Origin of the sequence: Sphingobium cupriresistens LL01 (assembly GCF_001046645.1) — a bacterium.
GTDB classification, from domain to species: Bacteria; Pseudomonadota; Alphaproteobacteria; order Sphingomonadales; family Sphingomonadaceae; genus Sphingobium; species Sphingobium cupriresistens.
The window spans coordinates 1,471,076-1,586,418 of sequence record NZ_KQ130434.1; the positions used below are offsets into that span (position 1 = coordinate 1,471,076).

101 protein-coding genes, 2 tRNA genes and 1 other RNA gene (2 of these 104 running past the window's edge) are annotated in these 115,343 nt (G+C 64.9%); 54 read left to right on the top strand and 50 right to left on the bottom strand.

Annotation, left to right across the window (positions count from 1 at the left end):
* The 3 genes in view from V473_RS07215 to V473_RS07225 are tightly spaced (at most 53 nt apart) and all read left to right on the top strand, a layout consistent with a single transcriptional unit that may run on beyond the window.
* Positions 1-526, top strand: the 3' portion of a protein-coding gene (locus tag V473_RS07215; protein ID WP_066602003.1) for an alpha/beta fold hydrolase. The gene continues 248 nt to the left of window position 1, outside the view; the window shows 526 of its 774 coding nt (coding positions 249-774); its start codon lies off the left edge, out of view; the stop codon is at positions 524-526.
* 53 nt (positions 527-579) lie between these two features.
* Entirely contained in the window at positions 580-2,412 is a 1,833-nt protein-coding gene (locus V473_RS07220; protein WP_066602005.1) for a M2 family metallopeptidase, read from the top strand.
* Between the two features lie 31 nt (positions 2,413-2,443).
* Positions 2,444-3,592 (top strand): GGDEF domain-containing protein, encoded by a 1,149-nt coding sequence (locus tag V473_RS07225; RefSeq protein ID WP_066602008.1) that lies wholly within the window; start codon positions 2,444-2,446, stop codon positions 3,590-3,592.
* 5 nt (positions 3,593-3,597) lie between these two features.
* Here the strand turns inward: V473_RS07225 and V473_RS07230 are convergent, their stop codons facing one another.
* Together V473_RS07230 and V473_RS07235 are read right to left on the bottom strand one after the other, a co-directional pair.
* Positions 3,598-5,052 carry an AMP nucleosidase gene (locus V473_RS07230; protein ID WP_066602010.1) on the bottom strand — a complete coding sequence of 485 codons (1,455 nt, stop codon included), beginning with the start codon at positions 5,050-5,052 and terminating at the stop codon, positions 3,598-3,600.
* A 93-nt stretch (positions 5,053-5,145) separates the two neighbouring features.
* Positions 5,146-5,628: a peroxiredoxin gene (locus tag V473_RS07235; protein ID WP_066602012.1), complete on the bottom strand. Its 483-nt coding sequence runs from the start codon at positions 5,626-5,628 to the stop codon at positions 5,146-5,148.
* A gap of 144 nt (positions 5,629-5,772) precedes the next feature.
* Between V473_RS07235 and V473_RS07240 the strand changes: the two genes are divergently transcribed.
* The 9 genes from V473_RS07240 to trxA all read left to right on the top strand — a co-directional run bounded on the left by V473_RS07240 (position 5,773) and on the right by trxA (position 19,306).
* The gene (locus V473_RS07240) at positions 5,773-6,333 is read left to right on the top strand and encodes a YqgE/AlgH family protein (protein ID WP_066602015.1); all 561 of its coding nucleotides are present in this window, start codon (positions 5,773-5,775) and stop codon (positions 6,331-6,333) included.
* Positions 6,334-6,460: 127 nt separating this feature from the next.
* On the top strand, positions 6,461-7,879 hold the full coding sequence (gene ahcY / locus V473_RS07245) for an adenosylhomocysteinase (protein WP_066602017.1): 1,419 nt from the start codon (positions 6,461-6,463) through the stop codon (positions 7,877-7,879).
* Positions 7,880-8,053: 174 nt separating this feature from the next.
* The gene (locus V473_RS07250) at positions 8,054-10,402 is read left to right on the top strand and encodes a sensor histidine kinase (protein ID WP_066602020.1); all 2,349 of its coding nucleotides are present in this window, start codon (positions 8,054-8,056) and stop codon (positions 10,400-10,402) included.
* 31 nt (positions 10,403-10,433) lie between these two features.
* Positions 10,434-10,853 (top strand): tRNA (adenosine(37)-N6)-threonylcarbamoyltransferase complex ATPase subunit type 1 TsaE, encoded by a 420-nt coding sequence (gene tsaE, locus V473_RS07255; protein WP_408021507.1) that lies wholly within the window; start codon positions 10,434-10,436, stop codon positions 10,851-10,853.
* Positions 10,850-11,836, top strand: coding sequence for an aminoglycoside phosphotransferase family protein (locus V473_RS07260; RefSeq protein ID WP_066602027.1), 987 nt, complete (start codon positions 10,850-10,852; stop codon positions 11,834-11,836). The genes tsaE and V473_RS07260 overlap by 4 nt, the downstream gene beginning before the upstream one ends.
* Positions 11,833-12,543 (top strand): nucleotidyltransferase family protein, encoded by a 711-nt coding sequence (locus tag V473_RS07265; RefSeq protein WP_066602029.1) that lies wholly within the window; start codon positions 11,833-11,835, stop codon positions 12,541-12,543. Before V473_RS07260 ends, V473_RS07265 begins: the two co-directional genes overlap by 4 nt.
* On the top strand, positions 12,536-15,505 hold the full coding sequence (addB, locus tag V473_RS07270; RefSeq protein WP_066602031.1) for a double-strand break repair protein AddB: 2,970 nt from the start codon (positions 12,536-12,538) through the stop codon (positions 15,503-15,505). The genes V473_RS07265 and addB overlap by 8 nt, the downstream gene beginning before the upstream one ends.
* Positions 15,486-18,959, top strand: a complete 3,474-nt coding sequence (gene addA / locus V473_RS07275; protein ID WP_066602033.1) for a double-strand break repair helicase AddA — start codon at positions 15,486-15,488, stop codon at positions 18,957-18,959. Before addB ends, addA begins: the two co-directional genes overlap by 20 nt.
* 26 nt (positions 18,960-18,985) lie before the next feature.
* Positions 18,986-19,306: a thioredoxin TrxA gene (trxA, locus tag V473_RS07280; RefSeq protein WP_066602036.1), complete on the top strand. Its 321-nt coding sequence runs from the start codon at positions 18,986-18,988 to the stop codon at positions 19,304-19,306.
* Between the two features lie 54 nt (positions 19,307-19,360).
* Here the strand turns inward: trxA and V473_RS07285 are convergent, their stop codons facing one another.
* Genes V473_RS07285 through V473_RS07300 form a run of 4 tightly spaced genes read right to left on the bottom strand, consistent with a single transcriptional unit; the run spans position 19,361 to position 23,581 of the window.
* Complete coding sequence (locus tag V473_RS07285; RefSeq protein ID WP_066602038.1) at positions 19,361-19,969, bottom strand: glutathione S-transferase family protein; 609 nt, start codon at positions 19,967-19,969, stop codon at positions 19,361-19,363.
* Between the two features lie 11 nt (positions 19,970-19,980).
* Positions 19,981-20,775 (bottom strand): inositol monophosphatase family protein, encoded by a 795-nt coding sequence (locus tag V473_RS07290; RefSeq protein ID WP_066602041.1) that lies wholly within the window; start codon positions 20,773-20,775, stop codon positions 19,981-19,983.
* Positions 20,775-22,001, bottom strand: a complete 1,227-nt coding sequence (gene argJ, locus V473_RS07295; protein ID WP_066602043.1) for a bifunctional glutamate N-acetyltransferase/amino-acid acetyltransferase ArgJ — start codon at positions 21,999-22,001, stop codon at positions 20,775-20,777. The genes V473_RS07290 and argJ overlap by 1 nt, the downstream gene beginning before the upstream one ends.
* Before the next feature lie 32 nt (positions 22,002-22,033).
* The gene (locus tag V473_RS07300; protein ID WP_244884347.1) at positions 22,034-23,581 is read right to left on the bottom strand and encodes an ArnT family glycosyltransferase; all 1,548 of its coding nucleotides are present in this window, start codon (positions 23,579-23,581) and stop codon (positions 22,034-22,036) included.
* 257 nt (positions 23,582-23,838) lie between these two features.
* On the opposite strand from V473_RS07300, the gene secA reads away from it, so the two are divergent.
* From secA to V473_RS07340, 8 genes are all read left to right on the top strand, one after another.
* Complete coding sequence (secA, locus tag V473_RS07305; RefSeq protein WP_066602045.1) at positions 23,839-26,574, top strand: preprotein translocase subunit SecA; 2,736 nt, start codon at positions 23,839-23,841, stop codon at positions 26,572-26,574.
* A 127-nt stretch (positions 26,575-26,701) separates the two neighbouring features.
* Entirely contained in the window at positions 26,702-27,058 is a 357-nt protein-coding gene (locus V473_RS24255; RefSeq protein WP_066605272.1) for a PilZ domain-containing protein, read from the top strand.
* 249 nt (positions 27,059-27,307) lie between these two features.
* The gene (locus V473_RS07315) at positions 27,308-27,397 is read left to right on the top strand and encodes a potassium-transporting ATPase subunit F (RefSeq protein WP_082679110.1); all 90 of its coding nucleotides are present in this window, start codon (positions 27,308-27,310) and stop codon (positions 27,395-27,397) included.
* A 13-nt stretch (positions 27,398-27,410) separates the two neighbouring features.
* Positions 27,411-29,114 carry a potassium-transporting ATPase subunit KdpA gene (gene kdpA / locus V473_RS07320; protein WP_066602050.1) on the top strand — a complete coding sequence of 568 codons (1,704 nt, stop codon included), beginning with the start codon at positions 27,411-27,413 and terminating at the stop codon, positions 29,112-29,114.
* A 12-nt stretch (positions 29,115-29,126) separates the two neighbouring features.
* Positions 29,127-31,160, top strand: coding sequence for a potassium-transporting ATPase subunit KdpB (kdpB, locus tag V473_RS07325; RefSeq protein WP_066602051.1), 2,034 nt, complete (start codon positions 29,127-29,129; stop codon positions 31,158-31,160).
* Positions 31,161-31,184: 24 nt separating this feature from the next.
* Positions 31,185-31,775 (top strand): potassium-transporting ATPase subunit KdpC, encoded by a 591-nt coding sequence (gene kdpC / locus V473_RS07330; protein WP_066602055.1) that lies wholly within the window; start codon positions 31,185-31,187, stop codon positions 31,773-31,775.
* Entirely contained in the window at positions 31,772-34,438 is a 2,667-nt protein-coding gene (locus V473_RS07335) for a sensor histidine kinase (protein ID WP_066602058.1), read from the top strand. The genes kdpC and V473_RS07335 overlap by 4 nt, the downstream gene beginning before the upstream one ends.
* Entirely contained in the window at positions 34,435-35,136 is a 702-nt protein-coding gene (locus tag V473_RS07340) for a response regulator (protein WP_066602060.1), read from the top strand. Before V473_RS07335 ends, V473_RS07340 begins: the two co-directional genes overlap by 4 nt.
* A 14-nt stretch (positions 35,137-35,150) precedes the next feature.
* Here the strand turns inward: V473_RS07340 and V473_RS07345 are convergent, their stop codons facing one another.
* A complete protein-coding gene (locus tag V473_RS07345; RefSeq protein WP_148648341.1) occupies positions 35,151-35,738 on the bottom strand; it encodes a hypothetical protein in 588 nt (195 codons plus the stop codon).
* Positions 35,739-35,791: 53 nt separating this feature from the next.
* Positions 35,792-35,881: transfer RNA gene (locus V473_RS07350), tRNA-Ser, on the bottom strand.
* 133 nt (positions 35,882-36,014) lie between these two features.
* Here V473_RS07350 and V473_RS07355 point away from each other — a divergent pair.
* The 12 genes from V473_RS07355 to V473_RS07410 all read left to right on the top strand — a co-directional run bounded on the left by V473_RS07355 (position 36,015) and on the right by V473_RS07410 (position 47,500).
* On the top strand, positions 36,015-37,064 hold the full coding sequence (locus tag V473_RS07355) for a lytic murein transglycosylase (RefSeq protein WP_066602072.1): 1,050 nt from the start codon (positions 36,015-36,017) through the stop codon (positions 37,062-37,064).
* Positions 37,048-37,998, top strand: coding sequence for an RlpA-like double-psi beta-barrel domain-containing protein (locus V473_RS07360; protein WP_082679004.1), 951 nt, complete (start codon positions 37,048-37,050; stop codon positions 37,996-37,998). The genes V473_RS07355 and V473_RS07360 overlap by 17 nt, the downstream gene beginning before the upstream one ends.
* 47 nt (positions 37,999-38,045) lie before the next feature.
* On the top strand, positions 38,046-39,209 hold the full coding sequence (locus V473_RS07365) for a D-alanyl-D-alanine carboxypeptidase family protein (RefSeq protein WP_066602075.1): 1,164 nt from the start codon (positions 38,046-38,048) through the stop codon (positions 39,207-39,209).
* The gene (gene tmk / locus V473_RS07370; protein ID WP_066602077.1) at positions 39,206-39,832 is read left to right on the top strand and encodes a dTMP kinase; all 627 of its coding nucleotides are present in this window, start codon (positions 39,206-39,208) and stop codon (positions 39,830-39,832) included. Before V473_RS07365 ends, tmk begins: the two co-directional genes overlap by 4 nt.
* Positions 39,829-40,803 carry an AAA family ATPase gene (locus tag V473_RS07375; protein ID WP_066602079.1) on the top strand — a complete coding sequence of 325 codons (975 nt, stop codon included), beginning with the start codon at positions 39,829-39,831 and terminating at the stop codon, positions 40,801-40,803. The genes tmk and V473_RS07375 overlap by 4 nt, the downstream gene beginning before the upstream one ends.
* A gap of 41 nt (positions 40,804-40,844) precedes the next feature.
* The gene (gene metG, locus V473_RS07380) at positions 40,845-42,413 is read left to right on the top strand and encodes a methionine--tRNA ligase (protein ID WP_066602081.1); all 1,569 of its coding nucleotides are present in this window, start codon (positions 40,845-40,847) and stop codon (positions 42,411-42,413) included.
* Positions 42,414-42,417: 4 nt separating this feature from the next.
* Positions 42,418-43,191, top strand: a complete 774-nt coding sequence (locus tag V473_RS07385) for a TatD family hydrolase (protein ID WP_066602083.1) — start codon at positions 42,418-42,420, stop codon at positions 43,189-43,191.
* Entirely contained in the window at positions 43,188-43,979 is a 792-nt protein-coding gene (locus tag V473_RS07390; RefSeq protein WP_066602088.1) for an MBL fold metallo-hydrolase, read from the top strand. The genes V473_RS07385 and V473_RS07390 overlap by 4 nt, the downstream gene beginning before the upstream one ends.
* Positions 43,979-44,608, top strand: coding sequence for a retropepsin-like aspartic protease family protein (locus tag V473_RS07395; protein WP_066602092.1), 630 nt, complete (start codon positions 43,979-43,981; stop codon positions 44,606-44,608). Before V473_RS07390 ends, V473_RS07395 begins: the two co-directional genes overlap by 1 nt.
* Entirely contained in the window at positions 44,605-45,906 is a 1,302-nt protein-coding gene (locus tag V473_RS07400; RefSeq protein WP_066602094.1) for an MFS transporter, read from the top strand. Before V473_RS07395 ends, V473_RS07400 begins: the two co-directional genes overlap by 4 nt.
* A 164-nt stretch (positions 45,907-46,070) precedes the next feature.
* On the top strand, positions 46,071-46,850 hold the full coding sequence (gene mazG, locus V473_RS07405) for a nucleoside triphosphate pyrophosphohydrolase (protein ID WP_066602098.1): 780 nt from the start codon (positions 46,071-46,073) through the stop codon (positions 46,848-46,850).
* A 116-nt stretch (positions 46,851-46,966) separates the two neighbouring features.
* Positions 46,967-47,500: a tetratricopeptide repeat protein gene (locus V473_RS07410; RefSeq protein WP_066602101.1), complete on the top strand. Its 534-nt coding sequence runs from the start codon at positions 46,967-46,969 to the stop codon at positions 47,498-47,500.
* A 16-nt stretch (positions 47,501-47,516) separates the two neighbouring features.
* Here the strand turns inward: V473_RS07410 and hflX are convergent, their stop codons facing one another.
* The 7 genes from hflX to dusB all read right to left on the bottom strand — a co-directional run bounded on the left by hflX (position 47,517) and on the right by dusB (position 56,943).
* Positions 47,517-48,866 (bottom strand): GTPase HflX, encoded by a 1,350-nt coding sequence (hflX, locus tag V473_RS07415; protein ID WP_066602104.1) that lies wholly within the window; start codon positions 48,864-48,866, stop codon positions 47,517-47,519.
* Between the two features lie 121 nt (positions 48,867-48,987).
* Positions 48,988-49,482 (bottom strand): RNA chaperone Hfq, encoded by a 495-nt coding sequence (gene hfq, locus V473_RS07420; RefSeq protein ID WP_224546293.1) that lies wholly within the window; start codon positions 49,480-49,482, stop codon positions 48,988-48,990.
* Positions 49,483-49,645: 163 nt separating this feature from the next.
* Positions 49,646-51,016, bottom strand: a complete 1,371-nt coding sequence (ntrX, locus tag V473_RS07425) for a nitrogen assimilation response regulator NtrX (RefSeq protein ID WP_066602110.1) — start codon at positions 51,014-51,016, stop codon at positions 49,646-49,648.
* Positions 51,006-53,258 (bottom strand): sensor histidine kinase, encoded by a 2,253-nt coding sequence (locus V473_RS07430; protein ID WP_066602114.1) that lies wholly within the window; start codon positions 53,256-53,258, stop codon positions 51,006-51,008. Before V473_RS07430 ends, ntrX begins: the two co-directional genes overlap by 11 nt.
* A 111-nt stretch (positions 53,259-53,369) precedes the next feature.
* Positions 53,370-54,815, bottom strand: coding sequence for a nitrogen regulation protein NR(I) (ntrC, locus tag V473_RS07435; protein WP_066602117.1), 1,446 nt, complete (start codon positions 54,813-54,815; stop codon positions 53,370-53,372).
* On the bottom strand, positions 54,815-55,924 hold the full coding sequence (locus V473_RS07440) for a two-component system sensor histidine kinase NtrB (protein ID WP_066602119.1): 1,110 nt from the start codon (positions 55,922-55,924) through the stop codon (positions 54,815-54,817). Before V473_RS07440 ends, ntrC begins: the two co-directional genes overlap by 1 nt.
* Positions 55,921-56,943: a tRNA dihydrouridine synthase DusB gene (gene dusB, locus V473_RS07445; protein ID WP_066602122.1), complete on the bottom strand. Its 1,023-nt coding sequence runs from the start codon at positions 56,941-56,943 to the stop codon at positions 55,921-55,923. Before dusB ends, V473_RS07440 begins: the two co-directional genes overlap by 4 nt.
* Positions 56,944-57,041: 98 nt before the next feature.
* Here dusB and V473_RS07450 point away from each other — a divergent pair, with 98 nt between their 5' ends.
* Positions 57,042-58,223 carry a bifunctional 2-C-methyl-D-erythritol 4-phosphate cytidylyltransferase/2-C-methyl-D-erythritol 2,4-cyclodiphosphate synthase gene (locus V473_RS07450; RefSeq protein WP_066602123.1) on the top strand — a complete coding sequence of 394 codons (1,182 nt, stop codon included), beginning with the start codon at positions 57,042-57,044 and terminating at the stop codon, positions 58,221-58,223.
* A gap of 4 nt (positions 58,224-58,227) precedes the next feature.
* The gene (locus V473_RS07455; protein ID WP_066602125.1) at positions 58,228-58,743 is read left to right on the top strand and encodes a CinA family protein; all 516 of its coding nucleotides are present in this window, start codon (positions 58,228-58,230) and stop codon (positions 58,741-58,743) included.
* Here V473_RS07455 and V473_RS07460 read toward each other — a convergent pair.
* Positions 58,692-59,165, bottom strand: a complete 474-nt coding sequence (locus V473_RS07460; RefSeq protein ID WP_066602128.1) for a type II toxin-antitoxin system RatA family toxin — start codon at positions 59,163-59,165, stop codon at positions 58,692-58,694. The genes V473_RS07455 and V473_RS07460 overlap by 52 nt on opposite strands.
* A gap of 7 nt (positions 59,166-59,172) precedes the next feature.
* Positions 59,173-60,180, bottom strand: coding sequence for a lipoyl synthase (gene lipA, locus V473_RS07465; protein ID WP_066602130.1), 1,008 nt, complete (start codon positions 60,178-60,180; stop codon positions 59,173-59,175).
* 8 nt (positions 60,181-60,188) lie between these two features.
* Here lipA and V473_RS07470 point away from each other — a divergent pair, with 8 nt between their 5' ends.
* The 4 genes from V473_RS07470 to V473_RS07485 all read left to right on the top strand — a co-directional run bounded on the left by V473_RS07470 (position 60,189) and on the right by V473_RS07485 (position 63,221).
* The gene (locus V473_RS07470; RefSeq protein WP_066602133.1) at positions 60,189-60,827 is read left to right on the top strand and encodes a carbonic anhydrase; all 639 of its coding nucleotides are present in this window, start codon (positions 60,189-60,191) and stop codon (positions 60,825-60,827) included.
* 14 nt (positions 60,828-60,841) lie between these two features.
* Positions 60,842-61,669 carry an NYN domain-containing protein gene (locus V473_RS07475; RefSeq protein WP_066605277.1) on the top strand — a complete coding sequence of 276 codons (828 nt, stop codon included), beginning with the start codon at positions 60,842-60,844 and terminating at the stop codon, positions 61,667-61,669.
* On the top strand, positions 61,669-61,950 hold the full coding sequence (locus tag V473_RS07480; protein WP_066602136.1) for an acylphosphatase: 282 nt from the start codon (positions 61,669-61,671) through the stop codon (positions 61,948-61,950). The genes V473_RS07475 and V473_RS07480 overlap by 1 nt, the downstream gene beginning before the upstream one ends.
* 269 nt (positions 61,951-62,219) lie before the next feature.
* On the top strand, positions 62,220-63,221 hold the full coding sequence (locus tag V473_RS07485) for a cytochrome-c peroxidase (RefSeq protein WP_066605279.1): 1,002 nt from the start codon (positions 62,220-62,222) through the stop codon (positions 63,219-63,221).
* 228 nt (positions 63,222-63,449) lie between these two features.
* On the opposite strand, the gene ettA is transcribed toward V473_RS07485, so the two are convergent.
* The gene (ettA, locus tag V473_RS07490; protein WP_066602142.1) at positions 63,450-65,135 is read right to left on the bottom strand and encodes an energy-dependent translational throttle protein EttA; all 1,686 of its coding nucleotides are present in this window, start codon (positions 65,133-65,135) and stop codon (positions 63,450-63,452) included.
* A gap of 99 nt (positions 65,136-65,234) precedes the next feature.
* On the opposite strand from ettA, the gene V473_RS07495 reads away from it, so the two are divergent.
* From V473_RS07495 to V473_RS07505, 3 genes are all read left to right on the top strand, one after another.
* Complete coding sequence (locus tag V473_RS07495) at positions 65,235-66,608, top strand: M28 family peptidase (protein ID WP_066602145.1); 1,374 nt, start codon at positions 65,235-65,237, stop codon at positions 66,606-66,608.
* 155 nt (positions 66,609-66,763) lie between these two features.
* Positions 66,764-66,973 (top strand): hypothetical protein, encoded by a 210-nt coding sequence (locus V473_RS07500; RefSeq protein WP_066605281.1) that lies wholly within the window; start codon positions 66,764-66,766, stop codon positions 66,971-66,973.
* Positions 66,974-67,248: 275 nt separating this feature from the next.
* Positions 67,249-67,325: transfer RNA gene (locus V473_RS07505), tRNA-Pro, on the top strand.
* Positions 67,326-67,330: 5 nt separating this feature from the next.
* On the opposite strand, the gene V473_RS07510 is transcribed toward V473_RS07505, so the two are convergent.
* The 13 genes from V473_RS07510 to V473_RS07570 are packed head-to-tail and all read right to left on the bottom strand — an operon-like array spanning position 67,331 to position 79,224.
* A complete protein-coding gene (locus V473_RS07510) occupies positions 67,331-68,071 on the bottom strand; it encodes a prepilin peptidase (protein WP_066602150.1) in 741 nt (246 codons plus the stop codon).
* A complete protein-coding gene (gspN, locus tag V473_RS07515) occupies positions 68,068-68,790 on the bottom strand; it encodes a type II secretion system protein N (RefSeq protein WP_066602152.1) in 723 nt (240 codons plus the stop codon). The genes V473_RS07510 and gspN overlap by 4 nt, the downstream gene beginning before the upstream one ends.
* Positions 68,787-69,275, bottom strand: a complete 489-nt coding sequence (gspM, locus tag V473_RS07520; protein WP_066602154.1) for a type II secretion system protein GspM — start codon at positions 69,273-69,275, stop codon at positions 68,787-68,789. Before gspM ends, gspN begins: the two co-directional genes overlap by 4 nt.
* On the bottom strand, positions 69,272-70,390 hold the full coding sequence (gspL, locus tag V473_RS07525; protein WP_066602161.1) for a type II secretion system protein GspL: 1,119 nt from the start codon (positions 70,388-70,390) through the stop codon (positions 69,272-69,274). The genes gspM and gspL overlap by 4 nt, the downstream gene beginning before the upstream one ends.
* The gene (gene gspK, locus V473_RS07530) at positions 70,387-71,373 is read right to left on the bottom strand and encodes a type II secretion system minor pseudopilin GspK (RefSeq protein WP_066602163.1); all 987 of its coding nucleotides are present in this window, start codon (positions 71,371-71,373) and stop codon (positions 70,387-70,389) included. Before gspK ends, gspL begins: the two co-directional genes overlap by 4 nt.
* Positions 71,366-72,076 carry a type II secretion system minor pseudopilin GspJ gene (gspJ, locus tag V473_RS07535; protein ID WP_082679005.1) on the bottom strand — a complete coding sequence of 237 codons (711 nt, stop codon included), beginning with the start codon at positions 72,074-72,076 and terminating at the stop codon, positions 71,366-71,368. The genes gspK and gspJ overlap by 8 nt, the downstream gene beginning before the upstream one ends.
* Positions 72,076-72,447 carry a type II secretion system minor pseudopilin GspI gene (gene gspI, locus V473_RS07540; protein ID WP_082679006.1) on the bottom strand — a complete coding sequence of 124 codons (372 nt, stop codon included), beginning with the start codon at positions 72,445-72,447 and terminating at the stop codon, positions 72,076-72,078. The genes gspJ and gspI overlap by 1 nt, the downstream gene beginning before the upstream one ends.
* Entirely contained in the window at positions 72,440-72,904 is a 465-nt protein-coding gene (locus V473_RS07545) for a GspH/FimT family pseudopilin (RefSeq protein ID WP_066602168.1), read from the bottom strand. The genes gspI and V473_RS07545 overlap by 8 nt, the downstream gene beginning before the upstream one ends.
* A complete protein-coding gene (gene gspG, locus V473_RS07550; RefSeq protein ID WP_066602170.1) occupies positions 72,876-73,400 on the bottom strand; it encodes a type II secretion system major pseudopilin GspG in 525 nt (174 codons plus the stop codon). Before gspG ends, V473_RS07545 begins: the two co-directional genes overlap by 29 nt.
* 11 nt (positions 73,401-73,411) lie before the next feature.
* Positions 73,412-74,629 (bottom strand): type II secretion system inner membrane protein GspF, encoded by a 1,218-nt coding sequence (gspF, locus tag V473_RS07555; RefSeq protein ID WP_066602172.1) that lies wholly within the window; start codon positions 74,627-74,629, stop codon positions 73,412-73,414.
* Entirely contained in the window at positions 74,622-76,163 is a 1,542-nt protein-coding gene (gene gspE / locus V473_RS07560; RefSeq protein WP_066602174.1) for a type II secretion system ATPase GspE, read from the bottom strand. The genes gspF and gspE overlap by 8 nt, the downstream gene beginning before the upstream one ends.
* Positions 76,160-78,361 carry a type II secretion system secretin GspD gene (gspD, locus tag V473_RS07565; protein ID WP_066602175.1) on the bottom strand — a complete coding sequence of 734 codons (2,202 nt, stop codon included), beginning with the start codon at positions 78,359-78,361 and terminating at the stop codon, positions 76,160-76,162. Before gspD ends, gspE begins: the two co-directional genes overlap by 4 nt.
* Entirely contained in the window at positions 78,358-79,224 is an 867-nt protein-coding gene (locus tag V473_RS07570; protein WP_066602177.1) for a type II secretion system protein N, read from the bottom strand. The genes gspD and V473_RS07570 overlap by 4 nt, the downstream gene beginning before the upstream one ends.
* A gap of 179 nt (positions 79,225-79,403) precedes the next feature.
* Here V473_RS07570 and V473_RS07575 point away from each other — a divergent pair, with 179 nt between their 5' ends.
* On the top strand, positions 79,404-80,063 hold the full coding sequence (locus V473_RS07575; protein ID WP_066602179.1) for a prolyl hydroxylase family protein: 660 nt from the start codon (positions 79,404-79,406) through the stop codon (positions 80,061-80,063).
* 6 nt (positions 80,064-80,069) lie between these two features.
* On the opposite strand, the gene V473_RS07580 is transcribed toward V473_RS07575, so the two are convergent.
* Positions 80,070-81,509, bottom strand: a complete 1,440-nt coding sequence (locus V473_RS07580; RefSeq protein ID WP_066602181.1) for a CYTH and CHAD domain-containing protein — start codon at positions 81,507-81,509, stop codon at positions 80,070-80,072.
* A gap of 239 nt (positions 81,510-81,748) precedes the next feature.
* On the opposite strand from V473_RS07580, the gene V473_RS07585 reads away from it, so the two are divergent.
* Together V473_RS07585 and V473_RS07590 are read left to right on the top strand one after the other, a co-directional pair.
* Complete coding sequence (locus V473_RS07585) at positions 81,749-83,347, top strand: hypothetical protein (RefSeq protein WP_066602183.1); 1,599 nt, start codon at positions 81,749-81,751, stop codon at positions 83,345-83,347.
* A 91-nt stretch (positions 83,348-83,438) separates the two neighbouring features.
* On the top strand, positions 83,439-86,138 hold the full coding sequence (locus V473_RS07590; RefSeq protein ID WP_066602185.1) for a TonB-dependent receptor domain-containing protein: 2,700 nt from the start codon (positions 83,439-83,441) through the stop codon (positions 86,136-86,138).
* Positions 86,139-86,265: 127 nt separating this feature from the next.
* Here V473_RS07590 and V473_RS07595 read toward each other — a convergent pair whose 3' ends face one another.
* Both V473_RS07595 and ssrA read right to left on the bottom strand, forming a co-directional pair.
* The gene (locus V473_RS07595; protein WP_066602187.1) at positions 86,266-86,655 is read right to left on the bottom strand and encodes a hypothetical protein; all 390 of its coding nucleotides are present in this window, start codon (positions 86,653-86,655) and stop codon (positions 86,266-86,268) included.
* Between the two features lie 353 nt (positions 86,656-87,008).
* Positions 87,009-87,361, bottom strand: a transfer-messenger RNA (tmRNA) gene (gene ssrA, locus V473_RS07600).
* A gap of 39 nt (positions 87,362-87,400) precedes the next feature.
* On the opposite strand from ssrA, the gene V473_RS07605 reads away from it, so the two are divergent.
* From V473_RS07605 to lexA, 7 genes are all read left to right on the top strand, one after another.
* Complete coding sequence (locus tag V473_RS07605) at positions 87,401-88,156, top strand: NRDE family protein (RefSeq protein ID WP_066602190.1); 756 nt, start codon at positions 87,401-87,403, stop codon at positions 88,154-88,156.
* Positions 88,157-88,213: 57 nt separating this feature from the next.
* On the top strand, positions 88,214-88,804 hold the full coding sequence (locus V473_RS07610; protein ID WP_066602192.1) for an anthranilate synthase component II: 591 nt from the start codon (positions 88,214-88,216) through the stop codon (positions 88,802-88,804).
* A gap of 136 nt (positions 88,805-88,940) precedes the next feature.
* Positions 88,941-89,933 carry an anthranilate phosphoribosyltransferase gene (trpD, locus tag V473_RS07615; RefSeq protein ID WP_066602195.1) on the top strand — a complete coding sequence of 331 codons (993 nt, stop codon included), beginning with the start codon at positions 88,941-88,943 and terminating at the stop codon, positions 89,931-89,933.
* On the top strand, positions 89,930-90,721 hold the full coding sequence (gene trpC, locus V473_RS07620; RefSeq protein ID WP_066602198.1) for an indole-3-glycerol phosphate synthase TrpC: 792 nt from the start codon (positions 89,930-89,932) through the stop codon (positions 90,719-90,721). The genes trpD and trpC overlap by 4 nt, the downstream gene beginning before the upstream one ends.
* A complete protein-coding gene (moaC, locus tag V473_RS07625) occupies positions 90,718-91,191 on the top strand; it encodes a cyclic pyranopterin monophosphate synthase MoaC (RefSeq protein ID WP_066602202.1) in 474 nt (157 codons plus the stop codon). Before trpC ends, moaC begins: the two co-directional genes overlap by 4 nt.
* The gene (locus V473_RS07630) at positions 91,188-92,369 is read left to right on the top strand and encodes a molybdopterin molybdotransferase MoeA (protein WP_066602204.1); all 1,182 of its coding nucleotides are present in this window, start codon (positions 91,188-91,190) and stop codon (positions 92,367-92,369) included. Before moaC ends, V473_RS07630 begins: the two co-directional genes overlap by 4 nt.
* Before the next feature lie 69 nt (positions 92,370-92,438).
* Positions 92,439-93,125 (top strand): transcriptional repressor LexA, encoded by a 687-nt coding sequence (gene lexA, locus V473_RS07635; RefSeq protein WP_066602206.1) that lies wholly within the window; start codon positions 92,439-92,441, stop codon positions 93,123-93,125.
* Here the strand turns inward: lexA and V473_RS07640 are convergent.
* Complete coding sequence (locus tag V473_RS07640; RefSeq protein ID WP_082679007.1) at positions 93,116-95,287, bottom strand: ComEC/Rec2 family competence protein; 2,172 nt, start codon at positions 95,285-95,287, stop codon at positions 93,116-93,118. The two genes, lexA and V473_RS07640, sit on opposite strands and share 10 nt — an antisense overlap.
* 69 nt (positions 95,288-95,356) lie before the next feature.
* Here V473_RS07640 and gltX point away from each other — a divergent pair, with 69 nt between their 5' ends.
* Positions 95,357-96,778, top strand: coding sequence for a glutamate--tRNA ligase (gene gltX / locus V473_RS07645; protein WP_066602209.1), 1,422 nt, complete (start codon positions 95,357-95,359; stop codon positions 96,776-96,778).
* 20 nt (positions 96,779-96,798) lie between these two features.
* Positions 96,799-98,085, top strand: a complete 1,287-nt coding sequence (locus tag V473_RS07650) for a citrate synthase (protein WP_066605291.1) — start codon at positions 96,799-96,801, stop codon at positions 98,083-98,085.
* 82 nt (positions 98,086-98,167) lie between these two features.
* Here V473_RS07650 and V473_RS07655 read toward each other — a convergent pair whose 3' ends face one another.
* The 4 genes from V473_RS07655 to V473_RS07670 all read right to left on the bottom strand — a co-directional run bounded on the left by V473_RS07655 (position 98,168) and on the right by V473_RS07670 (position 102,250).
* Positions 98,168-99,547: a sensor histidine kinase gene (locus tag V473_RS07655; protein WP_066602212.1), complete on the bottom strand. Its 1,380-nt coding sequence runs from the start codon at positions 99,545-99,547 to the stop codon at positions 98,168-98,170.
* A complete protein-coding gene (locus V473_RS07660) occupies positions 99,544-100,644 on the bottom strand; it encodes a hypothetical protein (RefSeq protein ID WP_242495974.1) in 1,101 nt (366 codons plus the stop codon). The genes V473_RS07655 and V473_RS07660 overlap by 4 nt, the downstream gene beginning before the upstream one ends.
* 46 nt (positions 100,645-100,690) lie before the next feature.
* Complete coding sequence (locus V473_RS07665) at positions 100,691-101,857, bottom strand: hypothetical protein (protein WP_066602215.1); 1,167 nt, start codon at positions 101,855-101,857, stop codon at positions 100,691-100,693.
* Positions 101,858-101,947: 90 nt separating this feature from the next.
* Positions 101,948-102,250 carry a hypothetical protein gene (locus V473_RS07670; RefSeq protein WP_066602218.1) on the bottom strand — a complete coding sequence of 101 codons (303 nt, stop codon included), beginning with the start codon at positions 102,248-102,250 and terminating at the stop codon, positions 101,948-101,950.
* 80 nt (positions 102,251-102,330) lie between these two features.
* On the opposite strand from V473_RS07670, the gene V473_RS07675 reads away from it, so the two are divergent.
* Positions 102,331-105,003, top strand: a complete 2,673-nt coding sequence (locus V473_RS07675; RefSeq protein ID WP_066602220.1) for a coiled-coil domain-containing protein — start codon at positions 102,331-102,333, stop codon at positions 105,001-105,003.
* A 10-nt stretch (positions 105,004-105,013) separates the two neighbouring features.
* Here V473_RS07675 and aac(6') read toward each other — a convergent pair whose 3' ends face one another.
* The 11 genes in view from aac(6') to nuoI are tightly spaced (at most 30 nt apart) and all read right to left on the bottom strand, a layout consistent with a single transcriptional unit that may run on beyond the window.
* On the bottom strand, positions 105,014-105,475 hold the full coding sequence (aac(6'), locus tag V473_RS07680; RefSeq protein WP_066602222.1) for an aminoglycoside 6'-N-acetyltransferase: 462 nt from the start codon (positions 105,473-105,475) through the stop codon (positions 105,014-105,016).
* On the bottom strand, positions 105,472-105,741 hold the full coding sequence (locus V473_RS07685) for a DUF1467 family protein (protein WP_066602224.1): 270 nt from the start codon (positions 105,739-105,741) through the stop codon (positions 105,472-105,474). The genes aac(6') and V473_RS07685 overlap by 4 nt, the downstream gene beginning before the upstream one ends.
* Before the next feature lie 9 nt (positions 105,742-105,750).
* The gene (locus V473_RS07690; protein ID WP_066602227.1) at positions 105,751-107,388 is read right to left on the bottom strand and encodes a ribonuclease J; all 1,638 of its coding nucleotides are present in this window, start codon (positions 107,386-107,388) and stop codon (positions 105,751-105,753) included.
* Positions 107,388-108,167, bottom strand: a complete 780-nt coding sequence (locus tag V473_RS07695) for a type III pantothenate kinase (RefSeq protein ID WP_066602229.1) — start codon at positions 108,165-108,167, stop codon at positions 107,388-107,390. Before V473_RS07695 ends, V473_RS07690 begins: the two co-directional genes overlap by 1 nt.
* 10 nt (positions 108,168-108,177) lie before the next feature.
* Positions 108,178-108,879, bottom strand: coding sequence for a biotin--[acetyl-CoA-carboxylase] ligase (locus tag V473_RS07700; protein WP_082679008.1), 702 nt, complete (start codon positions 108,877-108,879; stop codon positions 108,178-108,180).
* Positions 108,880-108,881: 2 nt separating this feature from the next.
* On the bottom strand, positions 108,882-110,318 hold the full coding sequence (gene nuoN, locus V473_RS07705; protein ID WP_066602235.1) for an NADH-quinone oxidoreductase subunit NuoN: 1,437 nt from the start codon (positions 110,316-110,318) through the stop codon (positions 108,882-108,884).
* Complete coding sequence (locus V473_RS07710) at positions 110,318-111,865, bottom strand: NADH-quinone oxidoreductase subunit M (RefSeq protein ID WP_066602238.1); 1,548 nt, start codon at positions 111,863-111,865, stop codon at positions 110,318-110,320. Before V473_RS07710 ends, nuoN begins: the two co-directional genes overlap by 1 nt.
* Complete coding sequence (gene nuoL / locus V473_RS07715; protein ID WP_066602240.1) at positions 111,865-113,931, bottom strand: NADH-quinone oxidoreductase subunit L; 2,067 nt, start codon at positions 113,929-113,931, stop codon at positions 111,865-111,867. The genes V473_RS07710 and nuoL overlap by 1 nt, the downstream gene beginning before the upstream one ends.
* Before the next feature lie 10 nt (positions 113,932-113,941).
* Complete coding sequence (gene nuoK / locus V473_RS07720; RefSeq protein WP_004211745.1) at positions 113,942-114,247, bottom strand: NADH-quinone oxidoreductase subunit NuoK; 306 nt, start codon at positions 114,245-114,247, stop codon at positions 113,942-113,944.
* Positions 114,244-114,855: an NADH-quinone oxidoreductase subunit J gene (locus V473_RS07725; protein WP_066602244.1), complete on the bottom strand. Its 612-nt coding sequence runs from the start codon at positions 114,853-114,855 to the stop codon at positions 114,244-114,246. The genes nuoK and V473_RS07725 overlap by 4 nt, the downstream gene beginning before the upstream one ends.
* A gap of 30 nt (positions 114,856-114,885) precedes the next feature.
* Positions 114,886-115,343, bottom strand: partial view of an NADH-quinone oxidoreductase subunit NuoI gene (gene nuoI, locus V473_RS07730; RefSeq protein ID WP_066602247.1) — the 3' portion only. The gene runs 28 nt beyond the window's last position; the window shows 458 of its 486 coding nt (coding positions 29-486); its start codon lies beyond the right edge, outside the window; the stop codon is at positions 114,886-114,888.

Consider the following 115,343-nt stretch of genomic DNA (forward strand, 5'->3'; position numbering starts at 1 on the left):
CTATCCGGCCGATGCGCTGACCGACGATAATCTGGGGCTGATCGCGCAACTTGGCCTGACCGATTATGATCTGGGCGGCTATTCGCTGGGCGCGCGGACGACGGTGCGGATGCTGGCGCGCGGGGCCACACCACGGCGCGTGATCCTGGCGGGGATGGGGCTGCGTGGGCTGGTCAAGACGCTCGACAATGGCGGCTATTATCGCAATGTGCTGACCAACCTTGGCACGTTCGAGCGGGGCACGTCGCAATGGATGACCGAGGCGTTCCTGAAGACCACCAGGGGCGATCCGGTGGCGCTGCTTCATATCCTCAACACCTTCGTCGATACCGACGAGGCGACGATCGCGGGTTTCCAGCAGCCCAGCGTGGTGATCTGCGGCGCGGACGACCGCGATAATGGCGTGGCGCAGGAATTGGCCGAGATATTGCCGGATGGACGCTATGTCGAAGTGCCGGGCAACCATATGAACGCCGTCACCCGCAAGGAATTGGGGCAGGCGATGGTCGATTTCCTGACCGCTTGACTGTATCGCCAAGCCAAGTCACCTTCCCCGCCATAACCGATCAGGGGATATCCATGAAAATCGTTATATCGATGGCCGCGCTTGCGGCCGCCCTCGTTGCTTCGCCGGTGATGGCGCAGCAGTCCGCGTCCGCGAACGCAGCCGCCACGCCGACCGCGGCCGAAGCGGAAGCCTTTTTGACCAATGCGGAAAAGACCCTGTTTGACCAGTCGATCGTCAGCGGCCGGGCGGCGTGGATCAACGCGACCTACATCACCGACGATACCGACGCGATGGCGTCCTATTTCGGCGCGATCGATACAAAACAGCGGGTCGATTATGCGCTGGAGGCCGCGAAGTTCGCGACCGCGCCGGGGCTGAGCGAGGAAACCAAGCGGCGGCTGACGCTGCTGCGCACCGCGCTGACGCTGCCTGCACCCACGACGCCGGGCGCAGCCGAGGCATTGAACGATCTCGCGACCAAGCTCCAGTCCGCTTATGGCAAGGGGAAGGGAACGCTCAAGGGCCAGCCGATCAACGGCAGCGATATCGAAGAGCAGATGGGGGAGAACCGCAATCCCGAAGAGTTGAAGGAAATGTGGGTTAGTTGGCACGACAATGTCGGCGCGCCGATGCGGACCGACTACGCCAAGCTGGTCGGCATCGCCAATGCAGGAGCCAAGGAATTGGGCTTTGCGGATACCGGCGCGATGTGGCGATCCAAATATGACATGCCCGCCGACGATTTCGCCAAGCTGACCGACAAGATCTGGACGGAAGTGAAGCCGCTCTATGACGATCTCCATTGCTATACCCGCACCAAGCTGAACGAAAAATATGGCGATGCGGTGCAATCCAAAACCGGCCCGATCCGCGCCGATTTGCTGGGCAATATGTGGGCGCAGGAATGGGGCAATATCTATGATGTCGTGGCGCCGGCGGGCGCAGGGGATCTGGGCTTCGACACCACCGACCTGCTCAAGACCAAGGGCTATGACCCGGTCAAGATGGTGAAGGCGGGCGAGGGCTTCTATAGCTCGCTCGGTTTCGAGCCGCTGCCGCAGACATTCTGGGATCGGTCGCAGATCACCAAGCCGCGCGACCGGGAAGTGATCTGCCACGCTTCGGCCTGGGATCTGGACAACAAGAACGATATCCGCATCAAGATGTGCACCAAGGTGAATGGCGACGATTTCGTCACCATCCATCATGAGCTGGGTCATAATTATTATCAGCGCGCCTATCAGGTGCAGAAGCCGCTCTACCTGGACGGCGCAAATGACGGTTTCCATGAGGCTATCGGCGATTTCGTCGCTCTGTCGATCACGCCCGACTATCTGGTGAAGATCGGCCTGCTCGATCCCGCCAAGGTGCCGGGCGCGGACAAGGATACCGGCCTGTTGCTACGCCAGGCGATGGACAAGGTCGCGTTTCTGCCCTTCGGCCTTCTAATCGACAAATGGCGCTGGGGCGTGTTCGACGGATCGATTCCGCAGAACCAGTATGAAAAGGCCTGGACCGACCTGCGCCTGCAATATCAGGGCATCGTACCGCCCGTGTCCCGCGACGAGACGAAGTTCGACGCCGGCGGCAAATATCATATTCCCGGCAACACGCCCTATACCCGTTACTTCCTGGCGCGGGTGTTGCAGTTTCAATTCTATGAGGCGGCGTGCAAGCAGGCGGGATGGAAAGGGCCGCTGCATCGCTGTTCTTTCTATGGAAACAAGGCTGTAGGCGCGAAGCTTGACGCGATGTTGCAGATGGGCGCGTCAAAGCCCTGGCCCGATGCGCTCCAGGCCTTTACCGGCAGCCGCGAAATGTCAGGCAAGGCGCTGGTCAATTATTTCGCGCCATTGCAGAAGTGGTTGATTACGCAAAATAAAGGCAAGTCTTGTGGCTGGTAAGCTGGAGTAAATCTTGGTAAATGGCTGCCGCATGAACGCGGCAGCCATTCTCCTATCCCTGTTATTCGGCACCGCTGCCGTCATGACTGTCGCGCTGACTGTGGCGTGGCTGCATTTCGGGCGGCAACGCCATGTCCTGACATGGACCGCCTCCTATGCCATGGGCATGGTGCAATGGACGGCCAATGCCTGTGGCTTTTTTCTGAAAAGTCCCGGCTGGTTCATCGTCACCGGCGTGGGATTGATCATAAGCGGATCTTTGCTGGCCATAGGTATCCGCCAAAGATCCGGCAAGCCTTTGCGATTGGCCGGTTTCGTTGTCCCGGCTATGCTGGTGATCCTGGCGATGGCCTTCGCCATCGGCCCGGTCGGTAGCCAGATCATGCAGGGCCTGATCATTCCCGCCTATGTCGGCGGGTTGCTGGCGGTCAGTGCCGTGTCGCTCTGGCCCAGGGATCGCTCCTTCACGCCCCCGGAGCTGGTGTTCTTCCTTGCGCTGCTGGCCTTCGTCATCGTCCAGTTCGCGCTGGCGGGGTCGGCCATGCTGATTCGCGGTCCTGAAATCGGCAAGGATCTCTACCGCCTGATCTTCAGCATCTTCATGCCGACCATCTATGTGGCCACCGCCGTCACGGCGGTGCTGGTGGTCGCGGGCGACCTGGCCCAGCAACTGCGCACGCAGATGCGCCACGATCCGCTGACCCAGGTGCTCAATCGCCGCGGACTGGACGAGGCCGCGGGTCGGGCGATGGCCCTGGCCCGGCGGCAGAGCCTGCCGCTGGCGCTGGTCGTGTGCGACCTCGACGGGTTCAAGGCGCTGAATGATGGCCATGGCCATATTGCGGGCGACCAGGCGCTCAAGGGATTCGCCCAACTGCTGACCAGCGCGGTGCGCCGCGGCGATGTGGTGGGACGGATGGGCGGCGACGAATTCGGGCTGCTGTTGATGAACAGCAGCGCCGCCGCCGCTGCCGAGGTGATGGAGCGGGTGCGCGTGGAAGTGGGCCATCTGGCGCTGCCGGGCTTTCCCGACGTATGGCTGCGCGCCAGTTTCGGCGTGGCCGAAATGACCGCCGCCGACACGCAGTTGGAGGATATGGTCGCACGGGCGGACGCGGCCCTTTATGCCGCCAAGAAGGACGGCAAGGACCGCATCAGCATCTGGCAGGAAGCGGCTTAGATCACTTAACGGAACGGCGGTTCGTTAAAGGCGCGCAGCTTGCGGCTGTGCAGCTTGGCGCCTTCCTCGCGCAGCAGTTCGCAGGTCATGATGCCGACGCGCAAATGGCTGGCGATGGCTTCTTCGTAGAAGCGATTGGCCTGCCCCGGCAGCTTCAATTCGCCATGGATCGGCTTGTCGGACACGCACAGCAAGGTGCCGTAGGGGACGCGGAAGCGGTATCCCTGGGCGGCGATGGTGGCCGATTCCATGTCGATGCCGACCGCGCGCGAGAGGCTGAAGCGCAGGGCGGAGCTGGAATAGCGCAATTCCCAGTTGCGGTCGTCGGTGGTGACGACGGTGCCGGTGCGCAGGCGGCGCTTGAAATCCTCCGGGTCGCCCTGTCCCAAAACGGCCTCGGCCGCCTGCGCCATGGCGACCTGCACTTCGGCGATGGCCGGCACCGGAATTTCCGGCGGCAGCATTTCGTCCAGCACATGGTCGTCGCGCAGATAGGCGTGGGCCAGCACATAGTCGCCGATCCGCTGGCTGGGACGCAGGCCGCCGCAATGGCCGATCATCAGCCAGGCTTCGGGACGCACGACGGCCAGATGGTCGCAGATCGTCTTGGCGTTGGAGGGGCCGACGCCGATATTGACCAGAGTGATGCCGCTGCGGTCCGGCGCGATCAGATGATAGGCCGGCATCTGATGCCTGCGCCAGGCGCTGTCGGCGATCATCCGCGCCGGATCGGCGGTTTCCGGGGTCACATAGACGCCGCCTGCGCCCGACAGGGCGGTGTAGCGGCTCCCCTCCTGCTGCAATTCATCGCAGGCCCAGGCAACAAATTCATCGACATAGCGGTGATAGTTGGTGAACAATATGTAGCGCTGCACATGGTCGGCCGGGGTGCCGGTGTAATGTTTGAGGCGCGCCAGCGAGAAGTCGGTGCGCAGCCCGTCGAACAGGGCGAGCGGCCGGTCTCCGTCGGCATCGGGAGTGAAGAGTCCGTCGGCGATCTCGTCCCCGATCTCGGCCAGTTCGGTCGCGGGGAAATGGCGCGCCAGTTCAGTCGGCGGCGTGCCGTCGAGCGCGCTCATGTCCAGCCCGTCGAGCACATAGGGGAAAGGAATCTGCTGTTCGCTCAGTCCCGCTTCCACATCCACGCCATAGTCGCGGACGAGCAGGTCGATCTGTTCGGCCAGATAATCGGCGAACATGGCGGGTCGGGTGACTGTAGTGGCGTAACGGCCCGGCTTGGACAGGCGGGCGAAGGAGCGGCCCGGCGGCGGCGCGTCGCTGTCGCCATGATAAGTGATCCGCAATTCAGGATAACAATAACGCCGGTCGGCCTTCGCGGTCGCCGACGGGACGCTGCCGTCGCGAGCATAAGCGCGCATGGCCTCGCGCAGATTTTCGATGGATGTCCGGTAAATACGGTCAAGTTGCGTGACCGTTGCGCTGCCGATGCTTTGTGTCATCGCCCCCTGTTACCGTCTTTGCATGACGGAAGGAAGACGCCGCGTGCAAGATGCGCAGCAGACCTGAAATCCGCTGCGCATCTCGCTGAAAAATCAGAGCTGTTCGAGCATATGTTCCGCAGACGAAACCTTGAAGTCGCCGGGTGCCTCCACATTGAGTTCCGCGACGACGCCATCCTTGACGATCATCGAGAAGCGCTGGCCGCGCTGGCCGAGGCCAAATTTACTTCCGTCCATGATCAGGCCTACCGCCTGCGCGAAATCGCCATTGCCGTCGGCGAGCATCGTGACCTTGCCCTCCGCGCCAGCCGATTTGCCCCAAGCGCCCATGACGAAGGCGTCGTTGACCGCGGTGCAGGCGATTTCGTCCACGCCCTTGGCCTGCAGCGCTTCGCTCTTGTCAATGAAACCGGGCAGATGCTTGGCCGAGCAGGTCGGCGTGAAGGCGCCTGGTACCGAGAAGATAGCGACGGTCTTGCCGGCGAAATACTCGTCTGACAGCACTGCTTCGGGGCCGTTCTCCGTCATCTGGGTGAAGGTGGTGCTGGGAAGGCGATCGCCCTTGGAAATGGTCATGTCTGTCTCCTGGCCTAATGACGGGCGGGAGGTCGGCGCTGCTAGGGCCGCTGTCAAGACGCGGACCCACTTATATGTCACGACGCCCCGTCGGTGCGACCATGTGTCCTTGGCAAGACGCGGCGGCGGGCTATATTCAGTATCATGACCCAGACGCGCTTTTATGGCGGGCATTTTCTGCTCGCCCTTCCCGGCATGGCGGACATGCGGTTCGATCATTCGGTGGTGGCGCTGTGCGTCCATGACGAAGAAGGCGCATTGGGCATTGCGGTGGGCGAGGAGATGGAGGGCATCACCCTGCGCGAACTGCTCGAAAGTTTCGATATCGACGGCAGCCAGGTGTCCGACATGCCGGTACTGCGCGGCGGCCCGGTCGAACCGCGGCGCGGCTTCGTGCTCCATTCGCTCGACTGGGGCGGGCAGGACATGGTGCATGTCGGCGGCCGATGGGGATTGTCGGGATCGCTGGATATATTGAAGGCGATCGCGGAGGGCCGTGGACCAAGCCGTTACCTCGTCGCGCTGGGCTATGCCGGTTGGGGCGCGGGACAATTGGAGCAGGAAATGCACGGCGAAAGCTGGTTCCTGGCCGATGGCGATGCCGACCTGCTGTTCGATGTGCCGACCCGGCGCAAATGGGCGGCGGCCTATGCCGCGGCGGGCGTGGATGCGTCGCACCTCGTCTCCGGCGCGGGGTCTGCCTGAGTCAGGGCACATAAAGAAATCTTTATATAAGTTGCCATGCGCATCGCCCATTGGTAAAGCGCATCGCATCGCCGCCGCTCGGCATGTCGCTGGCGGGGTTCCATTCTAAGCTGACGGAGATACGCTCGTGGCCACCGCACCCGCCACTCAGGCGCAGGATTATGTGATTGCCGACATCGGCCTTGCCGGCTTTGGCCGCAAGGAAATGGACATCGCCGAAACCGAAATGCCCGGTTTGATGGCGTTGCGCGCGGAATTTGGTCCGTCGCAGCCGCTTAAAGGCGCGCGCATCACCGGGTCGCTGCACATGACGATCCAGACCGCCGTGTTGATCGAGACGCTGACGGCGCTGGGCGCGCAGGTACGCTGGGCGACCTGCAACATCTATTCGACGCAGGACCATGCCGCCGCCGCGATCGCCGCTTCGGGCGTACCGGTCTTCGCGATCAAGGGCGAGACGCTCCAGGAATATTGGGACTATGTCGAGCGCATTTTCGATTGGCACAGCGATGAATCCGGCGTCTGCAACATGATCCTGGATGATGGCGGCGACGCCACCATGTTCGCGCTGTGGGGCGCGCGGGTCGAGGCCGGTGAAGAGCTGTTCACGCCGACGAACGAAGAAGAGGAAATCTTCTGCTCGGTGCTCAAGCGGGTGCTGGCCGAACGTCCCGGTTTCCTGACCAAGACGGTCGCCGCCATCAAGGGCGTGTCGGAAGAGACCACCACCGGCGTCCATCGCCTGTATGAACTGGCCAAGAAGGGCAAGCTGCCCTTCCCGGCGATCAACGTGAACGACAGCGTCACCAAGTCGAAGTTCGACAACCTCTATGGCTGCAAGGAATCGCTGGTCGACGCGATCCGTCGCGGGACCGACGTCATGCTGGCGGGCAAGATTGCCTGCGTCGCGGGCTTCGGCGATGTCGGCAAGGGGTCGGCGGCCTCGCTCCGCAACGGCGGCGCGCGCGTCCTGGTGACAGAAGTCGATCCGATCTGCGCGTTGCAGGCGGCGATGGAAGGCTATGAAGTCGTGACGATGGAAGAGGCCGCGCCGCGCGCCGACATCTTCGTCACCGCGACCGGCAATGAAGGCGTGCTGACCGTCGATCATATGCGCGCGATGAAGAATATGGCGATCGTGTCGAACATCGGCCATTTCGACAGCGAGATCGAGATTGCCGGCCTGGCCAACATGAAATGGACCGAGATCAAGCCACAGGTCGACGAAGTCGAATTTCCCGACGGCAAGAAGATCATCGTTCTGTCGAAGGGCCGCCTAGTCAACCTGGGCAACGCCACGGGCCACCCTAGCTTCGTGATGTCGGCCAGCTTCACCAATCAGACGCTGGCGCAGATCGAATTGTGGACCAAGAGCGAGCAGTATGGCAACGACGTCTATGTCCTGCCCAAGCATCTGGACGAGAAGGTCGCCGAACTGCATCTGGAAAAGCTGGGTGTGAAGCTGACAAAGCTGAGCCAGCGCCAGGCCGATTATATCGGCGTGCCGGTGGAAGGGCCGTTCAAGCCCGATCACTACCGCTACTGAGCCGAGAGGCCCGCAAGCGACATCGAAAGGGGCAGGCGAAGACGCCTCCCCCTTTTTCATTCCGTCCAACCGAAATCTTTGCATCGCGCGCTTCCCGCTGCCGCCGACTTGGGATAGTCGGGATCGACTTATGGACAGGGACATGCAGGTGCGACGGGCCGGAGGGGTTATGTCATGACGACATTGTCCCCCTATGCCGCGATCATTTTCGGCGGGGTGTTGGCCGGGTGGCTGGGCGCGGCCGTATGGGCGCTCGTCAGCGGCCAGAGGATGCGGCGCGAGGGCACCCATGCCCAGGGTAAGCTCGACCGGCTGACCATGTTGCTGGCGTCCGCGCCCGCCGCGCCGATCATCATCCACCCCGACGGGCGGCTGGAAGCGGCTGATCGCCTGGCCAAATGGCTGGGTAAGCCGCGTGTCCCGACTTTCGCGTCCGAATTGACCGCGCCCGATGGCGGGCTGGAGCCGGAAGACGCGACGGCGCTGGCGCAGGAGATCGCTTCGGCCCAGCGCGCGGGCAAGAGTTTCGCCCTGCCGGTGCGGGGCCTTGGATCGTCGCGCCTGCTGCTGGTGCGCGGCGCGCCAGCGGGACCGGGCATCGCGGAGAGCGGCGGCGTCATCCTGTGGATTTTCGACGCGACCGACAGCCAGGCGGAAATCCAGTCGTTGCGTGGCCATGTCGAGCAATTGCGCGACGCGCTGGAGGCGCTGGCGGGGCTGGTCGAGGCTGCGCCGTTTCCGATGTGGCACCGCACCCCCGATTTGCGCCTGAGCCTGGTCAACAGCGCCTATGTCCGCGCGGTCGACGGGCAGGGGGCGGGCGATGTCATCGCCCATGGCGCCGAACTGGTCGAAACCGTTGCCGGCCTGACGCCGCAAGCCGCCGCGGCCGATGCGATCGCCCGCGACGAGCCGGTCGAACGAATGGTGCCCGCGACGATCGATGGCGAACGGCGCACGATGCGCGTGGTCGATGTCCCGCTGGGGGCCGCGGGCGTAGCCGGCTATGCCGTCGATCAGCATGAACTGGAACAGGCGCGGGTCGAACATCGGCGGCTGGAGGCGGCGCAACGCGACCTGCTCGACCGCCTGTCGGCCGGTGTGGCGCGTTTCGGCCACGATCGGGCGCTACGCTTCTGGAACCAGCCCTTCATCAGCCTGTTCGGCCTGCATCAGGATGCGCTGGCCGACGCCCCGCCGTTCGAGCGGGTGCTGGACCAGATGCGCGATGCGCGGCGATTGCCCGAACATCGCGACTTCCCCGCCTGGCGCGCGGAACGGCGGCAGTGGTTCCTGTCGCCTGCGCCGCTGGAGGAAAACTGGCTGCTGCAGGACGGCACCCATTTGCGCGTCTACGCCCAGCCGCTTCCCGATGGTGGCCTGCTGCTGATCTTCGAGGACCGCACGGAGCAGGTCAATCTGTCGAGCGCCCGCGACACGCTGTTGCGGGTCCGCACCGCGACCTTCGACAATTTGTTCGAATCGATCGGCGTCTTCTCGTCCGACGGGCGGTTGCAGATGTGGAACAGCCGCTTCCGCACCATATGGGGCGCGAATGAGGAGTTGCTGGCCGGCCACCCACGCATCGACGATCTGATGCGTGCGGTACAGGCGAAGCTGGCGAAGCCGGAACAGGCCAATCTGGTGCGCGAACTGGTGCGGGCGGCGACGGTCGAGCGCAAGCAGCGCATGGGCCATGTCGGCTTTGCAGACGGGCGCATCTTCGAGTTCGCTGCAATTCCTCTACCCGATGGCAATGCGCTGTTCACCATGCTGGACGTCACCGACAGCCGCCGGGTCGAGCAGGTGCTGCGCGACCGCAACGAGGCGCTGGAGCAGGCGGACAAGGTCAAGACCGCCTTCGTCACCAATATGAGCTATGAACTGCGCACCCCGCTGACGACCATTTCCGGGTTCGCCGAGATGATGAGCGCAGGTTATGCGGGGGAACTTAGCCCGTCGGCCGCCGAATACGTCGATGGCATCCTCAAAAGTACGGCCCGCCTGTCGATGCTGATCGACAATGTGCTGGACCTGACCCAGGGCGAAGTCGGTACGCTGCCGATCGATCATGTCCGCGTCGACCTGACCACCGTGGTGCGGGCCAGCGCCAGCCGGATGATGATGGATGCAACCGCCAAGGGCATGGACATCGACATGACGTTGCAGGACAGTCTGGGCGCGGTTCAGGGCGACGCCCGGCGGATCGGCCAAGCGATCGATCATCTGCTGGAAAATGCGATCCGCTATTGCGGCAAGGGCGCCCGCATCCTCCTTCATGGAGACGGCGTGGTTGACAAGGCGCGGATCGTCGTGTCGGACAATGGCCCTGGCATTGCGGCCGGGCAGCAGGCGGCGATCTTCGATCCGGCGGCGCGCGCGGGACAGGCGCGCAACGGCGGCCGGGCGGGGATCGGCCTCCCGCTGGCGCGGCAATTGGCGGAAGCGCATGGCGGCACGTTGCAACTGGTGTCGGAAGCCGGGCAGGGGACCATGGCCGTGATCGAACTGCCGCGTGGCTGAAGCGGTCGTGCACCTCGACGGTGAAGCGGCGATGCTGGACCTGGGCCGGCGGATCGCCGGCCATGCGCGGATCGGCGATGTGATCGCGCTGGAAGGCGGGCTGGGCGCGGGCAAGACGACGTTGGCGCGCGGTCTGCTGGAAGCGTTGGGGCTGGATGGCGAAGCGCCCAGTCCCAGCTTCGCCATCGTCCAGCCCTATGACGTGCCGGAGGTGCGCCTGCCGGTTGCGCATGTCGATCTCTACCGGCTGGACGATGCGGCCGAAGCCGAGGAACTGGCGCTGGGCGACTATCTGATGGACAGTCTCCTCATCATCGAATGGCCCGACCGGCTGGGCGATGCCCTGTGGCCCCACGCCCTGCGGTTGAGCATCGACTTTGCAGGCGATGACGCGCGGCGCTTGACAGCGGACGTGCCGGACGCTTGGACGGAGCGATGGTCACAGATATGATCCCACCCGCCGCCGCGCCCGCCTTCCTCGCCGACGCGGGATGGAGTGACGCCGCCATCGTACCGCTCGCCGGCGATGCGTCATTCCGCCGCTATTTTCGCGTGCTGGACGGCGGCCGTCGCGCCGTGCTGATGGATGCGCCGCCACCGCATGAAGACCCGCGCCCGTTCATCGCCATCGCCGAACATCTACTGGCCGATGGTTTCGCCGCACCGCGGATATTGGCGCGCGATCTGGAGCAGGGCCTCGTTCTGATCGAGGATTTCGGCGACCTGCGGGTCAAGGAACATCTGGACGCCGATCCGGCCGAGGAACGGGCGACCTACGCCCGTGCGATCGACCTGCTCGCCGACCTGCATCGCCTGCCCGCTGCGCAAGTGCCGCCCTATGACCGGGCCGTCTATCAGCGCGAGGTCGGGTTGCTGACGGAATGGTATTGCCCGGCGATCGGGCTGGATGTCGATGCCGATGGCTATGTCAGCGCCTGGGACGCGGTGCTGCCGCTCGTGGAGCAGTCGATCAGCCCGACGGTGACGGTGCTGCGCGATTATCATGCCGAAAATATCATGCTGATCGATCGCGACTCTTCGCATGGCCTGGGCCTGCTCGATTTTCAGGATGCGCTGGCGGGCCACCCGGCCTATGATCTGGTATCATTGTTGCAGGACGCCCGGCGCGATGTGCCGATCGAGGTCGAGGCGGCGATGCTGGCCCATTATAAGGCGATCGCCAACCCGCCCGCCGATTTTGACGCCGCCTATGCGGTGCTGGGTGCGCAGCGCAATGCCAAGATCATCGGCATCTTCACCCGGCTGTGGAAGCGCGATGGCAAGCCGCGCTACCTCTCTTTCCTGCCGCGCATGTGGGGATTGCTGGAGCGTGACCTGACCCATCCGGCGCTGGCGCCCGTCGCCGCATGGTTTGCCGCCAACATCCCTGCCGACCAGCGCCATGACGCGCTGCAAGAGTTCGCGCCCGCATGATCGACACCGCCATGCTGATGGCCGCCGGGCTGGGCAAGCGGATGCGTCCGCTCACCGCGACCCGGCCCAAGCCGCTGGTGAAGGTGGCTGGCAAGCCGTTGATGGACCATGCGCTCGACCGGCTGGAAGCGGGCGGTATCAAGAAGGTTGTGGTCAACGTCCATTATCTGGCCGACACGGTCGAAGCGCATCTGAAAGCGCGGAAATGCGGGCTGGATTTCGCCATATCGGACGAGCGGGCCAAGCTGCTGGAAACCGGCGGCGGCCTGATCCGGGCGAAGCCGCTGCTGGGCGACAAGCCCTTCATCTGCGCCAATAGCGACAATTTGTGGATCGACGGGCCGCAGGAAACGCTGGCCATGATGCAGCGGATATGGAACCCGGAGCGGATGGACGCGCTGCTGCTGCTGGTGCCGCTGGCGCGCGCCAATTGCCACACTGGGCCGGGCGATTTCCACATGGATGCCAATGGCCGGTTGAGCCGGCGCAACACCGCCTATGTCGCGCCCTTTGTCTTTACCGGGGTTCAGATATTGTCGCCGTCGATGCTGGTCAATCCGCCCGGCGATATGTTTTCCACCAATATCTTCTGGAACCGCGCGATCGAGGCTGGGCGGCTCTATGGCGTGTCGCATCAGGGCCTCTGGTTCGACGTCGGCACGCCACAGGCCATTCCGGTGGTGGAGTCGATGCTCGCTCATGGGTGAGAAGACGCGCCCCGCGCTCTTCACGATCCCCGCGCATCGCGCCTTCGCCGACGCGCTGGCGGCGGGATTGCTGGCGCAGCATCGCGGTGATCGCATGGCGCTGGCGCAGGCCATGGTCCTGCTGCCCAACAACCGCGCGGTCCGGGCGGTGAGCGACGCCTTCGTCCGGCAATCGGGCGGTGGGCTGCTGCTACCCCGGCTGGTCGCGATCGGCGACCCCGATCTGGGGGAACAGGTGGGCGGCGCGCTCGACCCGCTGGGGGAGGCCGACCCCGTCCCGCCGGCGATCGCGCCGATTCGCCGCCAGATGATCCTGGCGCGCATGGTGCAGGATGCGCAGCCGGGTATCGATGCCGGACAGGCGCTGCTGCTGGGACAGGCGCTGGGCGCGGTGCTGGACCAGATGCAGGTGGAGCGCGTGCCGATGACGGCGTTGCGCACGCTGGCGCTGTCGGACGAATTGTCAAAGCATTGGCAGACGTCGCTGACGATGTTCGAAATTTTGATCGCCCGCTGGCCCGGCGAACTGGCGCGGACCGGATGCATCGACCTGGCGGACCGGCGCAACCGGCTGTTCGATCGGCTGGCGGCGCGTTGGAAGGACCATCCGCCGTCAGGCTTCGTCGTCGCGGCGGGCCTGTCGACCACCGCGCCCGCCGTCGCCAACCTGCTGCGGCGGATCGGCACGATGCCCAAGGGCATGGTGGTGTTCGCCGGCCTCGACCAGCATATGGACGATGATGCGTGGCAGGCGATCGGGCCGTTCGATCCCGATCCGATCACGGGCCGCGCGCCTCAGGGCCATGAAAGCCATCCCCAATATGCGCTCAAGCGCCTGCTCGACCGCATGAGCGCAACGCGGGACGATGTCGCGTCATGGCGCTGGGGCAGCGAGCATGATGCGCGGGCGGTGCGTGGGCGCAATATCTCCAACGCCATGTTGCCGCCCAGGCTGACGAGTCGCTGGCGCGACCTGAAGACCGCTGACCGATCGCTAGCGGGGGTAGAGGCGCTGGAAGTGGCGACGCCGGGCGAGGAAGCGCAGGCCATCGCGATCGCGCTGCGCGAGGCGCTGGAGACGCCGGAACGCACCGCCGCTTTGGTCACGCCCGACCGGCAACTGGCGACGCGGGTGTCGGCGCATCTGCGGCGCTGGGGCATCGAAGCGGACGATTCGGCGGGCTTGCCGCTGTCGCGCCTGCCATCCGGCACCTTATTAATCGCGATGGCGCAGGCAGTGGCGGAGCGGTTCGCGCCGGTGGCTTTGCTGACCCTGCTCAAACATCCGCTGGTGATGCGGGGCGAGGACCGGCTGGCCTGGCTGGAGGGGGTGCGCGCGCTCGACCTGCTGTTGCGCGGGCCGCGGCCGCAGGCGGGGTTGGTCGGCATCGACCTGCTGCTGCATCCGCGCGCGGACGACCGGCAGCGAGTGTTGCGCGAGCAGGTGCGCGATTGGTGGCCGACGGCGCGTGCGCTGCTGGAGCCGCTGGAAAGCGCCTTTGCCGCTGCTGCCGACCTGAGCGGACAATTGGCGGCGCTGCGCGAACAGGCCGGCGTCCTGACCAACGATGCCGTCTGGGCCGGTCATCAGGGCCATGCCGCCGCCGACCTGTTCGCCGAGATGGAAGCCGCCGCGCCCGAAGGCCCGCGGCAGGCCGATCCGCGCGCGCTGCCGGTGCTGCTCGACCATATGCTGGGCGGCGTATCGGTGCGCCCTCCCCAGGGCGGCCATCCGCGCATCAGCATATTGGGGCTGATCGAGGCGCGGCTGATGCAGGCGGACCTCATGATCCTGGGCGGCCTCAACGAAGGCACATGGCCGGGCCTGCCCTCGCCTGATCCCTGGCTCGCCCCGCGCATCCGGCGCGAACTGGGGCTGCCTGGGCTGGAGACGCGCATCGGCCTGGCCGCGCATGATTTCGCAGGGGCGCTGGGCGCGCCGCATGTCCTCATCACCCGCGCGCGGCGGGGCAGCGGTGGGCCGGCGGTGGCGTCGCGTTTCTGGCTGCGGCTGAAGGCGATGGCTGGGCCGCAATGGAAGACGGCGGACCGCTATGCGGCGCTGGCGCAGGCGATCGACGCGCCGGGCCGGCATAGTCCCGCCGACCGTCCCGCGCCCGCGCCGCCCGCTTCCGTCCGGCCGAATGTTATCCCGGTCACCGATGTCGATCGGCTGAAGGCCGACCCCTATGCCTTCTACGCCAAGCGGGTTTTGCGCCTCAATCGGCTCGATCCGGTGGATGCCGATGCCGGACCGGCGTGGCGCGGCACGGCGGTCCACGACATTCTTCAGCGCTGGGCGGAGGCGGGGACGTTCGACCCCGCCGATCTGGAAGCGCGCGCCCGCGCCATGTTCGACCAGCCCGAAGTTCATCCCTTGCTCAAAGCGCTGTGGCAACCCCGCCTGATCGAGGCGATCCGCTGGATCGCGGCGCAGGTCGCCAGCGACAAGGCGGAGGGGCGCGCCATATTGGCGGTGGAGAAGGAAGGGCGGGCCGACATCGCCGGGGTCACGCTGATGGGCAAGGCCGACCGGATCGACCGGCTGGCCGACGGGCGTATCGGCATCATCGATTACAAGACCGGCAAGCCGCCCAGCGCGCGGCAGGTCAAGGCGGGCTTTTCGCTGCAACTGGGGCTGCTCGGCATCATCGCGGAGCTGGGCGGGTTCGAGGGGCTGGGACCACGGCCGCAAGCGGGCGATTTCGAATATTGGTCGCTCGCCAAGAAGGGCGATCAGTTCGGCTATCGCGAACGGCCGGTCGATGCGCTGGGCAAGCGCGACAAGATCGTCACCGACCAGTTCACCGCCCACGCCCATGAACATTTCGAAGCGATGGCCGATGCTTTCCTGCTTGGCACGACCCCTTTCCGCGCGGAGATCAACCCCGAAGTCGCCAATTATGGCGATTATGACCAGCTGATGCGGCTGGAGGAATGGTATGGCCGCGACGATGGCTAAGACCCGCGCGCTTCAGAAATTGCTCGGCGATCAGGCGCGCGCCGCCGCGCCCGACGGGCATGTCTGGCTGTCGGCATCGGCCGGCACCGGCAAGACCCATGTGCTGACCGCCCGCGTCTTCCGCCTGTTGCTGCAAGGGGTGCGGCCGGAAAATATCCTCTGCCTCACCTTCACCAAGGCGGGCGCGGCGGAAATGGCCGACCGTATTCACGATCGCCTCGCCGCCTGGGTGCAGATGGAAGAGGTCGACCTGTTCAACGACCTGGAGGCGCTGGACGAAGAGTCCGGGCCTGAGGCGCGCGACTATGCCCGGCGTCTGTTCGCCGAAGTGCTGGAATCGACCGGCGGCGGGCTGCGCATCCAGACCATCCATGGTTTTTGCCAGCAATTGCTGACCGCTTTTCCGCTGGAGGCCGAATTGACGCCGGGCTTCCGCCCGCTCGACCAGCGCGAACAATCGAGCCTGGCGCGCCAGACGCTGGCCGACATGGCGGTGCGTGCGCATGACGGGGACGACGCAGCGCTGATCGGCGCATTGCAGGCGATCAGCCTGCGCTTGGGCGAGGGCGGGGCCGAACAGTTTCTGTTGCGCTGCGCGGCGACGGGCGACGCGCTCGATGCGCTACCGGAGGCGATCGGGCCTTGGCTGGCGCAGGAACTGGAGCTGCCCGAAGGCGATATCGATCAATGGCTTGCCGACCAATGTTCTGACACGATGTTCGACATGCGCACGCTGGACGGGATCGTGCGCGCCAATGTGGAATGGGGCAAGGGCCGGGGGCTGGAGCGGTGCGATCGCATCGCTGCGTGGCGCGCGCTCGATCCGGCCGGGCGGGCGGCGACGCTGGGCGATCTCCATCGTGCCTGGAGCAAGGCGGACGGAGACCTGATCGACGCCAAGGGCTGGGTGCCGCCGATCGACGGTTACATCGAGATGGCGGCGCGGCTGTACGACAGGTGCGGCGCGCTGATCGCGATGAAGTTGCGCGCCGACTACGCCGCGCTGCTGGGTCAGGCGCTCCATGCCGGGCGGGCCTATGCGCGTGATTATGCCAAGGCCAAGCGGCTGGCCGGCGCGGTCGATTTCGACGATCTGATCGCGCGCACCGCCGCCTTGCTGGAACAGCCCGGCATCGCCGAATGGATTCGTTACAAGCTGGACCAGCGGATCGACCATATATTGGTGGATGAGGCGCAGGACACCAATATCCGACAGTGGCAGATTGTAGCCGCTTTGACGTCCGAATTCTTCGCTGGCGAAGGCGCAAAGGGCGACAAAGTCAGAACTGTTTTCGCCGTCGGCGACTTCAAGCAAGCCATTTTCGGCTTTCAGGGGACTAGTCCCGCCGAGTTTCGCGCGGCCCGCATAGCTTTTTCGCGATATGCAGATGAAGCTGGGCATGATTTCTTCAACCTGTCGCTCGACCAGAGCTTTCGCTCGACGCCCGCCGTGCTGGAGGTGGTGGACCGCACCATCGCCACGCTGCGCGCCGAACGGCTGGGTATGGACGCGGGTGAGGTGCGCCATGTCAGCGCCAATCGGCATCCGGGTGAAGTGCAATTGTGGAAGCCCGTCGTCGCGGGTCTGTCGGAAGATGCGGAAGGCGAGGAGGATTGGGCGGCCGATCAGGAGCGGGTGCTGGCCGGCAAGATCGCGCGGCAGATCAAGCAGTGGATCGACGATGGGCTGATGCTCGAAAGCCGGGGGCGGCCGGTGCGCGCGGGCGACATCATGATCCTGGTGCGCCGCCGCAGCGAACTGGCGCGGCTTATCGTCGCGCGGCTTTATGAGGAGAAGGTGGCGGTGGCCGGGATCGACCGGTTGCGGCTCAACGCGCCGCTGGCCGTGCGCGACCTGCTCGCCGCATTGCGCTTTGCGGTGCAGCCGGAAGATGAGCTGAACCTGGCGTCCCTGCTGGTATCACCGTTGATCGGCTGGACGCAGGACGAACTGATGGTGCGGCTGATCGGCCGCAAGATCGGTGCGGGTCTGTGGCGACATCTCCAGCAGACGATGGACGATGCTACGCTAAAACCGCTGCGCGATCTGCTGGCGGTGGCGGATTTCACCACGCCCTATCGCTATCTGGAGGCGATATTGTCGGGGCATATGGACGGGCGGCGGCGGCTGGTCGAGCGGCTGGGGACCGAGGCCGCCGATCCGATCGAGGAATTGCTGAACGCCGCGCTTGCGTTCGAAAGCGACGATCATCCCTCGCTCCAGCGCTTCATCGACTGGTTCGACCGGGGCGAGGTGGAGATCGTCCGCGATGCCGCGGCGCAGGGCGACATGCTCCGGCTGCTGACCGTGCATGGCGCCAAGGGTTTGCAGGCGCCGATCGTCATCCTGGCCGACGCCTGCCTCGACCCCGATGCGAGCAACCGGTCGGACTCGCTGCTGTGGAACGGCCTGCCGATCCTGGCCCCGCGAAAGGCCGAACGGCAGGGGCCGATCGGCGACGTCGCCGAAGCGGCCGCACAGGTGGAGCGGGAGGAGCATTGGCGGCTGCTCTATGTCGCGCTGACCCGCGCGGAAGAAAAGCTGGTGGTCGCCGGATCGCTCGGCCCCCGCGCCAAGGGGGAGGTGAAGCCGGAAAGCTGGTATGCGGCGGTCGAAGGGGCGATGATATCGCTGGGTACAGACTGGGAGGCCGATCCGCTGTGGGGCGGGGTGCGCCGCTGGCGCGGGACGGAGCAACTGGAACCGCGCAAGGCGGAGGGGGAAGAGGCGCGCGCATCGATGCCGGTCGTCCAGCCCGCATGGCTGCGCGAACCGGCCCCCGCCGAATCGCGCCCGCCCCGGCCGCTCGCGCCGTCCGCCCCGGTAGAGGATGACATGCCCTATCCGCCACCGACGCAGGCGATGCGGGCCGCGGCCGAACGCGGGCGCTGGCTCCACGCGCTGTTTGAACGGCTGCCCGACCTGTCCGCCGAGCGGCGACGCGATGCGGCGGATCGCTGGCTGGTCCAGCAGGGCGTGGGCGATGCGGCGCAGCGCCATGACCTCATCGACCAGGCGATCAGGGTGATCGAAGCGCCGGATTTCGCGGCCCTGTTCGGCCCCGATGCGCTGGCCGAAGCGCCGATCGCGGCCGTGGTGGGCGAGGCGGTGATCGCCGGCACCGTCGACCGGCTGTCTATCGGCGCGGATCGCATCCAGTTGGTCGATTTCAAGACCGGGCGGATCGCGCCGCTGACCCTGGCAGAAGTGCCAACCGCCCATATCCGGCAGATGGCCGCCTATGTCGCGGCGCTGGGCGTGATCTTCCCCGACCGGACGATCGAGGCGGGGCTGCTCTACACCAGCGCGCCGCGACTGATCATCCTGCCGCCCGCGGTGCTGGCGGCGCACAAGCCGGGCCTCGCGCCGTTTGCGGCGCAGAAGCCCGACTATCTGCCCGCGCAGGAGAATTTGCCGCTCTCACCCGTTGAGCGGGATGCGCACCCGTCCTAGATACGCTGCAACATAAGGAGATACTCATGGCCACCAAGGCAGTTACCGACCTCAGCTTCCAGGATGACGTCATTAATTCGGACAAGCCCGTCCTCGTCGATTTCTGGGCCGAATGGTGCGGGCCGTGCAAGATGATCGGCCCGGCTCTGGAAGAAATTTCCGAAGAACTGGCCGACAAGGTGACGATCGCCAAGATCAACATCGACGAAAATCCCGATGCGCCGGGCCAATATGGCGTGCGCGGCATTCCGACGATGATCCTGTTCAAGAATGGCGAAGCGGCCGCGACCAAGGTCGGCGCCGCGCCCAAGAGCGCGCTCAAGGGCTGGATCGAAAGCGTTCTCTAATGCTCATGCGGTCGTGCCGGGCCGAACGGTCTGGCACGACCGGCACAGCCGGCCCTATGTCAGCGGGATCATCACCGACTGGGCATAGGCCGGTCGCGTGCGCAGCCGATCGTACCAGGCACGCACATGCGGCACGTCGGGCCGTTCCATGTCGAGCGTGAAGAAAGTGTGGGCATAGACGCCCATCGGCACGTCCGCGACACCGAAAGCGACACCTGAAAGCCATGGTTGCACTGCGAGCGTGCGGTCGAGGATTTTCATGGCCACGCCCGATGCCGCCGCAGACGTGGCCAGCAACTGTCCATCTCGCTGTTCGGGCCTGCGCCGCACCAATTGCAGGAACGCGTCGCGCTGGGCGTCGGCGAAGGCGAATTGCCAGTCCATCCACTTGTCGCCCTGCGCCCGCTCCGCCGGATTGGCGGGCCACAAGCCAAGGGCGTAACGCGCCGCCAGATAGCGCAGGATCGCGTTGGATTCCCACAGCATGACGTCGCCATCCTCGATCGTGGGGATCAGCGCATTGGGGTTTTTCGCCAGATAGTCCGCGCTCATGCCGAACGCGCCGCCGACATCGTGGCGGACATAGGGCAGGCCGATCTCGTCCGCGAACCAGGCGACCTTCTTCACATTATGCGAGTTCAACCGGCCCCAGATCGTCAGCATCGCATATCCTTCTAACCGAACAGCGTCGCCGCCGCCTTGTCCCACAGCCGGGGCGAGGATGCGCCCATCAGCCCGCGTCGCAGGTCGCCCACGACATAGGGCGTGCCGTCGGTGCGCTGGCAGCAGCCGCCCGCTTCGTTAACGAACAAAGTGCCCGCCGCATGATCCCAGGGCAAGGTCCGCGCGAACACCGACACGTCGTTCTGCCCCAGCACCAGCCGCGGATATTGCTCCGCGGCGCAGCGGGGAATGTCCACCAGCATGAAGCTGGCCTCCGACCTGCGCACCATGTCGGCGCGTTCCTCGGCCGACATGAAGAAGGTCGCCAGCGCCGCGATTGGCAGCGCGCCGCCCGTTTCGCGCGCCTGCACCTGGCTGCCATCGACATGACTGCCGCCGCCCAGCATCGCATGGCATAGCCGCCCGGTCAGCGGATCGAGTATCCAGCCCGCCAGCGTCGCGCCGCCATCGACTAGTGCGATGATGATGCCGAAGGGGGATTTGCCCGCGGCGAAATTGCCGGTGCCGTCGATCGGGTCGATGATCCAGTTCAGCCCTTCGCCCGCCCGGTCGAGGATCGCCGGGTCGGCGGCGCAGGCTTCCTCGCCGATGATCCCGGCTTCGGGCAGGAGGGCGGACAAGCCTTCAGCCAGCCGCGTTTCGCTTTCCTTGTCGGCGATGGTGACAAAATCGTTCGTCGCCTTTTCGCTGATCTCGTCGCTGGCCAGATTCTGGTAGCGCGGCATGACGATGTCGCGGCCCACCGATCGCATCAGCGCCACGACGGGATCATGCAGTTCCAGCATCAGCTGCGATAATCCGCGTTGATCGAAATATAGCCGTGGGTCAGGTCGCAGGTCCACACCTGCGCCCGGCCTTCGCCCAGCCCCAGGTCGACGCCGATCTGGATGTCCTGTCCTTTGAGATGCGCCGACACCGGGGCTTCGTCATAGCCCTCGACCGCCAGGCCGCCAGTCGCCACCTGCGTCGCGCCGAAGCGGATCGACAGTGTGTCGCGGTCGGCGGGTTCGCCTGCCTTCCCGACCGCCATGACGACGCGGCCCCAATTGGCGTCTTCGCCGGCAATCGCAGTCTTCACCAGCGGCGAATTGGCGATGGAGAGGGCGATGCGATGGGCGCTGGCGTCGCTGTCCGCGCCTTCGACTATGATGTCGATGAACTTGGTCGCACCTTCGCCGTCGCGGACCACCAGATGGGCGAGTTGGCGGCAAAGGTCTTGCAGCGCCGCCTGGAAGGCGTCCGCCCCGGCATCGTCCATGCTGGCGATCGGCGCATGGCCCGCCTTGCCGGTGGCGAAGGCCAGCACGGTGTCGCTGGTCGACGTGTCGCTATCGACCGTGATGCAGGAGAAGCTCTTGCGGTTCGCCGCCGACAGCATCTGTTGCAACAGGGCCGGATCGACCGCCGCGTCGGTGAAGATATAGCCCAGCATCGTCGCCATGTCGGGCGCGATCATGCCCGATCCCTTGATGATGCCGACCAGTTCGACCCGCGTGCCGCCGATCATCGCCGACACATGCGCGCCCTTGGGATAGGTATCGGTCGTGCCAATCGTGGTCGCGGCCTCTTCCCAGCCGCAGGGCGTGGCGGTGAAGGCGGCTTCCAGTCCGGCTTCGGCCTTGTCGATCGGCAGTGGCACGCCGATCACCCCGGTCGAGGAGACGAAGATGTCCGATGGCAGGCAGGCGAGATGATTGGCGACCTTGGCCGCGATCGCTTCCACCGCGGCGCGGCCGCGATGGCCGGTGAAGGCGTTGGCGTTGCCGGCATTGACCACCAGCGCGCGCGCCTGCCCAAGCGGAATGGCGTCCCGGCACCATTCGACTTCGGGCGAGGGACATTTGCTCTGGGTCGTGACGCCGGCAACGGCGGTGCCCGCGTCCAGCTCGACATAGGTAAGGTCGCAGCGATCCCAATTCTTGTATCGCGCGCGGGCGACACGCAGCGTCACGCCGTCGATGGCGGGCAGATTCGGGAATGAAGCGGGAGCAAGGGGGGAGCGGTCGGTCATGGCGCGCGAAATGCGTCAAAATCGGGCATGGGTCAATCTTTCCGCGACACCAGGAGTTCTGGCGCGCGGAGATATAAACGCCCCACGCCATCCGGCATCGCCACCATGCGATAGCCCCGCTGGCGGGCATAGGCGACCAGTGGGTCATCGGGGCGGAGTGGCAATTTGCGGGTGCCGCCTTCATAGCCGGTCAGGATGGCGGCGGGCGGATCGCGGTCCATGTCGGGCAGCGTCGCCGGGATCATGGCATGGACCTGCCGCGCCAGCACCGGTCCCATGGTCCAGCCTGTGCGCCAGGCGAAAGGGCCAGTGGCGAAGCGCGGGTCGAGGGTGAGGCCGCTGCCCAAGATCATATGCGGCGACAGGGTGGCGACGTCGTCCCCCCGGCCCATGGCGCGCACGCTCGCCCCGGCCCAGCGCGCGGCGGCGTCCGCCTCCAGCACCGGCGATCCCGTCCGCAGCATCGCCACGACATGCCGGGTGGCCGCCAACATGCCGGGAATCGCGGCGAGGCAAAGCAGGCCGAGCAGCGCCTGACGCGGCGCGAACGACCAGCGCCGTGCGTCGTCGAACAGATAGCCGAGCGCCAACGCCAGCGGCGGCAACAGGGGCATGACATATTGCACCTGCGACGGCGTGGGCAGCGCCGCGCCGATCAACGCGCCCCCGGTCATCCAGATCGCCAGCCGCCGTCCGGGCGAGCGCACACGCCGACGGGTCATGATCCAGTTGGCCGACAACAGGAGCAAGGCGGCGAGCGCCGGTCCCTTCCACAGATATTTGAGCAGGTCGGTCAGCTTTTCGATCGTCGCCAGTTCATCGAACGCGCCGTTGGCGGCGTACCAGGCGTGCGGCGCGGTCGCGCCGAAGGTCAGCACGCCATAGAAGAAGGCGTCCGGGGCCAGCGCCCAGGCGACCAGCATCGGCGTCATGCCCGCCATCGCGCCCACCGCCAGCCAGCAGGCGGCGCGCAGGCCGCAACGGCCGCCCGCGCTGATGACGAACAGGCCGGTCATCAGCCCCAGCGGGGCGAAATTCAGCTTGGTCGCGATGGCGAGGCCGAACAGCGATCCGGCCGCGAACCAATAGCGGGGCGTGCAATGGCGCAGCGCAAGCAGGCTGACAAGCAGCGCCATGGACGACAGCAAAGTCGGCAGCATGTCGTTGCGCACCACCGCGCCGGTGAACTGGAAGGCGGCGGTCGCCCCAACGAGCAAGGTTGCGATTGCGGCGCTATCGCGCGAAATGCCCGCGATACGCTGGCCCGCCCACAGAGTTGCAACAGTGCAAAGGGCGGTGGCAGCCGTGGCCAGCCGCATCGCCACGACCATATGATCGGGAAACAGCAAGGTTAGCGGCGCGAAGGTCCAGCTATGCAAAGGCGGCTGAAGATACAGAAAATCGTGGAAGATCAGCAGGCGACCGCCAAAGTAGGCGCCGGCGACATATTGGCTTTCGTCATGGTCGAACGGAGTCGCGATCGCGGTCAGGCCGAACCAGAGGATCAGCGCCATCGCCACCAGCGTGGCGACCGGTAGAGCGCTGCTGGGCGCGCGCGCCAGGACGATTGAACGATACACTATGCGACCCTTGCTCTTGTCGCGCTCTTGTGGCGCAGCTTGCGCGAAGTGCAAAGCCTTCGCGTTGGCATGACGCCACCGCCCGTTCAAAGCCCCCTGACTAATACCCACTGGCGTGATTATGTGACGGCCCAGCGACAGACTGGGTTAAGCCGCAGTCTGATTGACTAAAGGATGTGCCGTGCCTAAATCGCGGCGCATATCCGCGCGCGCTCCTGATGAGGGGGTTCGTGCCCCTTACGAAATTAGGAAATCGCATGTTCGGCGCACTCGCCAAGTCCATCTTCGGATCGTCCAACGAACGCTATGTGAAGTCGCTGGGCAAGACCGTCGACCAGATCGCCGCCTTCGAACCGGCGATGCAGGCCATGAGCGACGAGGAACTGGTCGGCCAGACGGCGAAGTTCCGCGAACGGCTGGCCAATGGCGAAACGCTTGACGCGCTCCTGCCCGAAGCCTTCGCCACGGTGCGGGAAGCCGGCGTGCGGGTATTGGGGATGCGGCATTTCGACGTGCAGATGGTGGGCGGCATGGTCCTCCATCGCGGCGAAATCGCCGAAATGCGCACGGGCGAGGGCAAGACGCTTGTCGCGACGCTCGCCACCTATCTGAACGCGCTAGAGGGCAAGGGCGTGCATGTCGTCACCGTGAACGATTATCTGGCCAGTCGCGACTGCGAATGGATGGGCCAGGTCTATCGCTTCCTGGGTCTGACCACCGGCGTCATCGTGCCGAACATCAGCGAAGACCAGCGGCGCGAAGCCTATGCCGCGGACATCACCTATGCGACGAACAACGAGCTGGGCTTCGACTATCTGCGCGACAATATGAAATATGACCGCGCGTCGATGGTCCAGCGGCCGTTCAACTATGCGATCGTCGACGAGGTCGATTCGATCCTGATCGACGAGGCGCGCACGCCGCTCATCATCTCCGGCCCCACCGACGACAAGTCGGAACTGTATGTCGCGGTCGACGCGATTGTGAAGCAGTTGGTCGATGAAGATTATGAGAAGGATGAAAAGCAGCGCACCGTCACGCTGACCGAGGACGGCACCGAGAAAATCGAGCGTCTGCTGGAAACCGCCGGGCTGCTCCAGGGCAGCAACCTCTATGATTTTGAAAATACGCAGGTCGTGCATCATGTGAACCAGGCGTTGCGCGCCGTGGTGATGTTCCGCCGCGACATCGATTATATCGTCAAGGATGGCAAGGTCGTCATCATCGACGAATTTACCGGTCGTATGATGGACGGACGCCGCTGGTCGGACGGCCTGCACCAGGCGGTGGAAGCCAAGGAGGGCGTCCAGATCGAGCCGGAGAACCAGACGCTGGCGTCGGTCACCTTCCAGAATTATTTCCGAATGTACCCCAAGATTTCGGGCATGACCGGCACCGCGTCGACCGAAGCGACCGAATTCTACGAAATCTACAAGATGAACGTCGTCACCATCCCGACTAACAAGCCGGTGCAGCGGGTGGACGAACAAGACAGCTTCTACAAGAATATCGAGGACAAGTTCCGCGGCATCGCCCGCACGATCAAGGAACATGCGGAGAAGGGCCAGCCCGTGCTGGTCGGCACCGTGTCGATCGAAAAGTCGGAAATGCTGTCTGAGTTCCTCAACCAGGACGGCGTGCCCCACGCGGTGCTGAACGCCCGCTTCCATGAGAGCGAAGCGCATATCGTGGCGCAGGCGGGCCGCAAGGGCGTGGTGACGATCGCCACCAACATGGCGGGTCGCGGCACCGACATCCAGTTGGGCGGCAATCTGGAACTGCGCGTTGAGGACGAATTGCGCGACATGGCCGAAGGGCCGGAGCGCGACGCCGCGATCGAGCGCATCCGCGCCGAAATCGCCGCCGAAAAGGCCGAAGTGCTGGCGGCGGGCGGCCTGTTCGTGCTGGCGACCGAGCGCCACGAAAGCCGCCGTATCGACAACCAGTTGCGCGGCCGTTCGGGCCGTCAGGGCGATCCGGGCCTGTCGCGCTTCTACCTCAGCCTTGACGACGACCTGATGCGCATCTTCGGCCCGGATACGATGTTCGCCAAGATGATCCGCTCCAACCTGGAGGATGGCGAGGCGTTGCCCCCGTCAAAATGGCTGAGCAAGGCGATCGAGACGGCGCAGCGCAAGGTCGAGGCGCGCAATTACGATATCCGCAAGCAGGTCGTCGAATATGACGACGTCATGAACGACCAGCGCAAGGTCATCTACGAGCAGCGCGCCGACATCATGGATGCCGATACGGTGGACGACGTGGTCGCCGACATGCGCCGTGAGACGGTGAACGACCTGGTCGGCGCATCTTGCCCGCCCGGCACCTATCCCGAACAATGGGACATGGACCGGCTCAAGGCTCGCACCGCCGAGATACTGGGCCTGGAGCCGGACTTCGACGCTTGGCTTGCCGAGGATGCGGTCGATCCCGAACTGATCGAGGAGCGGCTGTCGGCGATGGCCGACGACGCCGTCGCGGACAAGGTCAGGGAGGTCGACTCGTCCGACTGGCACATGATCGAGAAGTCGATCCTGCTCCAGAGCCTGGACCATCATTGGAAGGAGCATCTCTCGACGCTCGACGCGCTGCGCCAGGTGGTGCATCTACGCGCTTATGCGCAGAAGACGCCGATCAACGAATATAAGCAGGAAGCCTTCGCCCTGTTCGAACGGATGCTGGAGAATATCCGCGAGGACGTGACCGGATCGATCGCGCGCGTGCAGTTCCGCATGGATGAAGCGCCCATGCCGCAGTTCGACCTGCCGGTGCTGCCCGATTTTATCACCACTCATATCGATCCGTTTTCGGGCGAGGATAACAGCGCCGACATCGACGGCGGCAGCTTTGGCGGCCTCACCACCACGATCCCGCGTGCGCCAGTGGGTACTGGCCAGCCCGGCGAGTTCGCCAATCTCGACATCAGCCGCAATGCCCCTTGCCCCTGCGGTTCGGGCGAGAAGTATAAGCACTGCCACGGCGCGCTGGCCTGAATTGACCGGGGCGGGCAAGGTCCGCCCCTTTGCGGCCAACCGATCGTTAACCAGCCGGCTTAGTCTTTTCGCAACTTCGCCCGCCGAAAATGACCTGACTCCGGGGGGCATACCGGGAGAGATGGCGATGGATAGCATTTCCTATCGGGCGCGGGTCGAACGCAGGCGCGAAAGTCGCTTTGCTACGGAAGTCGGCGGAATGTTGCACTGGGATGGCGTTAGCCAGCCTGTGACCATCCGCAATATCTCCATCTATGGGGCGCTCGTCGCCGGAACCTGGCTCCCGACGCTCGGGGAGCGGGTCACGCTGATCGCCGATGGGCTGGAAGTATGCGGCACAGTGATCTGGGAAGGGCCGGACCGCTGCGGCCTGTTGCTCAGCCGCGCGGTCGATCCGCTGGCCGTCATCGCCGAAGCGCGCGTCCATGCGGCCGACCATCCGCCGATCACGCTGCATCGCATCGGCCCCGGCACCTACGCCTGAAGGCGCGGCCTGCGCCTGACGCATAAAATCATACGCAAATACTATGCGGGCGACGCGCTCCTCCTCTCGCATTCCACCGCGCCGACCGCCTAATTGACGTCCCGTAGCCGATCCTGCCGCCTTCCGCGGCGACGGCGTGCGGGAGAATTTTCATGCAGGACATCCTCTGGATCGGCCTCACCCTGGGGCTGGCGGCGGCGAGCCTTGGCTATGTCGCGCTTTGCGACCATGTATGAGGGGACAGCCATCATGACCCTAGACCTCTGGTTCGCAGCGATCGCTGCGCTAGGCCTTCTCGCCTATCTCGCCGCCGTGCTCGCACGGCCCGAACGCTTTTAGGGGGAGGGACGACATGACCCTCCAAGGATGGCTGCTGATCGCGGCCTTTGTCGGCATATTGCTGGCGCTCACGAAGCCGGTCGGCCTGTGGCTATTCGCTTTGTATGAAGGGCGGCGCACGCCGCTGCATACGGTATTCGGCCCGGTCGAGCGGGGCTTTTATCGCCTGGCGGGGATCGACCCGGCGCAGGAGCAGGGCTGGCGGCGCTATGCCGTGCATATGCTGCTGTTCAACCTCGTGCTGGCGCTCTTCACTTACGCGGTGCTGCGCTTGCAGGGGTGGCTGCCGCTCAATCCGATGGGCTTTGCGGGCACGAGCGAACATCTGGCGTTCAACACCGCCATCAGTTTCACCACCAACACCAACTGGCAGAGTTATGCGGGGGAATCGACGCTGTCGAACCTGTCGCAGATGCTGGGCCTGGCGATCCATAATTTCCTGTCGGCAGCGACCGGTATCGCGCTCGCCTTCGCGCTGTTCCGTGGCTTCGCCCGGCGGAGCGCCACGACGATCGGCAGTTTCTGGGCCGACATGACGCGGGTGACGCTCTATCTGATGCTGCCGCTGTGCATCCTCTACGCGCTATTCCTGATCGCGAGCGGTGTGCCCCAGACGCTGGCAGGATCGGTCGATGTGACGACTCTGGAGGGCGTGAAGCAGACGCTGGCGCTCGGCCCGGTCGCCAGCCAGGAAGCGATCAAGATGCTGGGCACCAATGGCGGCGGTTTCTTCAACGCCAACAGCGCCCATCCGTTCGAAAATCCGACCGCGCTGACCAATTTCGTCCAGATGCTGTCGATCCTGGTCATCGGCATGGGCCTGACCTTCACTTTCGGCAAGGCGGTCGGCAATACCCGGCAGGGCTGGGCGATATTGGCGGCGATGCTGACGATCTTTCTGATCGGCGTCACCATCACCTATTGGCAGGAAGCGGCCGGCAACCCGATCCTGCATGGCATCGGCGCTACGGGTGGCAATATGGAGGGCAAGGAGGTGCGCTTCGGCATTGCGGCCTCGGCGCTCTTCTCGGTCGTCACCACAGCGGCCAGCTGCGGCGCGGTCAACGCCATGCATGACAGTTTCACCCCGTTGGGCGGGATGGTCCCGCTGTTCAACATCCAGTTGGGCGAAGTCGTCGTCGGCGGCGTCGGCGCGGGCATATACGGCTTTCTGCTGTTCGCCATCCTGGCGGTGTTCGTCGCCGGGCTGATGGTCGGGCGGACGCCCGAATATGTCGGCAAGAAGATCGAGGCGCGCGAGGTGAAGCTCGCGGTGCTGGCCATCGCGGTGCTGCCGCTGGTGATCCTGGGCATGACCGCGATCGCCAGCGTCACGCAGGCGGGCCTCGCCGGGCCGCTGAACAGGGGGCCGCACGGATTTACCGAAATCCTCTACGCCTTCACCAGCGCGGTCGGGAATAACGGGTCGGCCTTTGTCGGCCTCGCCGCCAACACGCTCTTCTATAACGGCCTGTTGGGGGTCGCGATGTGGATCGGCCGTTTCTTCATCATCGTGCCGATGCTGGCGATTGCGGGCGGGCTGGCAGCCAAGAGCCACACGCCGGAAACGGCCGGCAGCTTCCCCACCACCGGGCCGCTCTGGACCGGCCTGCTGATCGGCATCGTGCTGGTCGTGGGCGGCCTGACCTTCCTGCCCAGCCTCGCCCTCGGCCCCGTCGCCGATCATCTCGCGATGATCCACGGTCAGACCTTCTAACGGAGCATCCTCATGGCACGCACTGCGTCCAAATCGCTCTTCACCGCCGACCTGATCCTGCCTGCGGTTGGCGACGCCTTTCGCAAACTTGTCCCGCGCGAACTGATCCGCAATCCGGTGATGTTCACTACCGCCATTGTCGCGGTGCTGCTCACCATTCTGCTGGCGGTGGGGCAGGACAGCCTGTCCCTTGGCTTCAAGCTGCAACTGGTCGTCTGGCTATGGCTGACGGTGTTGTTCGGCACCTTTGCCGAAGCGCTCGCCGAAGGGCGGGGCAAGGCGCAGGCGGCCTCGCTGCGCGCCACCAAGGCCGAACTGACCGCCAAGCGGCTGAAGAAGGACGGCGAGGCCTTTGACGCCGTCCCGGCCAGCGCGCTGCGGATGGGCGACGTCGTGCTGGTCGAGACTGGCGACCTGATCCCGTCCGATGGCGAGGTCATATGGGGCGTCGCTTCGGTCAACGAAGCTGCCATCACCGGCGAGTCCGCGCCGGTGATCCGCGAGGCGGGCGGCGATCGTTCTGCCGTAACGGCGGGCACCCGTGTCATTTCCGATCAAATCAAGGTGCAGGTGACGGTCAATCCGGGGCAGGGTTTCCTCGACCGGATGATCGCGCTGGTCGAGGGGGCAGAGCGGCAGAAGACGCCCAACGAGATCGCGCTGACGCTGCTGCTGGTCGGCCTGACCATCATCTTCCTGATCGCGGTGGCGACCATCCCCAGCTTTGCCCATTATGCCGGCGGGGCGATCCCGGTCGCGGTGCTGGCGGCGCTGTTCATCACACTCATCCCGACCACCATCGCGGCGCTGCTGTCCGCCATCGGCATTGCCGGCATGGACCGGCTGGTACGGTTCAACGTGCTGGCCAAGTCGGGCCGGGCGGTCGAAGCGGCGGGCAATATCGATGTGCTGCTGCTCGACAAGACCGGCACGATCACCGTAGGGGACCGCCAGGCGACCGAGTTTCGCACCGTAGGCGGCGCCAGCCAGGCGCAACTGGCGGAGGCCGCATTGCTCGCCAGTCTTGCGGACGAGACGCCGGAAGGCCGGTCGATCGTGCTGCTGGCGCGCGAGCGCTTCGGCCAGACGGCGCAGGCGCTGCCGCAAGGCGCGGAGATCATCCCCTTCAGCGCGCAGACCCGCATTTCCGGCGTCGAGACAGGCGGCACACGGATTATCAAGGGCGCCGTGGATTCGGTCATCAAGGCTCTGGGCGACAATCCGGTTGCTGAAGAGATGGAACTGCACCGCATCACCGACGAGATCGCTCGCGCGGGCGGCACGCCGCTGGCGGTGGCGCAGGATGGCCGGTTGCTGGGCGCGATCTTCCTGAAGGATATCGTCAAGGCGGGCATCCGCGAGCGGTTCGGCGAATTACGGCAGATGGGCATTCGCACCGTCATGATCACCGGCGACAATCCACTGACCGCCGCATCGATCGCGGCCGAAGCAGGCGTGGATGATTTCCTGGCGCAGGCGACGCCGGAGGACAAGCTGGCGCTGATCCGCAAGGAACAGCAGGGCGGACGGCTGGTTGCGATGTGCGGCGATGGCACCAATGACGCGCCGGCGCTGGCGCAGGCCGATGTCGGCGTCGCGATGAACACCGGCACCCAGGCGGCGCGCGAGGCGGGTAACATGGTCGATTTGGACAGCGACCCGACCAAGCTGATCGAGGTGGTGGGGCTGGGCAAGCAACTGCTGATGACACGCGGGGCGCTGACCACCTTTTCGGTCGCCAATGACGTCGCGAAATATTTCGCGATTATCCCGGCCATGTTCGTGGCGCTCTACCCCGGCCTTGGCGTGCTAAACGTCATGGGGCTGGGCACGGCGCAAAGCGCGATCCTGTCCGCGATCATCTTCAATGCGCTCATCATCCCCTGCCTGGTGCCGCTGGCGCTCAAGGGCGTCACATATCGGCCGATCGGCGCAGGGCCGCTGCTGGCGCGCAACCTCGCCATTTATGGGCTGGGTGGACTGATCGTGCCGTTCGTGGGGATCAAGCTGATCGACATGGTCGTCAACGGCCTCGGCCTCGCCTGACCGCCCGACAACGGAGATTTTGACATGCTGACTGATCTGAAATCCGCCATACGTCCGGCGCTCGTCATGACCTTGCTCTTCGCGCTGCTGCTAGGCGTCGCCTATCCGCTCACGCTAACCGGCGCGGGGCAGGCGATCTTCCCGGCCCAGGCGAATGGCAGCCTGGTGCGCGACAAGGGCGTCGTCATCGGTTCCACCATCGTCGGCCAAGGCTTCACGTCCGACCGCTATTTCCACAGCCGCCCGTCGGCGGCGGGCAAGGGCTATGACGGCCTTGCCTCGTCCGGCTCCAATCTTGGCGCCACCAGCCAGGCGCTGGTCGACCGGGTGAAGACCGATATCGCCCGTTATAAGACTGCCACACCCGATCGCCCCGTTCCGTCCGATCTGGTGACGGCCTCCGCCTCCGGGCTGGACCCCCATATCGGACCAGAGGCGGCTTTTTATCAGGTCGATCGCGTCGCCAGGGTGCGCGGCATGGACCCACGGCAGGTCCGGTCGCTGGTAGCGGGCAGCGTCGACCGGCCGCTGCTGGGCTTCCTGGGCAATGCGCGCGTCAATCTGTTCGAACTGAATCGACGGCTGGACGCGATTGGCGCTAAGCAGGCGCGGTGAACGAGACAGCGCGCCCGGACCCCGAAGCCTTTCTGCGCGCCGCCGCGCAGGAAGGTCGCGGGCGTCTGAAAATCTTCCTGGGTTCCGCGCCCGGCGTCGGCAAGACCTATGAGATGCTGACGGAAGGCACGCAGCGCGCGAAGGCGGGGAGCGACGTGGTGGTCGGCATCGTCGAGACGCATGGCCGGCGCGAGACGGAGGCGCTGGTCCATGGGCATGAACTGATCGCCCGCCGGATCGTCCCGCACCAGAATCAGAGCCTGACCGAGATGGACATCGACGCCATTTTGGCGCGGCAGCCGCAATTGGCGCTGGTGGACGAACTGGCGCACAGCAATGCGCCGGGCAGCCGTCATCCCAAACGCTATCAGGATGTCCAGGAACTGCTGGCGGCGGGGATCGACGTCTATTCGACGCTGAATATCCAGCATCTCGAAAGCCTGAACGATGTCGTCGCCTCCTTCACCCGCGTCCGGGTGCGCGAGACGGTGCCCGACAGTGTTCTGGAGGATGCCGAGATCGAAGTGGTGGACCTGCCCCCTGACGAGCTGATCGAGCGGCTGAAGGACGGCAAGGTCTATATCCCGCAAGAAGCGAGCCGGGCGCTCACCCATTTCTTTTCCAAATCGAACCTGACCGCGCTGCGCGAACTGGCGCTGCGGCGCGCGGCGCAGGCGGTGGATGCGCAGATGCTGGAATATGTCCGCGCACATGCGCTGGCCGGCAGCTTTGCGGTGGGGGAGCGGGTGGTCGTTGCGATCAGCGAGCAACCGAGCGCGCCGGGGCTGGTCCGCGCCGCCAAGCGGCTGGCCGATGCGTTACGGGCACCCTGGACCGCAGTGCATATCGAAACCCGGCGCAGCGCGATCCTGTCCGACGCGGAGCGGCAGGGCCTGGCTGAAACGCTGGCGCTGGCGTCTCGGTTGGGGGCGGCGACCGCCAGCATTCCCGCACGCAACGTGGTCGAAGGGCTGCGCCGCTTTGCGGTCGACGCGCGTGCGACCCAGATCGTGATCGGCAAGTCAAGCCGGTCCTGGTGGTTCGAACTGCGGCACGGATCGGTGGTCGATCGGCTGGTGCGCGATACCGGATCGGTGGCTGTGCATGTCCTGCCGTCGGACGACGATGCGCCGGTGCGGGTCCGTTCCAGGGCGATGGCGAGCCCCTGGAGCAAGCCAGCCGATTACATCATGACCTTGCTGGCGGTCATGGCGATGACGGCGATCGGCCGGTTGATGGTGGAAGCGATCGACCTGGGCAATATCGCCTTGCTCTACCTCGTCCCCGTCATGTTCGCGGCGGCCTCCTATGGCTTGCGCGCGGGATTATTCGGCGGACTGGCGTCGAGCCTCGCCTATAACTTTTTCTTCCTGCCGCCCACCGGCACGCTGACCGTCAGCAACCCGGAAAACATCATTTCCATCCTGGTGCTGCTGGGCGTCGCCATCGTGACCGCGCAATTTGCCGCGGGTGTGCGGGCGCAAGCCAATCTTGCGGGCGAGAGCGCGCGGCAGAATGCGGCGCTGGCGGGCTTTTCCCGCCACCTGACCGTCGCGGCCAGCGAAGAGGAATTGATGCAGGGCGTCTGCGCCGAAATCGCCCGGTTGCTGGACGTGCGCACCGTGCTGCTGACCTCGTCCGCCGTTGGGCCGACCTTGCGCGCCGCCTTTCCGCCCGAAGACCGGATGGAGCAGATCGAGAAGGCGGCGGCGCAATGGGCAATGGACAATGTCCAGCCCGCGGGCCGCGGATCATCGACCCTGACCGCGTCCGACTGGCTGTTCCATCCGCTCCATACCCAGCGGGGCGTGCTGGGGGTGCTTGGCATCGCGCGCGACGACGCCGGGCTGGCGCTGCGCCCCGACCAGATGCCGCTGCTCATCAGCCTGCTCGACCAAGCGGCGATCGCGCTCGATCGGATGGCGCTGGAAGAACAGATGCTGGACGTGCGCCATGTGCGCGAGCGCGACCGGCTGCGCGCGGCGCTGCTGTCGTCGGTCAGTCACGACCTGCGCACCCCGCTGACCACCATATTGTCGGCGGCGCAGGAATTGCGCCGGGATCATGCTCTACCGCTGGCCGAACTGATCGAAGGGGAAGCGCTGCGGCTCAATCGCTTCGTCGCCAACCTGCTGGACATGGCGCGGGTCGAGGCCGGCGCGCTGCCGATGCGGATCGAGGCGACCGACCTGTTCGACGCTGTCGCCAGTGCGGTGCAGGACAGCCGCCAGACGCTGGCCGGGCGAGAGGTCAAGGTCGACATTCCGCCCGACATTCCGCTGGTCCGGGTCGATCCGGTGTTGCTGCACCATATCCTCCTCAACCTGCTCGACAATGCCGGGCGCTATGGCGATCCCGGCACGCCCGTCACGATCCGCGGCGCTCGCACCGCCGACGCGCTGCTGCTGTCGGTGATCGACCAGGGGCCGGGCATCCCGCCGGGCGCCGAATATCGGCTATTCGACAGTTTCACCCGCATCGAGGGGAACGACCGCGCCAAACATGGCACCGGCCTGGGCCTCGCCATCGTCAAGGGGTTCGCCGAGGCCATGGGATCGACCGCGCAGGCCGCCAATGCCGCTGATCCGCCGGGCGCCTGTTTCACCATCCGCATCCCCGAAGATTGCATAATCAAGGACATGCCCCAGGACGAGCGACCATGACCACACGCCATAAAGTGCTGATCGTCGACGACGAACTGCATATCCGTCGATTGATTCACAGCGCGCTCGCCCGTGCCGATTATGAGACAGTGGAGGCGCAAAATGCGCGCGCGGCGCTCGACCTGCTGCACGAGGCGTCGCCCGATATCGTCATCCTGGACCTGGGCCTGCCCGATCGGGACGGGCTGGAACTGGTGCCGCTGATCAAGCAGCGGTCCGACGCTACGCTGGTGGTCGTGTCGGCGCGCGAGGCGACCGAGCAGAAGGTGGCGGCGCTGGATCTGGGCGCCGACGATTATCTGACCAAGCCGTTCGACACCGACGAATTGCTGGCGCGGCTGCGCGTCGCGCTGCGCAACCGGCTGACGCGCGAGGGGGGGGTGTCGACGGTCAAGGCGGGCGATGTGGAGATCGACCTGCTGGCGCGGATGGTGCGCAAGAGCGGCCATGAAGTGCATCTGACGCCCAAGGAATATGGCGTGCTGGTCCAGTTGGCGAAATTCCCCGGCCGCGTCATTACCCATGGCCAGATCATGGCGCAGGTGTGGCCGCGCGAGGTCGAGCATCATGTCGAATATCTGCGCGTGCTGGTCCGCACGCTGCGCCACAAGCTGGAGGACGATCCGCAACGGCCGCGGATCATCGGCAACGAACCGGGTATCGGCTATCGGCTGCGGACGGATGGCGAGGGGGGATAGGCATAGCCGGCCATTCAGCCCGTCCCGATTGGAACCTGTCGAATAAGGGTGGGGTCCAGTTGGTCTGGATTGAGGCCCAGCGCTTGTAGCGCCCGCCGATCGACGTCGATATGTTTGCGCGCATGATCGCCCGGCGCATAGCTATACCCCCCTTCCATGCTGATGCCGGAAAATGTCACGCCCGTGGCGCCAGCGTCGATGGCGATGCACAGGGCCGTGACGCCGGACGAAGGGATGCGATCGCCGCGATCACCGCGAAAGCGCAGCCCTGTCGCCTGCTCGCAGGCCCTTTGCCGGGCCGCGCGGTCCATTGCCTCTATCGAATCCCAGCCCAGGCCAATCGTAGCGAAAGCGTCGAGGCTGGCCATGTCGGCGATGGCCAGCACATGCGTCGCATGTCGGCCGCGCATCAGGCTGCGCGTCATCTGCTGCGCCGGATTATCAGACACGACGGTATGTCCGTTGAGCAGCACGACGTCAGGGACCAGGGTCGGCCAGGGCAGGAAGCTGCCGTTGACGGCCATCAGCACATAGGGCGCGGGGCCGGTAGGGAGGCAGGCTCCCGGTGCAGAGCCCAGCACATGGACATGTGCGCCAGCCATCAAGGTACGAAGTTCAGACGCGGCTGCAACTCCCGACGATAGCCGACAGCATTTGGCGGAAGCGGTGGGATTCGAACCCACGGTGAGCTTACACCCACGGCGGTTTTCAAGACCGCTGCCTTAAACCACTCGGCCACACTTCCGTTGGCTCGCTTCCTAGCGCGCCGGGCGGCGATGCCAAGTGGAAATCGTCGCTTTCTCCGTTCGTCGCCTTAAGCGACCCGACCGAGCATTAAGGGGATTCACCTGCCGCCCCGCCTGTGCAACAACGGGGGCATGAGGGATTCTTTGCGTTCACCCGTCCTGTCTTTTTTGCTGGGCCTTGCCACCATCGCCGCCGGAGGCATGGCCGTGGGGCCGGCACAGGCGCAGGAGGGGGCGGATTTCCGGGCCTATCTGGAAAGCCTGCGGCCCAAGGCGCGGGCCATGGGCATAAGCGACGCGACGCTGGACAGTGTTTTTCCATCGCTGACCATCAATCCACGCGTCGTTCAACTCGACCAGAGCCAGCCCGGCGGCGGCGCCTATTCGCCCATCCCCAATTTCGAACCCTATCGTCGCCAGCATGTCGATGCGGCGCGGATCGGCCGGGGGCGGACCGTCTATCAGGCGAACCGGGCGCGCCTGGCCCGGATCGAGGCGGAGACGGGCGTACCGGAAGAGATCATGGTCGCCATCTACGGCCATGAAACCAATTATGGCAGTTATACCGGCGATTTCGACCTGATCCGGTCGCTCGCGACGCTGGCGCATGAAGGGCGGCGGCGCGCGCTGTTCGAGCCGGAATTGCTCGCTACGCTCAAGATGCTGGACAATGGCGTGCCGCGGAGCCGGCTGGTCGGCAGTTGGGCCGGGGCGACGGGTTATCCGCAATTCCTGCCGTCGGTCTATCTGCGCCTCGCCAAGGATGGCGACGGGGACGGCAAGGCGGACATCTGGACCAGCGAGGCCGATGCGCTGGCGTCGATCGCCAATTATTTCGTCCAGTCGGGATGGCGCAAGGGCCAGCCCTGGGGCGTGGCGGTCAATGTGCCGGCAAGCTTCAACCGCGCCGCCGTGGCGGCCAAGACCGAGCCAGCGCGGTGCCCGCGGGTGTTCAACCGGCACAGCCGCTGGCTGACTATGGCGGAATGGCGCAAGCTGGGGCTGTTTCCCGCCAATGGCGTGTGGCCCGCGGACAATATGCTGGCGACGCTGCTGGAACCCGATGGGCCGGGCAAGACCGCCTATCTGCTGACCGGCAATTATCGGGCGATCCTGGATTATAATTGCTCCAACTTCTATGCCTTGTCGGTGGGATTGCTGGCGGATGCTGTTAAACAATAAGGGGCTGTTCGGGACCGCCATAATGCTGGCGCTGATCGGAGGAGGCGCGTGTGCGGCGCAGCCGCAGCAGGCCGGTTCGGTCGCTATGGCAGGCGATACGCCGATCCCGCTGGAGCCGCCTTATGCGGTGGGTGGCGTCACATACACGCCGGCCGATCCCGCCTCCTATGACGAGGTCGGCTATGCCGGCGCCATCGAGGATGGCAGTCGGGGCGGTTCGACCGCAACGGGCGAGGCGTTCATGCCTTCCGCCATCACGGCGGCGCACAAGACCTTGCCCTTGCCCAGCTATGTCGAGGTGACGGCGCTGGACAGCGGGCGGACGATCCTGGTGCGGGTCAATGATCGCGGACCGATGCGCAACGACCAGTTGATCGCGCTGACGCCGGGCGCGGCCGCGCAACTGGGCGTCGCGGGGATAGCGGCGGTGCGGGTGCGGCGGGTCAATCCGCCCGATCAGGAACGCGCGGTGCTGCGCGGCCACGGCCAGGCGGCCGAACGGTTGGAAACGCCCGCCGCCTTGCTAAAGGTGCTGCGGGAGAAGCTCGGTCCGGTGCGGCCAGCAGCGTCCACACGCATGGCTGCGGCAAAGCCCAGGCCGGCTGCGGCCAAGCCTGTCAGCGCCGGCCGCCCTGGCGCGGATTTCGACACGCCCGCGCCCAAACTCGTCGCGCAACCAGCCAAGCCAGCGCCCAGGCCGACGCCCGCGCCGCCCACGACCGGCGGCTATGTGGTGCAGGTCGGGGCCTTCTCCTCGCAGGCTCGCGCTGATTCGCTCGCAAAGAGGCTGGGCGCGCACGTCGCGTCGGGTGACGGCATATGGCGCGTGCGGCTTGGCCCCTATGCCACGCAGCAGGCGGCGCAGACCGGAGTTCGCCACGCGGCCGCCAAAGGCTTTGAGAATAGCCGTATCATGGCTAATGACGCGCGATAGACGTCGCAGTTGAAGAGCGATTCCACTTGTCCGAAGGCAGTTGTCCCATGAAGAAAAGCGTTGCAGTCCTCCTTGCCGTCGGGCTGCTGGCCCAGCCGCTGATCGCCGCCGCACCGCCCTACACCACCGAAGCGCCGATCGCTTATATGAAGGATCTGTCGTCGGGCGCGGTGCTGTACGACAAGGGCGGCGAGACGAGGATACCGCCCGCTTCCATGGCGAAGATGATGACGGCGCATGTCGCCTTCCGTCTGATCCAAAAAGGCGAATTGAAACTCGACACCAAATTCACCGTGCGCCCGGAAACCTGGAAGCAATGGCATGGCCCGCAGGCCGGATCGACCATGTTCCTGTCCGTCGGCGAGCAGGTGTCGGTCGAAAATCTGCTACACGGCATCGTCACCCTGTCGGGCAATGACGCCTGCGTCGTGCTGGCGGAGGGGATTTCCGGCACCGAACAGGCCTTCGTCGCCGCGATGAACGAAGAAGCCAAGCGGTTGGGCCTGAAAAACAGCCATTTCGGCACCAGCAATGGCTGGCCGGATGAAGGCGTGACCTATGTCACCGCCGAGGACCTGGCCAAGCTGGCGCAGGCGACGATCGAGGAAACGCCCGACCTCTACAAGAAATTCTACGCCACCCGGTCCTTCACCTGGGGCAAGACGATGGGCGGCGCGGACATTGCGCAGGGCAATCGCAACCCTATCCTGGGCAAGATCGACGGAGCCGACGGCTTGAAGACTGGTCATACCGAAGAGGCGGGCTTCGGCTTTACCGGATCGGCAGAGCAGAATGGTCGCCGTCTGGTGATGGTCATCGCTGGCTTGACCAGCTTTAACGGCCGCATCAGCGAATCGGTCCGCTTCATGGATTGGGGCTTCAAGGCGTGGAAGGCGCAGCCGCTGTTCAAGAAGGGCCAGAAGGTCGAAACGGCGACCGTGCAATTGGGCAGCGCGACGAGCGTATCGCTGGTCGCGCCGCAGAATTTGGCCGTGACCCTGCCGGGCACGGCGTCAGCCAATGTGCAGGTGAAGGTGGTCTATACCGGCCCGATCAAGGCGCCGATCGCCAAGGGCCAGCAGATCGCCCAGATGATCGTTCAGACACCGGACACCCCGCCGCAGATCATGCCGCTGGTCGCCGGTGAAGATGTCGCGGAAGCGGGCTTTTTCGGCCGGCTGTGGAACGGCATGAAGTCGCTCTTCGCTTGATAGCAGGGCGGTTCATCACGCTGGAAGGCGGCGAGGGCGCGGGCAAATCGACACAGTTGCGCGCGCTGGCCGCAGCCCTGCGCGCGCGCGGGCAGGACGTGGTCGAAACACGCGAGCCGGGCGGCAGCGAAGGGGCGGAGGCGATCCGAGCGCTGCTGCTGACCGGCGGCGCCGATCGCTGGAGCGCGCGCGCCGAAGCGCTGCTTTTCGCGGCGGCGCGGGCCGATCATATCGAAAAGACGATACGTCCGGCACTGGCGCGGGGCGCTTGGGTGCTGTCCGACCGGTTTCTCGATTCGAGCCGCGCTTATCAGGGGCAGGGCGCGTTGACCGACGCCGATATATTGACGCTCCATCGGATCGGCAGCGACGGGTTTTTGCCCGATCGCACCTTGCTGCTCACGCTGCCCGAAGGCGAGGCGACTGGGCGGGCCAAGGCGCGCGACGGCGATGCCGAAGACCGGATCGGCGGGCGGGCGAGCGATTTCCACCGCGCCGTGGCCGATGCCTTCAGCCGCTTCGCGCTGGAGGAAGGCGCGCGCGTCCATGCGATCGACGCCTCCGGCCCGGCCGAGATCGTAACGCTGCGGCTGCTCGACGCGATCGAAGACTTGCTGCCATGACCATTTTGTTGTTGGGCCATGACGCGCAGGCCCGCACGCTGATGGCCGCCGCGCAGAGCGGACGGATGCATCATGGCTGGATTCTTTCCGGTCCCAGGGGCATAGGCAAGGGCAGTTTCGCGCGCGCGCTGGCGATGCGGCTGCTGGCCGAGGCCGCCGGGCCGTCGATCGATGCGGAGGGGCTGTCCGTCCCGGAAAACCACCAGACCCGTCGCATGATCGAAGCGTCCGCGCATCCCGACTATGCCGAACTGGCGCCGCTGGAAAAGGATGGCGTCACCGCACGCAACATCAGTGTCGATCAGGTGCGGGGATTGCAACGGCTGACCCAGTCGGCCCCGTCGCTGTCGCCACGCCGTCTGGTGGTGGTCGACAGCGCCGACGATCTGGAGCGGGGCGCGGCCAATGCGCTGCTCAAGACGCTGGAGGAACCCCCGGCGGACATGGTATTCCTGCTGGTCAGCCATGCGCCGGGGCGATTGCTGCCGACGATCCGGTCGCGCTGCCGCACGTTGCGCTTCGATCCGCTGGATGCGGCGACGATGCGTACGGTGCTGAAAGCGACGGACGATACGCTGTCGCCGCAGGAAATGGATGCGCTGGTGCGTGCGGGCGAGGGATCGCCGGGGCAGGCGCTGCGCTATGCGGGCCTGAACCTGTCGGAGATCGAACAGGCGCTGACCGCGCTGGCGACGCAGGGCGATCCGGGCAATCGCCAGCGGCTGGCGTTGGCCAAGGCGCTGGCGCTGAAATCCGCCAAGCCGCGCTATGAAGCCTTTCTGGAACGCGCGCCCGCCTTCATCGCGCAGGCGGCGCGGACTCGCCATGGACCGGCGCTGGGCACGGCGCTGGACCATTGGGAAAAGGCCCGGCATCTGGCGGGTGGCGCGGTGATCCTGTCGCTCGATCCGGCGGGGGTGGTTTTCGAACTGGCCGGGCATGTCGCGGCGCTGGCGCAAGAGCGCGCATAAAGCGGCTTTGCGGGGCGCGGATCAGCGGCTAGGGAGAGGCCATGTCCAAGCCCTTCACCATCACCACCGCCATTTCCTATCCCAATGGCCGTCCGCATATCGGCCACGCCTATGAAGTGATCGCCACCGATGCGGTCGCCCGGTTCCAGCGGATGATGGGCCGCGACGTCTTCTTTCAGACCGGCACCGACGAACATGGGCTGAAAATGGCCCAGACGGCGCGCGACCGCGGCATCGAACCGCGTGAACTGGCTGATGAAATGGCGGGCTATTTCAAGGTGATGAACGAGAGGCTGAATATCAGCCATGATCGTTTCATCCGCACCAGCGAGCCGGATCATCATCGCGCCAGCCAGGCGATCTGGCAGGCGATGGAGGCCAATGGCGACCTGTATCTGGGCCGCTATGAAGGCTGGTATTCGGTCCGCGACGAAGCTTTTTACGACGAGAAGGAAATCACCGACGGGGAGGGGGGCGTCAAGCTGTCGCCCCAGAATACGCCGGTCGAATGGACGGTCGAAGAGAGCTGGTTCTTCCGCCTGTCGGCCTATCAGGACCGGTTGCTGGCGCTCTATGAAAGCCAGCCCGATTTCATCCGGCCTGACAGCCGCCGCAACGAAATTTTGCGCTTTGTCGAAGGTGGCCTGTCGGACCTCAGCGTATCGCGCACCAGTTTCGATTGGGGCGTGAAGGTGCCGGGATCGGACGGCCATGTCATGTATGTGTGGGTCGATGCGCTGACCAATTACCTCACCGGCTGCGGCTATCCTGACGATGCCGATCGGATGGCGCGCTATTGGGCCGAGGGCGGCGATATCACGCATATTATCGGCAAGGATATCGTGCGTTTTCATGCGGTCTATTGGCCGGCTTTCCTGATGAGCGCGAACCTCCCTTTGCCCAAACAGGTCTTCGGTCACGGCTTCCTGCTCAACCGGGGCGAGAAAATGTCCAAGTCGGTCGGCAATGTCGCCGATCCGATGGAATTGGCCGATCGCTTCGGCGTGGATCAGTTGCGCTATTTCCTGCTGTCCGAAGTGACCTTCGGCAATGATGGCAGTTATAGCGCGGAAGCGATCGTCCAGCGCTCCAACAGCGATCTGGGCAATGCCTTCGGCAATCTGGCGCAGCGGACGTTGAGCTTTATCGCGAAGAATCTGGATGGCCGCCTGCCCATGATCCACGGTCATGATGCGGCTGATGGGGAGTTGCTCGCGCTGCTCGACAAGACGATCCGCACCGACATGCCCGCCGCCTTCGCCGAACTGGCGCCCAGCGTGGCGATCGAGGCATGGTTGCGCGCCTGTTTCGCCTGCAACCAATATATCGATGCGCAGGCGCCATGGGCGTTGCGCAAGACCGATGCCGAGCGGATGGAGACGGTGCTGGCGACCCTCTATATCGCCATCGCCCAACTGGCGGTCGGCATCCTGCCGGTCATCCCGGCGAGCGCGAGCGCGCTGCTGGATCATATGGGCGTACCGCAGGACAAGCGCAGCTATGACGCGATCGGCGATCATTGGTATTCGGCGCTGGCGGAGAGCGATTTCGTGCTGGCCGCGCCCAAGCCGCTGTTCCCGCGCCTCGAACTGCCGGCGGAGGTCGCCTGATCCCATGCTGATCGACAGCCATTGTCACCTCAATTACAAGGGCTTGATCGAGGATCAGGCCAATGTGCTGGAACGGTCGCGGGCCGCTGGCGTCGACCTGATGCTCAATATCGCGACGCGCGAAAGCGAGTGGGACGATGTGCTGGGCACCGCGATCCGCGAGCCGGACGTATGGGCGACGGTCGGCATCCACCCGCATGAGGCGGACGAACATCCCCATATCGACACCGCCAAGCTGGTGGAGAGGGCGGCGCATCCCCGCGTGGCCGGCATCGGCGAGACGGGCCTCGACTATTATTATGACCATAGCGACCGCGATCGGCAGCAGAAGAGCTTCCGGTCGCATATCGTCGCGGCGCGGGACACCGGCCTGCCGCTGATCGTCCATACCCGCGATGCGGAGGAGGATACGCTCAGCATCATGTGCGACGAGATGGGGCAGGGCAGCTTCACCGGCGTTATCCATTGCTTCACCGCCAGCGGCGCCTTTGCCGATGCGGCGATGGCACTGGGCTTCTACATCAGCATTTCGGGCATCGTGACGTTCAAGAGCGCGAAGGATTTGCAGGAGACGGCGGCGCGGCTGCCGCTCGACAGGTTGCTGGTGGAGACGGATTCGCCCTTCCTGGCGCCGGTGCCGCATCGCGGACGACCGTGCGAACCCGCCTTCGTTGCCGACACCGCCAAATTCCTGGCCAATCTGCGCGGCGAGAGCATTGAAGAACTCGCGGCGGCGACCTCCGCCAATTTCCGCGCCTTGTTCAGCAAGGTCGCATGAGCCTGACGCTCACGATCCTGGGCAGCGGCACATCGTCCGGGGTGCCGCGGATCGGCAATGACTGGGGGACATGCGATCCCGCCGAGCCGAAGAACCGGCGGACGCGCGTGTCCATCCTGGTGGAAAGCCCGACCACGCGCATTCTGGTGGATACCTCGCCCGACATGCGCGCGCAGTTGCTGGCCGCCGACGTCATCCAGATCGATGCGATATTGTGGACGCACGACCATGCCGACCACAGCCATGGCATCGACGACGTCCGCCAGCTCTTCCATCATCGCCGCACGCCCGTTCCCGGCTATGCACGAGCGCAGACGCTCAAGCTGCTGTCGGAACGATTTGCCTATGCCTTTGAGGGGCGCAACGGTTACCACCCGACGATCCAGCCTCATATCCTACCCGACGGGTTGCGGATCGGCGACATCGACATCGCCTGCGTCGACCAGCCCCATGGCGACATTTTTTCCACCGGATTTCGCTTCAGCCATGGCGGTCGGTCGGTCGGCTATGCCACGGATTTCCATGCGCTGACGCCGGACATGCTGGCGCTGTATGACGGGCTGGACATCTGGGTTGTGGATGCATTGCGGACCAAGCCGCATCCGACTCATCCGCATCTGGCGCTGACGCTGGATGGCATCGCGGCCACCCGGCCCGGCCGCGCGATCCTGACCCATATGGACCAGAGCATGGATTATGCGACATTGTGTCGCACGCTGCCCAAGGGCGTCGAGCCGGGCTATGACGGCATGGTGGTGCAACTGGATGCGAACGAGCAGCGGGCCTGATGGACGGCACGGATCAGGCGGCATCGACCATCTGGTATGTGCTGGCGCTCGTCCTGGTCGGGTCCGCGCTGGTCGGGCGGCACATGGCCTGGGGCAGCCTGTTGCGCATGGCGTTGCTGTGGGTCGCGATCTTCGCCGGGCTGCTCGGCCTGTTCAAATTCGGCCAGAGCCAGGGGTATCTGACCGGACGCTGGGCGGAGGAGGGGGACGTCGTCGCCCCAGACGAAGCGCCGGCGGCGCTGCCCAGGGCGCGGACCGAGGGGCAGGCGCTGCGCATCCCGGTCGCGCCGGACGGCCATTATTGGGTCGAGGCGTCGATCAACGGCACGACCGCCCGTTTCCTGATCGACAGCGGCGCGACGATCACCGCCCTGTCCGAAAATACGGCGCGCGCCGCCGGCCTGAACTATGATGTCGGCGAACCGGGCGTCATCATGACCACCGCCAACGGCAAGGTGTCGGCCAAGCGGTCGAGCATCGCCACGCTATCTATCGGTCCCATTTCGACAAGCGATCTTCCCGTGGTCGTGTCACCCACATTTGGGGAGGTCAATGTCATCGGCATGAACATGCTGTCGCGCCTGAAAAGCTGGGGCGTCCAAGACGGCGCCATGGTGCTGACGCCATGATCGCTTCGATCGAGACGGGCGCGCCGACGCAGGCCCAGCGGCTCAAGGCCATTATCGGCGGGTCCACCGGCAATCTGGTGGAATGGTATGACTGGTATGCCTACGCCGCCTTCACTCTCTATTTCGCGCCGCATTTCTTCCCTAGCGAGGATCGCACAGCGCAACTGCTGAGCGCGGCGGGCATCTTCGCCGTCGGCTTCCTGATGCGGCCAATCGGGGCATGGCTGATGGGCGTCTATGCCGACCGCCATGGGCGCAAGAGCGGCCTGACGCTGTCAGTGGCGCTGATGTGCGCGGGGTCGCTGCTGATCGCGGTGACGCCGGGTTATGAAACGATCGGAGTCGCCGCGCCGCTGATGCTGGTGCTGGCGCGGCTGATGCAGGGATTGTCGATCGGCGGCGAATATGGCGCGAGCGCGACCTATCTGTCGGAAATGGCAGGGAAGAACCGGCGCGGCTTCTTTTCCAGCTTCCAATATGTGACGCTGATCGCGGGGCAGTTGGTCGCGATCTGCGTGCTTTTGCTGTTGCAGGCGACGCTGACCGAAGCGCAACTCGACGCCTGGGGATGGCGCATACCCTTCTTCATCGGCGGGCTGCTGGCGGTTATCGTGTTCTGGCTGCGGCGCGGGCTGGCCGAGACGCAGAGCTTTGCGGTGGCCAAGGCGGCGGGCGCGCCGAAATCGGGGTTCGTGGAACTCATCACCAACCATCCGCGCGAGACGCTGACGGTGATGCTGCTGACGGCGGGCGGCACGATCGCCTTCTACGCCTACAGCATCTACATGCAGAAGTTCCTGGTCAATACCAGCGGCCTGAGCCGCGAAGTCGCGTCGCAGATCAATGCGGCGACGCTGTTTGTCTTCATGCTGTTGCAGCCGGTCGCGGGCGCCTTGTCCGACCGGATCGGGCGCAAGCCGCTGATGATCGGCTTTGGCGTCATGGGCGTCCTGTGCACTTATCCGATCTTCGCGACGCTGGCGGTGACGAAAGACCCGCTGGTCGCGGGGCTGCTGGTGATGGCCGGCCTTGTGATCGTGACCGGCTATACGTCGATCAACGCGGTGGTGAAGGCCGAACTGTTTCCCGCGCATATCCGGGCGCTGGGCGTGGCGCTGCCTTACGCGCTGGCGAATACGCTGTTCGGTGGAACGGCGGAACTGGTTGCGTTGTGGTTCAAGCAGGCGGGCGTGGAGCAGGCATTCTATATCTATGTCACGGTGATGATCGCCATATCGCTGATCGTCTATGTGAAGATGCGCGACACGGCCAAGCACAGCCTGATCCGCGAGGATTGAAGGGCAGATGCGTTGCGAATGCGACGGCGAGTTGGACAGCTGTACGCGATCGCGGCGACAGCATATTTTTAACATAATATATATTATCGTACTTATATTGGACTGGCCAGAGACGTGCGTACGCCCTATCGCACGGCCAGCCTTCCACAGCGATCAGGTCCGATATGAGCAAAGCCAGCCCCGCCGACATCATGCCGCTTGCCGACGTCATGGCGCGGTTGCGTGATCCCGACACCGGATGCCCCTGGGACATCGAGCAGGATTTCGCATCGATCGCACCCTATACGATCGAGGAAGCCTATGAGGTGGCGGACGCGATCGAACGCGCGGACATGGATGCGTTGCGCGACGAATTGGGCGATCTGCTGCTTCAGGTCGCTTTCCACAGCCGGATCGCTGAACAGGCCGGGCATTTTGCGATGCAGGATGTGATCGACGGCATCACGCAAAAGATGATCCGTCGTCATCCCCATGTCTTTGCGGAAGGCGCGCGGCGCGAGGATGGCCATGCCCAATGGGAAACGATCAAGGCGGCCGAGCGCGCGGAGAAGGAGCCGGATCCCAGTGCGCTGGCCGGAGTCGCGATCGCCCTGCCCGCACTGCTGCGCGCCGAAAAATTGCAGAAGCGCGCCGCCCGCACAGGCTTCGACTGGCCCGACACGGTCCGCGTGATCGACAAGATCATCGAGGAACTGGACGAAGTGCGTGAAGCGGCCACGCAGGATGAGCGTGAGGAAGAGATTGGCGACCTGTTGTTCGCCGTGGTCAACTTCGCACGCCATCTGAAAGTTGACCCCGAAACGGCTCTGCGCAAGGCGAACAGGAAGTTCGATCGCCGTTTTCGCGCCATGGAGGGCATGGCGGGCAATCGCTTCGCGTCCTTGGCCTTGGATGATAAGGAAGCGCTGTGGCAGCGCGCCAAGCAGCAGGAAAAATCCGCCTGAAGGCCCCCTGTTTCACGGGCAAAGACATGAGCTGGATAAGGTTCGGACTTGAAACTTATATTTGACAAGGTCCTGCACCGATTATAGCTTTTTCTTATAAAGATGGAGGAAAAGCCATGCGTTTGACGATCCTTCTGCCCTTATGCGCCGCCATAGCCGCTCCCGCCTATGCTCAAAATCACGGCATTAGCGGTATTACCACCAACTTTCCAACGCCGATGAGCGGCCCGATCACCGGCTATTGTCCCGATAATTTCCGTAGCGTCAATGGCGGTGCGTATAACGATGTGAGCCGCGCGCAGCGTCTGATCGCATCGGGCAACTATGCGCAGGCCGACGGTGTGCTGACGAACCTGGTCGGCAGGACGAGCAGCCGGCAGGTCCGGTTCCTCAAGGGTGTCGCCAGACTTGGGCTGGGCGATGCGACGGGCGCGCGGCGATATTTCGAACAAAGCTTGTATCGCGGGCGGAACGGCTATCCCGGTGCGATGTCAGGGCTGGCGCTGGCGGAAATTCGCCTGGGCAACCGCGACGCCGCGCAGGACATATTGGGCAAGCTGCGCAACCAGCAGGAAAAATGCGGTAGCGATTGCGACCGCGCCAAGCCGCTGGATCAGGCCATCGCCGTGGTTGAAAAGGCGCTGGCGTAAAGAAGCCGCGCCGAGACTAGCCTTCGCTTCGCTTTGCGTAGCGGGCGAAGGCGGCGTCCGACAGGCGGACATCAACGCGGCTTTCCTCATCTTCGACGATGGTCGACAGGACTTCGCCATGTTCGTGGAGCCAGGCGACCGTGGCGCCGTCCGACACGGGCACGCGCAGGCCATAGACTTTCGCGCCGCGGGTCATGCAGTCGCTGATGGTGCGCTGGAGCATGTCCACCCCTTGCCCGGTCAAGGCAGAGAGGATCACGACATCATCGCGTCGGGACGCGGTTTCGCGGGCGAGCGCGGCGTTTTCTTCGCTGAGCAGGTCGAGCTTGTTCCAGGCCTCCAGGATCGGCGGCGCATCCGGATCCCCTACCCCACGATCCAGCGCCGCTTCGCCGGCAACGCCCAGTTCGCCCAGCACGTCGAGCACATCGTCGCGCTGCGCATCGCTATCGGGATGGGCGATGTCGCGGACATGGACGATGAGGTCGGCCGACAGCACCTCCTCCAGCGTCGCGCGGAACGCGGCGATCAATTGCGTGGGCAGATCGGATACGAAGCCGACGGTGTCGGACAGGATCGCCTTGTCCAGGCCCGGCAGGGCGATCTGGCGCATAGTAGGATCGAGCGTGGCGAAGAGCAAGTCTTCCGCCATGACGTCAGCCCCGGTCATCCGGTTGAAAAGCGTGGATTTTCCGGCGTTGGTATAGCCGACGAGTGCGATCACCGGCCAAGGCGCGCGCTGGCGGCGGGCGCGATGCAGGCCGCGGGTGCGGGTGACCTGATCCAGTTCCTTGCGGATTTTGGCCATGCGGTCGCGGATCATGCGGCGATCCGCTTCGATCTGGGTTTCGCCCGGACCGCCAAGGAAGCCGAAGCCGCCGCGTTGCCGCTCAAGATGGGTCCAACTGCGCACGAGCCGGCCCGCCTGATAATCGAGATGGGCGAGTTCGACCTGGAGCCGGCCTTCATTGGTGGCGGCGCGTTCGCCAAAGATTTCGAGGATCAGCCCGGTCCGGTCGATGACCTTGGCCTCGCAGGCTTTTTCCAGATTGCTTTGCTGCACCGGCGACAGGCTGTTGTCGACGATGATGAGGTCGGCCTCCTCCTGCCGCGCCAGGGTCGCGATCTGATCGACCTGTCCGCTGCCAAACAAGGTGGCGGGCTTGGGGTCGCGCACGCGAAACGCCTGGGACGCGCGCACGTCGATGCCGATCGCGAGGGCAAGCCCGCGCGCTTCCTCCAGCCGCGCGTCGCTGTCCCGGCGGTCTATAGAGGAATTGGCCCCATTGTGCGTTTCGGCATGGACGACGATGGCGCGCGCGCCGCGCGCCACTTCGTCATCGGAATCGCGATTGAATATGGCCATGGAAGTATAACGCCTTACAATGCAACATGCTCCCGCGCAGGCGGGAGCCCAGTCCTGATCGCGGACCTGGGCTGCCGCGTACACGGGAGCACGGCTTTAATCTATCGGACAGGAAAAGCGATCAATCGTCCTGTTCATTCTCGCCGCTGAGATCGAGCGCATGGAGCGGCTGGACCGTCGAGATGGCATGTTTGTAGACGAGCTGGACCATGCCGTCGCGTTCGAGCAACATGCAGAACAGGTCGAAGGCCGCGATTTCACCCTGGAGCATGACTCCATTCACCAGGAACATCGTCACCGGGCTGCCGGATTTGCGGACGGCCGACAGGAAGATTTCCTGGAGCAGCTTCCCCTTGCCGTTGCCATCGCTGGCCTTGCGCAGATCGGTCAGGTCCATCGACTGGGCCGGCATGACGGTGGAGATCGCATGTTTGTAGACCAGCTGCGACTGGCCATCGCGGCGCAGCAGCACGGAAAAATTGTCGAACCAGGTGATGATGCCCTGCAACTTGACGCCCTTGACCAAGAACATGGTCACCGGGGTCTTGGTCTTGCGCAGGCTGTTGAGGAAGATATCCTGAAGGTTGTTCACTTTGTCGGCCATGGTCGTCGCCAGTCCTTTATTCTTGGCGGGACGTTACCCGCTCTCGCACCCTAAGCAGGGTGTCTTGCCCGCCCCCGCTTGTCGGGAGCGGTGCAATCCTATCGCAATTGCGAAGGAGCGTCCATGGCGCAGATGCGCTTTGGCCAAAGTTCGGCAATCGATTGGCGAGACGGGACTAATCCTTGCCGTCGGTAATGCCCAGCAGCTTGAGTTTGCGGTGCAGCGCAGACCGCTCCATGCCGATGAAGGTCGCGGTGCGGGAGATGTTGCCGGAAAAACGGCGAATCTGGATGCGCAGATATTCCCGCTCGAAACTTTCGCGCGCCTCGCGCAGCGGCGCGCCCATGATCGCGGATTGGCCCATCCCCTCCCCGCCGCCGCCGCTGGTGAGTTCAGGCGGCAGCATGTCGAGTTCGATCCGCCCGATCCGGTCGCCCGGCGCCAGGATCATCGTGCGTTCGATGACGTTGCGCAATTGGCGAACATTGCCCGGCCATTCATTGGCCTGGAGCGCGGCCATGGCGTCGCTGGCGATTTCCGGCGGCGGCACGCGGCGTTCGGCGGCGAAGCGGGCGAGATAATGTTCGACCAATGGCGGGATATCGTCGCGCCGTTCGGACAAAGGCGGGATCGCCAGCGGCACGACATTGAGGCGGTAGAAGAGATCCTCGCGGAAGCGGCGTTCCTCTATCTCTCCGGCCAGGTCCAGCGCGGTCGAGGAAATGACGCGGACGTCCACCTTCACCACGCGCTGCCCGCCGACGCGGGTAAAGCTCTGGTCGGTCAGGACGCGCAATATCTTGCCTTGCGTCGTGATCGGCATGTCGGCGATCTCGTCCAGATACAGCGTGCCGCCATGGGACTGTTCCAGAAAACCGGGGCGGACGAGGCCGCTGGGGTCTTCGACGCCGAACAATTCCTCTTCGACGCGATCCGGGTCCATCCGTGCCGCAGCGACGATGATGAAGGGCGAATCAGCACGGCCGCTCCAACTGTGGAGCATCCGCGCGGCGACTTCCTTGCCGACGCCCGCGGGGCCGGAGATGAGGACGCGGCTGCCAGTGCCGGCGACCTTTTTTATCGTGGCGCGCACGCCGTTGATCGACGCCGATGAGCCAGTCAGTTCGTCATCCTGGCCGAAACGGGCGCGCAACACCTGGTTTTCCCGACGCAGCCGCTCCGTTTCGGTCGCGCGCGACACGAGGTGAAGCAGTCGGTCGGCCTCGAACGGCTTTTCGATGAAGTCGGCCGCGCCCTTACGGATCGCCGCGACGGCGGTGTCGATATTGCCATGGCCCGAAATCATCAGCACCGGCACGGTGGGATCCCGGCGCTTGATCTCCTCCAGCAGTTCCAGCCCGTCCATCCGCGATCCCTGCAACCAGACATCGAGCAGGACGAGCGAGGGGCGACGGGCATCGAGCGCGTCGATCGCGCTGTCGCTGTTGGCGGCGGTACGGGTGGTGAAACCTTCATCTTCGAGCACACCCGCGACCAGATCGCGAATATCCTCTTCATCGTCGACTATCAGAATATCAAGCGCCATTGGCCGTCACTTTTCCTTTTGGCAGGGCGATAACCTGCCCTTCTTCCAGTTTTTCCAGCGCCCCCGCGGCGAAGCGCAGCGTTACGCACGCCCCACCCCCTTGCGCATCGTCGAAGCGGATCTCCCCCAAATGCTCCTCGACAATCTTCTTGACGATGGCCAGGCCCAGACCCGTCCCCTTGGTCCGCGTCGTCATATAAGGTTCCAATATCCGCTCGCGTTCGGGCGGCAGGCCGATACCGTCGTCGCGCACGGTGATGAGAATATCATCCCCCTCCCGCACCAATGTCATACGGACATGACCGCGCGGACCACCATCATCCGGAACGGCTTTTGGTTCAATGGCTTCGACAGCATTCTTCACAATATTGGTGAGCGCTTGTCCAAGCTGGCGCCGGTCGCAAACCATGTCCAGATCGTCCGCTCCGGCATATTCGAAGCGGATATCGGGATGCGCGACTTCGTGCAGGAACAGGGCGTGGCGGGCGATATCGCCCACCGCTTCGCGCCGGAACACCGGCTTGGGCATCCGCGCGAAGGAGGAAAATTCGTCGACGATCCGGCGCAGGTCGCCCACCTGCCGGACGATCGTGCCGGTCAGGCGAGTGAAGGTCGGCTTGTCGCTGGTGATCTCGTCGGCATAGCGGCGTTGCAGCCGTTCGGCGGCGAGCTGGATCGGGGTCAGCGGATTCTTGATCTCATGCGCGATGCGGCGCGCCACGTCGGACCAGGCAGCGCGGCGCTGGTCTGACAGTTGTTGCGTGATGTCGTCAAAGGTGAGGATATGGCGCGACGCATCCTGCGAGCGCTTGACCGCCAGCGTGCGCAGGTCGCCATGGGCGCGCACCTGAACAATGCCCGCGCCGTCCTCTGAGGCGATGAATTCGGCGAGTTCGGGCGATATCTCGGCCAGGTTGCGACCGACCAGATCGTCGCCTTCGTCGACCAGAATCGCCGCGGCCGACCTGTTGAGCAACTGCAACACCCCGTTGAAATCGACCGACAATACGCCGGCGCTGACGCCCGACAGGATCGCCTCGATAAAGGCGCGCCGTTCGTCGAGCTGGCTGTTGGCCGCGACCAGCGCGCCGGTTTGCGCCTCCAGCCGCTGGGTCATGCGGTTGAAGGCGGCGGCCAGCGTGCCGATTTCGTCGCGCGCCATCGGCCCGGTCACCCGCGCCGACAGATCGCCGGCGGTGATCCTGCGCGCCGCCGTCACCAACTGATTAACCGGCCGCACCATCCAGTCGGCGACGGCCAGCGCGATATAGACGGCGATGCCGACCAGCAGCAGCGATCCAACGAACAGCGCGATATTGAAGCGCAGTTGAAGCGCGCGCGATTGCGCCGCGAACAGATCATAGTCCGACAACACCTTCTGCGCCCGCGCGACGTTGGAGAAGGAGGAACTGTCCGCATTGCGGGCGGCGTAGAGATAGATTTTGGACTTGGGATAGAGAAGCGTGACCGCCTCGATCTGGTTGTTGCGGGTCTGGACGACGATCGTCTCGCCCTGCCCCAGCCGTCTGATGACTTCAGGGGTGAGCTTGTCCGCTGCCGGACGATTTTCAGGATCGACCGTCGCGGCGGTGCGCACGATGCCATCCGTCCCTAACTCGATGATGGCGGCCCGGCTCAACTTACGCCCGACGACCTGATAGAGAAGATATTCGGCGAAGCGCGGGCTGCTGACCTGCGAATCCATCAATTCCTTGCGCAGGTCACTGGACATGGTGACGGTTTCGTCGCCCACTTCGCGCAAATTCTGCTCATAATAGCCGCGCGCCAGATCGCTGGCGTTTTGCAACATGCCGCGCGCGCTGTCCGAAAACCAGAATTGCACGCCATATTGGAACAGCAGGGATGCAAAGATCACCACCAGCAGCATCGGCACGCTGGCGACGATGGAGAAGATGGCGACCAACCGAACGTGGAGTTGCCCTTCACTCCCGATGGCCGATTGGGCGGCGCGGCGTTTGGCGACGCGCCGCCCAAGCAACATCAGCAGGGCGATGGCCGGAACCAGATTGGCCACCAGCAGAAGGGCGACGATGGGCGGCGTCAGCAGCGTGTAGGATTCGCCGCTGCCCGAAAGGATATGATAGGTCAGGCCCGCCATGCCGAGGAAGAGGGCCAAAGTCACCCCTTCCACCAATACAGCCAGTCGCCCGTTGCGCAGCGATAGCGAGAGATTTCTCCGCCATGCCGATGCCCGCTTGGGGAGTGTGGTCGCGCCGCTCATAGTGGCATTGTTACAACAACCCCCGTGCCCGTTCAAACACAGTATTTGGCCAAAGGACTGTCGCTGGTCGATGCAGACCGTCGGTTCGTCCTGATTTGCGACTGATGCGGATCAATCGTTGAGGCGCAACTGCATGGGATCGAGACTGTAGTCGGTCAGCTTCTTGCGCAACGTGTTGCGATTGATGCCCAGCAGTCCCGCCGCGCGAATCTGGTTGCCATCGACGCTGGCCAGCACTTCCTGCAACAGGATCGGCTCCACCACCGCCAGCAAATCATCATGCAGTGCGCGATTGGGCTGGGCCAGCCCCACGCCCAGTTGTCGCTTGGCCCAGTCGCGAACGGCGTGCGCCAGATGATCGGTCGGGGCGGCATAGTCGGCCGGGATCGCATCCATCGGCAGCATATGGCGCAATATCTCGGCCGTGATGACATTTTCGCGGCTGAGGACGGACAGGCGCTGCATCATATTTTGCAGTTCGCGCACATTGCCCGGCCAGTGATAGGTCATTAGCAGTTGCGCCGCATCATCGGCCAACGCCTTGCGCGGCAGGCCCTCCTGCGCCGCCCGCTCCAGGAAATGGCGTGCGAGCAGGATCACGTCCTCGCGCCGTTCGCGCAACGCCGGCAACGCGATCGGCACGACGTTGAGCCGGTAGTAGAGGTCCTGGCGGAAGCGCCCATCCTCGATCAGCAGCGGCAGATCCTTGTTGGTTGCGGCGATGATGCGGACATCGACCCGCACCGGCTTCGACCCGCCAACCGTCGTGACTTCGCCCGACTGAAGCACCCGCAGCAGCCGGGTCTGCGCCTCCATCGGCATGTCGCCGATTTCGTCGAGGAAGAGCGTGCCGCCCTGCGCCTGCTCGAACTTGCCGGCGGTGCGGGCATGGGCGCCGGTGAAGGCGCCCTTCTCATAACCGAACAGTTCCGCTTCGATCAGTTCGCGCGGAATCGCCGCCATGTTGATCGCGATGAAGGGCTTGGTGCGGCGCTGGCCCAGGCTGTGAATCGCTTCGGCCACCAGTTCCTTGCCCGTGCCCGATTCGCCCAGCACCAGGATGGACAGGTCGTTGGACAGGACGCGGGCGATGGTGCGGTACACTTCCTGCATCGCCGGCGATCGCCCGACCAGCGGCAGGCCGTCATGCGGCAGGCCGACATCGCCCTCCGCCTCCTCCACGCTCTGCCGGGTGCCCAGCGCGTCGGAGACGGCGCGGGTCAGTTCGTTGAGGTCGAAGGGCTTGGGCAGATATTCGAACGCGCCCTTTTCGGTCGCCCGGATCGCGGTATTGAGCGTGTTCTGCGCCGACAGGATGATGACGTTGAGATCGGGCTTGGTCGCCAATATCTCCGCCACGCCGTCCAGCCCATCGCCGTCCGGCAGCATGACGTCGGTGATCAGCACGTCGGGCGCAAAGCTTTCCATCAGCGCGCTGCGCTCGCGGATCGAGGCGGCGGTCTTGACCCTGTGTCCCTGCCGCCGCAGCGCTTCGCCCACCACCACGCAGATGGCGGGATCGTCATCGACCACCAGGATCGTGCCGGTCGCGCCCATCACGCCATCCCCATCGGCAGAAGGATGCGGAAGGTGGATTCGCCGGCCTCCACGTCGCGGCTATATTGGACGAATCCGCTCATATCGCGGACCAGCTTGTCCACCAGCGCCAGGCCCAGCCCCTGTCCGTCGCGCTTGCCGGTGATGAAGGGGTTGAAGAGATGGTCGAGAATATGTTCGGGCACGCCGGGGCCATTGTCGATGACGAGGATTTCGATCGGCAGCACCGCGCTGCCCTTGCCATCGCCGACCACCACGGAAACGCCATGGCGGAATGCGGTTTCGACCCGGATGCGGGGATTGGCGACACGGTCCAGCGCCTCCGCCGCATTCTTCAAAAGGTTGATCATCACCTGCACCAGGGCATCTTCATTGATGTTGGCGAATGGCAAGGATGGATCATAATGTTTTATGATCTTTATATGTTTTGCAAAGCCAGCGGCGGCGATCCCGGCCGCCCGGTCGATCAGGGGATAGATGTTGCCGGGGCGACATTCCAGCGTCCGGTCGGTGGTGAAATCCTGCATCCGGTCGATCAGCGCGGCGATCCGGTCGACTTCGTTGCAGATGAGCTGGGTCAGCGCCGCGTCGCGCCCGCCTTGGCTGGACTCCAGCAATTGCGCCGCGCCACGGATACCCGATAGCGGGTTCTTGATCTCATGCGCCAGAATGGCCGCCGCGCCCATCGCGGAACGCGCGCCGCCGGACGATCCGCGATGGCCGATCTTGCGCGCCTGGCTCTGGGCATGGAGCGACACCACGCGCCAACCGTCATGATCGACGATCGGCGCAATCATCAGGTCGACTTCCATCTCGGCGGTGCGGCCGGCATGGACTTTGATGTCATAGGCTGCGATCGGCTTGTTGCTGTGCCAGATGTCGAACCGCGCGCCCGCCTCCGCGATGCGGATGGTGCGCGCGACATCGCTGCCGACGATCGCCGACCGCGCCATGTTAAGCAGGGTTTCGGCGCGCACATTGGCTTCGGCGATGCTGTTGTCCGGCTTCACCACCAGCGTCGCCACCGGCAGCGCCGTCATCTGTTCGCCCAGCGAAGGCCCGTCCTGCAGCATCCGAAGCGGCGGGACGGACGTCAATGTCACCGTCATGCCGCCTTGCGCAGGTCAGCAGCGTCCAGTCCGCTGGCGATGAGCGGCTCATAAAATCGGGCCAGCATGTCGAGCACGACCGCGGCGTCCGGCTGCTGGTTGACGGCGTTGCGGAACTCGGCCGATCCGGTCAATCCCTTTGTGTACCAGCCGATATGCTTGCGCGCCATATTGACGCCGGTATAGGTGTCATAATGTTCGAGCATAGCATGATAATGCCCTATGATCGCTTGATATTGTTCGGCAAGCGACGGGTCGGGAACGCGCGTCCCGTCGCTCAGCCAGGCCATGACCTGGCTGATGAGCCAGGGCCGGCCATAGGCGCCGCGCCCGATCATCACGCCATCCGCGCCGCTCTGTTCCAGCGCCGTGTCGGCATCCTCGACCGAACAGATGTCGCCATTGACGATCACCGGCAGCTTCACAGCCTCCTTGACCGAGCGGACGAAAGCCCAATCGGCGCTGCCCTTGTACATCTGGCAACGGGTGCGGCCGTGGACGGTGATGAGCTGCGCGCCCAGATCCTCGGCGATACGGGCGAGTTCCGGCGCATTGAGGCTGGCATGGTCCCAGCCCATCCGCATCTTGACCGTCACTGGCACGTCGACCGCTTCGACCGTCGCCTTGATGAGCGAGGCGGCAAGCGGCAGGTCGCGCATCAGCGCGCTGCCCGCGTCGCCATTCACGACCTTTTTCACCGGGCACCCCATGTTGATGTCGATAATGGCGGCGCCACGATCGGCATTGAGTTTGGCGGCGTCGGCCATTTCGGTCGGCGAGCAGCCGGCAAGCTGCATCGACACCGGCTCTTCCAGCGGATGCCAGGCAGCCTTTTGCAGCGACTGGCGCGTTTCGCGGATCATCGCCGCCGACGCGATCATCTCCGTCACGTTGAGGCCGCAACCATAGCGGCGGACCAGCGTGCGGAACGGCATGTCGGTCACGCCCGTCATGGGGGCGAGGACGACCGGCATGTCGATGGTGATCGGGCCGATGGAGATGGGGGAAAGCCTGCGCATGGTCTTACTTTTGATACTGCCTAAAAAACAGGCAGCCCTTAGCCGAAATTGCAGCGCGCGGCAAGGCGCGCCCCTTTCAGTCCGTCCCGCGACCCGCTATGCGACGCTGCATGACATCCAATAATAAGATCGTCGCGCTGATCGTCGCCGCGGGCCAGGGCAACCGGGCGGGAGGCGACACGCCCAAGCAATTCCGCCTGATCGCGGGCAAGGCCGTGCTGGCCCATGCCTATGATGCGCTGGCGGTCCACGGCGGGTTCGACGCGATCCATATCGTGCTGGGCGACGGCCAGGAAGGCATTGCGCGCGCCATATTAGGCGAACGAGCCGCATCGTTCGTGACCGGCGCGGACAGCCGGCGCGGATCGGTACGCGCGGGGCTGGAGGCGATCGCGGCGCAGGGCGGTGCGGACGCCGTGCTGATCCATGACGCCGCCCGCCCCTTCGTGCCCGGCGCGGTCATCGACCGGCTGCTGGCGGCGCTGGACGGCGGCACCGGGGCCATCCCCACCCTGCCGGTCGCTGACACGCTGATACGCGACGCGAGCGGGACCATGGGCGATGGGGTGGACCGGGGCGGGCTGCATCGCGTGCAGACGCCCCAAGCCTTCCGCTTCGACGCCATCATGGCGGCGCATCGGGCGTGGGACATCGCGCGGGAGGCGACCGACGATGCACAGATTTTGAAAGGCTGGGGCCATGACGTCATATTGGTGCAAGGCGATGAAAGGCTTGAGAAATTGACCTATCCCCAGGATTTCGCCCGCGCCGACGCGCAACTGGCGACGCCGCGTTCGACGCGCGTCGGCATGGGCTATGACGTCCATCGCCTTGCGCCCGACGAAGAGCTTTGGCTGGGGGGCGTATTGGTGCCGCACGATCGCGGATTGGCCGGGCATAGCGATGCTGATGTGGCGCTCCACGCGATCGTCGACGCGATGCTGGGGGCGCTGGCGGAGGGGGATATCGGCAGCCATTTTCCGCCGTCCGACCCGCAATGGCGCGGCGCGTCGTCGGACCGCTTCCTGGCCTATGCGCGCGATCGGGTGACGGCGCGGAACGGCAGGATCGAGCATATCGACCTGACCATCATCTGCGAAGCGCCCAAGATCGGCCCGCATCGCGACGCCATGCGCGCGCGGATCGCCGCGATATTGGCGGTGCCGGTCGACCGGGTCAGCGTGAAGGCGACGACGACCGAGCGGCTGGGCTTTGCCGGGCGGCGCGAAGGCATTGCCGCACAAGCGGTTGCCACCCTGTCCCTCCCCGCGCTATCCTGATCCCATGCCAGACACGATCCTGCCGGCCCAGTTGGTCGAACTCGCCGAAAAGGTCATCATCGCCAACCGTCGGGCCGGGCGCACGATCGCCGTGGCGGAAAGCTGCACTGGCGGGCTGGTGTCGGCCGCGCTGACGGAGATCGTCGGCTCCTCCGAAGTGTTCGAAGCCGGATTTATCACCTATTCCAATGACATGAAGGCGGAACTTCTGAAAGTTTCGCATGATGTGCTGGACACGTTCGGCGCGGTGTCGATCGCGACCGCCTGGGCGATGGCGCAGGGCGCGCTCAAGAAGAGCCACGCCCATGTCGCGGTCGCCATCACTGGTATCGCCGGACCAGGCGGCGGCAGCGAGCAGAAGCCGGTCGGCACCGTGGTCTTCGCCCGCGCCGAACGCGGCGCCGCGGCCGACAAGGTTGTCGCCGACATGCGCCATTTCGAGAATGATGGCCGGGGCGGCGTGCGACTTCAGGCGGCGCTATGCGCGCTGGAACTGCTGCTGCCCGATTCGCCCGCATAAAGTTGCGCGGCGCGGGTTTCGAACGCGCCGATCATCTTGCGCAGCGCCTTGTCGAAAAACTGGCCGGCCAGCATTTCGAACAGCCGGTTCTTGAATTCGAACTCGACCTCGAAATCGACCAGCACCCCGCCCTGCCCGTCGTCGCGGAAACGCCATTCATTGTGGAGATGCTTTAGCGGCCCGTCGAGATAATCGACCCGGACATGATCGGGCCGATGTTTGACGACGCGGGAGGTGAAGCTCTCCTTCACCCCCTTGAAGCCGACGATCATGTCGGCCACCATCTCCGTATCACTGTCGGACCGAACGCGGATCGCGCTGATCCAGGGCAGGAATTGCGGATAGGCGGCGACGTCCGACACCAGGTCGAACATCTGCGTCGGCGTATAGGGAAGGTGCCGCGTTTCTTCATGCTTGGGCATCTGGACGTCAGGCCTTCACCGCCGCCTTGGCCAGTTTGGCCTCCCGCGCGGCGCGCATTTCCGCGAAATCCTTGCCCGCATGATAGCTCGACCGGGTCAGCGGCGACGATGCGACCTGGAGGAAGCCCTTCGCCCGCGCGATGCCCGCATAGGCGGTGAACGCCGCCGGGGTGACGAAGTCGATCACCTTGGCATGTTTGGGCGTGGGTTGCAGATATTGGCCCATGGTCAGGAAATCGATGTCGGCCGACCGCATGTCGTCCATCACTTGATGCACCTCCAGCCGCTCCTCGCCCAGGCCCAGCATGATGCCGGATTTGGTGAAGATCGAAGGGTCGAGCTTCTTGACCGACTCCAACAGGCGCAGCGACGCATAATAACGCGCACCGGGGCGGATGGTGGGGTACAGGCGGGGCACGGTTTCCAGATTGTGATTATAGACGTCCGGCCGGGCGGCGACGATCATTGCGACGGCGCGCTCATGCTTGTTGCGGAAGTCGGGCGTCAGAATTTCGATAGTCGTGTCGGGCGTCGTGCGGCGCAGCGCCTCGATCACCTTGACGAATTGCGATGCGCCGCCGTCGGGCAGGTCGTCGCGGTCGACCGAGGTGATGACGATATGTTCCAGCCCCATTTCGGCGCAGGCGTCCGCCAGATTCTGCGGTTCGTTGACATCAACCTTCCGCGGCATCCCGGTCTTGACGTTGCAAAAGGCGCAGGCGCGGGTGCAGACATCGCCCAGGATCATCACCGTGGCGTGCTTCTTGGTCCAACATTCCCCGATATTGGGGCAGGCCGCTTCCTCGCACACGGTATTGAGGCCCTTGTCGCGCATCAGCTTGCGCGTTTCATGATAGGCCGGGCTGGTCGGCGCCTTGACGCGAATCCAGTCGGGCTTGCGGGCGCGTTCCGGGCTGGCGGGCTGACCGGGCATGGGGATCGGGCTGATGTCGTTCATGCGCCCCAGATAGCGATGCAAGGCCGCTCTTGCCAGTCCCCTATTTGTGCGGCACATCCCCGTCCATGACTGATTTTACCGACATGCTCGATGGCTATCGCCGTTTCCGCGACACCGGCTGGAACCAGCAGCGCGCGCGATGGGACGAATTGAACGAGGGCCAAGCGCCCAGGGTGATGGTGATCGCCTGTTCTGACAGCCGGGTCGACCCGGCGCAGATTTTCGACACCAGCCCCGGCGAGATTTTCGTGGTGCGCAACGTCGCCGCGCTGGTGCCGCCATTCGAAACGGCGCCGGGCCATCATGGCGTGTCCGCCGCGCTGGAATTCGCTGTCCAGGTGCTGAAAGTCGGCGAGATCGTCGTCATGGGCCATGGCAAATGCGGGGGGTGCAAGGCGGCCCTCAGCCAGGATCTGAAGGACGCGCCGCCGGGCGAAGGCGGCTTCATCCATAATTGGATCGAATTGCTGGACGACGCCCGCGATGTCGTGATCGGCCAATATGGCGAGCAGCGTGACCGGGACGTCGAACGGGCGATGGAGCAGGAAGCGGTGAAGGTCAGCCTGGCCAACCTGCGCACCTTCCCCTGCGTCCGATCGAAGGAGCGCAAGGGCGAATTGAAGCTGGTCGGCAGCTTTTTCGCCATCGCCGACGGCGTGCTGAATATCTTGGACGAGGATAGCGGCGCCTTCTCGCCCGCATGAAGGGAGCAGGCGGCATGGCTTTTTTACAGGAAGGCCGGGGCAATATCGCCCTGCTGATCGATGCGGACAATGCGTCGGCGGCGCATTTCGATTCGGTCATGACCGTTCTGGCGGAGTTGGGCACGGTCAATATCCGCCGCGCTTATGGCAATTGGAGCAAGACGACGCTCAAGACCTGGGCCGCCCTGTCGGTCGCGCACGCGATCGAGCCGCAACAGCAGTTCGACCTGACCAAGGGCAAGAACGCCACCGACATGAAGATGACGATCGACGCCATGGACCTGATGGCGTCGGGTCGGGTCGACGGGTTCGGCCTGATGTCCAGCGACAGCGATTTTACGCCGCTGGCCACCCGCATCCGGCAGCAGGGCATTCCGGTCTATGGCTTTGGGTCGGCGAACGCGCCCGAAGGCTTCCGCCGCGCCTGCACAAGGTTCCTGAATGTCGCGGCGCTGAAGCCCGCCGAAGTGCCGGTGGTGGCCAAGGCTGCGGTCAAGGCCGTAGCCCCGGCCAAGGCTGCGCAGACCAAGACGACCACGCAGCAGGCGACGTCCGCCAAGGCCGCCGTTGCGCCCGCCGCGCCTGCGCCCGCCATCCCGGCCCCCAGCAAGGCGGTGGATGCCGAGGTCATTCGCCTGCTGATCGACGCCTATGACGAAGCGAAGCGCGACGAGCGCGGCTTCGTGGCGCTGGGGCCGGTCGGCCAGCGGGTGGGCAACCGCTCCAGCTTCGACGTGCGCAACTATGGTTTCAAGCGCCTGTCCGACCTGGTCGCGGCCATCCCCAATTTCATCACCGAAGTCCGTGAAGGCGGGCAGACCTGGATCAAGCGGGTCAAGTGATGCCGCAAGTGGCGCGTCACCTGATGATCCATGGCCGGGTCCAGGGCGTCTGGTATCGCGCCTGGACGGTCGAAACGGCGCGCGGGCTGGGGCTGGCAGGCTGGGTCCGCAACCGCACGGACGGCTGCGTCGAGGCGCTGGTGGAGGGCGAGGCGGCGGCGGTGGCGCGGTTTGTCGCACTGGCGCAGGATGGGCCAACGGCGGCGAAGGTGGCGCGGATTGATGTCGTCGAGGTGGGCGTTGAGGGGCTGAGCGGGTTCGAGAAGCGGGGGACGGTTTGAGGGGGACGGGTGGTGATTGGATACCAGAAGCGGACCTTGTCCCCGCTCGCGGGAGGGGCATGTCTTGTTTCCACCCTGTTCGTCATTCCAGCGAAAGCGGGAAGCCATCTCCCCCGCTCGCAACAAGCTGGAAAGGCGGAAGATGGATCCCCGCATTCGCGGGGATGACGGCATCGAAATAGTACTTCCGCAATCCACCCCTCCCCCTTGCCCTCCCCCTGCGGATACGCCAGCGTTCGTTCGTCGTGCGCGGGACAGGGGGAATGGCCATGCGGCTTGGCATAGCAGGGATCATCGGCGCGGTCGTGCTGGCATCCGGCGCCATGGGTGCGCGGGCGGACTGGCGCTGGCCCAGCTTTCCGGCAGGAGTAAGCGCCCCTGCCCTGCCCGCCGAAAATGGCATGAGCGCGGCGAAGGTCGCGCTGGGCCGCCGCCTCTTCTACGATCGCGCGCTCTCGCATGACGGCAGCATGGCCTGCGCCGATTGCCACCAACAGGCGCGCGGCTTTACCGATGGCCTGCCCACCCATGTCGGCGTGACCGGCGACATGGGCGTGCGCAATGTGCCGGGGCTGGCCAATGTCGCCTGGCGCAGCGGCCTGACCTGGACCGATGCGGGCATCACCACGCTGGAAGCGCAGGCGATGGTGCCGATGACCGGGACCAAGCCGGTGGAAATGGGCATGGCCGGTCGCGATGGCGACCTGGCCGCGCGGCTGGACGCCGATCCCTGCTATCGCCGTATGTTCGCGCAGGCCTTTCCCGGCGCGAAGGGGGCCACGGATTTCGCCAGGGTGACGGCGGCGCTGGGCGCGTTCCAGCGGACCATGATTTCATTCGGCAGCGCCTATGATCGCAGTTCGCTGACGCCGCTGGCCGCAAAGGGCGCGGCGCAGTTCAAGGCGTCGGGCTGCGCATCCTGCCATAGCGGCGCGGACCTGACCGATGGCAAGGTCCATTATGTCGGGACCGCGGCACCGCGCGAATCGGACGATCCGGCCTATGGGGGCAAACCGCCGCCGCCCGGTTTCGAGCCGCCACCCGAACAGTTCCGCACTCCGTCGCTGCGCAATGTCGCGGTCACCGGGCCATGGCTGCACGATGGCAAGGCCGACAGCATCGACGGCGCGATTCGCCGCCATGCCGCCGCGCATCTGACCGGAATCGACATGCCCGCGATGCTGGCGTTTCTCGATGCGCTGACCGATCGGGATTTTCTGAAGGATCCGGCGCTGGGGCCACCGCCTGCTGGTTGCCCGGTTCCGGCCTAATTCGGCTTAGCGCAACTTGCTCCTACCTGCGCGAGAGCAGGCCGAGATTAGGTGCATGACAACAAAAAAGGGCCGGTCCGAAGACCAGCCCGTAAAGTTTTAGGAGAGGATGCCTGAAAGGCCCGCTCTCTATGAAATGTTAGCGCCACCAATCGCAAGTGCGAACGGCGGCGCCCCGGTTGCAAATATCGCAATCATATGACCGTCGCGACCCCTGGCGGCATATGTTCAACGCGTCAGCTTCTTGTACGCCAGCGCAGTTGGCCGATCGGCGGCGTCGCCCAGGCGCCGCCGCTTGTCTTCTTCATAAGCTTCGAAATTGCCTTCGAACCATTCGACATGGCTGTTGCCTTCGAAGGCCAGGATGTGCGTGGCCAGACGGTCGAGGAAGAAGCGGTCATGGCTGATGACCACGGCGCAACCGGCGAAATTCTCGATCGCTTCTTCCAGCGCGCCCAGCGTTTCGACGTCCAGATCGTTGGTCGGCTCGTCGAGCAGCAGCACGTTGCCGCCCTTTTTCAGCATTTTGGCGATGTGGACGCGATTGCGTTCACCGCCCGACAGCTTGCCTACATTCTTCTGCTGGTCCTGCCCCTTGAAGTTGAAGGCGCCGACATAGGCCCGCGTTGACATGTCGTGGCCGTTGACCTTCACATAATCGAGACCGTCGGACACTTCTTCCCAGACATTCTTCGACCCGTCGAGATGATCGCGGCTCTGGTCGACAAAGCCCAAACGCACAGTCGAACCGATGTCGATTTCACCGGAATCAGGAGTTTCCTGGCCCGTTATCAGCTTGAACAGGGTGGATTTACCAGCGCCGTTCGGACCAATCACGCCGACGATGCCACCCGGCGGCAGCAGGAAGGACAGATCCTCGAACAGCAGCTTGTCGCCGAATGCCTTGCTGATATTCTTGAACTCGATCACCTTGCCGCCCAGACGCTCCGGCACCTGGATGACGATCTGCGCTTTGCCAGGCGAACGGTTATTCTGGCCGGCAACCAGTTCCTCGAACTTCTTGATACGCGCCTTGGACTTGGTCTGGCGGCCCTTGGTCCCCTGACGAATCCATTCCAGTTCGTCGTTGATCGCCTTCTGGCGGCCCGTGGCTTCCCGGTCCTCCTGCTCCAGACGCTTGGCCTTCTTCTCCAGATAGGTGGAATAATTGCCTTCGTAAGGGAAATATTTTCCGCGATCGAGTTCCAGAATCCAGCCCACGACATTGTCGAGGAAATAGCGGTCATGGGTAATCATCAGGACGGAACCGGCATATTCCTTCAGGTGATTTTCCAGCCAGGTCACGCTTTCGGCGTCTAGATGGTTGGTCGGTTCGTCGAGCAGCAATATGTCAGGCTTCTGGATCAGCAGGCGGGTGAGCGCGATGCGGCGTTTTTCACCGCCCGACAGACTTTCGACCGACCAGTCCGACGGCGGGCAGCGCAGCGCTTCCATCGCCAGTTCAAGCTGGCTGTCGAGCGACCAGCCGTCGACCGCGTCGATCTGCTCCTGCAATGTGCCCATTTCCTCCATCAGGGCGTCGAAATCGACGTCCTCCGGCGGATCGCCCATGATGGTGCTGATTTCATTGAAACGATCCAGCTTGTCCGCCGTCTCGCGCGCGCCGTCCTTCACGTTTTCGAGCACCGTCTTGTTCGGGTCGAGCTGCGGCTCCTGCGGCAGATAGCCGACGCTGATATTTTCGCCCGGCCAGGCTTCGCCGGAAAAGTCGGTGTCGATACCAGCCATGATCTTGATGAGCGTGGATTTACCCGCGCCGTTCGGGCCGACGATGCCGATCTTGGACCCGCGGTAGAATTGCAGGTTGATATTGCTCAACACCGGCTTGGCCGCGCCGGGGAAGGTCTTCGTCATGCTCTTCATGACATAGGCATATTGCGAGGAGGCGGACATGTTCGGGCAGCTCCAACGGTAGGATAAGAGGATTTGGCGCGGAGTTAGCGGAGGCGGGACGCATTGGCAAATGGGTGATGGCCCGCTACGCTTCCACCCATGCAGAAAATCCGATCGGGCACGCTCGCCGCCCTCCTCCTTGGCAGCATCTTCACCCCCGCCCTGTCCCACGCCGCCCCGGCGGACAGCGCCGCGATTCGCGATGCGGCGCTGAAGGACGATGTCGCCTTCGCCTTTGCCGAAGGGCTGACGACCGAAGTCGGTCCCCGCCCCGCCGGCACGCCACAGGAAGCGCGCGCGCGCGATTGGGCAGTGGCGAAATTGAAGGCGCTGGGCTTTTCCAACGTACGGGCCGAAGCCTATACCATGCCCGTCTGGGTGCGCGGCCATGATGAGGCGCGCATCCTCTTCCCCTTTCCGCAAAATCTGGTGCTGGCCGCGCTGGGCAACAGCGGATCGACCACGGACGAGGGGATAGAAGGTGAAGTCGTCTATTTCCCCACCATCGCCGATCTGGAAGCTGCGCCCGCCGCCAGGGTGAAGGGAAAGATCGCCTTCGTCAGCCACGGAATGGAAGCGACGCAGGACGGCTCCTCCTACGGCTATTTCGGCGCAGCGCGGCGGCAGGGACCAAGCATCGCATCGAAAAAGGGCGCGATCGCCATACTGATTCGGTCGATCGGCACCGATCATCATCGTGTGCCGCATACCGGCGTGCAGATGTGGGCCGACGGCGTGACGCCGATCCCGGCCGCCGCGCTGACCGTGCCGGACGCCGAACAGCTCGCCCGCGTGATCGCGCGCGGCCAGCCGGTGAAGGTGCATCTGACGCTGACGTCCAAAATGTTGAAGGACCAGCCATCGGGCAATGTCATCGCCGAAATCCCCGGCAGCGATCCGGCAGCCGGGGTCGTCGTGGCCGCTTGTCACCTCGACAGTTGGGACCAGGGAACCGGCGCGATAGATGACGCCACCGGATGCGGCATCGCGGCGGCATCCGCCTTGCAGGTGGCAAAGGCGGGCCAGCCCCGGCGAACCATCCGCGTCCTGATGGCGGGCGCCGAAGAAGTCGGCGGCGATGGCGCCCGCGCCTATTTCAAGGCGCACGGGACCGAAAAACACGCCCTCGCCATCGAATCGGATTTCGGCGCGGACCGGGTGTGGCGCGTGGATTTCAAATTGCCGCAAGGGCATGAAGCGCTGGTCAGGCGGATAGCCGCCGCACTCGCGCCGCTGGGCGTGGGGGCCAGCGGGCAGGAGGCGGGCGGCGGGGCCGATATCGCACCGCTGGTAAAGGCTGGGGCGCCGGTTATCGACCTGCAACAGGACGGTACGCGCTATTTCGACCTGCACCACACGCCCGACGATACGCTGGACAAGGTCGATCCGGTTCAGTTGCAGCAGAATGTCGCAGCCTGGGCGCTGACGCTGGAGGCCATCGCCAATGCAACAGAATCCATGGGCGTTAACTGAACTTTTATAGTAGACAACGCTCTGTCGCGTGATTCCTTCGTTTCACCGGCGCAGAAAAGCATTGATTTGTGCATCGCACACGTTAATGCGGGTCGCTCGCGTAGGGTCACATGTAAAGTGCCTGACGCGGCAAAATGCTATGGGAGCCGTACACAATGAAGAAGATCGCTGCTGTTTTCGCTTCGGCCAGCCTGATGGCCCTCGCCGCTTGCGGTGAGAAGCCGGCCAACGAGACCGCGAACGCTTCGAACGCCGTCGTCGAAAACGTTGTTGAGAACGCGATGAACGCTTCGGACAACGCCATGAACGCCGCGAATGTGGCTGAAAACGCCGCTAACGCTGTGAACGCTGCGAACGCGATGTAATCTTCGCATTTGCGAGATTCTCGAAGGGCGGGCCTTAATGGTCCGCCCTTTTTGTTTGTGCCGATGCGATCTGGAACGAGCGCCTGACGGAACATCCATGGCTCTCCGCCGCTTTTATGGCCGACGACAAGGGAGAGATCGACATGGGCAAGGGCATATTGTTGTGGCTGCTGGGCGTGCCAATTCCCATCATTCTGCTTTTGTGGCTTTTCTTCCACTGACGGGGCGATGGCGATTGACGGGACGCGCATTCCCCCGCTAAGGCCGCCGCTCGTCGGGGAGTAGCGCAGTCTGGTAGCGCGCCTGCTTTGGGAGCAGGATGTCGCAGGTTCGAATCCTGTCTCCCCGACCACTCACTTAAAATATGCGCAGGACGATGATCCACGCGGGCAGCGCCGCCAGCGCCAGAAAGGCGCCAAAAGGCACGCGCGCGGTGCGGCTTTTCGCCCGTCCGCTGACCAGCATCACCGCCAGCCCCAGCATCGATGCGATCAGCAGGATGAAAGGCAGCGCCTGCCAGCCGAACCAGGCGCCCAGCGCGCCCAGCAGCTTGGCGTCGCCCAGCCCCAGCCCATCACGCCCCCGCAATGCGCGATAGCCCAGCGATATGGCCAGTAATGCGCCATAGCCGATCACCGCGCCAGTGATACGGTCGATCAGGATGACGTCGGTGGCCCACAGACCGATGGTGAGGCCAAGGAACGCCAAGGGCAGCGTCAGCGCGTCAGGCAACCAGAAATGCCGCCAGTCGAGGATCGCCAGCGTCAGTAGCGTCCAGCCGAGCAGCGCCCAGCCGATCCCGCCTATGTCCGGCATCCCGCCGATCGCCAGCGCGCCGATGATCGCGCATCCCGCCTCCACCCGCCCATGCAGCGGATCGATGCGGGCGCCACAGGTGCGACAGCGGCCGCGCTGGACCATCGCGCTGAACAGAGGGATCAGGTCGCGCGCCGCCAGCGTCCGGCTGCAGCCGTCGCAGGCCGATCGCCCGCGCGCCACGCCGCGCCCCTGCGGCCAGCGCAGGATCAGCGTGGCGAGGAAACTGCCCAGGATCGCGCCGACCAGCGCGCCGGCCAGCGCCGTGACCGGCTGAATCACAGGGTCCCTTCGACCTTGAGCAGCTGAGCGTTGCCCACGCCCGCGAAACCGGCCTGGCCCAAAGTCGCGGCCAGCGCCGGGTCGGCGGTTTCGATCCGCATTTCGGCCGTATAGCGGCCCGATCGCCAGATGCGCAGGCTGATCTTCTCCATGCCCGACTGGCTGACCAGCGGCAGCAGCAGCGCGTCGCCATCACAAACGACGACGCCCGACAGCCCCTGCGTCAGATTGAGGCCGGGGAATTGCCCCGCCATGCGCGCGCGCACGCGCCCTTTGGCATGGCCGCAGCGATCGCCCGCATAATAGGCGCTGACATCCTCCAGCATCAGGCTGCCGACCGGCAGCGGCGCGAAAGTGCGGCCGAGCGGCACCGCGCCGGTGACGTCATCCACGCCGATCCGGCCGAAGCCGACCGTCAAGGCGCCCTGGACATCATCCGCCAGCCCCTTTGTCCGGCCAATGTCGAATCGCGCCCGACCCGCAAGCAGGGAAACCGGCGACAGTCCGGCACGCACGCTGCCGAGCGGCATATTGCCCAGCATCAACTGGTCGATCCGCCCGCTCCATACCGTGCCGCGCACTTCCCGTGCGGCGACGCCCAGCCGCTCCAGCCCGGCCAGGCCCAGCGCGACCCGCATCGGCAGGAACAGCAGCAAGCCCAACGCCAGCATTATCAGCAGGATGATCCGCATCCGGCGAGACAGGGACAGGCCCATCATTGTCCGTCTCCCCGCACCAGCACGGCCTGCACCGAGACGCTGCCCACGGTGGGCGATGGCCGCGCGGTCATCGTTTCTACCCGGACCCCCTGCGCCTCCAGCGCGGCGAGCCAGGAAAAGAGCGCGACTGGACGCACCGATGCTATGGCGATGTCGATCCGGTCGCCGCCCTGCGCCTGCGCCCGTTCCAGCGTCAGCCCGGCCTCGCCCGCGCTCTGGCCGACAAACTGATCGACCGGGGTGACCGGCCCCGTGGCGGCGGCGTTGCGTGGCAACGCCTTGAGCTGCTTCACCGCAGCGCGCACCGCCGCGTTGCGATCGGTCGCTTCATTGAGCGTATCGCGCGCGCTGCGTTGCGCCCGGTCCAGCGGCATGGCGATGCCAAACCACAGGATCACGACCGCCAACAGCGCGAACATGACGCCCAGCATCCATTGTTCGCGGGGCGATCGTTCCGACCAATATGCGCCTAATCCTTCCATCATGACCGCACCGTGATATCTGCCAGCGTCCGCCCGCCCGGTTCCTGGGACGGGGTCGCCGTGATCGTGAAACCGGCCGCCTGCAACGCCAGCAGCACGATGTTGATGTCGTCTGCCTTGGCCGCGGCCAGGGTCGCGCGGACCATGCCGTCGGGATCGCGCGATAGGCTGGTCAGGGCGACGCCCGGCGCATCCTGCATGGCCGCCAGCAATCCGGCCACTGGCGCGGTGAAGGCGCGTCCGCCCGCGCCCCGCGCGGCGAGCTTGCCCTCCATTTCCGTCAGCGCCTGCACCGCGTCGGTGGCACCGGGCGTCACCTGCTGCGCCAGCGCCAGGCTTTCGCGGTCCAGCCGGCTCGCTTCCATATGCTGCTTGGCGATGCCGATCAGGGCGATGGCGAGGCTCACGAACAGGATCAGCCCGCTCCACAGCGCGATGCGGCCGATCATGCGACGGTCCAGCGCGCGGCGGACGCGCTTGGCGAAATCACCCTGCCGCAGATCGAGCGGCGGCGCGTCCAGAGCGGCGATCGCCCGCCCTTCGATCAACCCCGGCGACACGTCGATGATCGGCGCGTCGGCGATCAGTGCCGGCAACGCCATATCGCCGGTGAGCGCCATGTCGATGCCGCGCAATACCGCCTCGCCCGCGATCAGGCCGCGGGTGAAACCGCTCTCCGGCTCCGGCAGCAGCAAAGGGGCCGGCACGATGATGTCCGGGTCCAGCCCATGATGTTGCGCCCAAAGCAGCCAGTGCTGCATATCGGCGCGGCTCGCCACCGCGACGATATGCGGGCGGGCGGGGTCTTCATTGACGTCGGTCGCAGCGAACAACTGGTCGGACGGGACAAGCCCACCGGCGAGTGCCGCCAGCCGTGCCGCCGCGCGCCCCTGCCGCACCGGCAGGTCGGGATAGTCCGTCCAATACAACGTCACCAGCGCGGCTGGCGGCGCCAGCATGACCCGCGCCTGATCGGGCAGCGCGGCGATGCCGCAGGCTGCCAGCCAGTTCGCGCCCACGCCTGACTGGACCAGCGCGCCGTCCACCACCCGCATCCAGTGCGGCTCCGCCTCGGCCGCTTCGGCCAGGAAGACGATCAGAGCGTCGCGGCTGTTCATGCCCCCGCCCCCCAGCTGCGCCGCACCACGACGGCGGGGCTTTCCCGCGCGTCGATCAGCGCCCGCTCCACCACCTGCGTTCCCCCGACATCCACCGACACGTCCACTCCGAAAAATCCCGTCGTCAATTTCACCTGTTCCTGCACCTCGGTCATCGGCGACAGCCCGGCGAGCGAGGGCAAGGCCCAGAATTGCACCGTGCTGCCGTAGCCGTCCGCTGGCCGCTGCGCCAGCAGTTGCCGCGCCTGGCCGACGCTCAATTGTCCCGGTATCAGCATGGCGAACAACGGGGCCTGGTCGGGCAGCAGCGTATTGATGTTGATCGGCGACAGGGTGGTGACAGGCAAGGCGCAAATCCAGGGCCGGGCCAGATCATAGATTGCCGGGCTGATGCCGGCGACTGCGCGCAATTCGCTGGCATCCACCATCATGCGGTTGGCTGCGCGATAGGGCCGCTCCATCCGCGCATAGCTCTCATCCTCCGCGCCGCCGGGCTGGGGAGCGCTGTCGGTGTCGATCCAGTCGGCCAGGGAAGCCGCGGCACCCTGCGCCTGCCGCGCATCCACGCCCAGCGCCTGCAACAGGCCCTGAAACTGGCTGACGCCGATCGGGCGGACTTTCAGGTTCGCCTCATTCTCGCCATTGACGACGCTGTTGAGGTTGAAGCAATTGCCCGCATCCGTCACCCGCGCTGTGGCGATGCCGCCGGGCACCGGGATGTTTTGCGGCGTGCCCATCCATCCGCCCGCCAGCGTGATCTTCGCCGGGTTGGAAGCGGTCAGGTCGGCGATGCGCAGCCGCGCTATCTCGGTCGCGGCATCGGCATAGGCGCGCCCCTGATCGACCGCGCCGCCATTGCCGGTCATCCGCGTCGCGAGCGCGACCCGCTCCAGCGCGGTCGCCGCGACCACGGCCATGACCGCCACCAGCAGCAGCACGGTCAGCAACGCGGCGCCCCGTTCATTTGGGCGGGGGTCAGGCACCGGGTGCGACCTCCAGCTTTTCGACCGGACCGGGCGCGACCTGAAAGCGCAGCATGACCGGCGGTTCGCCTGTGCGCGTCACCGTCATTTCGACCGCGCGGGGCAACAGGTCGGGCTGGGTCGGGGTCCAATCTTCCCGCCACTTGCCCTCCGCATCGCGGAAACGCAGCAATACCGCCTCGACATGCTCCAGCAACGCGGCCGGATCATCGCCCGCCGCGCCGTCGAGCTGGGCGTAAGTGCGTCGTTCCAGCCGCCCCTGCCGCACCCAATATTCGACCTTCTGCAAGGATGGCCGGGGCAACTCGCCCAGATTGTCCCAGCCGCCGCGCACGAACTGCATCACCGGCTGGCTCTCGCCCTCGTCATGCGCCCAGAAGGCGGGCGCCAGGGTGCCGGCCTCGGTCCGCGTGATACGCGGCACCGCCTGCCCCAGGTCGCCGGCCAGCGCCCCGCCCGCGCGCTGCACGGCCGCCATATCGTCCAGCCGCGCCTTGATTTGCGCCTGCGCCGAAACGCTGTTGCCCAACAGCAGCACACCCGCCCCCGCCAGCAGGGCAAAAATCATCAGGGCGACGAGCAGCTCGATCAGCGTGAAGCCGTGTTCGGCGGAACGCCCGGAAAGCGTGAAGCCCTGTTCGGCGGAACGCCCGGAAAGCGTGAAGCCGTCCTCACGCTCGAACGGGGGTTGGAAGCGCGCCATCACTCGACCGTCCGCACGAAGCTGAGCACCACCGGCGACGCGCCCGGCTGGCCATCGACGGTCAGATCGACCTGCAACAGCCGCGCGTCGTCGGTCGGCTTGACGGTCCGGCTCCAGTGCCAGCGCCGCCCGCCATTGTCGACGTCGCCAGCCTCCTCGCCCACCGAAGGCGGAATCGGATCGGTCTGCACGTCAACCATCAGGTTGCGCGCGACGATCTGGCCCAGCGCCTTGCTGTCGAGATCGGCGGCGGTGCGCAGCGTCACGCCCTGCAACCGCACCAGCGCCAGCGCGGCCAGGCTGAACACCGCCAGCGCGACCAGCATTTCGAGGAGCGTAAAGCCCTCGTCATTATGTCTTCCATCACCCACCGACCAGAACCTTCCCCGCCATGTCGACCATCACCGACACCCGCTCGCCTTCGCGCGCCAGGGTGACAGTCAAAGGATCGGTCGGCAGGCCGGTGCCGTCGAAGGCGATCTGCTGGCGGCCATCCTTGCCGACCAGGGCGCGGGTGCCGCCTTTCCAGTTGGCGGTGACGAAGGGCTTGTCCTCAATGCCCACCCATTGCCCCGCCTCGCGGCGCTGGAAACCATAGCCGGATGCCGACACCCACAGGCCCATCGGACGCGCAGTGACGACCGCTTCGTCGCGCGCGGCGGCAACGCGCGCGGCAAAGCGGTCGGCATCCTCGATCACGCGCCCGCGCGGATCGGGGATGGCGAGCACGACGGCCGCCGAAATGAAGCCGATGATCGTCAGCACGACCATCAGCTCCAGCAGGGTGAAACCGCTCTCTTCAGAGTTCGCTGGAATAGATGTCCGCATTTTCGCTCTCGCCGCCCGGCTGGCCATCCGCGCCCAGCGAACTGATGTCGAACGCGCCCTTGCGGCCCGGCACGGTGTAGACATAGGCGCGGCCCCACGGATCGTCGGGCAGCTTCTTGATATAGCCGCCGCGGCGATAGCGCTGCGGCTGCGCCAGCGAGGCGGGGGGGGTGAGCAAGGCTTGCAACCCGTCCGATCCCGCCGGGTAGGTCAGGTTATCGAGCCGATATTGCTCCAGCGCCTGTTCGATGGTGGCGATGTCGGCCTTCGCCTTTTCGACGCGAGCCGTATCGGTCGCAGGGATGACATTGATCGCCACGATCGTCGCCAGCAGGCCGATGATGACGATGACGACCATCAGTTCGACCAGCGTGAAGCCGGCTTCACCGGACGTCTCGTCTCCGTTCGCCCTGAGCTTGTCGAAGGGCTTTTCTTTTGCTTTGAAGCCAGAGAGGGCTTCGACAAGCTCAGCCCGAACGGATTTTAGATTGAACATATTCAACTCCTTCAAGCCCCGGTGAGGCTTTGCAGCTGCAGGATCGGCAGCAGGATGGACAGGATGATGACGGCGACGATGCCCCCCATCAGTATGATGATAATCGGCTCCAGCATAGCAAGCGCGGTTGATGTGAAGGCGTCGAATTCGCGTTCCAGATAATCGGCGGCCCGCTCCAGCATGGTGTCCAGCCGCCCGGCGCTCTCGCCGCTCGCCGCCAGATAGACCAGCAGCGGGGGAAACACACCCGCCCGGCGCAGCGCCGCGGACAGGCTGCCGCCGCCGCGGATCGCCTCGACAATCTCGTCCGACGCCTTGCGCAGCACGCGATTATGGACCGTGTTGGCGGTCAGCGTCAGCCCCTCCATCAGCGGCAGTCGGCTGGCGACCATAGTGGACAGCGTCCGCGCCATGCGCGCGGCGTGCAGATCGCGGATCAGCTTGCCCAACACGGGCAATCCCAGCATCATAGCGTCGAAGCGATAGCGAAAGCCGTCATTCTTCATCGCGCGCCAGAAACCGACGCCCGCCAGCAGCATGAGGATGAGCAACAGCCACCAATAAGCGGCCAGGAAAGCGGAAATGGCCATCACGATCCGGGTCAGCAGCGGCAATTCCTGCCCCACCGTATCGAACTGTTCGACCACCTTGGGCACAACGAAGATCATCAGCGCAGCGACCACGAACACGGCGAAGATGGCCAGCACGCTGGGGTAGGCAATGGCGGTCAGCACCTTGGACCGCATCACCGCCTGCCGCTCCATCAGGTCCGACAGCCGCTCCATGATGGTGGGCAGGCTGCCGGAACTTTCACCCGCGGAGATCATCGCGCGATACAGCGGCGGGAAGCTTTTCGGCTCCGCGCCCAGCGCATCGGCCAGCCGCCGCCCTTCCATCACCCCGCCATGGACCTTGCCCACGATGGCGCGGACATGGTCCTGCTCGCTCTGACGACCGATGGTGCGCAGCGATTCCTCCAGCGGGCTGACCTGCGTCAGCGTCGCCAACTGGCGCGTGAACAGCGTCAGTTCCTTGGGGCTGAGGCGCGGGCTGCGCAGCGACAGGTTCGCCCGCTTGCGCGCCGTTTCCACTGCGCCCGGCTCGATCCGCACGATGAACATCTTGCGCGCGTCCAGCTTGGCGCGCGCATCCTCGATCGTTCCGGCCTTGATGCTGCCGCTGCGCTCCCGGCCCGCCGGGTCGATCGCGCTATAGTCGAAATCAGCCATCGGCGATGGTTTCCGCCTCGATCGCGTCGCGACGCGACACGCGGATCGCTTCCTCCGCCGTGGTCTGGCCGTCACGCACCAGCGCGCGCGCCGCCGATCCCAGATTGGGGGCATTCAGGAAGGCATGGCGCGCGATCAGCGATTCGTCGCCGCCGTCGTTGATCAGGCGACGGATGGTGTCGTCCACCCGGATCGCCTCGAACACGCCGATGCGGCCCTTATAACCGCTGCCGCCGCATTCGTCGCAGCCCTTCGCCCGATAGATGATCGTACCGGGGTCGAAACCTAGTAGCGCGCTGGCCGATTTATCCGCCTGCACCGGCTCGCGGCAATGCTGGCACAGCCGCCGCACTAGCCGCTGGGCGATGACCGCGCGCAAGGTGGAGGCGAGCAGGAACGGCTCGACCCGCATGTCGCGCATCCGGGTGATTGCGCCCACCGCGTCATTGGTATGGACGGTCGACAGGACGAGGTGCCCCGTCAGCGACGCCTGCACGGCGATTTCCGCCGTTTCCCGGTCGCGGATTTCGCCGACCATGACGACGTCGGGATCTTGCCGCAGGATCGCGCGCAGGCCCGCCGCGAAGGTCAGGCCGACCTTGGCGTTCACCTGGGTCTGGCCCACGCCCTCCATCGCATATTCGACCGGGTCTTCGACGGTCAGGATATTGCGCGATCCGTCGTTGAGCTGGCGCAAGCCGGCATAAAGCGTCGTCGTCTTGCCCGACCCGGTCGGCCCGGTGACCAGGATGATGCCGTTGGGTTCGCTCAATCCTTCGCGGAAGATGCGGTCCGGCACGCCGTTCATGCCCAGCAGGTCGAGCGTGATCCCGGCATTTTCCTTGTCCAGAATACGCAGCACGACCCGCTCGCCTGCCCGGCTGGGCAGGGTGGAGACGCGCACGTCGAGCAGCTTGCCGCCCAGCGTCAGGCCGATACGCCCGTCCTGCGGCACGCGCCGCTCGGCAATGTCGAGCCGCGCCATCACCTTGATCCGGCTGACCACCACCGGGGCGACATGCGGCGGCATCCGCAGCGTCTCACGCAACACGCCGTCCACGCGCATCCGCACGATCAGGCCGGTTTCATAAGGCTCGATATGGATGTCCGACACGCCCTGCCGCGCCGCTTCGGCGATGATACCGTTAATCAGGCGGATGGCGGGCGCATCATCGGCGCTGTCAAGCAGGTCGTCGGCGGTCGGGATGTCGGCGGCCAATATGTCCAGCTCGTCGGCGCCCACTTCCAGCGATCCGGCCATGGCCGCCGCGCTGCCTTCCATCGCATAATGGTTGGACAAATGCCGGTCGAACTCGGCCGGTTCGACGAAGATGACGTCGAAGCTGCGCGCCAGATGCCGCCGCACTTCGAGCAATATGCGCGGATCGCTGCCTTCGCGCACCGCGATGGTCAGCCGCTCACCCTCGATCGGCAGCATGACCACGCCATGCTTGCGCGCGAAGACATAAGGTATGTCGATGGGGCGCGGCGGCTGCGCGAGCGGGCTGATATCGGTGTGCGTCTGTTCGCTCACTTGCGCCCTCCGCTTGCCGGTATTTCGACCGGCCGCACCACGCCGCTCGACTGGCGGACGGTGGGTTCGATGACCTGCGCGCCCGCCACCGGCTCCACAACCGCATCACCCGGCTGCGCGGCGGCGACCGGCGGGGTCGCGCCCATATAGTCGCGCACCAGTTCGTCGATCGTTGGTTCGACGTCGGGATTGCGCTGCAACTGCATGTTGCGGACATAACCGTAACGCTGCTGCGTCAGCCGCTGCGCATCCTCCTTCGACCGCAGGATGGTCGGCCGGATGAAGACCATCAAATTGGTCTTGGTCCGGCTCTTGCTGCGCGATTTGAACAATTCGCCCAACCCCGGAATATCGGACAGCAGCGGGATGCGTTCGATCGTCTTGCGCTCATTATCGTCCAGCAGGCCGCCCAGCGCCAGTATCTCGCCGTCATCGACGGTCACGGTCGTCTCGATCTCGCGCTTGTTGATGATGAGGTCGCTGCTGGAGTTGCTGACCGGCCCGGCCACGCTCGACACTTCCTGCTTCAGGAACAGCTTGATCGCGCCGCCGGTGTTGATCTGCGGCTTCACCTCCAGCTTGATGCCGACATCCTGACGCTGGACGGTGCGGAACTGATTGTCGAAATTCTGGCTCAGCGCTTCGCCCGTCGTTACCGGCACTTGCTGCCCGACCAGGATAGACGCCTTCTGGTTGTCCAGCGTCATCACGGACGGTGTGGAAAGCAGGTTGCTTTCGGTGTCGGATTTGACCGCATTGATGATAGCGCCGAAAATGCCGTTCTTGCCGATGCTGCCGCCCAGCCCCGCAATCGCGCCGGTTGCGCTGGTCAGGCTGCTGATCGCCGCTTCCTGCAAGCTGCTGGCCAGGTCGCCGCTATTTTGCACCTCCGTCGTAGTGCGCGTGCCATCAGCCGCCACCACGGTCGTCGTCGTCGTGCCCAGTTGCGTCGCCCCATAAGCGCCTGCCAGCGTTAGCAAATTGGGCGAAGCGTTGGAATAGTTGCTCGCGGCAAAGCCGGTCGACGTGCTGCCGAGCAGAAATTGCACGCCCAGCTTCTTGGCCGCCGCATCGCTGATCTCCACGATGATCGCCTCCACCAGCACCTGTTCGCGACGGGTGTCGACCTGGCGGATGGTTTCGCCCAACATTCGTTGCACGTCGCTGTTGGCGGCCACGATGATCGCGTTTGCGCCTTCGTAACGGGTGACGATCGCCGGGCCGCGGGTGGAGATGCCGCCGCCGCTGGACGATGACGACGAGGATGCCGCCGCGACCGGCGCCGCCGCCTGAGATGCGGGGGCCGCGCTGCTGGCCGCTGGGGTAGAGGCCGTGACCGGCTGGCTGGTCGACTGGCCGACCAGTTGCTGCAACACCGGCAGCAATTTTTCCGCATCGGCATGTTCCAGCCAATACACGCGGATTTCGGTGCCGCTGGCCGCCTGCTGGTCCAGCTGGCGCGCCATGGCGGCGAGCCTTGTGACGGTATTGGCGTCGCCCCGGATGGCCACGGCATTGCTGCTGTCGATCGGCACCACGGTCGCGGCCGATGGCGCGGCATTCTCGCCTCCGCCCGTCGCCACCAGCGCCTGGAGCGAGGTCGCGATTTCGCGCGCGCCGGCATTTTTCAGCATCACCATCTGCGTCGCGGACGTGTCGCGGTCGATGCGGGCGATCACCTGGCGGATGCGCGATATATTATCGGCATAGTCGGCCACCACCACGCTGTTGCCCGCACGGTTGGCGGTGACGGAGCCTTCCTTGCTGACCAGCGGGCGCAGCGTCTCCAGCGCGCTCGCCGCGTCGATGGAGCGCAGGCGGAACACCTCCGTCACGAAGCTGTTGCGGTTGGCTCCGCGGCCCACGGCGCTGGGCTGGCCCGCCGCGCCATCGGCCGGCTGGATGCGATAGGCGCCGCCGGGCGCCGGCACCGCGACCAGTCCATTGGCGCGCAGGGTGGACAGAACGATCTCGAAATATTCGGATCGCGACAGCGGCCGGTCGGTCACGACCGACACCTTCCCCTGCACCTTGTTGTCAATGATGAAGGTGCGCCCGGTCACCCGCGCTGCATCCTGAATGAAGGCGCGGATGTCGGCGTCGCGGACGTTGAGCGTCTGTTGCGCCATCGACGGCGTTGCGATCGGTGCGGCCAGAGCGAGCGCCGTAGCGGCAGAGAGGAGGAATTTGCGGGTCATTGGCCTTGCACTATGATGTTGACCGATGCCACGGCGGCGCCGCGCTCCACGGTGAGGGAAAGGCGCGCGCCGGGCGCGATCTGGTTCTGGAGAGCCTGAAGGTCGCCGGCCGATCCGATCGGCTGACCGTTGATCTGGCTGATGATGTCGCCGGGGCGAAAGCCTGCGCCCGCGAAGGTCGGCCCCTTGGCCATGACGGCGACGCCGGTGACGCGGCCATTCTGCATTCGCGGGGCAAAGCCGATGTCGCGCTTCAGACCTTCCACGGTCGGGCCTGCGCCGGGCGCGGCGGGTGGCGGCGGGGCGGCGCTCTGCCAGCCTGCGCCCTGCGTCGGGGCGGGCGCTGCTTCGGGTGCGGGGGTCGATTGATCGATGAAAATCTGTTCTGCCGCCCCCCCCCGGTCGATCGTCACATGGTCGAACGTCACGGCCTTCAGGACCACGCCCGGCATGATTTCGTCGCCAATGGCGAAGCTGTTCTGTACGCCGTCGGGTGCGGCGATGATGGCCGATCCAAGTCCCGACCCCTCATTAACCCGCACGCCATAGAGAGTCAGCGCGAGCGAGGTGACGACACCATCGCCCGCCTGTTGCGGGGCGCCAGTGCGGAAAAAGGGATCGAAGCTGGCGAACAGCGCCTGTCGCGCGCTTGGGGAGAGGATTTGCGCCTGCCGCCCTTCCCAGGGGCCAAAGCTGCCGACCGGCACGACGATCGCCCAAACCAGTCGCACCAGTTGCAACGCCAGCAGGACGAGCAACGCCCGTTCGAACAGCGCAAGCCAGTCGAACCCACGCGCCGACCCTGCCCCGCTCCAAGCGAAGCGACGCGCCCCTTTTATGCTATCGCCAAATGGCACCCGCATGACGTCGAATAACCCCCATCACTGTGCCAGCCTGCTAGGCAAATGTCTTTACTGTCAGATGACAATCATGTGACGCTAATATGACATATCCCATCTGATGCCATGCCTCTTGCTTTTCCTCCATTGAAAGTTAGCTACGGCGCCGTCTGCCGATAGATGCATCTTGATCAGGATATGCCATGCCGGACCTGACCGCCACGCCCCCTGCCCCCACGGCCGCCGACGCCGATCCCGCCTGGATCGCCGCCCATCCGCGCATCCAGCGGGTCCCCAATCGCGCATTGACGCTGTTCATCCAGCGTCGTTTCCTGAACGCGGAAGAATGCGTTGCATTGATTGAGCGGATCGACGCCAAACGCCGCCCGTCCACCATCGCGGACGCCAATGGCGACGGCTATTTCCGCACTAGCGAAACCTGCGATCTGGACCATGGCGATCCCTTCATCGCTGCGATCAATGCGCGATTGGACGCCTTTGCCGGGATAGCGACGCTCCATGGCGAACCGATCCAGGGCCAACGCTATGATGTGGGCCAGGAATTCAAGGCGCATACCGACTATTTCGATCCCAAGGGTTCCGATTATGCGACATATTGTTCTGTGGCGGGCAATCGCACCTGGACGCTGATGATCTATCTGAACGAACCGGCGGCCGGCGGGGCGACCCGCTTCACGCAGATCGGCAAGACCGTCCAGCCTGAAACCGGCAAGTTGCTCGCCTGGAACAACCGCGATCTATCGGGCGCGCCGAACCCCGCCAGCCTCCACCATGGCATGAAGGTGCGGTCGGGGGTTAAGCATGTCATTACGAAATGGTATCGGGAACGCCCCTGGGGCTAAACCCAGTCAGGTCCAGAAGCGACGCGCATCGACAAGGGCCTCGTGCGCCTGCGCTGCTGCGGTCAGCAGGTCGCCCTTCTCAACCTTGCCCGCTGCGACATCGACCGGCAGTCCGTAGCGGACCAGGATCGCGGGCGTCGTGGCCAAATCATTGAGCGTTCCCAGCATATCCTGCATGGCTTCCAGCTTGCCCAGAAACGCCTTTTTCCGTCGGATGCGCTTTCTTTTGCCGCCGAACAGTCCAGCAAAGAATTCAGCGCCATAGCGCAGCTTCTTCGCATCTTTGCGCACCGCATGACGCGCCTCGTCGTTCAACTGCGCCAGATGCTTGCCGCCCATGGCGATCCGCTTGCGAAGCTTGCGCAAGCGAGTCACGGCGAAAGGGACCGCCGACCGATCCGCTTTCATTTTGAGACCCGCGCCCAGCGCCGTCCACTCCACAAGATCGATCAACAGCGTCCGCACCCGCGCGGACTCCAGCCATTGCAGGACACGCTGATGCGCTGTCGCCTGCGCCGCCTCCAACCGCGCGCGCGCCGAATCGTCGACGACCCGCGGTATCAGCACATCCAGGTCGCGCGCTTCGCCCAACACAGCCGCCAGCCAGCGCAACTCCCCCTGGAAGCGGGAGGCGTCCGCCGCCCGCAAGACCGGCTTGAACAATTTCAGCGCCGATCGCAGACGCCGGATCGCGACTCGCGCCTGGTGCAGCGCCTCCGGCGTATAGTGGTCCAGCAGCAACGCTTCGTTCAGCCGATAGTGACGCAGGCAGGATGCGGCGATCCGCAGGAAAGTTTGGCGCACGCTCATGGACGGATCAAGCGCCACCTTTTCCGCCTTGATCGCCGCCGGCAGCGCCTCGGTCAGGCGATAGCCGCGCTCGGCCTTGCTCAATACGCCCGGTCGCAGAGCGATGTCCGCGTCGATCCGCCGCGCCAGCGCGAACAGCGCCACCGGGTCGCCCGCCTTCAATTCCAGTTCGATCTCGCAAATCGCCTGTTCCCGCCCGGCCGCCAGCACCGCACCGCGATCCAGCACCAGTTCGATCGTCGCGCCATCCCGCGTCACGGTCCAGGTCCGGCGCTGCACATCGACGGTGAACAACCGATCCACTTCCGCCACCGCCGCTCCCAGCAGCGCAGCGACCGGGGTGCGGTCGTCCAGCACCGGCGCGTCGCCCCGCACCGGCGTTTCCCACTCGTCGCGCGCGAACAGCCCCGCGCCATCGCGGCCATCTGCCTTGACCGTCTGGACCCGCCGCCGCCCCGACTGGCGGATGCGCAGGCTCATGCCCCGCTTGCCAAGCTGATGGTCGGGCGTGTCGAAATAGATGGCGTGCAGCGCTGCCGTCTGGCTCTCCGCCGGCAGCGACGGCCATCGCGCGAACATCTCCGCCGCTTCGAGCGACAGGTCCAGCTTCAGTTCGACTTCCGGTTGCAAGTCCATCTCCTGCCAACGGCCATCCCGCCGAGCGCTTTAGCATGAATGGCCTTAACCATGGAAATGGCGAAGGCGTCTTTAAACTGTCATTTTATCGACGCCTATCTGTCATAGAAGCGGCATCAGCCTGTCATCTGTCGCGCCTAACTGCCCGTTCTGAGGGCGACAGGGGGCGTTGTCCGATTCGAAATTCCCCTGCGCTCCGCACTTCAACAATCCCGGCAACAGGCCGGAGCGGAGACGACATGGCCAAGATTAACCGTATCCAAACGATCCTGATGGCGAGCTGCGCCTGTGTGGGCCTGAGCGCCTGCGGCGCGGACGACATCGCTTCGCCGGGCGAAGGCACCATCGTCATTCCGGCGCCCACGCCGACCCCCACGCCGACTCCGACGCCTACGCCGACCCCCACGCCGACCGCCGTGACCCCGGCCGCTGAATGCCCGACAATCACCGGCGCCAACCAGCTGACCAACCTCGGCACCATTTCGGATGGCACCAATACGTGGCGCAATTGCGGCTTCCCTGCCCGCTTCACCAGCTCGACCGCGATCGCCAAGACGACCGGCGTGATCTATTCGCTGCCCGGCCGCGTCGACGTTGGCACGGACAAGGGCGCCGCCAGCACCGGCACCGACGTCACGCTGACGATCGATCCAGGCGTGGTCGTCTTCGCCGGCACCGGCAGCGCTTTCCTGGCCGTCAACCGCGGCAACAAGATCAACGCGGTCGGCACCGCCGCCCAGCCGGTCATCTTCACCAGCCGTGAAAATGTCCTGGGCACCAACACCGACCAGTCGTCGGGCCAGTGGGGCGGCATCGTACTGCTCGGCCGGGCCAAGATCACCGATTGCCAGGCGCCAGCTGCCGCAGCAGGCACTACCGCCTGCGAACGCGATACCGAAGGCACCAGCAACGCCCTGTACGGCGGCGCCACCGACACCGATAGTTCGGGTCGCCTTAGCTATGTCCAGATTCGTTATTCGGGCTTTGTCCTCGCCGACGGCAAGGAATTGCAGGGCCTGACCCCCGCTGGCGTCGGCACCGGCACCGTGATCGACCATATCCAGGTCCACAACAGCTCGGACGATGGCATCGAAGCCTTCGGCGGCAGCGCCAACATGAAATATCTGGTGCTGACCGGTAACGAAGACGATAATCTGGATACCGACGTTGGCTTCCGCGGCACCGCCCAGTTCGTGATCTCCGCTCAGCGCGAAGGCAACAATATCGGCGACACCTTCCTCGAAACCGACTCGAACGGTTCGGCCACCAACAGCAACGCCAGCGAGGACGCCTTGCCCCGCCAGTATCTGAAGGTCGCCAACTTCACGCATATCCAGCGTTCGAACACCGGCGACGATGGTGCATCGATGCTGCTGCGCGGCGGCGCCGACCTGGCGCTGGTCAACGGCATCATCGTCAGCCCCAACCAGAGCTGCCTGCGCATCAACGGCGCTGCGGCCGTCCGCGACGCCGACACGGCGCTCGAAGACGCCGGCAAGCCGCGCTACCTGTCGGTGGTGATGCAGTGCAACAGCACGCCTTATAAGGGCACCGGCACCGGCGTTGACGCCGCGCTGGTCCAGTCGATCTTCGAAGCCGGTGCGAACAGCACGATCAGCTACACGCCGTCGCTGACCAGCCTGTTCATCAACGGCGCGACCGAAACCGCCCGCACCGCGATCGACCCCAAGACCATCGACGCCGCCTTCACCACCACCAACTATATCGGTGCGGTCAAGGACAGCAGCGACACCTGGTATGCCGGCTGGACCTGCAATTCGGTGACCGCCAGCTTCGGCAGCACCGGCGCAAACTGCACCGCCATTCCGACGACCTGATCGGACCCACGACCTCAACAGGGGCGGGGGAGCGTGCAACCGCGCTTCCCCGCCTTCTTTGCACTGAATTTTCCCAAGGGGGATATATAGCATGTCGAAGCCGCTCAGCCTGGCGCGCCTGCTCCTGATTTCCACCGCGCTGGTCGCTCCCATGGCGATGGCGCAGACCGATGCCGGCCAAGCCGGCGCACCGACCACCGGCGACGCCGGCCTGTCGAGCACGCCCAGCGCCGCCGACGAAGCCGATGCGCAATCGGGCAATGTCGACGTATCGGTTCCTGGTTCCGACATCATCGTGACCGGCCGCCGCAACAGCAATATTTCGCAATCCGCGCCGCAGGTGGTGAACGTCCTGTCCGCGGCCGACATCAAGCGCACGGGCGAAGGCGACATCGCCGGCTCGCTCCAGCGCGTGACCGGCCTGTCGGTCGCATCGGGTGGTTATGTCTATGTTCGCGGCTTGGGCGATCGCTATTCGCTCGCCCTGCTCAACGGTTCGCCGCTCCCCAGCCCCGAACCCTTGAAGCGCGTGGTCCCGCTCGACCTGTTCCCCACCAGCGTCATTGCATCGACGCTGGTGCAGAAAAGCTTTTCGGCCAATTTCCCCGGTGAATTTGGCGGCGGCGTCATCAACCTGACGACCAAGGCGATCCCGACCGAATCCTATCTGGAATTCGGCGTCGGCAGCTCGGCCAACACCGAAACGTCGGGCCAGCTGGGCTACACCTATTATGGCAGCAAGTCCGACTGGACCGGCTTCGACGACAGTTCGCGCGACGTGCCGCCGCTGCTCAAAAACGCTTTTGGCGGCGGTGTGCCGTTCGCCAATATCGACCGCGCCGATCAGCAGGCGATCGCGATGCAGTTCCTCAATAGCAAGACCTCGGTCGTGCAGCGGACGAACAGCCTGCCCTTCAACTTCTCCGGCACGCTCAACGGCGGCACCGCGTTCGACATCGGCGATGCGCGCGTGGGCGTCATCGCCACGGCGGGCTATAGCAATAAATGGCGCACCCGCGACAATTTGCAGCAGGCGTCGCTGACCGTGTCGGAAGGCGCGGGTAAAAGCGCCAACCAGGTCGTCACCGACAATCAGGTGACGGTCAACGGCCTGCTGGGCTTTGGCGCCGAATGGGGCGACCAGAAGGTGCGCTGGACCAACCTCTACATCCGCGACACGTTGAAGCGCGCCTCGCTCGCAATCGGCCAGAATGACGGCCAGATCCAGGGCGCCGACTATCTGACGCAGCAGACCGCTTGGTATGAGCGGCAGTTGATCGACACGCAATTCACCGGCGAGTTCAAGTTCAGCGATGCGCTCAGCCTCGACCTGCGCGGCTCCTACGCCAATTCGCAGCGCGAAGCGCCCTATGAGCGCGAATTCGTCTATGTCCGCTCCAACCGCGATCTCGACATCGATCCGGTCGGCGACCGCTTCATCAACGCGCTCAACCGCCAGCGCGGCGACGCATCGGTGACGTTCAGCGATCTCAACGAAAATCTGTGGTTCGGCGGCGCGGACCTCAGCTACAAGATCGCGCCCAAATTCGTGATCACCGGCGGTTACGCCTATACCGACACGAAGCGCACCTCGTCGCGCTACGAACTGCATTTCGACGCGGTCAATCTGCCGATCCCAGTGCAGCAGTTGCGCCCCGACTATCTGCTGTCGGATGCGACGATCCAGCTATACGATCTGGGCCTGCTCGACTTCTCCGGCAATTATCCGGTCTATGACGCCGCGATGCGCGTCCATGCCGGCTATGGCCAGGTGAAGGCGGAACTTTTCCCCGGCTTCAGCATCGACGCCGGCGTCCGTTATGAAAGCGGCCGCCAGTCGGTGACAGGCGTGGACGTCTATGCAACCGGCGTGACCCCGTTCAACCAGATCAAGAACGACTATTGGCTGCCTGCCGTCACGCTGACCTTCGATGCGGGCGGTGGCCTGCAATTCCGCGCGTCCGGCTCCAAGACGCTGGCCCGTCCGCAGTTCCGCGAACTGATCGCCCAGCCGTTCATCGACACCGATTCCAACCGCTTCTATCGCGGCAACCCCTTCCTGCAGGACAGCGAACTGTGGAATGCTGAAATCCGCGCGGAATGGTATATGGGGCGTGACGAGCGGCTGACCGCATCGGGCTTCTACAAGAAGATCAAGAACCCGATTGAAACCTACACCACCATCAGCGACACCTATGCGGTGACGACCAGCTTCGCCAACGCGCCGGAAGCGACGCTCTACGGCGGCGAAGTGGAAGCGCAGAAATATATCCCGCTCGACGGGATGGACTCGGCCTTCTTCCAGAGCCGCCGGATCGCGCTGATCGCCAACTATACCTATACGCAGTCGAAACTGAAGGTCAGCGATGGCGACACCACCATCCCCTACACCTACACGACTGGCGATCTGCCCGCCGCGTCCGACTATTTCATCGACGGCGCGCCGTTGACGGGCCAGTCGGACCATCTGGTCAACCTCCAGATCGGTCTGGAGGACACCGACAAATTGTCGCAGCAGACTCTGTTGCTGACCTATGCCAGCGATCGCGTCACCAGCCGCGGTCCCAACCTGCAGCCGGACATCAAGGAACGGCCGGGCATCCAGCTCGACTTCGTGGCGCGGCAGGGCGTGAAGCTGCCCGGCGGCATCAACAGCGAATTCAAGTTCGAGGCCCGCAACATTCTGGGCCGCAAGTTCCAGGAGTTTCAGGAACAGGACGGCAACCGCGTCTATTATAACCGTTACAAGATCGGCACGACGCTCGCCGCCTCGCTCACCGTGGCTTTCTGATCGGACGATCCATCGCATGAAAAAGGCCGGCCGGGGGAACCCGGTCGGCCTTTTTCATGTCCGGCAAAGCGAAGGGGCGCCGCCCTGTCGGACGACGCCCCCGCTCCCTGCACCTTATGCTATGCGTTCAGCGCATGGCGTAGCTGGGGTTGAGGCGGGTCAGTGCGCGCATTGCGACCGTGCGCGAGGATTCTTCCGCGCCATTGGCCAGCACCAGCGTCGTTTCCGGCGCGAAGCGGGCGGAGCGATAGGCTTCACGCGCCTGCGCCAGGCGGCCGACGCCGGCATAGGCATTGCCCAGGTTGATAAGCCGGGCCGGGTCATTCTCGCCATAGACCTGCATCGGCTCCAGCTTGCGCAGCGCCGCGTCATAGCGTCCCGCCGCCAGCGCACTGGCGGCCAGCCGGCCTTCGGGACCGGCGACGACCACCAGATCCTGCCCTTCGGCCGCCGCCTGCGCCATGTTCGGCGTCATCACCGCCAGCGCCAGACCCATGATTGCAGCGACCTTCTTCATCTCTCATGCCTCCAGAAAAAACTTCTCACTATAGCCAGAAGTATTTCATTTAGATGACATAAGGACAAGGGCGCATCGGACCAGCAAAAACAATTTTGTTTTATGTTATTTCAGCATGTTATGATTTTTACGCGATACTGTCATAAAAGCGTAATCGAAAAAGATCGCAGATGGAAGGCGATTCGAATCATCCATGCCGCGCAATGGATCGCCACCAACAGACGCGCTTTGTCCCTCGCCGCGACATCATCTGCAGCGGCGCACGACCAACGGCACGCAAAAGCCGGCCGCATGTCTCTGACGATAAGGAATAGGTCCGGGAGGTTCTGTTGCCCGGCCCTCCCGGAGGCCGCTGAATTCCCTTCTGTTGCCCGGTGGGTTCAACCGCGCTATTTTAGGATAATATCAGGCCGTGAGGCCCTCAATTACGCTGCAATGGCGAGTGCTTCGTTATCGTTGGCACTTGTGAGTTTTGCACAGTTTAACGGCTTACACGGGCCGGGTGAAAATATCGCCTTTGAACACACGTCGATCCTAGTTCGGCCCCGTCAGGAAACCCAAAAGCTGTAAGCGATCGGGCCTTCTGGTGGAACCGCCGGGTACTGCCCCCGGGTCCGCTGCGTCTATTATACGACACAATTTATCACCATAGCCGGGCGAACCCGGCACCATCCATATGGCCCCAAACGGATGGTTTTTCAAGCCTTGGACTTGCGGGATTCGCAGGGGGCGATACAGCGGCCCCATGTGCATCATGGCCATGGCCTGGGCGGCGCATCGGCGCTGGCGCCTCATCCTGATCGGCAATCGCGACGAATATCACGCGCGAGCCGCCGCCCCGCTTGATCGCTGGGACCACCGCGCCGGGCTGATCGCCGGACGCGACCTGCAATCGGGCGGCACTTGGGTTGGCGTGTCGGAGGCTGGCCGGGCGGCGATCGTCACCAATTTGCGCGGCTATGGCGGGCCACAGCCGCACCTCGCCTCGCGCGGCGCGCTGGTGACGGACCTGCTGGCGGGCGACGGCCCCTATGCCGATGTCGCACAGGCGGCGCTCGACGATTTCAACCCGTTCAACCTGATCCTGGTCGAACCCGATCGCGCATATTTCCTCACCAACCGCCCACGGCCGCTGCGCACGCGACTCACGCCGGGCCTTTACGGCCTGTCCAACGGCGCGCTCGACGCGCCCTGGCCCAAGACGCTTGCGCTCAAGGCCGCCCTGCTCGCCTGGTTGACCGACAGCGCAGACGCGCCCGATCGCCTGTTCGACGCGCTTCGCCGGGAAAGCCTGCCCGACGTCGGCATCGCCCCCGCCATCCCGTCCGACGCCCCGGACGAAGCCGCCGCCTCGCCGATCTTCATCCGCAATCCGCTCTACGGCACGCGCTGCAGCACCGTGATCGCCATCGACCGCGACGGCCAGGGTCAGATCATGGAACGCCGCTTCGACCGCGACGGCGGCGATGCGGGTGACACCCGGCTCCACTTCCAATGGTAGGGCGCATCCCTACCTCCCCACTTCCCCCCGCGCGCATCCCGCGCTAAGGCTCTGCCCATGATCCTCGTCATCGACAATTATGACAGCTTCACCTGGAACCTGGTCCATTATCTGATGGAACTGGGGGCTGAGGTTCAAGTCGTCCGCAACGACGCCATTTCTGCACGTCAGGCCCTGTCCAGCGGCGCGAAGGCGTTCCTGCTCTCGCCCGGCCCCTGCACCCCCAATGAGGCGGGCGTCAGCCTGGATCTCGTCGCCGCGTGCGCCGACGCCGGCGCGCCTTTGCTGGGCGTGTGCCTGGGCCATCAATCGATCGGGCAGCATTTCGGCGGGAAGGTTGTGCGCGGCGGGCTGATGCACGGCAAGACGTCGCCTGTCACCCATGACGGCACCGGGCTGTTTGCAGGCCTGCCCTCGCCCTTCACCGCCACACGCTATCATTCGCTGATCGTGGAGGATATTCCGGACAGCCTGGTGGTGAACGCGACCAGCGAGGACGGATCGGTCATGGGCTTCCGCCATGCGACCCTGCCGATCCATTCGGTGCAATTCCATCCCGAAAGCATCGCCACCGAACGTGGCCATGACATGCTGGCCAATTTCATGACGATTGCGGGCATCCCGGTGCGGGAGCGTGAAACGGCCTGATCGGGCCCTTTCGCCCGATCGCTTTTCGAATATTGCGGCAATAGGAAAGTAAATTTCCACGCCGGTAGGAAAAGTGCGCCAACAAGCGCCAGCGCCCCCTCGACTCTCCCGCCCGCCGCCGACTAAGGCAGGGTCTATGACCCGCCTGCCCGATCCTTCCGCGCCGCTCGGCTTCGACGCCGCAGCCCAGGCCTTCGACCTGCTGTTCGACGCCGATCTGCCCGAAGCGGACATCGCCGCCTTTCTCGTCACCATGGCGCGCCGCGGCGAAACCGCGGTGGAGATCGCCGCCGCCGCCCGCGCCATGCGCGCGCGCATGAAGACGGTCAGCGCGCCCGATGGCGCGATCGACGTCTGCGGCACCGGGGGCGACGGGCATCATACGCTCAATGTCTCCACAGCTGTCTCGCTCGTTGTCGCAGCATCGGGCGTGCCGGTCGCCAAACATGGCAATCGCGCCGCCTCTTCCAAGGCCGGCGCGGCCGACACGCTGGAGGCGCTGGGCCTGAACCTGGACCGGGCCGCCGCCACCGCCGAAGCGACGCTGGCCGACCTCGGCATCTGCTTCCTCTTCGCCCAGAATTACCATCCCGCGCTCAAACGGCTCGGCTCGATCCGCAAGGCGATCGGCGAACGCACCATCTTCAATCTGATGGGACCGCTCGCCAATCCGGCGAAGGTCCGTCGCCAACTCGTCGGCATCGCCCGCCCGGCCTATGTCCCCATCTATGCGCAGGCGCTCGCCGACCTGGGCGTCGACCACGCCATGATCATTTCGGGCGACGAAGGACTGGACGAACTCTCGCTCGCCGGGGGCAACGACATGGCGGAGGTGAAGGGCCATGACATCGTCGCCATGCACCGGCTGACCGCCGCCGACCTCGGCCTCTCCACTCAGCCGGTCGAGGCGATCCGCGGCGGCGACGCCGCCCATAACGCCGCGGCGCTGCGCGCCCTGCTGCAAGGCGAACCGGGCGCCTATCGCGACGCCGTGCTGCTGAACGCCGCCGCCGCCCTTGTCGTCGCCGACGCCGTCCCCAATCTGCGCGAAGGGGTGGAAGAAGCCGCCGAAACCATCGACCGCGGCCTTGCCAACGCGCTCCTCAATTGCTGGATTGCCTATACATGACCAACAAGCTGATCGAAATCTGCGATTTCAAGCGCGAGGATGTAGCCCGCCGCCGGGCCGCGACCACCGTGTCGGCGCTTCATGCCCGCGCGAGCGAACAGACGCCGCCGCGCGGTTTCCGCCAGGCGCTGGACGCTGCCGCGCGATCGGGCTTCGGCCTGATCGCGGAGATCAAGAAGGCCAGCCCGTCCAAAGGGCTGATCCGCGCCGACTTCGATCCGCCCGCCCATGCGCGGGCCTATGCGGCCGGTGGCGCCGCCTGCCTCTCCGTCCTGACCGACGAACCCTATTTTCAGGGTCATGACGATTATCTGATGGCCGCCCGGTCGGCCTGCGCAATCCCGGTGCTGCGTAAGGATTTCCTGGTCGATCCCTGGCAGGTGCTGGAAAGCCGCTCACTCGGCGCGGACGCCATCCTTATCATCGTCGCCGCGCTGGACGATGGCCAGATGCAGGAGATAGAGGAAGCCGCGCTCGGCCTTGGCATGGACGCCCTGGTCGAAGTGCATGACGAGGCCGAACTGGACCGCGCGCTGAAGCTCCGCTCGCGCCTGATCGGCGTCAACAACCGCGACCTGCGCGATTTCTCCGTCGATTTCGCACGCACCTACGAACTGGTGGGCAAGGCGCCCGAAGGCTGCACCTTCGTCGCTGAAAGCGGCCTGACTGGTCATGCCGATCTGGTCGCGATGGCCGACCATGGCGTGCGCTGCTTCCTGGTCGGTGAAACGCTGATGCGTCAGGCCGATGTGGAGGCGGCGACCCACAATCTGCTGACGGGCGCATGAGCGGCCTCACCCATCTGGACGAAGACGGCGCGGCCCGGATGGTCGATGTCGGGGCCAAGGCGGTCACGGCGCGCGAAGCCATCGCCTCCGGCCGGATCGCCATGAGCGCGACCGCCGCCAGAGCCATCGCCGACGGTCTGGTCAAGAAGGGCGACGTGTTGGCCGTGGCGCGAGTGGCTGGCATCATGGCGGCCAAGCGCACCGCCGACCTCATCCCGCTCTGCCACCCGATCGCGCTCAGCGCCGTGACGGTCGATTTCGACCTCGACGATGGCGGCGTCACCGTTACCGCCACCGCGCGCACCGCCGGCCAGACCGGCGTGGAGATGGAGGCGCTGACCGCGGCCTCTGTCGCGCTGCTGACCGTCTATGACATGGCCAAGGCGCTGGACAAGTCGATGATCATCGGCGGCGTCTGCCTGATCGCCAAAACCGGCGGCAAGTCGGGCGACTGGCGGCGCACGCCATGAGCCTGCTGCCGGTCGCTGAGGCGCAGGCGCGCCTGTTCGCTCTCGCCCCGCGACTGGCGACCGAAACCGTGCCGATCACCGCCGCCGCCGGACGCTGGCTGGCGCAGGATCTGGCGGCGCTGCGCGACCAGCCCTGGGCCGATCTGTCGGCGATGGACGGCTATGCCGTGCGCGCCGCCGAAGCACCCGGCCCCTGGCGCGTCACCAGCGAGAGCGCGGCCGGCGCGGCGGACCTTGCAGCCCTGGCGCCGGGCGAAGCGAGCCGCATCTTCACCGGCGCGCCGCTACCGCCGGGCGCCGACACCATATTGATCCAGGAAAATGCGACCCGCGACGGCGACTGGCTGACCGCCAGCGCCGATCCGCTACCCGCAGGTCGTCATGTCCGCACCGCCGCCTCCGACTTTGCGCAGGACGCCCTGCTGCTGGAGGCTGGCGGTCGCCTCGGCCCGGCTCAGGTCGCGCTCGCCGTGCTGGGTGGCCATGGCGTCGTGCCGGTCGGCGGTCGGCCGACGGTCGCGCTGCTGTCCACCGGCAATGAACTGGTGCCGCCCGGCGCCCCGACGCCGCCGGGTTTCCTGCCTTCCTCCAACGCGCCGATGCTTGCCGCCCTGCTCGCCGCCCTGCCCTGCGACGTCATCGACCTCGGCATCGTGCGGGACGACCTCGATGCGATGGTGGCCGCGATCGAACGGGCGCGCACGGCCGACATCATCGTGTCGACCGGCGGCGCCTCCGTCGGCGACCATGATTTGGTCCGTCCCGCTTTTGTGAAAGCAGGCGGCGCGCTCGATTTTTGGAAGATCAAAATGCGGCCGGGCAAGCCGCTGATGGCGGGGCGAATCGCCGATACGCTGTTCCTGGGCCTGCCGGGCAATCCCGTCTCCGCCTTCGTCACGGCCACGCTGTTCCTGTTGCCGCTGGTCCGTCATCTGGGCGGCGCACGCGATCCGCTGCCACCGACAAGCGACGCGCCGCTCGCCTCACCGCTGCCCGCCACCGGCGATCGTGACGATTATCTGCGCGCCTGGCGCGGACCGGGCGGCATCGTGTCGGTCACGTCACAGGACAGCGCGGCCACCGCCGCCATGGCGAAGGCCGACTGCCTGATCCTGCGCCCCGCCGGATCGCCGCCGGCGGCTCCCGGCGATCGGGTCTTGATTCTGCCGCTGCCCTGACATGTTCGGTGCTTGACTAACCTTCATCTGTTTCCTATGCGTTCCTCATACGTTCCACGGAGGATCGCAATGTTGACGCCCAAGCAGCAGGAATTGCTAAGCTTCATTCAGACCCGCTTGGACGAAGGCGGCGTGTCGCCTTCTTTCGAGGAAATGAAGGATGCGCTGGACCTGCGGTCCAAATCCGGCATTCACCGCCTCATCAACGCGCTGGAGGAGCGCGGCTTCATCCGTCGCCTGCCCAATCGCGCCCGCGCGCTGGAAGTGCTCAAGCTCCCCGATGCGATGCATCGCACGCCCGCGCCAGTGATCGCGCTCAAGCCCAAGGTTGCGCCGCCCGCCCAGCCGCCGATGATCCCCACCGCCGCCAATGACGTGATCGAAATCCCGCTGCACGGCCGGATCGCGGCCGGTGTGCCGATCGAGGCGATGGAAGGGCAGACGATGCTCTCCGTGCCCGCCGCGCTGCTCGGCGCGGGCGATCATTATGCGCTGGAAGTGTCGGGCGATTCGATGATGGAAGCCGGCATCCTCGACGGCGACTTCGCGTTGATCCAGCGCACCGACGTCGCCCGCGAAGGCCAGATCGTCGTCGCGCTGATCGACGAGGCGGAAGCGACGCTGAAATATTTCCGCCGCGAAGGCAGCCGCGTCCGGCTCGATCCGGCCAACCCGGCCTATGAGCCGCAGATATACGATCCGCGCCAGGTCCGCATCCAGGGCAAGCTCGCGGGGCTGCTGCGCCGCTACAATTGAGGCCTGTGTGATTGGGCCTTAAATGATTCAGGCTGGTCCCTCCACGTCCGGCGGGTCTGGCGGGCGACCCAGGGATGCGCGTCGCCCGCCCGATGGACGGTGTGAACTTCGCCCTTCGCCAGGATCATAGACAGCCCGCCGGTACGCGCGAGCGACCGGCGATCGACCTTCATCCAGCGCGGTCGGCACCAGCGCGGCAGGCCCCGATCGCTGACGACGATGTCCGCCGCCGCGCAATCGCCGGCGAAACTCGACCGATCGATCAGCACATTGCTGCGAGTAAAGAGCAGCCGCCAGTCGCGGCCCTTGCCATCCTTCATCCTCATGGCGCACATATCCTGCGAGCAGCGCGTCTCCGGCAGCGCCGCGATCGCCGCCAGTTCGCCGTCATAACCTGCACTTTCCGACAGCACGTCCCGCACATAATCCCCCGCCCGATCGCGCAATATCGCCATGCCCTTTCCCGTCCGCACGGCGACATGCCGCCCGTCGCCGGTAATCAGGATATCGGGCGGCGCGGCGGTAAAGGTGACCGCCACGCCGATCAGCACCGGCGCAAGTCCCAGCCATCGCCATCCCGTCCGCCATAACAGGCACCAGAGCAGTCCGACGATGGTGATGCCGAACAGCCCCATACCCATGGTCGGCGCGAGCAATGTGGCCATAGGACTCGCCGCCACGCCATGAGCCAGCAGCAGCAACAGGTTCAGCGCCTGCTGCGTCAACCACCAGAACGGCGCGCCCAACCCTACGACATCCAGCACGAGCGCCAGCGCCTCCAGCGGCATGACGACGAAAGTGGTGAGCGGGATCGCGATCAGATTGGCGAAGGCGCCGAGCAGGCCCGCCTTGTGAAAATGGAACAGCGCGATCGGCATCAGCACCAGTTCGACGGCGATCCCGGTCGCCAGCGTGACGACCAGCAAGCGACCCGTCTTGCGAATCACGCCCTCGTCCCTGACGGCGGCAAAGGCGCGAAAGCGCGGATGTTCGGCCAGCGCCACCAGCGCCGTCACCGCCGCGAAACTCATCTGGAAACTCGGCCCGACCAGCGCTTCGGGCCACAGCAGCAGCACGACCAGCGCCCCGGTCGCCACCAGTCGCAATGTCACCGCATCCCGACCCATCGCCAGTCCGCCCAGCACCAGCAAGGCCGCGACGCAGGATCGCACCGTGGGCACCTCCGCCCCGGTTAGCAGCGTATAGCCGATCCCCGCCAGCGCCCCGCCCGCCGCCGCGATCAGCATCAGCGGCCAGCCAAGCGCCGCCCGCTGGCTCAAGGCCATCACGCGCATCAGCAGGAAAATGACCGCCCCGATCAGCGCCGTCACATGCAAGCCGCTGATCGACAGAAGATGCGCCAGCCCGCTGCGCCGCATCGCTTCCGCATCCGCTTCGGGGATCGCGCCCTGGTCCCCGGTCGCCAGAGCGGCAGCGATTCCTTCGGCGGGACCATCCACTTGCTCCAATATATGGCCGAACAACCGCGCCCGCAGCGGTGGCGCGGCGGTGGAGGGGATCACTATCTCTATGGGCTTCAACGCCTTGCCGGTGGCCCCGATCCCCTGAAAATAGGCGCGCGCCGCAAAATCATAGCCGCCCGGCACACTCGGCGGCGCCGGCGGCATCAAGCGCACGCGAAACCGCAGACGCGCGCCCTCGCCCAGCCCCGTCGGCACATCGGCATCGGCGATATTCACCCGCACAACCGCCGGCAGATTGGGCGCGTGAACCGGGCGTAGCATGACGCGCACCATCGCCTGTGCCGGAACGGGACGCACCGCCGTCACATCGCCGATTACCTGTACGAAGGTCGCCCGGCCCAGTGGCGGCTGGCCCCACAGCATCGCCTTCCCCCAGACCAGCAGGCATCCCATGCACGCCAGGATGCCGCCCGCGACGCATATCCGGCGCAACCGCCCGCCGACCGGCAGCATCGCCCCCATGCAGGCCATCGCCAGCGCGCCGCAGCAAAAGGCCAGCCAGTCCATGGCGTGAGGCAGGATGAACCAGCCCGCAATCCCGCTGCCCAGCCCGATCGGCGCCCATAATCCGATCTGTTCGCGCTCACACTCCAGCCAGCTTTCGAGTCGCTCCAGCGCCGCCCGCGCCCATGCCGCCGGCCTCGCACCAAGGGAGGTTTGTCGTGGCTCAAAAGCCATGCTAGGGGGCGCAGCATCCATGGGTCAGCTAGGCGAATGTCAGGGAATATGACGGCAAGTGCAACGGGAATGAACAAGCCGGTGGTGACCCGTTTCGCCCCGTCCCCCACCGGGTTCCTGCATATCGGCGGCGCCCGCACCGCGCTGTTCAACTGGCTGTTCGCGCGCCATCATGGCGGCAAGTTCCTGTTGCGGATCGAGGACACCGATCGCGCCCGTTCGACCGATGCGGCCGTCGCCGCGATCTTCGATGGGCTGGAATGGCTGGGCCTGGGCGGTGACGAGCCTGCCGTCTTCCAGTTCGCGCGCACCCCGCGCCATGCGGAGGTCGCCAACCAGTTGCTGGAAACAGGCCACGCCTATCGCTGCTATGCGACGCCGGAAGAGCTGTCCGAACTGCGTGAACAGCAGCGCGCCGCCAAGCAGCCGATGCGCTATGATGGCCGCTGGCGCGACCGCATGCCGGAAGATGCGCCCGCTGGCGCGCCCTTCGTCATCCGCATCAAGGCGCCGCGCGAAGGCGAGACGGTAATCGAGGATGCGGTGCAGGGCCGCGTCGTCGTGCAGAATGCCGAGCTGGACGACATGATCCTGCTGCGGTCCGATGGCACGCCCACCTATATGCTGGCCGTCGTGGTCGACGATCATGACATGGGCGTCACCCATGTCATTCGTGGCGACGATCATCTGAACAACGCCTTCCGCCAGCTCAGCATCATCAAGGCGATGCAGTGGGAGGAGCCGATCTACGCGCATATCCCGCTGATCCACGGACCGGATGGCGCGAAATTGTCCAAGCGCCACGGCGCATTGGGCGTAGACGCTTATCGCGACGAGATGGGGATGCTGCCCGAAGCGGTGCTGAACTATCTGCTGCGTCTGGGCTGGGGCCATGGCGATGAAGAGATCATCTCGATCGCCCGCGCCATTGACCTGTTCGATATCGGCGGCGTCGGCCGGTCGCCTTCGCGCTTCGACATCAAGAAGCTGGAAAATCTGAACGGACATTATCTGCGCGAGGCCGACGATGCGCGTTTGGCGGGATTGGTTGCGCCTCATGTGAAGCAGCGGCTTGATATCGCTTTGACGGATGCCAATCTTTCGATTTTAACCCAAGCGATGGCTTCGTTGAAGCCGCGCGCCAAAAACCTTAATGAAATTGCGGAGGGCGCAGAATTTCTATTCAAAAATTGCCCGCTCGATTTTGACGAGAAGGCATCCGCTCTGCTAGACGACTCCGCGCGCGCGCTGCTGAAGAAGACAGCCGACGCTCTCCAGCCCGTCCAGTCCTGGACGGTCGAAGCGATCGAAGACGTGATACGCCGCGTGGCAGAGGATGCCGGTCTGGGGCTGGGCAAGGTAGCGCAGCCGCTGCGCGCGGCGCTGACCGGCCGCACGGTCTCGCCGGGGATTTTCGATGTCCTCTTCCTTTTGGGGAAAGAGGAGAGCTTGGAACGACTGAACGATGTTGGGCACGCATCGGCCGGTTGATGGCACTCAAGGAGAACAATATGTCGGATAATAATGCCACTTTGACCGTCGGGGGAGACACGAAGGACTATGCCGTCATGGACGGAACGGTCGGCCCGCAGGTCATCGACGTGCGCAAGCTCTACGCCAATACCGGCATGTTCACCTATGATCCGGGCTTCACCTCCACCGCCAGCTGCGAATCCGGGCTGACCTATATCGACGGCGACGCGGGCATCCTGCTTCATCGCGGCTATCCGATCGGACAGCTGGCCGAAGAATCCAGCTTCATGGAAGTCTGCTACCTGCTGCTGAACGGCGAATTGCCGTCGCAGAAGGAACTGGAAGACTTCACCACCACCATCACGCGCCATACCATGGTGCATGAGCAGCTGTCGGCCTTTTTCCGCGGTTTCCGCCGCGACGCGCATCCGATGGCGATCATGGTGGGAGTCGTCGGCGCCCTGTCGGCCTTCTATCATGACTCGACCGACATCAACGACCCGGAACAGCGCCGCATTGCGAGCCATCGCCTGATCGCCAAGATGCCCACGATCGCTGCCATGGCCTATAAATATTCGGTGGGTCAGCCCTTCGTCTATCCGCGCAACGACCTCAGCTACACCGCCAATTTCTTGCGCATGACCTTCTCGGTCCCGGCGGAGGATTATGTTCCCGATCCAGTGATCGTGGACGCGATGGACAAGATCTTCATCCTCCATGCTGACCATGAGCAGAACGCCTCGACCTCGACCGTGCGTCTGGCCGGTTCGTCGGGCGCCAACCCGTTCGCCTGCATCGCGGCCGGCATCGCCTGCCTGTGGGGTCCGGCGCATGGCGGCGCGAACGAAGCCGCGCTCAACATGCTGCGCGAAATCGGCACCGTCGATCGCATCCCGGAATATATCGCCCGCGCCAAGAACAAGGACGATCCGTTCCGCCTGATGGGCTTTGGCCATCGCGTCTATAAAAATTACGATCCGCGCGCGACCGTGATGCAGAAGACCGCGAAGGACGTGCTGGAGAAACTGGGCGTCAACGATCCCGTCTTCGACGTCGCCAAGGAACTGGAGCAGATCGCGCTCAACGATCCCTATTTCGTCGAGAAGAAGCTCTACCCGAACGTGGACTTCTATTCGGGCGTGATCCTGTCGGCGATCGGCTTCCCGACCGAAATGTTCACCGTGCTCTTCGCCCTCGCCCGCACCGTCGGCTGGGTGGCCCAATGGAACGAAATGATTTCGGACCCAGCGCAGAAGATCGGCCGCCCGCGCCAGCTCTACACTGGCCCGACGCAGCGCGACTATGTCGGCGTCGACAAGCGCTGATTGGCATCGAACCAACGCTATGATGAAGAACGGCGCCCGATGGGCGCCGTTTTTTATGGCAACAAAGGGTCGTTGGATCGCGTCAGGCGACCGGAAGCGATAATATGAAGCGTGCGCCTTCACCCGGTGCGCCGCCGATGCGGATATCACCGTTCATCGCGCGGGCGAGGCGGCGGGAAATATACAGGCCAAGCCCGCTGCCCCCGGCGTCGTCGCGCCCCAGCCGCTCGAATTTTTCGAAAATGCGCTCGCGATCGGCTGGCGCGACACCAGCGCCCTGGTCGATCACAGCGATGCGCGCCTGGCCGCTTTCCCATTCGGTCGCGATGCGCACCTGCGTACCTTCCGGGGCATAGCGTACGGCGTTACCGATCAGATTGACCAATATTTGGAGTATCCGGCGAAATTCCCCGATCGCCAGCAGGCGGGCGTCCGGCGCCGGTGCAACGATGGTGATCCGTCGGTCCAGCGCTTTGACCGCCAGCAGTCCCGCCGCGCGGCGTCCCAGATCGGCCAGATCGACCTCTTCGGCGACGACGCTGAAATCCGGGCGATCGATCGCCTGCAAATCGGCCAGATCGTCGACCAGCGCCATCAAATGCCGGCCTGCCGCCGCTATGTCGGTGGCATAGCCCGCATAGTCGGGGCGCAGCGGCCCTTCCAGTTGCGCGCTGATCGTGTCGGCGTTCGCGATGATCCGGCCCAGCGGCTGGCGCAGCGAGCGATCGAGCCGACGCCCGAACTCGACCGGATACAGCGTCAGCGGCGCTTCGTCCGCCAAAGGCGCGGCGACCGCCAGTTCCAGCGGGAAGGCGGTGCCACGATAGCCGGTCAATTGGCCGGCATGGTCGAACATCGGAAAGGCCGACAGGCGGAAATGGCGCGCGACATCGCTCGCCAGCACCGCCTGTTGATCGCGAAAGGCGCGCCGCTGGGCAAAGCCGCGCAGCATCGCCATGTCGCCGTCGCCGTCCGCCTGCAACTGGAAATAGGCGGAAAAGCGCGTCCCCGGCACGGGCGGACTGACCGGCAGCGTGCCGCTGTCGCCATTGCCCGCCAGCACCATCTGGAACCGCAACTGGGTGTCGATCTGCCAGGTCCAGCCATCGGCCAGCGCCGCAATATCGGCTTCCCGCCGGCCATCGTCTGGCGGTAGCGGTGCGGCGGGCCGTTCGCGCCAGTCGACGACCGACAGGCTGACGCCCTTGTCGCTCTCCGGCTTGGCTCGCACCCACATATCGATGTCGCCGCGCTGCGCCGCCGCGACCACCGGCCGCGACACCAGAACGCCCAGCCGCGCCGCCAGCCGCGCGATCGCCACCAATTGCGGCACGGCGAAAGGTGCGCCCAGATCAGCGCCCGCTTCCCGTTGCAGCGCCAGCAGCGGCGCGTCCGCGCTCAGCAGGCGGCCGTCAGCTGACAAGGCGGCGCGCAATATGGCGGGATGCGACGGCATGTTCATGCGCCTGCGACCGCCCGCAAATGATCGAGCTTGGCGCGGAACGCGGCCGATGTCCGTAGCGCGGCGATCGCGCTGTCGGCCTGCGCTTCGTTCAACGCCTGATAGCGATCCGCCTCCGCCACGATCGCCGCATCGGACAGCGAAGGCCGCACCGGCCGCAACGACAGCAACAAATGCCGGAAATCGGCGCCCGATCCGCCCAGCGCCCGGCATAGGATCGCGACCTGCGACAGCGGTCCCATCACCAGCATCTCGATCACTTGGCCGCTTTCCAACCGGAGTTGCCGCGCTGTGACCGCCGCGAACAGCAGGAAACGCCGCCGTTCCAGCAAGCGGCCTAACAGGTCCGGCGCGTCGGCCTTCTCGCCCATGCGACGCACCAGTCGATCCGCCTGAACGATCGGACAGGCCGCTTCGTCATGGTCGGCCAGCAAAGCCCAGCCCGACCGGTCGAAGGCGGCCAGCAGCCGATCGTCGGCATCGACCATGGTCCGTTGCGCAACGACGGTCAGGCAGGCGGCGACCAACCACAACAGTTCGGCGAAATATTCGGCGGGCAGATCGGGCTTCATCGGCGTGTCTTCCCCGCCCATGGCAAGCCAGCGCCCTTCGGCCAGCGCCAGCCCCGACAAACCGTCGCCCAGCAAGGTATCATCGATCGATGTCGCTGCGGCCCCATCGACCTCGTTCAGTTGCTCGACATCCGCCTGGCCGAACTGGCGTAGCATCACCGTCACGCCAGCCCGCATCTGCATATGCGCCAGAAGGCCGGGGCCAAGCAGGCTGGGATGCGCCCGCACCATCGCCCAAGCGACCGGCGCCGGCCAATGATCCAGCGCTGCGGCGACATCGGGCGCATGTTCCAACGACAGGCGCAGGGCCATTTCGATCGCGGTGATGCATCCGCCGATATGGCGGCGCGTTTCGGCGATCAGGGCGTCGTGGCGCGCCTGCCCTTCGTCGGGAAAGAAAAACGCCAGGTCGATGGCGTGGGCGACCGGCACGGCGGACATGCCGGCCATGACCCGCGCCATTGGCCAGTTGCCCGCCATGGCCGTGCCGGTAAGGGACGAATAGGCGCTCATGCCGGTCAGCATAATCGCACGTCCTTAAAATGCACTAAACCGTGCCGGGGAAAATCGTTCAATTGCGCTTTCGCAGCAAGATGGTGCCGACCGACGCGATCGCCAGCAAAATGGCGACGCGAAAGCCCTGCGCCATCATCCCGACAAAGCCGGTCAGGATCAGCAGCAGCAGTGCCGTGCCGGGCGTGAAGATCATCCACGGGCGGGCCGCAGCCGTCCGGCCCCAGCGATCGGCCACCATCAGGATGCCGAGCAGAAGCGCGAGGTCAGCCGCCAATGTCGTGCCGCCGGCAAAGACCATCGCTGCCAGCACCAGCACCGGCGCGCAGAAGGCGAACCAGCCCATCAACGGTGTCCGCAACGCAAGATCGCCCAGCCGATCGCTGATTTCCGACAGCAGAAGCGCGCCCAACAACAGGCAGAATCCGGTGAGCGGCCAACCCAGTTCGATCGGCACCAGCGCCACCGCGCCCAGCGCAATCGCGGCGATCCGCACCTGAAGTGCTGGCACCTGCATCCGCATGAGTGGCGGGCTGACGATGCGGGCCAGCGGCGCCAGCAGATAATGTTCGATGCCTCCGCGCGCATGGGCGCGGGACGATCCAGCCGCGGTTACGGCCTGCGCCACCAGGTCGGCCTGCGCCTGGCTTTCGACCAGCGCCACGCGCCCTTCCAGCAGATCGTCCTGCGGCACGGTGACCCGCCTGGCGCCCCTTTGCACGCCGGTCCGCACCAAAGTCAGCGCCAAATCCCAGTCGCCGATCATGTCGAGCGTACCGAACAACAGGTCCGGGCTGATCCGCGCCAGGCCCGCCCAGCGCTGGCCCGCGTCGATCCGTTCGAACGGCGCGCTGGCGCGACTGTCGTCCGTCACCAGCATGGCATTGCCCTGAGCCGCGCCGATGCCGTCATAATGCGCCTGTGCGACGATCGCGCCGTCCGCCACCAGCAGCACGTCGCTGTCGCGCGGCGCATCCCGCACCATCGACACCATGTCGCGCACCAGCGCCACCGCGATGCCGTCCGCGCTCAGACGATCGACCGCTTGCGACAAGGCGGGCGTGATGGTGCTGACCAAAATCATGATTCGGTCGGCGCCCGCCTGCGCCGCCTGCCGCGCCTGATATTCCACCAGCGTCTGGCCAGCGAAATACAAGCTCGCGCGCAAACCCGCAGGCGAATCGCCCGATGCGCGACTGGCGCTCAGAATAGCGGCGAAACTCATGGCGTTTACGTTTGTCGACCCGATTGTTGTGCGACGACCTTTTCGCAAGGCGGAGCGTTTCGCGCAAGCAACGCTTTTAGCGTCGGCCGATCAACTGTGATCGAGTCCCGCGAGCGCCGCTTGGAGACGACGAAGCACGCGCGGATCGCCAGGCGCAGCGGCGGCCGCCTCGTCGGCCAGCGCCATCAAGGTCGTCAGCCCGAAGCTGGCCGCCAGTCCCTTGAGCCGCCAGGCGGCCAATTCCCAATTGGCGTCGCACCGCGCCCGGCCAAGCAGGTCGATCTGCCGCGCGGCGCTTTCCAGAAAAGCGACGCGCAGGTCTGCGATCAGTGCGCTGTCTTCGCCGACGGCGGCGGCCAATGCGGCATGAAGGGCGCCAGGATCATAGGACATGGCGACAGACGCTATCTGGCTTGCGTTAAGTTTTGGTAACAGGGCATTTGCGCGGGCGGAAAAGATGCTAGGATGATGACATGACAGGGGGCAGCACCATCGTCGAGTTCTGGCGAGACGAACACATCGCGACCGGCAACGAGTCGCAGGCGGACGATATTTTGCTATTGAAACAGGCGGTTCTCGATATTGACGAGGATGACGCGACGGAAGGAGTCGGAGACCACCGGATAAAGCGCATCCGCTGGGGCCTGTTGGTTCTGGCCATCGCCTGGATCGGCTTTGCCGGCTGGGCGATCGCGACGTCCGGCGATCTGGCTGCCGGCCCGTTCGCCTGGGCCAACGCCATCGTCACGCTCGCCATCCCCCTCATCCTGCTGGGCGTCGGCTATATGCTGCTGGTCCGCAACAGCCGCGCCGAATCGCGCCGCTATCTTGATACCGCGCGCGCGCTGCGTACCGAGGCCGACCTGCTGGAACTGCGGCTGGGCCGCATCGGCAGCCAGTTGGAAACCGCGCGACAGGCGATGCAGGACCAGGCGGAATTGCTCGACAGCTATGGCGCCGCCGCCAGCAGCAATATGGAAGCGTCCGCCGAACTGATTGCAGCACGCTCCCAAGCGACCGCCGAACGGGCGGAAACCGCCGAGCGCGCGGCCGTCTCGCTGGTCGCTCGCATGGACATGCTGATCGGCTCGATCCCCGAACTGGAGGACCGCACCAGCCGCATGACTGCGCAGATGATGGACAATGGCCATGCGCTGGCCGAGCGGATCGACACGCTGGAGGCCCGCCTCCATTCTCTCGCTGAACTGTCCGACGATGCGCGCGCGCGCACGCTTTCTGCGACCAAGAGCCTGTCCAGCCAATTGACCCAGTTGCAGGAGACGACCCGAACGGCGGCTGAAGAAGTCACCGGCATGGCCGAGATTGCCGCGGGCCGAATCGACGCCACGGCGCAGAGCGCACGCCAGGCGATGGATCGCAGCCGCCAGGATTTGGAAATCCAGGCCGCAGCGTTGGCGACGCTGATCGAAGCGGCGCAGGCCGGTGTCGCGGAAACCAGCGCGCAGGTTCGCCAGACGCTGACCACCGATCTCGATAGCGCCGAACATGACCTGCGCGGGCGCATGGACAGCGCTTTGCGCGGCATGAAGGACAGCATGGCATCTACCGACGAGGCGCTGTCCCGTCGCGCGGAGGCCTTGGAAACGCTGGTCGCCGCGGCCCGAAACGGCATGAGCGGGGCGAGCGAAGAGGCGCTCGCCCTGTTTGAACGCGACATTGAGTCGATGGAGACGGACCTGCGCCGTCGCTTGGACGATGCGTTGCGACAGGCTCAGGAAACGCTGGCCATCACCGATGGCGGCCTGACCAGCCAGACAGCGACGCTCGACGCCTTGATCACCCGCTCGCGCGACAGCCTGACCGCAATCGGCGATGATACCGTGACCGGCCTCAGCGACTCGATCGGCGACGTAGAAAGCCGCCTGCATCAGATCAACGACATGATCGAGGGTCAGCGCAGCCTGATGTCGAGCCTGCACAGCAGTTTGCATGACACCATCGCCTCGACCGAAGGCCGTTTCGCCGCCCTGGAGGACAGCGCTCTGGCGCGCGGCGAACGCCTGACCGGCGCACTTGTCCGCATGACCGAGGAAACGATGCGGATCGACAAGGCGCTATCGGCTGGCGGCATGACAGCCGAAAAGCTGATCGGATGCGCCGAGACGCTTCTGGTCGCGCTCGATTCGAGCGTTCGGGAACTTGACGAAACCTATCCCGCCGCGCTCGAACGATTCGACGCGCGGCTGGAACAGAGCCGCGCCTTGCTGGGCAGCACCGCGCCCGAAATGGAGCGGCTGGAGGCGATTTCCGAGGCGCTGGTAGGCCGCACCGCAGAAGCCGAAGAGATGCTGCGCGGCCAGGGCAGCCGTCTGACCGAATGGCTGGAAAGCACGCAGGGCGGACTGGAAGCCAATCGCGGATTGGTGGAGCGCCTGCGCAAGACGCTCGACGCCGCGCATCAGGACGCGACGCGCATTACCGAAGGCGCTGGCCCCTTGCTGGTGACGGCCCTGCTGCGGGTCAAGGACACGGCCGATCAGGCGTCTGAACGCGCCCGCCAGGCGCTGGGCCGCGCCATTCCCGATGCGGCGCAACAACTTGCGCAGGCCAGCGATGAAGCGCTGCAGGCCGTGATCGGCCAGAAGGTGACGGCGCAGATCGAACAAGTCGCGCGGGTCGCGGAGGAAGCGGTCAAGGCCGCGCATCAGGCGTCTGAACGCCTCACCCGCCAACTGCTGACGATCGCCGACACCAGCGCCAGCGTCGAACAGCGGATCGAGGAAGCGGAACGCGCGTCGGAAAGCCGCGATCGCGACCATTTCGCGCGGCGCTCGGCCTTGCTGATCGAATCGCTCAACAGCACGGCGATCGACGTCGCCAAGATATTGTCCAACGACGTCACCGATTCGGCCTGGTCCGCCTATCTGAAGGGCGATCGCGGTGTGTTCACCCGCCGCGCGGTCAAGCTGCTGGATGTCGGCGAATCACGCGAAATCGCGCTTCATTATGATAATGACGCGGAGTTCCGCGATCATGTGAACCGCTATATCCATGATTTCGAGGCGATGCTGCGGATCATCCTGTCGGCGCGTGACGGCAACGCGCTGGGCGTCGCGGTGCTATCATCCGACATGGGCAAGCTTTATGTCGCGCTCGCCCAGGCGATCGAGCGACTGCGGCAATGATTCTCGCCGTTCAGCCGATCACTTTGCGGAAATAGACGACTCGTTCGGTTTCGATGAAGCCCGCTGCATGGTGGAAAGCATGGCTGGCCAGATGGGCGATGTCCGAGTCCGACGCCATTTCCGTGCAGCCCATGGCCAGCCCCCAGCCCTCGACGGCGTCGATCAGGGCTTTCGCTATGCCTTCGTGCCGCATCGCAGGCGTCACATAAAGACCTTCGACAAAAACGACCGGACTGGTGTCGCAACCGTTTACATAATCGCGGCGCAGCGATGCCTCGACAAAGGCGATCGCGTCACCCCGATCGTCAAGAGCGACGAAGGCAACAAGATCGCCTCCGTTCGCCATCATATCGGCAATGTGGTCATGATGATCGGCCACGGACGCATCGGGCCAGAGCGCGGCGCGCATCCGCACCCAAGATGGTGCATGAACGGCGGCAACGCGCGCGATCCGCGCCGCCGGCCCGCTCATTGCGCGGCGCTGTAGCCGGGCAGCATGTCCAGCGTCACCCAGCCCTGCACATAATTGGCGTAATAGAGGCCGAACAGGATCGTCGCCAATATGGTCGCGCGCAGCATGACCAGACCGGGCCGGAAATTGCTGGGCGCGCTGTCCGCCTGCCCCTTCAGCAGCACTTCGCCGGTTTCATCGGGCGTGCGGATGCCGAAGGGGAGCATGATGAAGGCGCTGATCACCCACATCAGGAAATAGATAGCGAAGATGGCGTATAGGTTCATGGCCTGTGATTAGGCCCGAACGAGCAGCACGTCCACTATCGGCTTCTTGCCGGTCCAGCGCGTCGCGGTGCGGCGCACGGCCAGGCGGACGCGCTCGCGCAGCGCCTCTTCCTCCATCGAACCCTTGGGCACGGCGGCGGCGGCTTCATCGGCCGCTTCGGCCAGGAATGCCGCCTTGTCTTCCTCCACCGGCACGCCTTGCGTGCGCAATGCCGGCTGGCCGATCAGCTTGCCCTTGCGGTCGATCGCCACCGCGACACTGATCTGCCCATGCAGGCCGAGCTTGCGCCGTTCATTGATCGTCGCGCCGTCGGCGGGCAGGATGACGTCGCCGTCCAACACCAGACGGCCAGTGTCCTGCTGGCCGATGATCGTCGGTGCGCCGGGCGCCAGGCGCAGCACATCGCCGTTCGACTGCACCACCGCATGGCGGATGCCGCTGGTGATGCCGAGCCGGGCCTGTTCCGCCATGTGGCGGCGCTCGCCATGGACCGGCAGCAGGATTTCGGGACGGATCCAGCGATACATGGCTTCGAGTTCGGGGCGACCGGGGTGGCCGGATACATGGACTTCGGCCTGACGGTCGGTAACCATCAGGATATTCTTCTGCGCCAGCGCATTCTGGATGCGGCCGATGGCGATCTCGTTGCCGGGAATCTGCTTGGACGAGAAGATGACCGTGTCGCCCTCCGCCAGCTTTATAGGATGACTGTCGAACGCGATGCGGGCCAGCGCCGCACGCACCTCACCCTGGCCGCCGGTGGCGATGATCATCACCTCGCTGCGGGGCAGGTGCATGACATCGTCCCAATCGACGGTCGGCGGGAAATCCTTGAGATAACCGGCCGCCTTGGCCGTGCTGATGATGCGGTCGAGCGAACGGCCCGCCACGCACACTTTGCGCCCCGTCGCCGCGGCGACTTCGCCCAACGTCTGAACGCGCGCCGCGTTGGAGGCGAAGGTCGTGACCAATACCCGTCCCTTGGCGTCTGCCACGGTCTTCATCAGCCCTTCGCGCACATCGCCTTCGGACCCACTGGCCTTGTCGTTGAACACGTTGGTGCTGTCGCATACCAGCGCCAACACGCCTTCGTCACCAATCGCGGTCAGTTCGGCCGGGGTCGATGGCTGGCCCAGCAGAGGCTGTTCATCCAGTTTCCAGTCGCCAGTGTGGAAAATGCGGCCATAAGGCGTGTCGATCAGCACCGCATTGCCTTCGGGAATCGAATGGGCGAGCGGAACGTAACGGAAGCCGAACGGGCCAAGATTGAAGCTGGCTTCATTCGGGATGACATGCAGCTTGACCTCCTTGGAGAGGCCTTCTTCCTCCAGCTTCAGGCGGATAAGGCCGGCCGTGAAGGGCGTGGCATAGAGCGGCACGCCCAAATCAGCGGCAAGATAAGGGATGGCGCCGATATGATCTTCATGCCCGTGCGTCAGGACGATGCCCAGCAGGTCGTCGCGCCGCTCCTCGATGAAGCTGAGATCGGGCAGCACCAGTTCGATGCCGGGATAGGACGGGTCGCCGAAAGTCATGCCGAGGTCGACCATGACCCACTTGCCCTGGCAGCCGTAGAGATTGACGTTCATGCCGATCTCGCCCGACCCGCCGAGGGCCAGGAAGATCAGTTCATCCTTGGGTGTCATTATGTCTTCAAACTCCGTTCGTGCATCAGCGCGAGGCCCTGAACCGTCAGGTCCGGCGCGATCGCATCGAAAATATCGCTATTGTCGTTGAAGAGGACCGCCAGGCCCCCCGTCGAAATCACTCTGGTCGGACGGCCGATCTCGGCCCTCATGCGGGCGACCAGCCCCTCCATCATCGCCACATAACCCCAAAATACGCCGATGTGCATCTGCGCTTCGGTCGTGCGGCCGATGACCGATCGATCCAGCGGCGGCGCGATCGCGATCTTGGGCAGTTTCGCCGCTGCCGCCACCAGCGCATCGAGCGACAGGTTGATCCCCGGCGCGATGATACCGCCCTTGTAAGCGCCACGATAATCCACCATGTCGAACGTCGTCGCCGTGCCGAAGTCGATCACGATCAAATCGCCTGCGTAGAGATGGTGGGCGGCGATGGCGTTTACAACCCGGTCGGCGCCGACCGACGCCGGCTCAGCGACGTCCAGTTCGATGCCCCATTCGACGCTACCCTGCCCGGCGATCAGCGCCGGGGTCTTGAAATATTTATCGGCCAGCACCTGAAGATTGTGCAGCGCGCGCGGCACCACCGTCGCGATGATCACCGCATCGACATCGGCGATGGCATAGCCCTCCAACTGCAACAGCTGGTTCAGCCAGACGGCATATTCGTCGGCGGTGCGCCGCGGATCGGTGGCGATGCGCCAGCGTGCCCGGATTTCGCGCCCGTCCAGCAGCGCGAAAACGACATTGGTGTTACCCGCGTCGATCGCGAGAAGCATGGCTCGTCCCTTAGTTGAGAATGATGTCGCCCGCGTGAATGGCATGGCTCTGCCCATTCGCCAAGCGCAGGATCAACATGCCGTGGCGGTCGAGCGTGTCGAAAGCGCCTTCGACCTCCCCCCCATCGGGCTGCACGACACGCATCGCCGTGCCGGTCGGATGGGCATTGAGCAGCCAGTGGGTGCGGACGGGATCGATGCCCTGCGCGCGCCAGATGGACAACCAATGGCCAAATAGCTGGGTCAGCCGCTCATAGAGCGTGGACGCTTGCGCATCAGTCGCGCCCTGTGCCGCCAGACTGGTGACCGGGCGGTCCAGCCCTTCGGGATGGCCGGTGACGTTGATGCCAATGCCCACGACGATCGCATCCCCGGCCCGTTCCAGCAGGATGCCGGCGATCTTGGCGCCGTCGACCAATATATCATTGGGCCATTTGATCCGCGCCTGCCCGCGACATAGCGGGGCAATCAGCGCATGGACCGCATTGGCGGCCACCAACGCCAGCGTATGGGGCAACGGATCGCTGGGCCGCAACCTGACCAGCGTGGAGCAATAGAGATTGCCGTCCGGGCTTTCCCAGGCCCGGCCCAGGCGTCCCTTGCCCCCGGTCTGGCGACCAGCGCGCAGCCAGCTACCATCACCGCCCCCCTGCCCCGCCAACGCCAGCATGTCGGCGTTGGTGGAACCGGTTTCCTCGACGAAGCGCAGCAGCGTCAGAAGAGCGACGCTGCCGCGGCAGCGCTCGCCTGATCCAGGAGGGGGTTGAGCAGATAGCCCAGCACGATCACCACGGCGCAGGCCGTCAGAATGATATTTTCGACCAAGCCGCCCTTCGCCTCATAGGCGGCGGTCGGTTCGTCGAAATACATCGTCTTGATGATCTTGAGATAATAGAAGGCACCGATCACCGAGGCGGCGATGCCGAAGGCCGCCAGTGCGGTCAGGCCAGCCGCGACGGCGGCGTCGAATACCAGGAACTTCGCCCAGAAGCCGAAGAGCGGCGGGATGCCGGCCATCGAGAACATGAAGATGGCGAGTGCGGCGGCCAGGCCCTTACGCGACTGCGACAGGCCCGCCAGACTGGCGATGGTTTCGATCGGCTTGCCGTCCGCATCGCGCATTTGCAGGATACAGGCGAAAGCGCCGATCGTCATCAGGACGTAAATGGCCATATAGCTCATCGTGCCCGCGACACCGGCAGGGGTGCCGGCCGCCAGGCCGATCAGCGCGAAACCGACATTGTTGATCGACGAATAGGCCATCAGCCGCTTGATGTTGGTCTGGCCGATCGCCGCGACGGCGCCGAAGAGGATCGAGGCGAGCGCGACGAAGATCACGATCTGCTGCCAGTCCAGACCTGCCGGCCCCAATGCTTCGATCGCGACGCGGACGGTCAGGCCCATCGCGGCGACCTTGGGCGCGCTGGCGAAGAAGGTCGTGACCGGGGTCGGCGCGCCTTCATAGACGTCGGGCGTCCACATGTGGAACGGCACGGCGCTGATCTTGAAGGCCAGGCCAGCCAGCACGAACACCAGGCCGAACAACTCGCCCTTCGACACGCCATCACCGAGCGCCACGGCGATGCCGTCGAACCCGGTGCTGCCGGTGAAGCCATAGAGCAGCGAGATGCCGTAGAGCAGGATGCCGCTGGCGAGCGAACCCAGCACGAAATATTTGAGGCCCGCTTCCGAAGAGCGTTCATCCTGCCGCATGAAGCTGGCCAGCACATAGGAGGCCAAGCTGTTCATCTCCAGGCCGACATAGAGCGTCAGCATGTCGCCCGCCGACACCATCATGCCCATGCCGATGGCGGCGAACAGGATCAGGATCGGATATTCCGGGCGGGGGGCGCCGTCGGTCGAGAAGAAGCGCGGCGCGAGCAGGACGGCCGCCGCGGCCGCGCTGTAGATCAGCGCCTTGGCGAAGACCGAGAAGGCGTCGGCGCGGTACAAGCCGTCAAAGGCGTCCGGTCCATGGGCAAGCGAGCAGGACAGCGCCACGCCCGCGATCGCCAGCGTGATGACCGAGAGCCAGTTGACGACACGGGCCGAGCCGTCGCCGCCAAAGGCCGCGACCAGCATCAGCACAAGGCCGCCTGCAGTCAGGATGAGTTCGGGCAATACTGCCAGAAGGGAAGCGGAGTCGATCATCAGTGCGCCTCCCCGTGCGCAGGGGCTTCTTCATGGTGGCTCGCGCCCGCAGGCTTGGGCGCACCCATCTTGATCTTGGAATCTCCTGCGGGAGCCGCAGGGGCGAGACGCGCTTCGAGCGCGCGGATATCAGCCCGCATCGGCGCCAGGAAGCTTTCGGGATAGACGCCCATCCACAGCACGACCGCCGCGATCGGCGCCATCAGCCAGAACTCCCGGATCGACAGGTCGGGCATGGCGGCGGCATCGGCATTGACCTGCGGGCCGTAACAGATGCGGCGATACAGATAGAGCATATAGGCCGCGCCCAGAATGATCCCGGTGGTGCAGACCAGCGCGACCCAGCTCGACGCCTGATAGACGCCCATCAGCGACAGGAATTCGCCGACGAAGTTGGAGGTGCCGGGCAGACCGACCGCCGCCATCGTGAAGAACAGGAACAGTACGGCATAGCGTGGCATATTGATGCTCAGGCCGCCATAGCGGTTGATCTCACGGGTATGCAGGCGGTCGTAAACGACGCCGACGCATAGGAATAGCGCGCCTGCGACCAGGCCATGGCCCAGCATGACCATCATCGCACCCTCGATGCCCGCCTGGTTGAAGGCGAACAGACCAATCGTGACGATCGCCATGTGCGCGACCGACGAATAGGCGATCAGCTTCTTCATGTCCGACTGCACCATCGCGACCAGCGAAGTGTAGACCACCGCGACCATCGACAGGCCCCAGACCAAAGGCGCAAGCTGCGCGGAGGCTTCGGGAAACATCGGCAGCGAGAAGCGGATGAAGCCGTAGCCGCCCATCTTGAGCAGAACGCCCGCCAGGATGACGGAGCCTGCCGTCGGCGCCTGAACATGCGCATCGGGCAGCCAGGTGTGGACCGGCCACATCGGCATCTTGACGGCGAAGCTGGCGAAGAAGGCCAGGAACAGCCAGGTTTGGACATGCGGATCGAAATTATAGGCCATCAGCGCCGGAATTTCGGTGGTGCCCGCCTCATGCACCATCCACATCATCGCGATCAGCATCAGCACCGAGCCGAGCAGCGTGTAGAGGAAGAATTTATACGAGGCGTAAATCCGGTCCGCGCCACCCCAGATGCCGATGATGAGGTACATCGGGATCAGGCCAGCTTCGAACATGATGTAGAAGAGGTAGAGATCCTGCGCCGTGAAGACGCCGATCATCAGCACCTCCATGAACAGGAAGGCCGCCATATATTCGCCGACACGCTTGTTGATCGCGTTCCAGCTGGCGCCGATGCAGATCGGCATCAGGAAGACGGTCAGCGCGATCAGCATCAGGGCAATGCCGTCGATGCCCAGCGCCCAGGCGAAGCGCCCGAAGATCGGTGCATATTCCTGGAACTGCCACTGGAGGCCGCCCTGGTCGAAATTCAGCCACAGGACGATGCCCAGGACGAAATCGACCAGCGTCGCGATGAGCGCGATCCAGCGCGCGTTGTTGGCGCTCGCGAAAAGGCAGGCGATGGCCCCGGCCATCGGGACTGCCATCATCAGGGAAAGGATGGGGAAGCCGTCCATTATCGTGTCATCGCCCAGGTTGCGGCAGCGGCGAGGCCGATCAGCATCACCAGCGCGTAGGTGTAGAGATAGCCGGATTGCAGCCGACGGGTAATTTTGTTGCCCTGCACGACCAGCGCAGCCAGGCCGTTCGGCCCGAACCGGTCGATGAAGCCGACATCACCGAACTTCCAGAAGAAGCGACCGATCGCGAAAGCGGGCTTGACGAACAGGAAATTATACAGCTCGTCGAAATACCATTTGTTGAGCAGGAAAGTGTACAGCCCGGTGAAGGTCGCCACAAACCGCTGCGGCCAGTCGGTATTCTTGATGTAGCTCAGCCAGGCGACGAACAGACCGGTCAGCATCACCGTGAACGGCGCAAACTTGACCCAGGTCGGCACTTCATGCGCGGCATGCATCAGGTGGCTGTCGAACGCGAGCGCGCCCTTCCAGAATTCGATTCCGCCTTCGGAACCGATGAACTGGTCGTGGAACAGGAAGCCGGCGAACACCGCGCCCAGGCTGAGCACGATCAACGGGACCAGCATGACGAGCGGGCTTTCGTGCGGGTGATAGCCACCCGTGCCGTCGCCTGCCTCATGGGCATGATGATCGTCATGACCGTGCGCCGCATGGGCGTGATCGTCATGTGCATGGACGGCATGATCGTCGTGACCATGGTCGTCATGCAGCGCATGCTGGATATGTTCCGACTGGGTCCAGCGCGGCTTGCCGAAGAAAGTCAGGAAGACCAGGCGCCAGCTATAAAAGCTGGTGAGCAACGCAGCGAACACGCCGACGATGAACGCCCCGGTGCCGGCCCCGCCAGCGGCATAGGCTGCTTCAAGAATGCCGTCCTTCGAATAGAAGCCGGCAAAGCCCACGCCGATGATCGGCAGCCCCACGCCGGTGATGGCAAGCGTGCCCAGCGTCATCGTCCAGAAGGTGATCGGGATGCTTTTCCGCAGGCCGCCATAATAACGCATGTCCTGCTCATGATGCATCGCATGGATGACCGACCCGGCGCCCAGGAACAGCAGCGCCTTGAAGAAGGCGTGCGTGAACAGGTGGAACATCGCCGCGCCATAAGCGCCGACGCCCGCGGCGAAGAACATATAGCCCAGCTGCGAACAGGTCGAATAGGCGATGACGCGCTTGATGTCGGTCTGCACCGTACCCACGGTCGCGGCGAACAAACAGGTCGCTGCGCCGACATAGGTGACGATGGTCAGAGCCGTTTGCGACGTTTCGAACATCGGCGACAGGCGGCAGACCATGAAGACGCCCGCGGTGACCATCGTCGCCGCGTGGATCAGCGCCGACACAGGCGTCGGGCCTTCCATCGCGTCCGGCAACCAGGTGTGCAGGCCAAGCTGCGCGGACTTGCCCATAGCGCCGACGAACAGCAGCAGGCAGAGGACCGTCATCGTGTCGAAGCGGTGGCCGAGGAAGCCGATGGTCGAACCGGCCATTGACGGGGCCATTTCCAGAATTTCCGGGATCGATATGGTATTGAACACCAGATAGGTGCCGAAAATGCCCATCATGAAGCCAAGGTCGCCGACGCGGTTGACGACGAACGCCTTGATCGCGGCTGCATTGGCGCTGGGCTTGCGGAACCAGAAACCGATAAGCAGGTAGGAGGCCAGGCCCACGCCTTCCCAGCCGAAGAACATCTGGAGCAGATTATTCGCGGTCACGAGCATCAGCATCGCGAAGGTGAAGAGCGAGAGATAGGCGAAGAAGCGCGGCTGATCCGGCTCTTCGTCCATATAGCCCCAGCTATAAAGGTGGACGAGGCTCGACACGCTGGTGATGACCACCAGCATGACCGCCGTCATCGTATCGACGCGCAGCGCCCACTGGGCGTCGAAGCTGCCGCTTTCGATCCAGGTGAAGAGCGGCGTCACCGATGCTTCGGCATGACCAAACAGGAAGGGAACGAAGATCGCCCAGCTCATGGCGCAGGCTGCAAACAGCGCGCCAGTGGTGACGATCTTGGCGGGCAGTTTGCCGAGAGCCTTGTTGCCCAGGCCCGCGATGGCAGCAGCCAGCAGCGGAAGAAGAACGATAAGCTGGATCATGAGTTCAGGCTCAGCCCTTCATCCGGTTGACATCGTCGACGGCGATGGTGCCGCGACCACGGAAGTAAATGACGAGGATGGCAAGCCCGATGGCCGCCTCGCCCGCCGCGACGGTCAGCACGAACATGCTGAATACCTGCCCCACCAGATCGCCAAGGAAGGCGCTGAAGGCGACGAGGTTGATGTTCACACTGAGCAGGATCAGCTCGATCGCCATCAGGATGATGATGACATTCTTGCGGTTGATGAAGATGCCCAGCACCCCCATCACGAAGAGGATGGCGCTGACCACCATATAATGTTGAAGGCCGATCACAGCTCCACCCCCTGCCCTGTGGGCTGATTGATATTGCGGACCGCATCCTGCGGACGGCGGCGGTTCTGCTTGGCGATATTCTGACCTTTCACGCCGCCGCGTGCGCGATGGGTCAGGACAATCGCGCCGATCATCGCGACCAGCAGGACGATGCCCGCTGCCTCGAACAGGAAGATATAGCGGGTGTAAAGCAGCCCGCCGATCGCCTGGATGTTGTTGAGTTCCGGGTTTACCGGCGCGGCGCGCTGCGCCAATTCGATGGGACCAGCGCTCCACAGGCCAATGCCAAGCACGATCTCCGCCAGCAGCACCAACGCGATCAGCAGCCCGAATGGCAGATAATCGACGAAACCCGCGCGTAATTCAGCAAAGTCGATGTCCAGCATCATGACCACGAACAGAAACAGCACCGCGACCGCACCGACATAGACGATGACGAGCAGCATCGCGATGAATTCAGCGCCCAGCAGCACCATCAGCCCCGCCGCGTTGAAGAAGGCGAGGATCAGCCACAGCACCGAATGAACGGGATTGCGCGACAAAATGGTGAGCGCGCCGCTGCTCACCACCAAAATGGCGAACAGGTAAAAGGCGAGGACGTGAATCACAGGTGCAATATTCCCTTTGACGCGCGCGGCTTAACGATAGGGGGCATCGGCGGCAAGGTTCGCGGCGATCGCGCGTTCCCACTTGTCGCCATTTTCAAGGAGCTTGGCCTTGTCATAGATCAGCTCCTCACGGGTTTCGGTCGCGAACTCGAAATTCGGCCCTTCCACGACCGCATCGACCGGGCAGGCTTCCTGACAGAAGCCGCAATAGATGCACTTGGTCATGTCGATGTCATAGCGCGTTGTGCGACGGCTGCCATCGTCGCGCGGCTGCGCCTCGATGGTGATCGCCTGCGCCGGGCAGACCGCCTCGCATAGCTTGCACGCGATGCAGCGCTCTTCCCCGTTGGGGTAGCGGCGCAGCGCATGTTCACCACGGAAACGCGGCGAAATCGGGTTCTTTTCGTAGGGGTAGTTGATCGTCGCCTTGGGCTTGAAGAAATACTTCAAGGTCAGCCAGTGCGCCTTCACGAACTCCCAGAGGGTGA

Coding starts and splice junctions, on each gene's coding strand:
- ntrC (WP_066602117.1), bottom strand. CDS start 54,815: ATGGGCGCGACCGGCACGATCCTGGTGGTCGATGACGATCCCGCCATC.
- argJ (WP_066602043.1), bottom strand. CDS start 22,001: ATGACCGACCGCTCCCCCCTTGCTCCCGCTTCATTCCCGAATCTGCCC.
- V473_RS07235 (WP_066602012.1), bottom strand. CDS start 5,628: ATGACCATTTCCAAGGGCGATCGCCTTCCCAGCACCACCTTCACCCAG.
- V473_RS07440 (WP_066602119.1), bottom strand. CDS start 55,924: ATGACGGTGACATTGACGTCCGTCCCGCCGCTTCGGATGCTGCAGGAC.
- gspD (WP_066602175.1), bottom strand. CDS start 78,361: ATGACCCGCAAATTCCTCCTCTCTGCCGCTACGGCGCTCGCTCTGGCC.
- V473_RS07250 (WP_066602020.1), top strand. CDS start 8,054: ATGACGACATTGTCCCCCTATGCCGCGATCATTTTCGGCGGGGTGTTG.
- lexA (WP_066602206.1), top strand. CDS start 92,439: ATGTTGACGCCCAAGCAGCAGGAATTGCTAAGCTTCATTCAGACCCGC.
- gspJ (WP_082679005.1), bottom strand. CDS start 72,076: ATGGCGCGCTTCCAACCCCCGTTCGAGCGTGAGGACGGCTTCACGCTT.
- V473_RS07670 (WP_066602218.1), bottom strand. CDS start 102,250: ATGTCCTATGATCCTGGCGCCCTTCATGCCGCATTGGCCGCCGCCGTC.
- nuoN (WP_066602235.1), bottom strand. CDS start 110,318: ATGATCGACTCCGCTTCCCTTCTGGCAGTATTGCCCGAACTCATCCTG.
- kdpC (WP_066602055.1), top strand. CDS start 31,185: ATGCTGACTGATCTGAAATCCGCCATACGTCCGGCGCTCGTCATGACC.
- V473_RS07590 (WP_066602185.1), top strand. CDS start 83,439: ATGTCGAAGCCGCTCAGCCTGGCGCGCCTGCTCCTGATTTCCACCGCG.
- V473_RS07630 (WP_066602204.1), top strand. CDS start 91,188: ATGAGCCTGCTGCCGGTCGCTGAGGCGCAGGCGCGCCTGTTCGCTCTC.
- V473_RS07500 (WP_066605281.1), top strand. CDS start 66,764: ATGAAGAAGATCGCTGCTGTTTTCGCTTCGGCCAGCCTGATGGCCCTC.
- V473_RS07485 (WP_066605279.1), top strand. CDS start 62,220: ATGCGGCTTGGCATAGCAGGGATCATCGGCGCGGTCGTGCTGGCATCC.
- dusB (WP_066602122.1), bottom strand. CDS start 56,943: ATGCGCAGGCTTTCCCCCATCTCCATCGGCCCGATCACCATCGACATG.
- V473_RS07260 (WP_066602027.1), top strand. CDS start 10,850: ATGATCCCACCCGCCGCCGCGCCCGCCTTCCTCGCCGACGCGGGATGG.
- V473_RS07355 (WP_066602072.1), top strand. CDS start 36,015: ATGAGGGATTCTTTGCGTTCACCCGTCCTGTCTTTTTTGCTGGGCCTT.
- V473_RS07660 (WP_242495974.1), bottom strand. CDS start 100,644: ATGCTGACCGGCATGAGCGCCTATTCGTCCCTTACCGGCACGGCCATG.
- V473_RS07265 (WP_066602029.1), top strand. CDS start 11,833: ATGATCGACACCGCCATGCTGATGGCCGCCGGGCTGGGCAAGCGGATG.
- V473_RS07315 (WP_082679110.1), top strand. CDS start 27,308: ATGACCCTAGACCTCTGGTTCGCAGCGATCGCTGCGCTAGGCCTTCTC.
- V473_RS07340 (WP_066602060.1), top strand. CDS start 34,435: ATGACCACACGCCATAAAGTGCTGATCGTCGACGACGAACTGCATATC.
- trpD (WP_066602195.1), top strand. CDS start 88,941: ATGACCCGCCTGCCCGATCCTTCCGCGCCGCTCGGCTTCGACGCCGCA.
- V473_RS07580 (WP_066602181.1), bottom strand. CDS start 81,509: ATGGACTTGCAACCGGAAGTCGAACTGAAGCTGGACCTGTCGCTCGAA.
- gspG (WP_066602170.1), bottom strand. CDS start 73,400: ATGTTCAATCTAAAATCCGTTCGGGCTGAGCTTGTCGAAGCCCTCTCT.
- hflX (WP_066602104.1), bottom strand. CDS start 48,866: ATGGCCATATTCAATCGCGATTCCGATGACGAAGTGGCGCGCGGCGCG.
- V473_RS07685 (WP_066602224.1), bottom strand. CDS start 105,741: ATGAACCTATACGCCATCTTCGCTATCTATTTCCTGATGTGGGTGATC.
- V473_RS07290 (WP_066602041.1), bottom strand. CDS start 20,775: ATGCTGGAACTGCATGATCCCGTCGTGGCGCTGATGCGATCGGTGGGC.
- V473_RS07475 (WP_066605277.1), top strand. CDS start 60,842: ATGGCTTTTTTACAGGAAGGCCGGGGCAATATCGCCCTGCTGATCGAT.
- V473_RS07640 (WP_082679007.1), bottom strand. CDS start 95,287: ATGGCTTTTGAGCCACGACAAACCTCCCTTGGTGCGAGGCCGGCGGCA.
- trxA (WP_066602036.1), top strand. CDS start 18,986: ATGGCCACCAAGGCAGTTACCGACCTCAGCTTCCAGGATGACGTCATT.
- V473_RS07595 (WP_066602187.1), bottom strand. CDS start 86,655: ATGAAGAAGGTCGCTGCAATCATGGGTCTGGCGCTGGCGGTGATGACG.
- nuoL (WP_066602240.1), bottom strand. CDS start 113,931: ATGATCCAGCTTATCGTTCTTCTTCCGCTGCTGGCTGCTGCCATCGCG.
- V473_RS07650 (WP_066605291.1), top strand. CDS start 96,799: ATGTCGGATAATAATGCCACTTTGACCGTCGGGGGAGACACGAAGGAC.
- V473_RS07225 (WP_066602008.1), top strand. CDS start 2,444: ATGAACGCGGCAGCCATTCTCCTATCCCTGTTATTCGGCACCGCTGCC.
- V473_RS07610 (WP_066602192.1), top strand. CDS start 88,214: ATGATCCTCGTCATCGACAATTATGACAGCTTCACCTGGAACCTGGTC.
- V473_RS07360 (WP_082679004.1), top strand. CDS start 37,048: ATGCTGTTAAACAATAAGGGGCTGTTCGGGACCGCCATAATGCTGGCG.
- V473_RS07450 (WP_066602123.1), top strand. CDS start 57,042: ATGCGACGCTGCATGACATCCAATAATAAGATCGTCGCGCTGATCGTC.
- metG (WP_066602081.1), top strand. CDS start 40,845: ATGTCCAAGCCCTTCACCATCACCACCGCCATTTCCTATCCCAATGGC.
- V473_RS07460 (WP_066602128.1), bottom strand. CDS start 59,165: ATGCCCAAGCATGAAGAAACGCGGCACCTTCCCTATACGCCGACGCAG.
- ntrX (WP_066602110.1), bottom strand. CDS start 51,016: ATGGCGCTTGATATTCTGATAGTCGACGATGAAGAGGATATTCGCGAT.
- gspL (WP_066602161.1), bottom strand. CDS start 70,390: ATGAACAGCCGCGACGCTCTGATCGTCTTCCTGGCCGAAGCGGCCGAG.
- V473_RS07400 (WP_066602094.1), top strand. CDS start 44,605: ATGATCGCTTCGATCGAGACGGGCGCGCCGACGCAGGCCCAGCGGCTC.
- V473_RS24255 (WP_066605272.1), top strand. CDS start 26,702: ATGGATAGCATTTCCTATCGGGCGCGGGTCGAACGCAGGCGCGAAAGT.
- V473_RS07605 (WP_066602190.1), top strand. CDS start 87,401: ATGTGCATCATGGCCATGGCCTGGGCGGCGCATCGGCGCTGGCGCCTC.
- V473_RS07675 (WP_066602220.1), top strand. CDS start 102,331: ATGACAGGGGGCAGCACCATCGTCGAGTTCTGGCGAGACGAACACATC.
- V473_RS07665 (WP_066602215.1), bottom strand. CDS start 101,857: ATGAGTTTCGCCGCTATTCTGAGCGCCAGTCGCGCATCGGGCGATTCG.
- addB (WP_066602031.1), top strand. CDS start 12,536: ATGGGTGAGAAGACGCGCCCCGCGCTCTTCACGATCCCCGCGCATCGC.
- V473_RS07710 (WP_066602238.1), bottom strand. CDS start 111,865: ATGGACGGCTTCCCCATCCTTTCCCTGATGATGGCAGTCCCGATGGCC.
- tsaE (WP_408021507.1), top strand. CDS start 10,434: ATGCTGGACCTGGGCCGGCGGATCGCCGGCCATGCGCGGATCGGCGAT.
- V473_RS07455 (WP_066602125.1), top strand. CDS start 58,228: ATGCCAGACACGATCCTGCCGGCCCAGTTGGTCGAACTCGCCGAAAAG.
- V473_RS07495 (WP_066602145.1), top strand. CDS start 65,235: ATGCAGAAAATCCGATCGGGCACGCTCGCCGCCCTCCTCCTTGGCAGC.
- gspN (WP_066602152.1), bottom strand. CDS start 68,790: ATGATGGGCCTGTCCCTGTCTCGCCGGATGCGGATCATCCTGCTGATA.
- V473_RS07695 (WP_066602229.1), bottom strand. CDS start 108,167: ATGCTTCTCGCGATCGACGCGGGTAACACCAATGTCGTTTTCGCGCTG.
- V473_RS07395 (WP_066602092.1), top strand. CDS start 43,979: ATGGACGGCACGGATCAGGCGGCATCGACCATCTGGTATGTGCTGGCG.
- V473_RS07375 (WP_066602079.1), top strand. CDS start 39,829: ATGACCATTTTGTTGTTGGGCCATGACGCGCAGGCCCGCACGCTGATG.
- V473_RS07655 (WP_066602212.1), bottom strand. CDS start 99,547: ATGAACATGCCGTCGCATCCCGCCATATTGCGCGCCGCCTTGTCAGCT.
- trpC (WP_066602198.1), top strand. CDS start 89,930: ATGACCAACAAGCTGATCGAAATCTGCGATTTCAAGCGCGAGGATGTA.
- V473_RS07470 (WP_066602133.1), top strand. CDS start 60,189: ATGACTGATTTTACCGACATGCTCGATGGCTATCGCCGTTTCCGCGAC.
- V473_RS07575 (WP_066602179.1), top strand. CDS start 79,404: ATGCCGGACCTGACCGCCACGCCCCCTGCCCCCACGGCCGCCGACGCC.
- V473_RS07345 (WP_148648341.1), bottom strand. CDS start 35,738: ATGGCTGGCGCACATGTCCATGTGCTGGGCTCTGCACCGGGAGCCTGC.
- V473_RS07545 (WP_066602168.1), bottom strand. CDS start 72,904: ATGCGGACATCTATTCCAGCGAACTCTGAAGAGAGCGGTTTCACCCTG.
- mazG (WP_066602098.1), top strand. CDS start 46,071: ATGAGCAAAGCCAGCCCCGCCGACATCATGCCGCTTGCCGACGTCATG.
- lipA (WP_066602130.1), bottom strand. CDS start 60,180: ATGTGCCGCACAAATAGGGGACTGGCAAGAGCGGCCTTGCATCGCTAT.
- kdpB (WP_066602051.1), top strand. CDS start 29,127: ATGGCACGCACTGCGTCCAAATCGCTCTTCACCGCCGACCTGATCCTG.
- V473_RS07285 (WP_066602038.1), bottom strand. CDS start 19,969: ATGCTGACGATCTGGGGCCGGTTGAACTCGCATAATGTGAAGAAGGTC.
- secA (WP_066602045.1), top strand. CDS start 23,839: ATGTTCGGCGCACTCGCCAAGTCCATCTTCGGATCGTCCAACGAACGC.
- V473_RS07410 (WP_066602101.1), top strand. CDS start 46,967: ATGCGTTTGACGATCCTTCTGCCCTTATGCGCCGCCATAGCCGCTCCC.
- V473_RS07480 (WP_066602136.1), top strand. CDS start 61,669: ATGCCGCAAGTGGCGCGTCACCTGATGATCCATGGCCGGGTCCAGGGC.
- V473_RS07365 (WP_066602075.1), top strand. CDS start 38,046: ATGAAGAAAAGCGTTGCAGTCCTCCTTGCCGTCGGGCTGCTGGCCCAG.
- V473_RS07220 (WP_066602005.1), top strand. CDS start 580: ATGAAAATCGTTATATCGATGGCCGCGCTTGCGGCCGCCCTCGTTGCT.
- V473_RS07390 (WP_066602088.1), top strand. CDS start 43,188: ATGAGCCTGACGCTCACGATCCTGGGCAGCGGCACATCGTCCGGGGTG.
- V473_RS07385 (WP_066602083.1), top strand. CDS start 42,418: ATGCTGATCGACAGCCATTGTCACCTCAATTACAAGGGCTTGATCGAG.
- V473_RS07585 (WP_066602183.1), top strand. CDS start 81,749: ATGGCCAAGATTAACCGTATCCAAACGATCCTGATGGCGAGCTGCGCC.
- gltX (WP_066602209.1), top strand. CDS start 95,357: ATGAACAAGCCGGTGGTGACCCGTTTCGCCCCGTCCCCCACCGGGTTC.
- kdpA (WP_066602050.1), top strand. CDS start 27,411: ATGACCCTCCAAGGATGGCTGCTGATCGCGGCCTTTGTCGGCATATTG.
- V473_RS07690 (WP_066602227.1), bottom strand. CDS start 107,388: ATGACACCCAAGGATGAACTGATCTTCCTGGCCCTCGGCGGGTCGGGC.
- moaC (WP_066602202.1), top strand. CDS start 90,718: ATGAGCGGCCTCACCCATCTGGACGAAGACGGCGCGGCCCGGATGGTC.
- V473_RS07230 (WP_066602010.1), bottom strand. CDS start 5,052: ATGACACAAAGCATCGGCAGCGCAACGGTCACGCAACTTGACCGTATT.
- gspM (WP_066602154.1), bottom strand. CDS start 69,275: ATGATGGAAGGATTAGGCGCATATTGGTCGGAACGATCGCCCCGCGAA.
- gspF (WP_066602172.1), bottom strand. CDS start 74,629: ATGGCTGATTTCGACTATAGCGCGATCGACCCGGCGGGCCGGGAGCGC.
- V473_RS07430 (WP_066602114.1), bottom strand. CDS start 53,258: ATGAGCGGCGCGACCACACTCCCCAAGCGGGCATCGGCATGGCGGAGA.
- V473_RS07240 (WP_066602015.1), top strand. CDS start 5,773: ATGACCCAGACGCGCTTTTATGGCGGGCATTTTCTGCTCGCCCTTCCC.
- addA (WP_066602033.1), top strand. CDS start 15,486: ATGGCCGCGACGATGGCTAAGACCCGCGCGCTTCAGAAATTGCTCGGC.
- ettA (WP_066602142.1), bottom strand. CDS start 65,135: ATGTCCGCCTCCTCGCAATATGCCTATGTCATGAAGAGCATGACGAAG.
- V473_RS07570 (WP_066602177.1), bottom strand. CDS start 79,224: ATGCGGGTGCCATTTGGCGATAGCATAAAAGGGGCGCGTCGCTTCGCT.